Raw genomic sequence first — 105,851 nt, 5'->3', positions numbered from 1 at the left:
TGGGGGGTTAGGGGGGGGGCTGTTCCCTTTTGCCCAGGACTTTTGAACACAACTCAAATAGGATTGCTATATTATTCCTAGATTAGCTAAAAATGGAGCGATCGCCACTAAAATAACATTAATTAACTAAATCCATGTTCAGCTAAAAACTCTGGGGTAATTTCTGTTAAGGTGGAAATTGCTGGGATATTATCATAACTTTCAACATAATTCAAGTTTCCTTTGAGATAACTTTGGAGAAATTTCCCGACATATTTTCCTAAAATATCTGCTTCAATATTAACCCAACTTCCCGGTTGTAAATAGCGTAAATTGGTTTCTTGATAACTATGGGGAATAACCGCCACTTGAAACCAATTACCGTCAAGATCACAATCAGAAATTGTTAAACTAATTCCATTGACTGCAATACTTCCTTTTGGCACAATATAAGGAGCAATTTGACGCCGCCAAATATTGGCGTCACTAACAGGAGCGCCAAACCGCATTTCCCAAGAAGTTGCTGTCGAAGTAACGGACTGGAGACACCCGACTCCATCAATATGACCCGTAACAAAATGTCCCCCTAACTTACTTCCGGCTCTTAGGGACGTTTCTAAGTTAAAATAACCTTCTAAACTCTGTCCCAGTTTTGTCCGGTTTAAGGTTTCAGGAGACGCCGTGGCGATAAACCCTTTATCCCGAATTTCTACCACCGTCAGACAAACTCCATCCACTGCTACACTATCACCGATGGCTAAATCCTTTAAAATTAAGTCCACATCCCCCAAGACGCAACTAATTTGGAATTGATCTTGTCCTAGAGGTTGAAGGGTTGCCAGCGCTTGAATAAGTCCTGTAAACATAGAGCAGTTAGTTGTTAAAGGTTGAGGTGTTCAGGGTTGAGGTGTTCACGGTTAACGGTTAATACCTCAACAGCTAAAATCCAATGTCGATTCCGACAAAAATCAAGGCATACTGGAATAGAGTTGGTATAAGTATCTATGGCTTAACCACTGAGCTTGTCGGGAATATTTGATAGAGAGGCTAATAAACGTAATGATTGAAATGAAAGTCGCTGGAATTGCACTCGACGCGGCTACACGCAGCCCGATTATTCTACTGCGAGATGCGGTCGAGAGACGTGCTTTACCGATTTATGTTGGCCAGGATCAAGCCAAATCGATCCTCGGTGCTTTAGAAAATCATAAACCACCCCGACCCCTGACCCATGATCTATTTGTTAATCTTCTCGAAACTTGGGATATGACCCTGGAAAAGATTATCATTCATTCCTTGCAAGATAGCACGTTTTATGCTGTGTTAATTGTCCGTCAAGGAGAAATTAGGAAGGAAATTGATGCTCGTCCTAGTGATGCAATTGCTATTGCTTTACGCACCGATAGCTCAATTTGGGTTATGGAAGAAGTCATTGCAGATGCTTCTATTCCTGTGGATAGGGATGCGGATGAAGCAGAAAGACGAGCGTTTCGAGACTTTATCTCTAACTTGAGTCCTTCGGATTTAATCAAACGTTCAGAACTGAATAAAACCGATGAAACACAATAGGAGAGTCGGGGGAGAAGTCCGTCCTCACTTGCTAACAAGAAAGAACAGTTAATCATCAATATATCAATAATGCGTTATAGACGGTTTGGCAAAACGAACCTAGATTTTTCTGTATTTTCTTTGGGTACAATGCGTTATTTGGCATCTTCAGAAAATGCCTATTTAACAATCAAAAAAGCGATTTCTCTGGGGATAAATCATATTGAAACCGCACAGGGTTATGGTGAAAGTGAATCTTTTTTAGGGGCGGCAATATTAGGGGGTTTGTCAATAGAGCGATCGCAATTTTATATTACGACTAAAATCACCCCCGATTCTAACCCAGATGTGTTAGAAAAAAAAATTGATCAATCCCTAAAACGCCTAAATTTAGATTATCTCGACTGTCTAGCAATTCATGGAATTAACACCAGAGAACACCTAGAACAAACCCTTCAAGGACTATCAGGAGTTGAAAAAGCGATCGCCGATGGTCGAGTACATCATTTAGGGTTTTCAACTCATGCTCCCCTAGAGGTAATTTTATCAGCAATTCAAACAGATTTATTTCAATTTGTCAATCTGCATTATTACTATTTTTTTCAAAAAAATGCGATCGCCATTGAGTTAGCTGCTCAAAAAGATATGGGAATTTTTATTATTTCTCCGGCGGATAAAGGTGGACAACTTTATTCTCCTCCAGAAACCTTAAAAAACCTCTGTGATCCGATTTCTCCCCTAATATTAAATTACCGATTCTTATTAAATGATTCCCGAATTACAACTTTAAGTGTAGGGGCGACGACCCCCGAAGAATTAGAATTAGATCACCCTTTAAAAGTAGCCGACCAAGAAATTGAATTAACCCCAGAAGAAATCGCTATTTTTCAACAATTAGAAACCCAAAAAATAGAACGTTTAGGAATAACAAAATGTAGTCAATGTGATCAATGTTTACCCTGTCCAGAACAGATTAATATTCCCGAAGTCTTACGATTAAGAAATTTAGCTCTGGCTTACGATATGATCGAATTTGGAAAATATCGTTATCAAATGTTTGAAAATGCCGGTCATTGGTTTCCAGGTAATAAAGCAAATCGTTGTAACGACTGTGGCGACTGTTTACCCCGTTGTCCTGAACAATTAGACATTCCTACCTTATTAAGAGAAACCCACGAACTTCTGAAAGGGAAAGAAAGAAAACGACTTTGGGAATAGAAATTATCTGCCTTCGTGTCTTCGTGTCTTTGTGGTTAACTTAATCCTATCATAATTTATGAATTTAATCAATAAACTAGCTAAAGTTTTTATCTGTATCTTGATTTTTAATAGTTTAATTTATCCAGTGCGATCGCAAACATCTCCAGAAATTTCCCTGAATAAACCGACAAAATCCTGTTTTTCAGAAGATGCTGTTTTACCCTTTCCTCCTGTCTCTCAAACCGAACCTAGTATCCCTAATCTTTGGTTAGCTGAAAAACTCTATGAAGACAAAGTTATGAAAACTTGGTATATTGAAAATAATGTTGTGCAACTTTCACCTAATATTTATTTAGATGCTCCTATAACATTAGTAGTAGACCGAGAAAAATGGAATGCACAACAGTATTTAGGACAATATGTATTGGTAAATAGATTTGCGACCGTAGCTCAAAGTTATGGTTATAATTTGCGAGTTTGTAACCTTCAAGGAGATTTACTTGGCTATTATTACTGTGATTTTACCAGATCTCCTTTAGACTGTAAGGTTAAAATTAGATCTACTGGTTTAAGAAGACGAGATTTTAAATAGGAGTCAACAAATTATGATTGCTCAAAGTGAAACAAAAATCTACACTCCTGAAGAATACCTAGAACTAGAAATTGTCTGTGAAACTCGCAACGAATATCGCAATGGAGAAATTATTCCTATGACTGGTGGAACACCTGACCATAACGAAATTGCTGGAAACCTGAACGCTTCTCTCAAACTTGCGTTAAAAGGTCAACCTTATCGCATTTTTATCGCAGATCAACGGCTGTGGATTCCAACTATTAACATCTATACCTATCCCGATGTTATGGTACTGCAAAAGCCCATAGAACTGCAAATCGGACGAAAAGATACAGTGATTAATCCTGTTCTTATCGCCGAAATTCTATCTAAATCCACCCAAAATTATGACCGTAGCGAAAAATTTGCCACCTATCGAACTATCCCAACTTTTAAAGAATATTTATTAGTGGATCAATATCGGATTCATGTTGAACATTATGTTAAAACTGGTGTGAATCAATGGACATTTTCAGAATATGATGATCCGAATATTACTTTATCTTTAAATACCCTGGAATTACAAATATTAATTGCTGATCTTTATGAAAATATTGATTTTATCAATTCCTAATAGAATGATTCCCCCCTTTTTTAGTTGAGGGGGAATCTTTTTAAAAATCTGCTGGAATTAACTGTAATCGGCCTAAATCTAAATCCTCAGAAGGAATAAAATGGACTTCCAATAAAGCCATCATATCCTTAAATTGGGGTTGACCTCGGGAAGCACCCGTTAATCCCATAGCAATAATTAAACCACACCAACCCTTGGTTTCTTTACAGCGTTGTTCCCATTTTTTCCGGGCTTCTTGATGCACCGGATCATCTTCAATAAACTCCCCAAATAAATGTAAATCTCCATCTTCTGTTTTAAGAATTCCCAAGTCATAATTGCAGCCCCGAGTCGGATCTTCACCCGGATTAAAACAAATTCCTTCGAGTCCGCCCGCATCTTGTAAACTGCGAATTAATACCTCAGCTTTCGGTTTAGTAGTTTGAATCACAACCACTGGTAAACCATCGCCAGCTTCTGTAATTTCTGTTTCTGCGGCTTGATGAAATTGGGTATTACTTCGCAAATATTTAGCAGTTTTCCAGGGGATAACTCCCAAACTCAAGAAAGACTTGGGCGGGACTAAATCATCGCGTAACCGAGGAACATCGACGTCCATGTCCTCATCATCATCTTCGTCATCATCCGCCACCATTGACGCCAACTCCGAAGCAATATCGGGTAAAGTTTCCACCTTTACCGAGACCTGTTTTTTCTCCCCATCGGGCAAATCTACCGGAATCCGATACCGACGGTTTAGACTAGGAAACTCATATCGGGCTAATTTTTGACGATGATCCCGTAAAAAGCGATGTAAGGCTTCTAAAGCAATTAAAACAGTCGCCGCTTCTTCATCATACAAAATCGAACGTAATCCTTCTAAGGGATGAAGATTACCAAAATTGGGCTCGATTTCCGATGGGGATAAATTAGTGATACTGACAAAATCATCATCATCCTCGTCCTCATCTTCATCAAAACCATCGGTGCGATCAAAAGTAACAAATAAACAGTCCTGAGTTAAAAAAGCTTCCTCTAAATTTTCATAGGATTTATTGCGAATAATTCTTTCTCGAAACCGTCTTAACGAGTCCAAAGAACGATACAACAATACCCCATAATCCATTCCCAGTTTACCCAAAGTGGAAATATATAAGGTATTAACACCAAATAGGTTTAATTCAACTGAAATAATCTGATGATCTCCTAAATGTTCCCAAGGAGCATCTTGCCAAATTTGATAGGCTTTTTCCGTCACCACTTTTGCATATTGGGCCGGGAGTTGGGGCGGGCGGCTCTGGGCCACTTCCTGTAACCCTCGAAAAATTTCATCAATCAGAGGTAAATCCGGGACATATTCAATGACGATATCTAAATCTTGGAGAACCCCCCGCAGAAAAAATTGAATTTCCCGATCTTTGACCACTATTTTTTGGGGACGGGCCACGGGCGCGGAACTTTGGGGATGTTCGATGGCCCTGAGTAGTGTCCTTACAATTGCTTCTGGCCCCATATCTGATGCCACCATATCCATTGCTCGCACCATCCCCTGAGATCCATCTACCCAAATAATACATTCGCCCGTAGCTTCGGAGTCTGTGTCGGTAGTAGGACTGGCATCGGTTGCCATTGGACGCCGATCTCCTTCCCACACACTGGGAATTTGGGGTAAATTTTTGAGCCTACGGACGGTTGAGTGATTGAGAGTTGCCATCAAATTAATCTTAATCTTGGGGTAGTTTCACCAGTTTCGATGGTGCCACACAACGAATAGCTTAAACTCGCCATGTTGTAATGCAATGCTGTATCCATCTTATAGGAAAAATCCCAGAAAAATCCGTCGCTTTAGGACAGTCCATGGCAAAATCCTACACTCTGTCTTTACTCAACATCCTTACACTGTAGTTTGAAAAATTAATTAAGGGTATCAAAATTCGTTGTCAATTCTATTTGATGATTCGGTTTCAATCAAATCCTTGAGCATCGGATTAAGATTTTTGGGTCGATAATCGGGATCGGCGTTAAGTCGTTTGATAACACTATGATGAATAATAATTTCAGAAGATTTTGGCGATCGCCATTCCTCACCACCCAGAGAATAAACGCCAGTAAGACTATTATCAAATTTAGCCGTTATATCTGGCTTAATCTGGAATTCTTCACTTTCATTTTCAGGGAAACAAAACTCTAATCCTAATTTTTTAGCTTGGTTTATCATCCATTCTAAAGGATAATCCGATAGTCCCTGATATTCTTTAATTCCCCCACCGATACAGTTATGTTCACCAGAAAACCAGACTTCTTTAACTATTTGGTCAGGATTTTTTTCATTTCTCTCCATGACAGCTAAAGGAAAATTTTTGGATTTCTCATCAATGGCAACTGCATGAAAAGCATTTTCTACAATGGGACTTAATCTATTATCAAAAAATTCATATCTCTGATTCCATGGTTTGGCAATTGGTAGCCAAGGGGTTAAATCAGGAATACCTAATTTTCCTACTGTATCCCAACAGCCTAACATTTTAATTGGTACACGATACTGTAGATAGTCTTTTTCGGTATCAATTTTTTTGGAATTTTCTTCACGGAATTTTTGAGCTTTTGGATGATTGGGACTAATTTTTACATCTCGATAAAGCTGATAGGCTTTAGGAATTTCCCGAATCTTGGAACGTTTTAACAAACCACACTTATGGATCATACCCACTAAAGAGCGAACGATGTAGGCTCCACGACTAAAACCCATGAGGTAGATTTCGTCCTGGGCATCTACGTTATAGTTCATACATAAAAAGCGATAGGTTTCTTGAATAATTCTGTCAATTCCCCATCCAAAAGCACCTTCGCCTAAACGTTTGATTAAATTATCTAAATTATCTTCTTCTTCTGTGCCATATCCTGGTAAATAAAAGACAATTTGCGGTGTTTGATCGTCGGCTGCATATTTAACTGATCGGGCAAATTTGATCACATTATTTGGATAGAAACTGGCGGGTTGATTCCAAGTTCCATCACAGCAAATCACTAATCGTTTTTTCTGAATGCCAGAATAAAGTTGATTGGATTCTAGTGTTTCATCATTAGAAATTTGTTCAATAATTATGGGTTGAGTTGATTCTGAAATCGGTTCTAAGATTTCCGATTCTGATATTAGTTCATCGGTAATAATCGGTTCCGAGGTTTCTAATATTAGTTCTAAGATTTCCGATTCTGATATTAGCTCATCGGTAATAATCGGTTCCGAGATTTCTAATATTGGTTCTAAGATTTCCGATTCTGATATTAGTTCATCGGTAATAATCGGTTCCGAGGTTTCTAATATTGGTTCTAAGATTTCCGATTCTGATGTTAGCTCATCGGTAATAATCGGTTCCGAGGTTTCTAATATTGGTTCTAAGATTTCCGATTCTGATACAGGTTCATTAGTGGTCATAGGTTGACTAGATTTTTTAGTTTTAGTTCTGGTTTTAATTTTATTTTTAATCCTGGGAGTTTGTTCAATTTTTTTGGCAGGTAATTTCTCTAATTTCCAACTTGTTCCATAAATTATGCCATCGTTAGTATAGCTGGTTTTGTCATTAACATCCCCATTTAGAGGTAAATAGGCTAATAATCCTAGTTCATCACCGACTAAACGCCGATTCATGTCCTGTTTAATTTCTTCTTGGGTGCGAGCTTGATTCCAAATATAAAATTCAGCCAGGGAACCCTTCCAATGATGAGAACTATTGACAGAAGAACCAATGACCAGTTTTTTGATCCCCGTTAATGGTCTATTATGCCCGTTCCCTCGATGCCAGACTCCTCCATTCCGATAAATGTACATTCGCCCGGTGGTGGAATTTTTCACAAAAGCCCAATGAGTCCACCCATTATATTCTCTGAGTCTCACGGTTTTATCAATGCGATCAAACCCATCCTGATTTCCGGCGTCCCAAAAAATCCGAGTATCTGTTTCATCCCACCAAGGCAAACTAATTTGTAAGACCCGAGTATTTTGATTATTATAAGCCTCAAGAATACTGGTTTGTTCGGTCAAACTGTTTCCGCCCTTAGCCCAAAATTCGATAGTGATGGCTTTGTCCAGGTCGGGAAAACTTTTAGATAACTCTATGTGGTCACTGATACCATCAAAAACTAGGACTGATTTTTGTTCAGACATTAATTTTATCCTAATAAAATTATTAAAGGGTTCTGCACGGGTTTTAAGATATTTTACCTTTGTTTTACCTGTTTTTCTTGCATCATCAAGGAATTTGGCGTAAATCTAAGGTTAATGGATATTCAGGATTTAATTTTAAAGGGGCAACTTTAATCAATCCAGATGTGTGACCCATGGCTACAAATCGTTCTAACATTCGACTTTCTGCTTCTCGATGATTAATCGGAAATTGTTGATAGATCTTACCATTGGGAGGACTCACAAAATAAGTACAACCCCCAATGGAACGGTTTGACTCAGTATCAACAATATCAAAAATCAAGGGATCATGGGGATCAATCGCAGGATGCAATAAAGAAGTATAGCGTCGCGCTCTAAACTTTACCGCACCGACATATTCCCCTGGATTTCCAGTGGATTTTAACGGAATAGGACGACCCTGACAAGTAACAATATATCGAGCCGAATAACTATCAATATTAGCAGAATTTCCTAAAGCATTTCTTAATATAATTTGTACCCTTTCCATGGAGGAATCTACATAACGGGCCGTACTTCCTGACGAGCTTTCTTCTCCTAAAACGTGCCAAGGTTCAATTCCATGACGCAGTTCTAATTCTACCCCCTCTTTTGTGATTTCTCCATAACGAGGAAACCGAAATTCAATAAAAGGAGCAAACCAATCAAATTCAAATTCATAACCAACGGTTTTTAAGTCCTCAATAATTGTTTTTAAATCCTCTCCTAAATAATGGGGTAACATAAACCGATCATGTAGAGTTGTTCCCCAACGAATTAATGAATGAGTATAGGGTTTTTCCCAGAACCAGGCTACTAATGCCCGAATTAATAACATTTGTAATAGGTTCATCTGGGGATGGGGAGGCATGGCAAAAGCGCGAAATTCTAATAATCCTAATTGATTTTTAGGGTTTTCAATTGGGTATAATTTATCAACACAAAAAGCTGAACGATGGGTATTTCCAGTAATATCAACTAATAGGTTTCTTAATAAACGATCTACTAATTTAGGAGCAATATTGGCTTGATATTCCAACTGTTGAAAGGCAATTTCTAACTCATATAAACTTTCATGTCTAGCTTCATCCACCCGGGGAGCTTGACTGGTTGGCCCGACAAATAAATCACAGAATAAAAACGATAAACAGGGGTGATTTTGCCAATAGGTAATTAAACTTCTTAATAAATCGGGACGACGTAATAACGGGCTATCATAAACAGTTTTTCCGCCTATGGTAACATGGGCACCTCCCCCGGTAGGAATTCGTCGTCCATCTAATAGATATTTTTCCGTTCCTAAACGGGATAATCTGGCTTCTTCATATAAAATATTTGTAATTTCGACTAATTCTTGCCAGTTAGAGGCGGGATGAATATTAACCTCAATTACTCCCGGGTCTGGGGTAATTTGAAACCCGATAATTCCTGTATTTACTGGGGGTGTATATCCTTCTATTAGCACTGAATATTGAAGTTGGGCAGTGGTATTTTCAATGGCTGTAATTAAATCTACAAAACTCCGAGGAGAGGAAATTGGAGGTAAGAAAACGTGAATTTTTCCCTGTCTAACTTCCACACTTAAAGCCACCCTAATTGAATTAATTGGAGATTCTAAGGGTTCAAAATTCGGAATAATTGGCGAATGAGTTAAGGGAATAATTGCTTCTGGTTCAAGTTGATCATTTTGCCAATCTAAAGAACTTAAAGGTAAGCGAAATCCTATCGGTAAATTTCCAGTTAAAAGTTCTATTTTGTTGGGAGTAGAAAGTCGCCATTGGCAACTACTCCAATGAATATTTTCTGCTTTTTTAACTGATAAAATAGGTAGTGTATATCCAGATATAATATCAGAATTTAGTTCGTAAGCTGCAATAATACAGTCAGATTTAACTCCTAAATTTCTAACTAAAGATTCAATAAAAATCTGAGCATTTTTTGAGGTATAATTATTGTTTTTATCCTCCTGAGCATAGAGTTCTGGATTATGCCATAAAGGGATTCCATCTGTTCTCCAATAACACCCTAAAGCCCAACGTGGCAAGGCTTCACCTGGATAAGATTTTCCTAATCCATAATGAAGTAATCCACCTTTATGAGCAAATTTAGCTTCTAATCTATTCAGCAGTTGCCAAGCAATTTTGCGTTTTTCTTCTCCTAATGCTGTAACGCGCCATTGGGAAGATTCAAAATCATCAATTGAAATAAATGTTGGTTCCCCACCCATAGTTAAACCGACATTTAAACGTTGTAAATTATCTTCAACTATTTCGCCTAAATTATTAATTTGTTGCCATTGTTCTTGATTATAAGGTTTAGTAACTCTAGGGATTTCGTGATAGCGAGAAACTGTTACTGAAAAGCCTAGTTTTGACTCGCAAGGTTCAAAAGTTCCCTGGACTGGACTGGCATCTTGGGGGTCAGCCACACAAACTAAAGGAATATGACCTTCAGCAGTAATTAAACCTGATGTGGGGTCAAGTCCTATCCAACCTGCACCCGGAAGATAAACCTCAGCCCAGGCGTGTAAATCAGCATTATCATAAACTGGCCCTGGCAACCCATCCAAGGGCGGAATATCATTAGTAAGTTGAATTAAATATCCCGAAACAAATCGAGCCGCTAATCCATAATGGCGTAAAATTTGAACTAATAACCATCCCGTATCTCGACAGGAACCGATTTTTTTCTCCAGGGTTTCTTCACAGGTTTGGATACCAGGTTCTAATCTGATTTGATATTGGATATCTTGGGATAGTTTCTGGCTTAAATCCAGTAAAAAATTAGAGGTATAAACATCCTGTTGACGATGAATTTCTACCCAATTTTTTAGTAATTCTCCCGATTCCGCAATCTCTAAAAATGGACTAAGTTCTTTAGCTAGACGGGGTTCATATTCAAAAGGATAGTTGGTAGCGTAGCTTTCAATTAAAAAATTAAATGGATTAATTGGTTGAATTTGGGCAATTAAATCCACTTCAATTTTAAAATAATCTGTGGTTTGGGGAAAGTTAACCTTAGCCAAAAAATTGCCATAATGATCCTGTAACCAGGTCAGTTGATAGTCGGAGGGGGAAATATTCAGAGCATAACTCAATATCGGTGTCCGACAATGGGGAGCAGGACGCAATCCAATGGTCTGAGGGCCAAGAATTACCGGACGTTCAAATTGATAGGAAATCTGATGGTTAAGACTAACTTTAATAGACATTTTTTCAGAGATAAAATGTTAACTGATCACCAAGAAAGACGCGCCGTGGCACGTCTCTACATTTCCTTACAATTGATGACCACAATTAGAACAAAATCGGTCTTCCGGTTTTACCGATGTCCCACATTGACTACAAAAAGACTTAGGATTCTCCTCCGGTGCACCCGACCCCATTCGTAGTTCCATATTCCCCATTCGCATAGACATCGGGTTCATGTTCATCTGCATATCCCCCATTTTTAGGTTCATGGGTTTCATCGGTTCCATTTTCATCGGTTCCATTTTCATCGGTTCCATCGGTTTCAGTGGAGAAACAGGTACGCTCGTGACTTCCTTAACCGTGAGTTGTTGAGAATCAGTCACCGAGGGCATTTCACCCAGAACACTAACGCTAGTTCCCTGAATTTGTAGGCTTCTTTCCCCTTGTTCGGATATGACTTTGAGTACCATACCATGAGGAGTTTGGAACACCTGGGGGGGTGCTGTCCAAACTCCAGTTGTAAAACTGCTACTCGCTTGTTGCTGTTGTCCAGGGCCACTGCTAATGAGGGTGACAACAGTTTGTGCCTCCTGATTTTCTAAATAAACGCTTTGACCTGTCCCTAGCTCGCATACATAGGCCATAGGAAGGCTCCTTTGTCAACTCTATAGTGCTATTGTGCATTGTAGGGTCGAGTTTCTCAAAGGATAGGGTTTCTTAACAATTGTATTAGAAGTTATCGAGAGAAAAAGTCAATGGAAAATGTATTCGGCACCGTCACAAACTTCTTGTTTTGTAGCAACGACTTCACTTCCATCTTCATAAACGGCGCGAAAATCATAGAAACAATCTTCTTGGCCATCATTAATAGTAATATCAACACTGTCCCCAGGAGCAAGAACATCAACACCCAGAATATCATCTTCCCAATCTGATGTTGTTGGAGGAGACGCATAAAAGTGGGTAATGACTTGACCACTATCATTCGTCATTGTAAAGGTTACTGCTTCTGTTTCTGCGATCGCTTTTGAGGGAATTAGGCCAATTCCAGGAACAAAGAGTGCCATAGCCATTAACATCATAGTAATGGATTTTTTGTTGCCTAACTGATTGATCATTAAGGGTTCCTCGCAAATTCTAGGATTCAACTCATATCCCATTTTTACCTTGAAAATTGAGTTTGTCAAGTGTTCGGTAATTCTATAGATTAATTGGTAAGATGAAAGACGATCCACTCTCCCTCAACAATTGCGATCGCACCCCCAGGAAAGGGATCAGTTTGGGTACGATTTGGGGCATGAATTAAGGCGGTTAATTTTTCAATTTGTTCAAAATTAGCAGATTTTTTCATAACTTTTTGTAACACTTTTCTACTGACTCGACGTTGTAGAGCTTCATGGGTTGGGCGCAGGGCTAAACGATTTATTTTTAATCGATCTTGACTACCATTTTCCCAAAATACCACCTGTTGAAATAGGGTTTCTGTGAGTTCTTCTAAATAGTTAACTTCCGATCGCAATAATTCTGCGGTTTGGGCTAGATGAGATTCGACTTGGGGGTTAAAATGGGTTTGTAAATAGGGTAAAAGTTCTTGGCGAATCCGGTTACGAGCATAGTGTAAATCATTATTGGTAATATCTAGCCAAATCTTTAGGGCTTTTTCTTGACAAAAATGCCCTGTTTGTTCCCTAGTAATATCTAATAAAGGACGAACTAAAATTATCGAATTTGTTGATATTGAATCCAGAGGACGTTGCCAAGTTAAGGCTTGTAAACCATCGGAACCACTACCTCGAATTAAGTTATAAAGTAGAGTTTCAGCCCGATCACTTTTGGTATGACCTGTAACAATATAGGGATAATTATTGCTTTGAGCAATTTCAGTTAAAACCTGATAACGCCATTCCCTAGCTGCGGCTTCTGTAGCGGGAATAATATCGGCGGTTTCTCGATAAAAGGGAATTTGCCAACTATCAGCTAATTGTTCAATATAATCGGTATTGGCTTGAGAATCAGAACGCCAACGATGATCACAATTAACCATAGCAATTTGCCAATGCCATTTGGGTTGTAAATCTAATAATAATCGAATTAAACATAAAGAGTCCTGTCCCCCCGATACCGCCACTAATAAACGTTTAGATCGAGGTAAAATATTGCGATCGCGTAGGGTACGATGGAGTTGGGTATGTAATAGAGTCCATTCAGAAAGATTAGACATGATTATTCGTAAAAGCAGGGAATAGGGAATCGGGAATCGGGAATCGGGAATCGGGAATCGGGAATCGGGAATCGGGAATCGGGAATCGGGAATAGCCCCCCCAAACTCCCCGTGTACGGAGGAGCCCCCCCAAACCTGCCGTACACGGGGGGCTAGGGGGGGAGGGAACAGGGTAGAGGATTTGTAATTAATTTTTTTAGGTACTTACCCAAATTTAGATGGCTTTTATAACGTAATTTCTTCTCCTTGTTCGGTAAAAATTACCTCGTTAATCTGCCAGTTAGAATTACTAATAATTGTTTTTCTCAAACTCCCAAACAATGCTAATTGTTCACAACTAGACAAGGAATTAAACGTTCGATCCGCATTAGTGGGAACGCGAAAATCAATCGTGATAACCTGTTTTTCTGGATCTACATTTACCCGATAATTTAAAGTAAAATCCGAACTACTTTGTTGTGCTAAAACCTCAGCGATCGCCCTTTCTAAAGCCTGTTTTTTGGGAACCGTAATTTGTCGAGGAACTAACTCAGAACATTGAGTATCCACCTGATAAATGGTCACGGGAACCGTGTCAGCATTGGAAATAGCTTGTTTTTGAGGTTCAGGGGTCGGTTGAGGGGAAACGGTGGCTGTAGGCGTCGGTGTCTGCGGGGTTTCGGTTTCCATCGGAGGGGTGCTACAACTACTTAAGTTAAGAATAGTAACACCAAGGATACAAGCGGTCAAAAAGGATTGGATACTGTTCATAGTTCAAAGGGTATTCTAAAAATAACTATTAGTTTATTGTTCAAGCCTTGAGGTTTATATTCCGCTTTGAACGATCACCCAGTATAATTAAATATTGGATCAAAATTCCGATGATTTTAAACCTCAAATTTTGATTCCAAAATCCTATAATTGCTAATTATTTGACAATGGCTACTGCTCCCTGGACTCGCCGCCATATTTTATCCCTAGCTGACTTTACGGCGACGGAATATAATAACATTTTACAAACCGCCACTAGCTTTCGAGAAGTCTTAGGACGTCGCACCAAAAAAGTCCCCGCCCTCCAAGGTCAAGTGGTCGCCAATTTATTTTTTGAGCCCTCAACCCGGACTCGGAATAGCTTTGAACTCGCCGCCAAAAGACTATCAGCAGATACCTTAAATTTTGCTCCGGGGACTTCCTCCCTGACCAAAGGAGAAACCATTCTCGACACCGCTAAAACCTATTTAGCCATGGGGACGGATATGATGGTAATTCGTCATAAAGAGGCTGGAGTTCCCTTTGCGATCGCCGCAGAATTAGACCGTTTAAATGCAAAAGTAGCGGTTTTAAATGCGGGCGATGGTCAACACGAACACCCATCCCAAGCACTATTAGATTTATTCACAATTTGCCGAATTCTTGACCCAGATAACCCTCAAATTGAACAATTAAATGGCAAAAAAATAGCCATTGTCGGAGATATTTTACATTCTCGGGTCGCCCGTTCTAATATTTGGAGTTTAACCGCTACCCAAGCGGAATTACACTTAGCCGCTCCCCCGACTTTACTCCCAGAATTATTTGCTGAATTTGGCAAAAATCGCCCCGGAAAACTATTTTTACATTGGAATTTAGATGAAGCTTTGGAAAATGCCGATTTTGTCATGACTTTGCGCTTACAAAAAGAACGGATGACCGCCCATTTATTACCCAGTTTACGCGAATATCATCAATTATTTGGTCTGACCCACGAACGCTTAAAAGCCTGTAAACCAAATGTGAAAATATTGCATCCTGGGCCAGTAAATCGAGGAGTAGAATTAAGTTCTGAATTAATGGATGATCCCGAATTGAGTTTGATTTCCCAACAAGTAACCAGTGGAATTGCTGTTAGAATGGCACTATTATATTTAATTGGAGGGGGAAAACCCAATTAATTATTATGGAATTTTTATTAAGTACCTAAACAAAATTAATTACATATCCTCTACCCTGTTCCCTCCCCCCCTAGCCCCCCGTGCACGGGGGGTTTGGGGGGGCTCCTCCGTGCACGGGCAGTTTGGGGGGGGCTCCTCCGTGCGGGGTTTGGGGGGCTCCTCCGTGCGGGGTTTGGGGGCTCCTCCGTGCGGGGTTTGGGGGGGCTGTTCCGGTGTTCCCTCTCTCAACTAGGTAATTTATTTTGTGCAACTACTTAATAATTTCCTAATATTTGCCTTAATTGTTTCAATTCAACCTCGGTTAAATCTCGCCATTCACCGGGTACGATTCCTGTTAGACTTAAATGGGCGATCGCAACTCTAACTAACCGTAATGTTGGAAACCCCACCGCCGCCGTCATCTTCCTGACTTGACGGTTACGACCTTCAGTTAAGGTTAATTCCAACCAAGCCGTCGGGACGGTTTTACGAAACCGAATCGGAGGCTCACGGGGAGGTAAACTGGGTTCAGTAGAAAGTAGTTTAACCTGGGCGGGTTTTGTGCGATAATCTGATAATTTTACCCCCTGAGTTAACTGTTGTAACGCTGTTTCATCCGGTATTTTTTCCACCTGTACCCAATAGGTTCGTGGATGGGCGAATTTAGGATCAATTAAGCGATGTTTAACAAAATTATCATTAGTTAAAAGTAACAATCCTTCACTATCTCGATCTAACCTTCCCACAGAATAAACTAAAGGAATAGAAATAAAATCCTTCAGGGTTTTACGCATAGCAGTAGTGGGATCATCATCGGTAAACTGACTCAAAACATCATAAGGTTTATAAAACAAAATATAGCGATAAGACATATAAAAATGACAGAAATATTATTATTATATTGACGAAAACATCAATTTCTCGTATAATGGGGACAAATTCCCTGAGAGCTTGGGCAGACAAACTGCAAAAAATTGTTAAGCTCGTCGATATCCGGGGAGATCCATAATAGTCAGAACCCCGGCATAACTGCTACCATACCAGTTATGCACACTAGCGGCTAGAGTGGCTAGGATGTCAAAATTAACCGTTACTTAAAATTACAGCGAATGGCTAAAGATACTAAAGATACTAAAGATAATTCTAGTTCTGAAAAGAAAAAAGCTCTAACCCAAGTTTTAGGCCAAATTGAGCGTAGCTTTGGCAAAGGGGCCATTGTTCGGTTAGGGGATTCCACCCGCATGAAAGTGGAAACCATTCCCAGTGGTGCATTAACCCTAGACCTAGCCTTGGGGGGCGGTTTACCCAAGGGACGGGTAATTGAAATCTATGGGCCAGAAAGTTCCGGTAAAACCACCTTAGCCCTCCACGCGATCGCCGAAGTTCAAAAAGCCGGAGGAGTAGCTGCCTTTGTAGATGCCGAACACGCCCTAGATCCCAGCTATGCGGCTGTCCTAGGCGTTGATACGGAAAATTTACTCGTTTCTCAACCGGACACCGGAGAAATGGGCCTAGAAATTGTGGATCAGTTAGTGCGGTCTGTGGCCGTTGATATTATTGTAATTGACTCCGTTGCCGCCTTAGTTCCCAGGGCCGAAATTGAAGGGGATATGGGGGACGCCCACATGGGTTTACAAGCTCGGTTAATGAGTCAGGCGTTACGCAAAATTACGGGAAATATTGGTAAGTCGAATTGTACTGTTATTTTCCTGAACCAATTACGTCAAAAAATTGGTGTTGTCTATGGAAACCCCGAAACTACAACCGGGGGGAATGCCTTAAAATTCTATGCCTCTGTACGTTTAGATATTCGTCGAATTCAAACCTTAAAACGGGGAACGGATGAATACGGAATTAGGGCTAAAGTTAAGGTAGCTAAAAATAAAATTGCCCCTCCTTTCCGTATTGCAGAATTTGATATTATTTTTGGAAAAGGCATTTCTACTTTAGGTTGTTTAATTGATTTAGCCGAAGAAACCGGGGTATTAAAACGCAAAGGAGCTTGGTATAGTTACAACGGCGATAATATTGGTCAGGGACGGGATAAAACCCTGATTTATTTAGAAGAAAATGCCACCTTAGCTAAAGAAATTGAACAGAAAGTTAGAGGGGCTTTAGATAGTGGGGCTGTGGTTTCAGCTAATTCTGTCATCCAGGTAGATAGCCATGATGATGAGGATATTGATGCCAGTTCAGAAGAAGAATAAAGTTATGTAGTAAGCCCTTTAGGGCTAAGAGTCCTTCAGGGCCCAGAGTCCTAAAGGACTCACTACAATAGACCCAATTTTTGCAGCGCCACTTCGGCGGCTTTTTTTTCCCCATCCTGTTTTCGCTTCCCTTTTCCATAGCCATATACCTTATCCCTAACCCGAACTTCAATACAAAATTCCTTAGCATGATCTGGCCCAGATTCTCCGATCACATAATATTTCGGGTTTTCACCAGATTTTTCTAACGCCCATTGTTGAAAGCGGTTTTTACAATCAATCAAAGTTTGAGGGGTGGTTTCCGACTGGGGAAATACCATTTCATTCGCAACAGCAGAAAATAACGGATGTATAAACTCTCGGACGACATCAATATGGGTATCTAAATAATAGGCCCCAATATAGGCTTCAAAGGCATCACTCAGTAAGGAAGGGTTGGTGCGTCCACCGTCTCGAATTGCCCCTTTTCCTAACCGTAATAACTCCCCTAAATTAAATTGTACTGCAAATTTAGCTAGTTGTTTTTCATCAACCAACACAGACCGTAAACGAGTCATATTGGCTTCACTCATTTTAGTCATATCTTCGGGATAGCGTTTTTTAAATAGCAATTCTCCCACTAAAAATCCTAGGACTGCATCCCCTAAAAATTCTAATCTTTCATTGTCTTCTCCAGCATTAGGATGTTCATTCAAATAGGAGCGATGGGTTAATGCTTGTAATCGCAATTGTTCGTTTTTGATCTCTGGTAATTTGGTCATAAGCTGTTAAGTATCTAAATTAGTTATTGTTAAATCGTAAAGCCTGTATATTGCAAACTTATCTTGCTACAGCATACGGTTTAAATGCTTAACAGCTTAATCATATCCTATTCAGGCGATCGCAATTTTTCTCAACTTAGACTAAAATCAATTCTCCATTACAATCTTGAATAATTCCCTCCTGAATTACCGCCGCTACAAATTTGCCGAATTTAGCAAAAATCTTTCCATCGGGTTTAGCAATGGATGAGATTTTTTTGTATCCTGAAAGCCGAGGATGGTTTTTAATTAAACGACCCAGCACAGCCAGAGTAGCTTTTTTTCCTTTTTCTTGAACTGTTTTGATCAATTCAATTAAACATTTTTTAGCTTCTTCATAAGGAATCATAGCGGGAGAATATACTGTTTCTGGAGTTGCTTGATCGAGCTTAACGGATGGGATTAATTTATCAATATTATAGGCTATATCAACTGCTTTTTTTAAAGATTTCTTAACATTAGTACGAGAAATCAATATTACTTTTATCCCTAACTCTTGTAACTCTTTAACTAAGAGTAAAAAGTCTTTATCCCCTGTAATTAAAATTACAGTTTTAATGCTCTTATCTAATATTGTATCATATTTGCAAGTTTGAATAATCTCATCATCAGCGGCATTTTTTTTCCTCGAAGCAACATGAATTGTTTTAACACCTTCCTGATAGAGAGTCTGTGCCAATAGCTCATTTGTTTGGTTCCAGTAATGATAAGCCTTGTGAATCAGGATATCACCTTGTTGATTTAAAAATAGATTTAACAATGGAATTTTTTCAGGAGAAATCCAAACATTTTGAACATCCCAATAAATTGCTGTTTTGCCTTTCATAAGTGGCTCCTAATTTTTTTTGAGGAATTAGACGCCTAGCATTAATCGAGTTTTAAATTCCAACCCTTCAGACCCCTTCGCCTGAATTAAGACCTATTCGCCATTTCCGAGTCCAAAACAGAACTCCAAAACTAGCACTTTCAGCGCAGTGTCTAAAGAATTGAATTAAAACCCTTAGTTTTGATTGTGTTTGGCTAAAGTCTCAGGTATCGGAATCAGAAATATAGCAAGAGGCAACAGACATAAGACAAGGGATAGGAGTAAAACACTTAATAATTAAGGATCACAGCCATCATTAATGTCCTAACTGGATTGGCAACTGCTATATTTTTGATTCCGATAGATGAGACAGAAGTCAATTTTCCACTCAAACCTATTACTAGGTGTTTCCATTATAATCAAGCCATCCGAAAATGTCAAGTATTTTTTTTGCTATTTAGGTTAGGGCTGATAATTTCAAACTCCAACAGAGGATAACACACTCGGCTGGAGTCTAAACACCTGCTATAAGAGTTCAACTTGCATAATACCCTCGCCAAAAAGTTCAACTATACCCCCCTTAATATCTTCCTTAGTGTCTTCGTGTCTTTGTGGTTATTTCCACAAAAAAATGACGAAGGAGATATTGCTTACAAAAATAGGGTTGATCCCAGGAAAAACCCCACTTTGTAAGATCGATCGCTAACAAAAACAGTTTTTTGTTAAAACACTGAGATTTTATTGCAGTTTACTAAAACGTCTTCCCTGAGATTAGGGATTTTCGTCAGTATTATTTTCATTTTCTTTATCTTTCTTATGGCTATTCTTGCCACCTTTGCGTCCAATGGCCGCCATGTGTTCACGATTTTGGCTGACCGCCTTACCGCCTTTGCGTCCAGCTTCTCGGGCTTCTTCGGAAGTAAATTCATGAGCGCGTCCCGATTCATGGGCTGCTTTACCGCCTTTACTAGCAATTTCCCGTTGCTTTTCTTGATCCATTGAAGCAAATCCACGTTTTTCCGTAGCCATGATTTTCTCCTTATTTTTTATTAATTGGCTAAACACTACTGTATCTGTATGATTAGGATTAACCTTCTACCAGAAGATAGACTTAACCTTTTTCACCAATAAACCGAAACCATAATATTAATGGTAGCATTTCTAATTGAACTCATGGGGAAATTTTCTATTTATTATTCGCTCCAGACCCAGACCCCAAAATCATGCCTCTACTTAATAAACAATGGTATAAAATAAATCTTTCATTTTTTCCTTTCCTACCTGAGTAAATAATTCATCAAGGGAACTAGCATCCGCAATTAAATGACCTTTTTCTAAAGCCACCCATCTGCCTCGATAATGTTCACGATGGCGAATTACCCAATTGAGATTTAAAGGAGTATCAGGCTTGCGAGATAGTTGATAAAAAGGCACATCGGGGGAGGATAAAATTCGAGCATAGCGTTGAATCTTATCATGATTCGGATAATCTTGACTGGCTTGATTAGAAAGGGTTTTAGCTTGATGAAAATTCCCTTGACATAACGCCAAATCAATCGCTTGAATTAATTCTTCTGGGGTATCAGCATTCATGGGGATTAAAAACGAATAAACTTCAGCCCTTAACGATTAGCGACCAGAGACTCGAATCAAAACTAAACGTTGACTGCTTCAGTTTAATAGGATGGAAAGGCAAACCAAGGCAAAATAAGAGCGGATTAAACCCGTTCGTCCGGGTGTTCGCGTATCCAATCTTGCCACAAATCCGGGCGGCGTTCACGGGTACGTTGAAGTTGTTGTTGCTTTCGCCACTGCTCAATTTTGCCATGATGCCCTGACAATAAAACATCAGGAACGGGTATTCCTCTAAACACCGCCGGACGAGTATAGTGAGGATAATCTAGTAATCCCTGTTCAAAACTTTCAGCTTTCAGAGATTCCTCCTTTCCCACCGTTCCAGGTAATAATCGCACAACTCCATTTAAGAGTGCCATGGCTGGAATTTCTCCCCCGGTGAGGACAAAATCCCCCAAAGAAACTTCCCGGGTTACTAAGGAGATAATTCGTTCATCAATGCCTTCATAATGTCCACAAATTAAGACAATCTGATCACAGTTTAACGCTAAATCTCGGAATAGCTCTTGGTGCATTTGTTCCCCTTGGGGAGTCAAAAAAATCACTTCTCGACGGGGTAATATAGGTAAGGACTCAACCGCCAAGTAAATCGGTTCTGGTTTCAAAACCATCCCCACACCCCCCCCAAAGGGTTCATCATCGACCCGGTGATGTTTGTCCTGGGTGAAGTCCCGGGGATTCACTAAATGGACATGAGCAATTTCTTTCCCCAGGGCTTTACCCAGAAGACCTGAGCTAAGGGGAGAAGCAAAAAAATCAGGAAATAAAGTAATAATGTCAAAACGCACAGTATTATTAATTGATCAATTAGGCTTAAAATTTTTTTAAGCTCAAACTTGTAACAAACATTTAATGGTATATGATAATCCATAAACTAAAATATTTGTTAATTCGTATCAAAATATACTAAAATGGATCAGCTTTTTTGAATCTGGCTTTGCTACCAGAACTGGGTTCGGTGCGAATTTCACCCGTGAAACAATTAGGAGTCCAAGGACGGCTAACCTAATCACTCCCGTGGCTGAACCCAGTATAGATTGATTCGAGGAGACACACTATGCAGCAGTTGACATCTCAAGCCCTTGAACAAATGATTCCCCAACAAACCAAAACCTCTATCATGATTATTGGTGGAGCCGAAGACAAAGTTCATGGACGTGAGATTCTGCAAACCTTTGTTCACCGGGCTGGTGCTTCCAACGCCCACCTTGCCATCATTCCCTCTGCCTCCCGCGAACCAGTGGTTCAGGGAGAGAGATATAAAAAAATCTTTGAGGAAATGGGGGCCACATCCATTGAAGTCTTTGATATTCGGGAACGCCATCATTGTGAAGATCCCAAGTGGCACGCCTTCTTAGAAACCTGTACCGGGGTATTTATGACGGGGGGGGATCAATTGCGGCTTTATAGCTTATTGGCCGATACCCTGCTGATGGAAAAAATTAGAACCGGAGCCAGACAAGGGCGCATGGCCTTGGCTGGAACCAGTGCTGGAGCCGCTGTAATGGGCCACCAAATGATTGCCGGAGGCGGAAGTGGGGAATCTCCCAATCGCTCCCTGGTAGATATGGCAACGGGCTTAGATATTGTGCCAGAATTAGTTGTAGATCAACACTTCCATAACCGGAATCGCATGGCACGGTTAGTGAGTGCTGTCGCAGCCCACCCCGACAAAATTGGCATTGGCATTGATGAGGATACCTGTGCCCTATTTGAAGCCCAAGGTTTACTGCGGGTCGTAGGAAAGGGATGTGTAACCATTGTGGATACCCACGAAATGTCCTATACCAATTTAGTGAATGCTGGAGCCACCGATCCCCTAAGTGTATTCAATTTGCGGGTACATATTCTATCCTATGGTGATCAGTATAACTTTCACTCCCGTCGTCCAAGTTCTGCTCCCAGTGTGTAAATTGACATACATGATCGGTGAACTTGGCCAAATTCAAGGTTTTCCCCTCTAATTTGAAGATGGGAAACCCTGATTAGGGGTGATTGGGAATCGGCAAGTCTCGAAAAGAAAATCGGAAATCCCCAACTGCTCTGATCTAGCAAAGTTCAATAGTTCTGAAAAACTGTTCACTGCAAACAGTTTACAAGTCACCTTAGCTAGAAATTTAATAAAGCGGACTATCATCCCGGCCCATTCGGAGCATTATACTCACACCAATATGAAAATTCTTAAAATACAGACCTTAAGAGGCCCTAACTACTGGAGTATCCGACGCCATCAACTGATTGTGATGCGTTTGGATTTAGAAGAATTAACGGAACGCTATAGCAGCGATATTCCAGGCTTCTATAACGGCTTAACTTCCGCTCTCCCGAGTTTAATTGAACATCACTGCTCACCGGGTGTCCGAGGGGGGTTCCTCAGTCGGGTAGAACGGGGAACTTTAATGGGACATATTATCGAACACATCGCCCTGGAACTCCAACAGTTGGCCGGAATGACCGTAGGATTTGGTCGCACCCGTGAAACCTCCAGTCCGGGGATTTTTCAGGTGGCGTTTGAATATGATAACGAACACGCTGGGCGTTATGCGGGCCGAGCCGCTGTCCGATTGTGCCAAAGTATTGCGGATACGGGAACCTATCCCAGCGAAGAACTTGCCCAAGATATTGAAGATCTCAAAGAATTAAAAGCTCAAGCCTCCCTTGGCCCTAGCACAGAAACCATTATTAAAGAAGCCGAAGCCCGGGATATTCCCTGGCAACAACTGAATGCTCGGTTTATGATTCAGTTTGGTTATGGATGTTATCAAAAACGGATTCAAGCCACCCTCAGTAACCAAACCGGAGTTTTAGCCGTAGAGTTGGCCTGTGATAAAGAAGGGACAAAACAAATTCTCCGAGATGCGGGGGTTCCGGTTCCCAGGGGAACGGTGATTCGCTATTTGGATGAACTCCAAGATGCCATTGATGAGGTGGGGGGTTATCCCATTGCCATTAAACCCCTCGATGGCAACCATGGACGGGGGATTACCCTGGATATTACCAAATGGGAAACGGCTGCTATGGCCTATGAGGAAGCCAGTAATGCCTCTAAAACCCGCAGTGTGATTTTAGAACGCTTCTATACAGGTCGGGATCATCGGGTGTTAGTGGTGAACGGTAAAATGGTAGCCGTAGCGGAACGGGTTCCGGCCCATGTTGTCGGGGATGGCAAATTAACCATTGAACAATTAATCGAAAAAACCAATCGTGATCCCCGTCGGGGCGATGGCCATGATAATGTCCTCACCCGAATTGTGGTGGATAAAACCGTGCTATCCATGATTGCGGAGAAAGGTCATACCCTAGAAAGCGTTATGCCCCCCGGAGAAATCTGTTTTCTGCGAGCTACGGCTAACTTAAGTACGGGAGGCAGTGCCATTGACCGTACCGATGAAGTTCACCCGGATAATGTCTGGCTGTTTGCTCGAATTGCTAAAATTATCGGTTTGGATATTGCCGGAATTGATGTGGTGACGCCTGATATTTCTAAACCTCTGCGGGAAGTCGATGGGGTGGTGGTGGAAGTGAATGCCGCCCCGGGTTTCCGAATGCACGTCGCCCCCAGTGAAGGTTTACCCAGAAATGTGGCCGGGGCGGTGATGGATATGTTATTTCCCCCTGGCCAGCCCAGTCGCGTCCCAATTTTAGCCGTCACCGGAACTAATGGTAAAACCACTACTACCCGTTTGTTAGCTCACATCATCAAACAAACCGGGTTAGCGGTTGGCTATACCACTACCGACGGGATCTATATTGGGGAATATTTGGCCGAACCAGGGGACAATACCGGGCCCCAAAGTGCCCAACTGATTCTGCGTGATCCGATGGTGGAAGTTGCTGTCCTTGAATGTGCCCGGGGCGGTATCCTGCGGGCAGGGTTAGGCTTTGATACCTGTGATGTCGGTGTGGTCTTGAATGTGTCGGCGGATCATTTGGGCTTGGGGGATATTGATACCCCGGAACAAATGGCGAAGGTGAAAAGTGTTGTGGCTGAAGTAGTGATGCCGAAAGGCTATGCGGTGTTGAACGCTGATGATCCGTTGGTGGTACAAATGGCCGAACGGGTAAAGGCTCAAATCGCCTATTTCACCATGAATCCTGATAATGAAATTGTGTTGAAACACACGGAATCCGGGGGATTGGCGGCGGTCTATGAAAACGGATATCTTTCGATATTAAAAGGAGATTGGACACTGCGGATTGAACAGGCGGTGAATGTTCCGATCACCATGCAAGGTCGCGCTCCGTTTATGATTGCTAATGCTTTGGCCGCTTGTTTGGCCGCCTTTGCCCAAGGGGTAAAAATAGAGCATATTCGGGCGGGTTTGTCAACCTTTATCGCCTCGACTTCCCAAACCCCCGGACGGATGAATTTATTTAATATGGGGAGTTATCACGCCCTGATTGATTATGCCCACAACCCGGCAAGTTACATAGCATTAGGGGCGTTTGTGAAAAATTGGCCGGGGCATCGGATTGGGGTGATTGGTGGCCCAGGCGATCGCCGGGATGAAGATTTTGTCACCTTGGGTCAATTGGCGGCGGATATCTTTGATGAGATTATTGTCAAGGAGGATGACGATACCCGGGGCCGAGAACTGGGTTCGGCGGCTCAGTTAATCAGCCAGGGGATTCAGCAAGTTTTAGGCACTATTCCTGGCCGTCAGGTACGTTATGAAACAATTCTTAATGAAACCCAAGCGGTGAATACGGCTTTGGATCGGGCTGGGGCGGGATCGTTAGTGGTGATTCTACCCGAAAGTGTGAATCGAGCGATTAAATTAATTGAGGTTCGCAACCCCATACAGGAGTCTATTGACAATTCCCATTCTCCGAGTCTTAATTCCTCAACGGTGATCCAATCTTCGATCACACTGTAGGGGCGGGTTCGAGTTAACCTTTGCTACCCACAAACAACCTCCCAAAACCCGCCCAGACATCACCCCAAATTAACGATTAATTCAATATTATTCTGGGGTTGGGCGGGTTTATAATGATTAGTTGTTGGAAACGGATATTAGTACGGAACCCGCCCCTACGGGGTTTGAAGAAATTAGGACTTGTGGGAATTCTGTTCCGTCTCAGAGGAGACTGAATCAGAAATATCTGGGGGGGTAGAGAATCCATCTTTAAACCCCTTAAGACTTTGGCCCAAACTTTTCCCAATTTCAGGAATTTTTTTAGGGCCAAAAATTAACAGCGCCACCACTAAAATAATTGCGATTTCTGGCCAACCTAAACCAAACATAATCTTTAGCTGCCTTTATAAAGGGATAAGTCAACCTTCATACTAAACTGATATTCTATGATATAAGTCTGAAACGTTTAAAATCCTACAATGGTTAACACCTCCTTCCCCTCGATTCGAGAACAACAGCACTCTCTCATCCGCCAACTCGCCAACCAAATTCAGGTTAGTTGGAGCCAATATCTCGATTTGGAACCCTACCATTTACCAGAAGATTTAGGATATGTGGAGGGACGCTTAGAAGGGGAAAAACTGATCATTGAAAATAAGTGTTATCAAACCCAACACTTTCGGAAACTCCATTTGGAATTGGCTAAAGTTGGCCAAAATCTGGATATTCTCCATTGCGTGATGTTTCCGAGGGTGGAATATGATATCCCCATGTTTGGGGCTGATTTAGTCGGGGGACGGGGCCAAATTAGTGCGGCTATTGTGGATTTATCCCCTACCCATTTAGACCGTAGTTTACCGTTACCCTATCAACAGCAATTACAACCCCAACCGCAACAACAGTTTTCCCAACCCCGTGAAATTCCCACTTGGGGGGATATTTTTTCGGAATTTTGTTTATTTATTCGACCGACAACACCGGAAGAAGAAACTCAATTTTTGCAAATTGTGACGCAATATTTGAAAGTTCATTGTGAATATGCGATCGCTCAAAACCCGATTTCTGAGGAACAAAAATCGGAAATTATTGCAGGTCAACAACGGTATTGTACTCAACAACAACAAAATGATAAAACCCGCCGTGTCTTAGAAAAAGCCTTTGGTGAAGAATGGGCTAATAACTATATGACAACGGTTTTATTTGATCTGGCTCCCAGCTAACTTAAGTTAATTTAGTAGATTCTGATTTACTGCTTTTTTTGCGTTGAGTTTTCCCTTGAGTTTTGGCTTGGGTTGTTTCTTCATGATGAGTTTCATGGGGTGGTGATTTCATCCCCGCAGGTCGAGTTGTACGGAAGGTAACATTGACTCCTTCATTCGATTGTTCTAATACCAATAAAGGCGTTGGTTTGGCTTTTTGATCCCATTCAATATGAACAATTCGTCCTTGAATAGTGGGTTGCCAATTATCATGTTCATCACTGGCGCTTAAATAGGTTTCTAAACAATCAATAATTTCATTAATTGTAGTTGATGTTGATTGGGTGGGTAATTTCATCAGTCGTACTTGAATCCGAAATAACACCCGTTTTTTAGAGTCTCCAGCAACACCCGTTTCATATTCTACATCAAAGATAGAATCGACTTGACGGGCTGTTCCTGCGGTGCTTTGTTCTCCAACAGCCGTTTGAGTTGGGCGGAGGGCGATGGAAATTTGTTGTTTAACTTTCATCTTAATTTGAACAATAATGGCATAGTGGAAAACATCCTCCGCCATCCGCATTCTTAAATAATCTAAGTTAAATTCCCGTGAGTGAATTAAATCCGGGTTTTTCTCCATTTTGGCAACCGTACCGACTGCCAATTTATATTTTTTCTGTAGCTCTTTGTTCCTAAAAATTTCCGTGTTTAATTGTTTGGTAAGGGCGCGGGTTTTCACTTTAAAAAAAATTATACTTCCCAACAATAAAACCAATAAAAGACCAGCAGCCCCCATCCAAATCATATCACCACCCAGTTTGACATTTTTAGCCGGGTGTTTGATCGGAGTTGCTGCGAGCAAAGGCTGAACCAGGATAATTTGATTAGACATAAGTTATAATCACTAAACTGTAGACTCAACTTTCGGAATTTGGGGTAAAACTGTTTTAACCGATCCAAAATATGTTAAAATGACAACAGTAGGACAATAGTACATCTGTAGTCTGATAATGATCGAATTGAATTTATTTTAATTGCTCGTTTTTTCTCCTTTAATGTTATTCATAAATTCCATACCTTTCAGTTTGATAAATTTATGGTAAGGCTATTAAGAGAAACAAAAATAAACCCTTGATTCCGCCATGATGAAACTATTTAACTCTAAGTTATCAAAGATTCCATTCCATTGCCTAGGATTTAGTCAAAAATCACTAAACAAGAGATTGGATAGTTCCCTCTGTACCTTACTGGAACCCTGAAGTTTTTATGTTACACTGCAAGCCAGGTTTATCCTTCTACTCTACTGCTATTCTAGCTAAGAATGTTTCCTATTCCCTTGATTTTAGTGTTGCGTTGTGAGTTACGAACCCCTACACCACAAATACCGTCCCCAAACTTTTGGCCATTTGGTCGGACAAGAGGCGATCGCAACTACCCTCACGAATGCGATTGAGTCTCAACGTATCGCCCCAGCCTACCTATTTACTGGGCCAAGAGGAACGGGAAAAACCTCCAGTGCGAGAATTTTGGCCAAATCTCTGAATTGTTTGGCCAATCAAAACCCAACGGCGACACCTTGCGGCGTTTGTGATATTTGTAAAGGCATTACTAATGGATCAACTTTAGACGTAATTGAAATTGACGCCGCCAGTAATACCGGGGTTGATAATATTAGAGAATTAATTGAGCGAGCGCAATTTGCCCCGGTTCAATGTCGGTATAAAGTATATGTCATTGATGAATGTCATATGTTAAGTACGGCAGCGTTTAATGCCCTATTAAAAACTTTAGAAGAACCTCCAGATCGAGTAGTATTTATATTAGCAACAACTGACCCACAGAGAGTTTTACCGACGATTATTTCCCGTTGTCAACGGTTTGATTTTCGGCGAATACCCTTAGATTCAATGATCAAACATTTAAAATATATTGCCCAACAGGAAAATATTAATATTGCTGATGATGCTGTTTTTATGGTCGCTCAAATTGCCCAAGGAGGGTTAAGGGATGCGGAAAGTTTACTCGATCAACTCAGTTTATTGTCCGGTGAAATCACTGTCGAGAAAGTCTGGGATTTAGTTGGGGCGGTTCCTGAACGGGACTTAATTAGTTTATTAGAAGCGATTAATTCCGGGGATACAGCTATTATTTTAGACTGTATTCGTAATTTGCTAAACCGAGGACGAGAACCTTTAATTGTACTACAAAATTTAGCTGGATTTTATCGAGATTTGTTAATCGCTAAAAGCGCACCGAATCGTTCTGATTTAGTCGCATTAACTCAACCAACTTGGGAAAAACTCTGTCAATTTTCTAACCATTGGGATAGTACAATTATTTTAGCAGGTCAAAAACATTTACGAGAAAGCGAAGTTCAAATTAAAAATACAACTCAACCGCGTTTGTGGTTGGAAATTATCTTATTAGGTTTACTTCCCGCAGCATTACAAAAATCTGTTATCACTCAAACCGTTACTGTTACCCAAAATCCTCAAAGAACCGTCCAAACCCAACCGGAAACCGTTCCATTTGTACAACGTTCAGAACCTTCAAACCCGTCACAAAATCCAGTTAATTCTCCCGTTTTTCAACCTACATACACCCCCGAACCTCAACCGCAAACCCAACCCCAAGTTAAAGCAGAAATTCCCGCACCACCCACAGAACCCCCTATTGTTACCGATGCTAATTTAGATCAAATTTGGCAACAGGTATTAGATTATATTCAACCCAATGGAACCCAACAAATGTTCCGTCAACAGGGTCGTTTAATTCAGTTTAATTCTGAAGTAGCGGTGATTAAAATGGCTTCTTCAACTCTGTTAAAAATGGCACAAACTAAACAAAAATTATCCAGTTTAGAAAAAGCATTTCAACAGGTTTTTGGTCATCCTGTGAAAATTAATTTTGATAGTAGAGGTGGAAATTCTGTTAATCAAGTTCAAGATATAACTCCCCCTTCTCCACCTTATTCTCCTGTTAATAATTCTAGGGTTTATTCTCCAGAAGTTGTACAACCTCCTGTAATTAATACTCAAGAACAACAACAAATTTCTGAATCTCCAAATCAGGATATTAACAAAAATCATCAAATAGAAAATATTAATAATAATTCATTTAAACAGATTGAAAAATCAGAAATAGTTGAATTAACACCGGAACAAACAGATATTCAATCTGTGGCGATCGCATCTCAAAAATTAGTTGATTTTTTTCAAGGAAAAATGATTGAATTAGAAGAAAAACCAATATCTAAAACCGCTACTTTATTAGACAAAAAAGCTGATGCTATTGAAATCAATGAAAATGAGAACTTTATAGAAACTGATGATCACGATGAAGACAATTATGATGATTTTTGATTTCGTGTCTTTGTGTCTTTGTGGTTTATTAAAAATACCCGGTATCTCATAGGATTAAAAACTTTTATATTGTTAAGTGGAGTGGTGCGTGCGCGGAGATCCACGCACCCTAATTATTTATCTAGCCAGGGAGGTTTTTTCTAAGGGGAAACCTAACTGTTCTCGCTGTTCTAAATAGCGTTGGGCGACTCGTCTAGCTAAATTGCGAATTCGACCAATATAACGAGTCCTTTCTGTAACCGCAATTACGCCCCTAGCATCCAATAAATTGAAACTATGGGAACATTTAAGAACATAATCTAAACTCGGTAAAACTAATCCTTTTTCGATTAATTGTTCCGCTTCCTGTTCATATAATCCAAACAAAGTAAACAAAAATTCTGGGTTTGAGGCTTCAAAATTATAGGTACATTGTTCTATTTCTCCCTGTAAGTGAACATCCCCATAATTAATTTTATCTGTCCAAGAAATTTTAGTCATTGCATCCACATTTTGCAGATACATGGCTAGACGTTCCAAACCATAAGTAATCTCAATAGAAACGGGACGACAATCAATACTTCCGCATTGTTGAAAATAGGTAAATTGAGTAATTTCCATCCCATCTAACCAGACTTCCCAACCCACACCCCAAGCCCCCAAAGTCGGAGATTCCCAGTTATCTTCCACAAACCGAATATCATGATCTTCGGGGTTAATTCCTAATAGTTTCAAGGAGTCTAAGTAAACCTCTTGAATATTATTCGGAGATGGTTTAATTAACACTTGATATTGATAATAATGTTGAAAACGGTTGGGGTTTTCTCCATAACGGCCATCGGTGGGACGACGACAGGGTTCGACATAGGCGACCGACCAGGGTTCGGGGCCAATGGCGCGTAAAAAGGTATGGGGATTCATGGTTCCCGCCCCTTTTTCGGTATCATAGGATTGGGCAATCAAACAGCCGCGATCGCTCCAAAATTGATTCAGGGTAGCAATAATTGATTGAAAATTCACGGGATGTAATTCTGATCTAATTGTTTTGACATTAATCAATTTTACCATTAATTTTTGGGCATGGATGAAATGCCTTTAAATAGCATTACTAATCCTCCAATTAAAATTGCGATCGCTATTCCCCCCATCACCGCATCTAATACCCCAGTATTTTCCATTTATTGTTAATTTTCTATAATTATTCTGATTCTATTCTAACACAATTCGTTTTTATTGATAGAATAAATATATCCATTAATTCACCCAAAGGCAACATCAATGACAATCCCCCTTTTCCAATGGACAATAGAAGACTATCATAGCATGATTGATGCTGGAATTCTGGATGATAGATCAGTAGAATTCTTGAATGGTCAGATTATTAAAATGTCTCCCGAAGGAATTTTCCACGCTTATTTTAGTGATGCTACAGCAGATTATTTAAGAAATTTATTAGGAAATCGGGCAAAAGTTCGAGAAAGAAAACCCATTACTTTATGTCAATCTAGTTCTGAACCAAAACCCGATCTTGCGATTGTTGAACCTTTGGGAAGTGTTTATTTAGAACATCATCCCTATCGCAATAATATTTTTTGGTTAATTGAGTTTTCTAATTCTAGTTTAACAAAAGATTTAGAGCAAAAAAGCAAAGTCTACGCAACAGAAAATATTCAGGAATATTGGGTTGTGAATTTGCGAAATCAGACGTTAATTGTGTTCACAAACCCTCAACAGGGTGATTATCAATCCCAAGAGATTTTAACTCAAGGAAACATTTACCCTCTGGCTTTTCCTGATGTGGCGGTTTCTGTTCAGAGGTTATTAGTTGTTTAGAAAAAGATTGTTCACATTTTTCCTAATATTTTTACATGAATATATAGGGTCGCTAAATAAACCCGCCCTTTTCTTTAATTCTTAGTCTCAAGTTTGGTTTACAATAAAATAAGCCACTATTATAAAAATTATGTTAAGACAGTCTAAGGGAAAATTTTTGCTCAAGTCTGAAGCATTACTCGAAGAATTTATCTGGTTACATCTCAACCCTTTGCTTAATTTAGATCCCGTTAAAAAACAATATTTTATTAATAAACAAAATCGTTCTGATATATTAGGAGTTAACCCAGAAGGTAGACTGGCAATATTAGAGCTTAAAAAAGGAGAAGGAAAAACGAGTATAGATCAACTATTAAGATATCAAGATTTTTTCGGGAAAGAATCTCATCAAGATCCTAATTTTGAACGAGTAGATTTTAGTAAAAAATTTCTTTTAATTGCGATCGCTTCACATTTTAATATTTCCACCATTGATTATGCTCGAAAGATGATTCCTGATTGCTTATTATTAACCCATGAAGTGAAAGAATATGACAATGGAGAATATTTTTTGGTTTTAAAAAAACTTGATAATAGAATTTTATCAAGAATTTCAATTGAAATCATAGAAGATTCATTATTTGAGTCTTTACCTTCCTTTATTCAGGGATATTTGTTAGATAAACCACAAATTAGAGAAAGAGTTTTAAAGATTATTCAAAAAATACTATCTTATAATTCAGAGATCAAAATTGAAGAAAAAGTTAATTATACAGGACGAACTTACAAAGAAATTTTATTTACAAAATTTGATTCAAAAAAACAAATTTTAACTAATAAAACCTGTGCTGGTTTTAATTACTTTCCTGAAGAAAATATAAGATCAGGTAAGCTGCAATTGTATATTTGTTTACCGACTGTTGCATTTCAGCCTAGACAAGCCAAATGGATTAAAGGAGTAGATGCAATAGATATACAAACTGAAGATTTTGTTCACGTTACTCAATTGTTAGATTTTAATACTATATTACACTTAGAGGGCGGTTTTCAGCTTAAGTATCCTTTTCAAGTTACTGGTATTAATGAAATTTTCGACAATTTCCAAGATTATTATATAAATTATCGAAAATATATGAAATCTCGTCAAAAGCTAAGACCTGTTGATGCTTCTGATTTTACCTCAGTAGACAGTATAATCCAGATGGCTTTAGAGGATTGGTCTGTTAGATAATATTTGTGTTATACTAAAAAATACTATATTCTTCTAATATTCGCTATCTTGATTTAATCTTTCAGAACAATCCTTATGCCAACCTTAACTATAACAACAGAACAAATTATTGATCTAATCCAACAATTACCATTAAAAGAAAAACGGATCATATTGCTAGAACTTGTGAAAGCAACAGAAACCCAACGTCAAGAACGCTTAGACTATGGTGAAAGTCAATTGCGGAGATTGTGTAATGAAAGAGGAATCAATTGGAATACTTTATCTGACGAAGAACGCGAGGATTTTATTAATGATTTAATTCATGAGGATAGACCATGTATCCAATAGTCGTATTTGATACGAATGTATTGCTATCTGGTCTGGGTTGGCGAGGTAGTCCTTATCGATGTTTGGAATTAGCTAGAACGGGTCAAATTAAGGCGATCACTTGTCAAGAATTATTGGATGAGTTGCTGGAAAAGTTAGAGCAAAAACTCAATTTTACAGATTCTCAAATTACAGATACTTTATCCGATTTATTGAGTTTCTTGCAGGTCGTCAAAATTTCTAATACTCTTAATGTTATCATCACTGATCCTGATGATAATATGGTGTTAGAATGTGCGGTTGTTGGTCATGCAAATTATATCGTAACTGGAGATAAAAAACATTTACTTCCTTTGAAAAATTATCAAGGAATTGAAATTGTGAATGCAGCAAATTTTTTGAGTTTAATGGGTCAGGGGCGGGTTTAGGTAGGTTAAGGGTGGGATTTTAATATTCTTACAGAACCCCCCCTACGAGATGGTTTGATCGATAATGCTATGTGTTTCCATTCTTTTTGACAGAATATTATTGTCATTTAATTAATAAAAATTTTAGAAAAACTAAGAAGTCTGGAAAATATTTTGTACCATTTGTTGATTAGAACGCATCACAGCATTATCTAACGCTGCCACTTCTCCTGAGTCCAAATACCACCCTAACGCCCCTAAATTATCTTTAGCTTGCTCTATATTTTTCGCCCCAGGAATGGGAATTGTGCCTTTACAAATACACCAATTTAAAGCAACTTGGGTTAAGGTTTTAGAGCGAAATTCAGCAATTTCTTTTAAACAAGCTAAAATCGGTTGAATTCCGGGTAATAGTTTTTTAAATAATCCTCCGCGAATACCTTTTGGTAAAGGAGTATTTTCCGAGAACTTTCCAGTTAATAATCCTAACCCTAACGGACTATAGGCAATTAATTTAATTCCTAATTCATCACAAACGTTTTTTAACCCTAATTCCGTGACCGGATAAGTCGATAATAAAGAATATTGTACCTGTAAAGTTGAAATTGGAATTCCCCGATCGGCAAATTTTTGATAGACTGTTTTTAAGCGTTTCGGCCCATAATTAGATAACCCAATTCCTTTAACTAATCCCTGTTCATATAAATCCCCTAAACCGTCTAATAAATTCCCCTCTTGCCAAGGTGCATAATTAGCTGTAGACCAGTGCATCTGAACTAAATCGACATTTTTTCCTAACCGTTTGGCGGAATTTTCACAAGCATGAATCATTGATTTTCGGGTTAATCTCCAGGGATAGGGGGCTAATTTTGTAGCGATACAAATTTGATCTTGATTTATTCCTTGATACTGTTGAGAAAATTGTCCTAAAAGTGATTCACTACGGCCATTAAGTTTTCCCGTCCCGTAAGAATCTCCCGTATCAAATAAAGTGACACCCTGACTCACACATAGGTTAAATACCTGTTGTAACTGTGTATCCATACTGGGATCATAACCCCATAATAGGCGATTTCCCCAGGCCCAGGTTCCGCATCCCATTTTAGGTAAAGATAGGAGTTGATGATTGTTCATAATCACGATTAATAACGATAATAACTGATCATATTATAAGACAATTAAATCATTATTTCAAAAAAATAGTAAGGAACCACAAAGGCACTAAGACACGAAGGGATAATCGGATTTTTCCGTTAGTAATATGCACACTCTTGATGATGTTTAATGGCTTTGATCTAATAATAATAAAGTTTGGAATAATACATTGGCTCCTTGGGTACAATGTTCGGGGGATGTATATTCTGTTTCAGAATGACTAAAGCCTCCTTGAGAGGGGACAAAAATCATTCCCATATTGGTAATTCTGCCGATTTCTAAGGCATCATGTCCGGCGCGACTGGGAAGATAATCATAATTTAAGTTTAACTGTTTACAAACAGATTCAATACTATATTGAATTTCAGGAGTCGCTAAGGTTGGTTTAACACTGAGTAAGGGAGTTGTTGAAATTTTGGTATTAGTTGAATGGGCGATCAATATTATCTTATTGTGCAATTGTGCCAACATTTCCTGTAAACAATTATCAGATAAATCTCGCATATCTACAGAAAGTTCTACCTGTCCTGGGATAATATTAACTGCATTGGGTAAAACATTAAGATATCCCACCGTTGCTACGGGTTGGGAAGGCATTTTTAACGCTATTTCTCGCACTGCTAAAATTAATTCTGCCGCCGCTATTAACGCATCCTGTCGCATTTCCATGGGTGTTGTTCCGGCGTGGTTGGCTTTTCCAATAATCGTAATTTTTAGGCGCTCCATTCCTACCACACCCTGCACAATTCCAATAGAAACCCCCTTTTGTTCTAATATGGCCCCCTGTTCCACGTGCAGTTCCACAAACGCCACCAGATCTGCCCGTGACCGTCGCGCTGTTGCTAGGTTATCCCAGTTGCCTCCCACCCGTGCTAAACATCCTTGAATCGACTCTCCTGCCTTTGATTGATAACGATCTGGAGCATCGAGTAACACCGTTCCTGCGATCGCCTGAGCACCAATCATGGTACTTTCTTCGTCGGCAAATACTATCACTTCTAGGGGATGATGGAGTTGTAGATTATGGTTTTTTAATGTGTGTACTACTTCTATGCCAGCTAATACCCCCAAGGCTCCATCATAGCATCCGCCCGTGGGTACGGTGTCGATATGGGAACCCGTCCCGAAGGCAGGAGCCGTGGGACTTTTGCCCGGATAGCGACCGATGAGATTCCCGGCTGCATCGGTGCTAACGGTCATTCCTGCCTCTAGCATCCACTGTTTGACGGTAGCACGCCCCTCCAAATCCTCTGGGGAAAAGGCGAGGCGACAAATACTACCCGAAGGTTGTTGACCGATTTGGGCTAAAGTGTTAATTCGGTGATGTAGGCGATCGCTATTAATACTAATTTGGGTAATCTTATCCATAATTTGATTCTCCTGAAAACAAATAAATCAAAAATTTAATCTTTTTTAACATCTATTTTTTATTCTTTCCACCATTATCTTGATTTCCATGCCAGAATACTGTATAAAATGTACTTTACAAGCTCAAAAACCACTATAAATTCCTATAGCGATCGCACCATAATCAGTTATCAGTGTAAGAGTTAATTAATTGACTAATAAATCCTCATTACCCAAAACCCAAAACCCATTACCCACTCCCTTCTATGACCAATACTAAACGGATCTTTATTTGTGGTTCGGCCCTCCAGGGTCAACCGGATCATAAAAACTTAGGGGAAGCAAAATTGATTAAATCCGCTAAAACCATGCCCCTATATCGCTTACACGCGGCGGGCAATGGTTGGCATCCGGCGATTTATGAAATTGGAGAAGACGGAATTTCTATCCCCGGAGAAGTGTATGAAATCTCCCACACCCAGTATGAACATTTACTGGTTAACGAACCTCCGAATATGTATCCAGGGGACATCAAGTTAGAAGATGGGGAAGTCTTAACTGCGATGCTCTATCCGAAGGAATTAATCGAACACTATCAATGGCCAGATATTTCTACTTTCGGGGGTTGGGCTGCTTATAAAAAATCAAATCCAATTTAATGCGGTAAGGGGTCGCCCTCTATAATGTTAGTTTACCGGATTAGTCTTTGTGCTAAAATCAAAAAATCAAGTTTATTCTTCCCATAAAAGAGCGATCGCAAATCTAACTAATTCCCCCATCAACGAAATTCTTTCCGTTGGACTAGCGACCTGTTCCCAACGGAATAAACTCTCTTTAAATAGGGGTTCTTGTTGGGCGCGTTGCACAATACCTTGAATAATCACTTGATGTTGTAAATCCTCAAGTTCCACACCATTTTTAGCCAGGAAATCTAATAATCTTTGGACACTAACCACAAATTTTTCCGGTTCCTGCGATCGCAAAATCCCTTGAATTTGACGAGAAATTTCTTGATATAAAGTTTGATGATTATTCCCTTCAATTATAGCAGGAGAGATCACCGCTTCAGGAATTCCATCCAAATCTACGGCCGCATTAAAAATAGGAACCTCCAAATTTAATAACCCTAAAATGTCCGATCGCTTCTGTACAAGTTTCTGCTTCATGGCCGGATAGGACTTTAAAATCTGTTGACTTAGAAGTTTAGCATTGACTAAATAATTTGCCCTAATATAAAGTAAAAAACTATCCGGTTGAGTTTCAAATCCTTGAATGCTCAACTCAAGTTCATGACTCTCCTGTTCTACTTTAACTAAAGTATAAACCAAGGCTTCCCAATTCGGATATTCCGTAAATTCCACCGGAATTAACTGGCTATCTTCTGGGGAATCTTGAGCCAATTCTCCAGGTAAAAAATTTCGGTCACTGGGATAACGATTTTTGGGTTTTTTATTCGTATAATCAAAATCAGTATAAACATATTCACACTCTACTTTATTCAGTTCAACTTCTGATTTTTGCCAATTATAAATACAACATCCCGTTAATTTAGATCCCTCTAAATTCGTTCTAATTAAACGACTTTCGATTAATAAAGTATCTCGCAAATCCGCCTCGCTTAAAATCGTATCTCCCAGATAAGCCCCGCTTAAATCCGCCCTGCGAAGGTTTGCCCCCCTTAAATTCGCTTCAGTTAAATTTGACCAAAGTAGATAAACTTCCTCTAAATTTGCCCGTAATAAATAAGCTTTTTTAAAACTGGTTTTTAATAAATAAGCTCCGGTTAAATTTCCTCGACTCAAATCCGCCCCATCAAGAACCGCATCGGTTAAATCTGCTCCCGTTAATACTACTCGGTGCATATCCGCCCCCGTTAAATTTGTAGAGCGTAAGGTAGCACCATTTAAGTCCGCTTCCGTTAAGTTGGCTTCAATCAGAATGGCATCTTTTAAATTAGCCCCCGCTAACTGAGATTCTCGTAAATTTGTCCGAGTTAAATTCGCTGCCACCAAACTTGCCCGAGTTAAATTTGCCTCCATTAATTCTGCACCGATTAATACAGCATTATTTAATTTTGCCTGTTCTAAATTAATCTGATCCAATTTCGCGCCCGTTAAATCCGCATTACTTAAATCCGCTTCAATTAAAACTGCCCAATTCAAATCCGCCTGTTGTAAAGTAGCAAATCGTAAGTCCGCCTTTGTCAGATTTGCACCACTTAAATTGCTTTGATTCAGGTTACTTCGGGTTAATATCGTACTGCGTAAATCAGCCCGCCGAAAACACACTCCCACTAATTGAGTTTTGCTTAATACCGCCCAACTGAGGTTAACGCCCGTGAGGTTCGCGCCCGTGAGGTTAATCTCCTGCAAATTGACACCGCTTAGGTTAACCTCACTTAAATCAATATAGGTAAAATTGCGCTCTCCCGCTTGATACCGATCTAAAAATTCTTGTCTGTTCATGGGACAGCTGTGAACAAGGCTGAAAAGGGTTCATCAACAGTCTATCTTGTTTTTCTGGTCGTGATCAGGGGGATTGGCTTCCCATCCTGACCCAAGGCGACTATAGGGGTTGAAGTCCCTGAAATAATCAACCTAAATTGTCATCGCCCTAAAATTTTTTACTTTTACCCCTAGACAGACTCTAAATGATCTGTTACTATATTTAATTGTCACTCATGGAGAGGTGGCTGAGCGGTCGAAAGCGACAGATTGCTAATCTGTTGTACGGCAGGTAACTCCGTACCGAGGGTTCGAATCCCTCCCTCTCCGTTTTTCAGGCTGAAATCGCCCTTTTATGGGTTCACCGGGAATGAAGCCAATCTTGGATTTCCTGGGTTAACCAGGCGCATTCCTCCGCAACAAATAGTTCGCCAATATTATTGGTTCCCGAGGTTGTCCGAATCACTACCTGATATTTGGATTGTTTTTTTTCCATAAACACACCAATAATATTCCCCACGGAACCCGATTGGAAACAATATTTATGTCCCCTGGATTTTCTAAAAATTCTGAATTGGAAATGATCAAATTCTACAAAGGTTTTTTCATCTATAAAGAAAAATATCCAGAATAAGATTGAACTTCCTAGAATTGAAGATAAAAATAAAAATAAAACTAGATTCGTAAAAAATACAGATAAAAAGGGTGGAATAATTAAGAATACGATAAAATACAAGATCAATAAATGGAAACATCCCATTTCCATTGGCAATAATTTGCTAAACCCCTTCGGCGGTAAGTATATTTCTAGGGTTTCAGATGTTTTATTCAGACAAATTTTACTATAAAAAGGTCTAATCAATTTGGGAATTAAAGCCTGTTGGGGGGCGGTATTTTGAGTTTTGAGCAGAACCATTTTTTTAGATTGTAAAGATTTTAAAGCCTCCCTTGCGGTTTGTATTCTTTTTTCTAAGGAAATTTCCGTCATTTGTTCAATCCATCGGATAAAATAGGGATTCAAACTAACCCGATCTGCAAATTGAATCCGAGCATCCCGTTGAGGTAAATCCGCCGGATAAGTATTAGTTAATAAATGAATTAATGTGGCTCCTAAAGCATATAAATCCGATGCTGCAACCGCCCGTCCCCAAAATTGTTCTAAGGGTGCATAACCACTGGTTCCAACAACGGTAAAAGTCACCCCCGTCACCGATGCTTGAGCTTGTACCGCACCAAAATCCACTAAATAAATCTGTTCTGAACTGTCTAAAATTAAATTACTCGGTTTAATATCTCGATGTAAAACCGGAGGACTGAGTTCATGCAAATAAATCAATATTTTTAAGATATCTTTGGCAATTTTCTTAACTTTGGCTTCAGTAAAACGGTGCCCTTTTTCTAATAGGTCTTGGAGGGATGAACCGGGAATATAATCTTGCACTAATCCAAACCAAGGTAAGCCCCCACCTAAATTTTGATCTATAGAAAAATAATCTCGATAATGGGGAATACGCGGGTGATTTAAGGCTTGTAAAACCTGGGCTTCTCGTTCAAAAAGTTTTAATTCTTCCCAAGCCATTTGGGGGCTAAACGCTAATAACTTTATAATAACCTCTTCTTGAGTTTCTTGATCCATTGCTAACCAAGTTTGGCGTCCGGCGGCGGTACGTCCATATTGATGCTGGAGTTGATAGCGGTCTTGGAGGATTTGTTGTTGATTAAACATATTTAATATTATGCGTAATTCCTGTTTTATACTGATAACTAATTACTGATAAATGACTAATATGATGAAACAGGTTCCTTCAACGTAAGCGGGCTAAATTATTTAAAGTTTTCTTGGGAAATATTTGGCTTAAAAATCAATAGCTTCTGGTAAAAACTCAGGGTCAATAACTTGGATAATAGGATAAGGACAATCTACTGGAAATCTATCCAATGGCAATCCTGTTTCATTACTAGCAGCTTTCTTCCCCCGCCGATAACACTCCGCTAAAACTTCATTTGGAAGCGACTTCAAACTAGGACTTTCTTCGAGTAAATCAGCAATCCGATTTCGTTGTTCATCAATCGTATTTTGCCAAGAACCGCTACGCAAATTAGCTTGATATTGCCATTTGAGTAAATGGTGTAATAATACCTCCAAACGACTTTTTAATTCCCGGCGATCTGATTTTCCCAAACTTTCAATTTCCTCAATGACAGCCTCCCAATCCACTTCTCCAAATTGTCTCCCACGAATAAGTTGTACAGTCCGTTCTGTCCAGGCTAAAAAGTCTATTTCATATAACTTAGATAGGATTTTCGGAGTAGTGGTCATGATTTTTTCCTAATAAAAGGTTCCATTTCTAGTTAAAATATGTGGGATTTTAATACAGCAAAATCACCCTTGCTGTAGCTTCCCATAACACTGCTCAAAGATGAAACAGGTTCCTTCAATTGTAGTCCAATTTCTTCTCACCCTTACAATCGCTGGTTTAGGATGGTATGCTCTGGCCGCATCGGTACGCATACAAGCCGCAACTCCCCAAAAAGCGACTTCCCCCTCCTCCATCCCTCAACCTCAACCTCCTCAACCTCAACCTCAACCTCAACCCACCATCGACCCCCAACCGGAAGCCCTACGCAATAAACATCGAATTGTGGTAGTTGGAGATAGTATTACCCAAAGTGGAGGACAATATGGCGGTTATGTCTGGCTATTACAACGCTATTTGAATTTACTATATCCTGATAAACCTGTTGAAATCATCAGTTCAGGTGTTTCTGGGAATACTTCAACCCAACTGAATGAAAGATTTAAACAAGATGTTTTAGACAAAAAACCCGATTTAATTACAATTAATATTGGGGTGAATGATGTTTTACAAAGTTTTCAAACTCCGACGACCGCAAGACCAAATATTCCCACAACCCAAGAATATCAGCAAAATTTAACCGCCATGGTACAGGCGGCAACCTCAAAAGCAATTCCAGTTTTATTATTATCACCTACTATTATTCATGAAGATCTCAGTAGTCGAGAAAATCAACGAATTGCCGAATATATCGCCGTAATGCGGGACGTTGCTCTGCAATATCGCTGTCAATTTATTGACTTAAATATTCCCTTTCGCCATGTCATTATCACCTATCAACGTTATGGGGGACAGGGACAAAATCTATTAACTCGGGATGGGATTCACCCGAATATTGCCGGACATCAAATTATTGCCTATAATATTCTCAAAAGTTGGGGTGTGCCTGAACCCAAAATCCAAAGTTTAAAAGTCAGTAATTAATTTAATCTTCCATAGCAATTCTTATCGGTGTTGATAACCAGGGTTAGGGTATCATCCCCAGCATGAGTAATTCCCCCTTTTTGGGAATAGTTGAGAATTGTTAATTTTAATTTGGGACTATCCAATAATGCTAATTTACGCGATAATCAATAACGTCTGAAATTTTCACACCCATTAAGAGGTTAAACTACAAACATCAGAATCCAGTTATTGCGATTATTGTTTATTTTTGTCAGACCCTAAAGTTATAGCATCTATTACTGAATATGAAATTACAAGACATTTTAGGAACCGAACAACGTTATGATGTGAAGGTGATCACATCGGATCAGGACTTAGCCCGTCAAATTCAGGTAATTTTAATTAATTTAACCTTGCTTGACCCCCCATCAGATGGCAGCTTTGGACAGAAATCCACCGCAGCCCTGCATCGGTTTCAAACCTTAATGGAATGTGAAGAACCCGGATTTTTAGGAGCGAGAACTGCCAAAAAATTAATAGAAACCAAACGGGAACAACTTCCTACCGATGTTCCGGTTCTTAAAATTACCCAAGAAACAATTTTAAAACTGAGACCCGTGACATCTTCCCAATTAAGTGAAGCTGAGAAAAAAGGCATAAAAGCAGGTCAAGAATTCAAACTTATAGCCTATGAACCCCTACGCGGTCATATTAGAGTCGCTTTTCGGGGAAATGAATTTGGGGAACAATCAATTTGGTATGTATTTGATCAACACGCCGAAATTTATCAAGGGAAGAATTTAGTTTATCCTAAACCCCGCCCTAAAAGTATCAAACTCGCTAATTTTCCCTATAAATCTCAACTGGATAACTTTTATAATCCCACCGGGTCTTGTAATGTTACTTCCATCGCCATGTGTTTGCAATATTTAGGCATTCCTCGGCGTACCAGTGGCGGTCAATTTGAAGATGAACTCTATGAATATGCCTTACAACAAGGTTATAGTCGCTGGAGTCCCTATGATTTAGCCAAAATTGTTAAAGATTATGGAGCCAAAGATTTCTTTTCAGACCGGGCAACCCTAGAGGAATTACAAGACTGGTTAGCTGATGGTAAACCGGCGGTACTTCATGGTTATTTTACTGCCTTTGGTCATGTTATGCCCGTGGTGGGTTATGACGAAAAAGGCTTACTGGTACATGACCCATACGGAGAATGGTTTCCTTCGGGATATCGCACGGATTTGAGTGGTGCTTATTTACCCTATTCCTACAATTTAATCCGTCGAGTTTGTATGCCCGATGGGAATTTTTGGGTACATTTTATTTCGACTTAATTTCTTGTTTCTGGGGCTATCCTCAAAGTCCCCCTTGAGATGGGGGATTGAGGGGAAGCTGACGAATCCTTTCTAAATAAAATTGTGCCGCTCGGTCAATGGGATTTAAGGCAAAACAATCTTCAAATGCCTTCATCGCTTCTTGATAATTTTCAATATTATAAAGAGAAACCGCTTCTTCAAATAGAGTTTTAGTTGCTAATTTTCCGTCTTTAATTTGAGGTAAATCGGCATCAAATACTTCAAAAACAGACACCATTTCCGATTTGCCTTTAACATTAACCCGACCCATTAACCGAATGCCATAAAGACTAGGATTTTGTAACGCCTTTAACGTATATTCAGAAATTAATAAAGGCACACCAAAATATTTGGTTAACCCTTCAATTCGAGAGGCTAAATTCACCGCATCACTAATCACCGTACTATCCATCCGATTTTCTCCGCCCACGGTTCCCAACATTAAAGATCCCGTATTAATTCCAATACCAATAGACACTTTAGGTCGGTCGGATCGGCTTCGGGTCAGATTATATTCCGCCAGTGCTTTTAACATAGTAATTCCTGCTTGAATCGCATCATCTGCACCCCCATTAAATAACGCCATAATTGCATCACCAATATATTTATCAATAAACCCTTGATGTTGGGTAATAGCAGGTTCCATACGGGAAAGGTAGGAATTAATAAATTGAAAATTATCTTCCGGGGTCATCTTTTCACTAATGCTGGTAAAGTCGCGGATATCGGAAAATAAAATAGACATTTCATGTTGTACTCCCTCTCCTAATTTCACCTCGGCGATACTGTTATAACCCAGGAGAGAGAGAAATTGTTGGGGGACAAAACGAGTGGCGGCTTCCGTTAATTCTAACTGAGTTTGCATGGCAACTTCTAAATTACTATTGACTTCAAACAGTTCCTCAATAAACTGTTGACGCTCAACTTCAGCTTTTTTCCGTTCCGTAATATCGGCAATAAATCCTTGGTAATAGAGTAAATTACCATTGGGATTAAAGACGGGTTTAGCACTAGCAGAAATCCAAATTTTATGTCGATCTGCCCGATAAATTTGAAATTCAAAGTTAGAAACCGTTTCCTGTTCCTGCATTAAACTAATAAATTTCTGATGACGTTCAGATTGCACATATAATGAATAACTAGAAGTATGTAGAATATCCATCAAATCTTGGGGAGAATCATAGCCATAAATCCGAGCCATAGCCGGATTAACATTAATATAAGAATGTTCAGGATGATATTGAAAAATCCCTTCTAAAGCGTTTTCATAAATACTGCGATAATTTTCCTCTGCAATTCTCAGGGCTTCTTCCGCTTGCCGACGTTCAGTAATATCAATTCCCACCGCAACAGAAGCCAAACCTTGCTGGTATTTCTGCACCACAATTAAATAGTAACGCCGTTGATCATTTAGGATAATTGGCAAAATTTGAGAAGCTGATTGTTCAGGACTTGATAGAAACTGACGGATAAATTCAACATATTCTGAATTCTGCTGAAAAAATCCAATCTTTTTACCAATAATTTCTGGCATATTCAAACTTAAATTATCTGCTAAATGACGATTTACACCGATATAAACTCCATCAGCACTCAGCCAAGAAATGGAACCAGGTACGGCATTTAATACCGCTTCTAACTGTTCTTTGGCGGCGGATAAAGCCTCTTTTGCCTGTTGTAAATCAGCATTTTTTGTTTCTAATTTGGCAAAGGATTCTTGCAGTTGCTCGGTCATGGTATTGAAAGAACTAGCTAAAACTTCAAGTTCTGTAATCCCTTTAGTTTCAATATGTTGATCCAACTCCCCTTGAGCAATCGCTTTTGAAGCTTGACTTAATTTCAAAATTGGTTGAGAAATCCAACGGGAGGTAGCAATTCCTGCTAAAATTGCGATCACTAATGCCACTAAACATAAAATAATAGTCAAGCGATTATTAGCATTAATTTCATCCATAAAATCCCGTTCTGGAATCACCACCACAATTAACCAGTCCAGTCCCCGACCATCTTTAAAGGGTAAAACTTGAATAAATTGCCGTTGATTATTCAGTAGAAACTCTGTTTGTACAGGTTTATCTAAGCTGGCAAAACTGCCATATTGAAGGATCAGTTGTTGGGTTGCACCTCGAATTAAAGGATTTTGGCTATCGGTTGCGGGGAGGAGTTTGGCTTGCTTCCCTTCTCCGACGGTTAGGGTTTCATCGGTCGAACTCGAAAGTAACTGACCAGTGCGATCGCTGACAAAGGCAATACCCGATTTTCCGATCGCTAAACTTGATAGGAATTTGCGGAAATCATCGGGAAGCAAAACATCCGTGGCGCAAACCCCCAGCAGTTCGTCTGTATCGGGATTATAAATTGGTTGGCTGGCCGTAACCGTAGGTAGCCCGGTGGAGAAGGCTAAATAGATATCACTCCAGACCGGACGCCCAGTTTTTTGGGCTTTTTGATACCAAGGGCGTTGTCGCGGGTCATAAATAGCCCCACTATCCTTGTGTAATGTGGTGGGTCGTCCCTCCCTATCAACATTGTAGAGATATAAATGTTGTCCGGTTTCGGCGTTAGCTGTCCACAAACCCAAGGTATTATTCTCTAAAATCCGCACCGCCCCTAAAAATTCTCCTTGGGAGTTACCGCAATAAATCGAATACAGCAGGGGGGATATTTTTAATTGATCTAATAGGGGACGGGCGCTGTCAACATTCCTGACATCGAGTTCCCCGCGCAAAAATGCACGACTATTGAGTTGGTTAAGTCTGTAGGGGTTTTCAAAATAGCTTTTGAGTTCCTGTTCAATCCTGGCGCTCAGTTCGCTCCTCAGTTGAGAAGCGAGGGTATTGACGGCTTTTTGAGCATTCCTAAAGGAAAGATACCCTACTAAGCTAACGGCGGCAACGATTTGAATGACAAATGTAACAACAAGGGTAGTTCGCAGGCGCACTTTAGGTTTACTGGGGGGGAACGAAGGTGCAGAAGGAGTGAATCTCATGGTGGGTGGGTCAGGATAATAGATCAGGGATCATAGCTTTATTCTGAATCCCTAGTCTTTAAACAGACATTTTAGGCATAACACCGTATTTACCCCTAGGTTTGATTGGCTATCTTTCATCATAAGAAAAAGATGGGAGAGTGGAAACTCAGTGTCTTCAGACCTGAGAGGAAACGCGACACAGGGGAATTTATTCCCATTGAAATATCAAAAAATGTGCTAGAATCAAAAACACATGAGTAAGAACAATAAATATCTGCGTGTTGAAGTATCCTAGTATCGGAGAAATCCCGGCTCCCCTGAAACAACGGTTAGATTTAATTCTAACGGCAGTATGACAAGCAAGGAGCAAGTAAAGGCAGGATATGGAGCGTACCGCAATTTGGCTTAGTGATATCTTCTGAAAGTGTTTTGATTCAAAAGTAAAAGTATCGGGAAGATCGGGTTTTTCGTCCGCTCAACTCAGTAGACGATCTTTGGCAATCGTAGCGAGAATTAGATTAAACTAATCCTGTCCGCAGAATCTCAGTGTCTTCAGACCTGAGAGTGTCAAAACTGTCTTCAAGAGTTACAAATCACCATAATCCTGATCAAAAGTCAAACCCGCCCTGAAACAAATTCAAGGCGGGTAGACGGTTTAATAGAATTTCTGCATTAATCCTATTATTTTTTTTCCTAATTGGGATTGGTTGGGGGCTGTTCCGAATTATTATTAGTCACGGGTTTAACCTTTTGATCTTCAGTTTTAGATTGGGTTTCTTTCCCAGGTTGGGCTGGAGCGATCGCCACATTAATTACAACCTCCGTCACCCCTTTAATTTCTTTTGTTAAGGGATCAATCCGGTCATATTGGGGTTGGTTTGGCACTGTTCCAGCTACAGTTACAACTCCATCTTTAGCTGTAACCGTTAGTTGACTTGCGGGTAAATTAGCTTCTAATTTAGAGCGAACTTCACTTTCTAAATCACTCGACGCTCGAATAGCATCACCACCGGTGATATTATTCCGTTGTTCCCGCGCCCGAATATCTTCATTAAGCTGACGTCTTCGCAGTTCGTTTTTGGCATCTTTCTGAACGGCTTGGGAGGTTTCTACCGTTGGGGTTTCTGCGGTTTGGTTTGACCCACTCGGTGCGCCTGTGCTAGTTTTGGCAACATTCCCGCAGGCTACTGTGCCCAGCAATAAGAAACTACCCATGAGTAAAGCGGTTAATTTTTTCATGATTATAACTCCTAAACAAAAATATAAAGTAGGGAACACCGAATTAGAAACAGCATAAGCTGTTCCCAAATTCGGAAATTAATGGCTTTTAAACAGGGAAATCCGTGCGATCGCGACCAAGGGAAGTTAATGGTTTTGTTGGGCGAGTTTCTATTAGTGGAACTTCGGTTTGATCATAAACGTGCCATTGTTCAATTTTATGATTACGAAAAATTGGTGCCGCCCGTTGAACTTCATCTTTTGTACCACTGATCACCACAACGGAGTCACCCCGATTTAGGCGATCATTATAGATTTTGGTCTGTTCGGTGGGAATACCGTCTCCCATACCGTCAAAGCGATCGCTCATTTCAATATCCGCAAACCATTGTTGTTTTGGCTGATGAGAGACTAAACGAATCTGAGTTAAGGGGAAACCTGTACTTCTTAAATCCGTAATCGCCTGTTCGGTGTCCTGTGGATTGGAGAACACACCCATCGCCCGTTTATTGCCGTTGGTATGTAGGGAATCATCCCCATTGCCTAAGGTAATGTCTCGGTTTAGGTGTTCCGGGGACATGGAGGCAAGACCGGGGGCATCATAAACCCTGTATTCCCGAATATTATGGGTTTGTAAAATTTTGTGGGCGCGGGTAATATCCGCCTCGTTGCCATCAATAATCATCAAATATTCACCGCGACCGATGCAGTCGTTATAGACTTTGGCATCTGCTTCGGGAATTCCCAAGCCAATTAATCCCCCTAATAACCCTCCAGTGGCAACCCCAATCGCTGTCCCGGCTAAGGTAGTTGCGATCGCTGTAGCAGCGGCTCCCGCTAACATAATCGGGCCGATTCCAGGGATGGCGACACTGCCTAAACCGACTAATAACCCGGTTAGTCCACCTAAAACCCCCCCAGTGGTCACACCTAAAGCAGCCCCTTCTTCGGCTTTATTATCAACTCGGTTGGCAACATGACCCTCGGAAACGGAATCACTGACATCGGCTCCAGCAATGTTGTCGTCATGAATTGCATCTTTTGTCATCACAGAAATCTGATTCATCGGAAAACCAGAGTCTTTTAAGGCATGGAGGGCTTCTTCAGCCGTACTCCGGTTCGGAAATACACCTACGGCACGCCGATTTTTAGTCGCCACAGAATTAGACTGACTGATGACCATAATATTGTTCCTTGAAAATATCTTATTTGTTTGTGTTTGTAGCTTCAACAAGATCGACTCAATTTATTAAGTTTTAGTGCTAAAAACGAGACGACACATTCTGTCGTAAAGATCAACACTACAATTTTTTTTAAGTGACCCCATCTCCTCAAAACGGTCTGAGGTTTACAGGTGTTTAATTATGAATTTTAACTTCCATAATCACTACGTTAACGAGATCAGAGATATTTGCCCTCTGTCTTTAGAGACAAGTTTTTATCACTGATGACTGATGACTGATTATTAAGTTATGTCTAAAGAATGGTGATTTTCCTGATAATTTGTTTTATAATAAGTAAGTGTGTATTAACTCTATTCAAACAAAACACCGAAAATCTTAGGTAATTCAATAAAATGCAACACAATAAACTCCCCAACGATCCTCTCTGGTTTAAAGATGCCATTATTTATGAAGTTCCAGTTCGCGCCTTTGCTGATAGTAATGGGGATGGTATTGGAGACTTTATTGGACTGACGGAAAAATTAGATTATTTACAGGATTTAGGAGTAACGGCTCTCTGGATTCTTCCCTTTTTTCCCTCCCCCTTGCGAGATGATGGTTATGATATTGCCGACTATATTAATGTTAATGGAATTTACGGGAATTTAGAGGATTTTAAAGCCTTTTTAGATGCCGCCCACGATCGCGGAATTAGGGTGATTGTCGAATTAGTAATTAATCATACTTCCGATCAACATCCTTGGTTTCAACGGGCAAGATTAGCCCCCAAAGGTAGTAAAGAACGGGATTTCTATGTCTGGAGTGAAACCCCAGAAAAATATCCAGAAGTCAGAATTATTTTCCAAGATTTTGAAACCTCAAATTGGGCTTGGGATAGTGTGGCAAAATCCTATTATTGGCATCGGTTTTATTCCCATCAACCGGACTTGAATTATGAGAACCCAGAAGTCATTACTGCAATTTTAGAAGTCTTAGATTTCTGGATGGAAATGGGAGTCGATGGAATGCGACTGGATGCCATTCCCTATATTTTTGAACGGGAGGGAACCAACTGTGAAAACTTACCCGAAACCCATAAACTATTAAAACAATTACGCAGTTATTTAGATACTAACTATGCTAACCGAATTTTCCTCGCCGAAGCCAATCAATGGCCGGAGGATGCGGCTGCTTATTATGGCGATGGGAATGAATGTCACTTGAATTTTCACTTCCCCTTAATGCCTCGATTATTTATGGCTTTACGGATGGAAGATAGCTTTCCAATTATTGATATTTTAAACCAAACTCCCGCCATTCCTGATAATTGTCAATGGGCATTATTTTTAAGGAATCATGATGAATTAACCTTAGAAATGGTAACAGATGAAGATCGGGATTATATGTATAAAGTTTATGCTCAAGATCCCCAAGCTAGAATTAATTTAGGCATTCGTCGTCGCCTTGCGCCTCTGTTGGGAAATGATCGCCGTCAGATTGAATTAATGAATAGTTTATTACTCTCCTTACCCGGAACTCCCGTACTCTATTATGGGGATGAAATTGGCATGGGAGATAATATTTATATTGGCGATCGCAACGGCGTCAGAACCCCGATGCAATGGACTCCAGATCGCAATGCTGGGTTTAGTCGAGCGAATCCGCAAAAACTCTATTTACCCTTAATTTTTGATTCTGAATATGATTATAAAGCCGTTAACGTAGAATCCCAAAGTAGTAATCCTAATTCCTTTTTATCTTGGATGAAACGGATTATTGCCATGCGAAAACGGTTTCAAGCCTTTGGACGGGGAACCTTTGAAATCTTACATTCAGAAAACCGTAAAGTTCTGGTTTTTACCCGCACCTATCAGGGAGAACATCTGTTAATTGTAGCTAATTTATCGCGATTTGTACAATCGGTGAATTTAGATTTATCCGCCTTTAAAGGCATGGTTCCCGTGGAAATTTTTGGCCGGACAGAATTTCCTAAAATTAGTGATTCTTCCTATTTTATTAGTTTATCTCCCCATGGGTTTTACTGGTTTATGCTCCAGTTTGATCCGAAAGTGGCTTTATTGCCTCGACCTCAAGCCCAATTAACCAATTTTATTGTTCAAAATAATTGGCAAGAAATCCTTACCCAACCCAACTTAAAAACCCGTTTAGAATCTATTTTACCCGCCTATATCTATCGCTGTCGTTGGTTTCTTTCTAAATCTCGTATTCTCCAATCTGTAAAGATTACAGAATTCATTCCTATTCCCTATCAAGATAGTCAAGCGGTGATTATTTTATTGCAAGTGGAATATACAGAAGGATTCCCAGAAACCTATCTAATTCCTTTAGCTTATGCGGGGGAGAAATTAGCAGAAACCCTGAAAATAGAAACACCCCAATTAATCTTAGCAACGGTACAACAGAATACAGAAACCGGAATTTTATTAGAAGTGGGGCAGAATCTTGACTTTTTAAGTTTACCCTTAAAAATGATTATTAATTCTGACCGTTATGCGGGTCGATTTGGTAATTTAATTGCCACCACAACCGATGCCATAAAACAACAGAATTTAGAGCAAAAATTAGACCCCCATTTATTAAAAGAGGAGTATGATAATTCCTTTGTAGTTTATGGCGATCGCTTCCTATTTAAACTATTCCGTCGAGTAGAAGAAGGCATCCATCCCGAGTTAGAAGTTCGTAAATTTTTAGAACAAAAACAACAGTTAGGATATACAACACAATTACTGGGTGGATTAGAATATCGTCGTCACCGAGGAGAATCCCTCACATTAGGGTTTCTTCAGGGGTATATTCCCGATGCGATTCATGCTTGGAATTATACCTTAGATAGTTTACGAGATTACTTTGATCGGGTAGTCTTACAACCGAGTCAAGATTTAGAAATTTTGTCTTCACCCCGTTCTTTCTTTGACCTCTATCAACAACCCATTCCTGAAGAAGTTTTACTCCTGATTGGTTCCTATTTAACCAGTGCAGAACTTCTGGGAAAACGCACCGCAGAATTTCATATTGTTCTAGCGAGTAATCCCCGTAATTCTGACTTTGCCCCGGAACCATTTTCTACCTTTTATCAACGTTCAATTTATCAATATTCTCGTAATTTAACCGGACAAGTTTTGCTAAAATTCAGGAAACAACTGGAAACTTTAACCCCGGAACTTCAACCCCTAGCCCAACATATTTTGAATAATCAAAACTATATTTTGGGTCGGTTTCAAAGCCTATTAAATTTGAAAATTACCGCCCTGAGAACCCGATGTCATGGTAACTATTCTTTGTACGATGTCTTGTATACAGGAAAGGATTTTATTATCATTGATTTTGAGGGAGAATCCTATCGGTCACTCAGTGAAAGACGGATGAAACGTTCCCCCCTGCGAGACGTCGCGGGAATGTTACAGTCTTTTGATTTTGCTACTCGTTTCGCCCTGCGGGAAGAAGTAAAAAATGGTATGATTCGCCCAGAGAATTTAGCCCTGATGGAACATTGGGGTCAATTATGGTCAAGTTGGGTGAGTGCTGCTTTCCTAAATAGTTATTTAGAAACAGCATCCCAAGATCGTTTTTTACCCCAAGGAAAACAGGAACTTAATGTCTTATTAGATTGTTATTTGTTAGAAAGAACCATTCAGGAATTAGGCTACCATTTAGATTATCGCCCGGAATTATTAGATATTTCTCTCAAGCGATTAGTCTCTAGTCTTCACTAACATATTTAGGACTTACGCAGGGCCTAAGAAACCGGGTTTCTACTTAGAAACTGTTGGTGAAAACTAGATATGGTTTAATCACTAAGGAGATAAAACAATGGAACCGGAATACGATCTGTCAAAAATGAAAAAAAGACCTAATCCTTTTGCCAAACAGTTAAAAAAACAGGTCACTATTTCTCTCGGAATTGATGTGATTGAATATTTTGAAACAATGGCTCAGGAAAAAGGTATATCTTCCCAGGAACTAATTAATCTTTATTTGCAAGATTGTGTTGTTTCTAAGCGGCAATTATCTCTAAATTAGCGACAGGGTGCGACTGGTTAAAGGATTATTTTGTTACTCGTCCAGAGGAAAAACAAAAGTTAAAAGTGTGTCAAGATCATCCCAAGTCTAAATAAATTAGGACTCACGCAGGGTTAAAGAAACCGGGTTTCTGATGAGTGACTATTGGGGAAAACAGGGGAATTTTAAGCTGATTCCAATCCACCGTAAAGGCTAAAATAATTGCGGTTGCGGTTGCTAATCCTAGAATCACTGAGGTTTCTGTTCCCTGTTCCCTTAATTATCTGTACATGAAGTTGCCAATAAAGCCACCGGAAACACCGTTAAAATATCTCCTATTTTCAAGAAATGATTGCCTTTAATCCCTTGGTTTGTAATCATTTCTTTCCAATTAGTTGTCCAATCTTCCGGTAATTTAATCGCTGTATCCTGCCAAATATTGTCCCCTAAAGGAAACTGTTTTGGTTCAACTAAACTTGTTAAAAATCTGGGAACAACAGTAATTGTAATCGTCTGACCATAGGTGCGACCAAAGGCTAAAATATGTTCCCCATAGTCTCCCGTTACCTGTAAGGGAATGTAAGTTCCCTGTTGATAAACTTCCAGATATTGTTTACGAATGGCTAACCCTTGAGTAATTAAAAATAATTTAATCCGTCCATCTTTAGGGGTCTGTTTTAATTCCTCAATTAAAGATAAAATATCCTTTCGAGAACGGCTTTTAATTTCCTGAATAAACTCGATCCGTTTTTGATAATCAACGGGACGACGATTATCCGGGTCAACTAAACTAAAATCCCAGAGTTCTGTTCCTTGGTAAAAATCCGGTAAACCCGGGCTAGTGATTTTAATTAAGGTTTGGGATAGGGAATTAAATATCCCATAAAAGGCTATTTTTTGTTTGAATTTTCTGAACTCTTGTAAAAACTTATTGTTCTCAGAAGGGTTCAAAATTTTATCAATAAAAGCTAGATAACCTTCCTCATAAACCGAGTCAGGACGTAACCAAGCCGTATGAAATTTCGCTTCTCGGACAGCTTTAATCGCAAACTGTTTGACCCGTTCTACAAATTCGGGATATTCGATTTCATCAAAGGGATAGGAACCGATTAAATTTTGATACAAGAAATATTCATCATTGCCATCAGGAATAATTCGTCCATTGGTTTCTGTTTTCTGATCACGATTTAATGCCATCCAAGTTCTAACTTGGGCTTCCCATTCATCAGGAATTTCAGAAATAACGTTTAACCTGGCGCGTAAATCTTCGCTGCGTTTAGTATCATGGGTTGAGGTGGTATTCATTGTGTGAGGCAAACTTTTTGCCCGTTTTTTATTAAATTGATGCAGGGTATCGGGACTAATCCCAAAATGATTTGGTGCGCCCCCGACTTCATTTAAAGAAACAAAACGGTTATAAACATAAAATAGGGTATCTTCCACTCCTTTTGCAGTTAATGGCCCGGAAAATTGTTGAAATTTCATCACAAAATGTAGCCATATTTTTTTGTTTTCCTCACTTAAATAGGGGTCATATTCTAGTAATAAAAACTTTTCAATTAAATTGAGTTCGTTAATCAGTTCAGGATGTTTTCCTTTGGCTTCTTGAACCGCAAACTGAACATAATATCGATCTGCTTCGCTGACTTGTCCTTCATTAATATAGGTTCGATAGACGGGAAAACGAACTAATACTTCTAAAATTGCAGTTTGTAACCCATGTAAAGTTAAGTCTCGTCCATAACGATATTGACCAGCAATGCGTTTGAGTAATCCGGCTAAATTATCAGCATCTCCGGCTAAGTTGCGATCGGCAATTAAGCGTTTTTTAGCAATTAATAATTGTTTAAATGAGGCAGTTAACCCCGTGGCATCTCGATAAATTTGGCTAAAGCGATCTTCATTTTTGCCTTGACAAAACAAACTATTAACATAAATTAAAAATTCATAACCGGAAGTTCCTTCAATCGGCCAAGCGCTGGGTAATTCTTCCTCAATCTCTAAAATTTTCTCGACGGTTAGATAAACATTTCCGACTTTTTCTCGGATGGATTGTAAATATTGTAGCGGGTTATAAAGTCCATCAATATGATCAATTCTGAGTCCTGTAAATTTCCCTGACCTGACTAATTTAAAAATTAGATCATGGGTTTTATTAAAAACTTTTTCATCTTCTACTTTGACACTAATTAATTCATTGACTGTAAAAAAGCGTCGATAGTTTAATTCTTCCGCACCCACTTTCCAATAGGATAATCGGAAAATTTGTTGAGAAAGTAGTTGATCTAAGTCGTTTAAACTTTCTGGATCGTCTGTTTTTCCATTCAAATATTCAATATTTTCATCAACAAATTTATTAATATCGGTATTTTCTTGATACAGTTCCCAAAGTAATCCTTTAGCAAATAACGCTTGTGATCGCCGATCTTGAATAGATTTTTCATTGGGAATATTTTTCAGAACATACAATACTCCTAACAGTTTAATTACATTCGGGTGTCTTCTTCCTAACCTTCCTTCTAATTCTTTGAGGCGATGACTGACTAAATAAGTGTAGGATTCAATTTTTAAAGGGAATTTTAGGCTATAATAATTTACATATAATACCTCGTCTTCGTAAGAAATAGTTAATTGTCCATTTTCTAAACAATTGCCATAAAAATCCCCTAATAAGGGGGCTAAAACCCGACCTCTAAAGTCATCATGGGGATGTTCCCAATCAATATCAAAAAAATCTAAATAATCCGAATCAGCACCATATTCAAAGATATCCGTTAAATATTTATTTTGGCTATCATAGGCCATGTGATTAGGGACAATATCCTGTAACCATCCCATTCCCTGATTTTTGATTTTTTCCATTAATTGATCAAAGTCTTCCTGTTTTCCCAGTTCTGGGTTTAATTGATTTTGATCAACAATATCATAGCCATGAGTGCTTCCAATTCTAGCTTTGAAAATGGGAGACGCATACAGGTCAGAAATTCCTAATTCATACAAGTAATCAATAATCTCGTTAGCATGATTAAAAGGAAAATCTCTATTAAACTGAATTCGATAGGTAGCTACAGGAATCCTCATAATAATTTTGAGATAAAGTTAAATTACAGATGATAATTTGATGTTAGCACTGATTTTTCATTCTGGTTATCTATCTAAAGATTGAAAATATTGTTTTAGCTTGTAAATTTCAAATATGATTGGATTTTTTAACCCTTTGATTTTAACCTCTTAAACTTTTTTAGTTATCTGCAATATATTTGGGGTTTAGAAAATTTATGGCAAGTACCAATACAAGCTATTATGCGAGGAATTAAGTAGGTAGTCATAAATAAAGTAACAAGTTTGTTGTTGGGCTTTAGCCCTCCCTAGAGGGCTAAAGCCCAACAACGAAATGAATAATTATGACCACCTACTTAATAGACAGATATCTCGTTGGAATTCATTAAACCAAATAACAATTAAGTTTCATACAGGACAAAACTTTCTGGAACTAAGGTTAATTCGGAAGAATTAGTTAATGTTTCAGGTAAATTTGAACCTGAACCTAGCCATTTTTTATCGTTAGAATCTAAACGTTTTTGCCAAGTTTTACCGATTAAATTAGGACTGTAGGAAACCGGATTTTTGCTGAAATTAAGCAGACATAAAACCTGATGATCTTCAAACCAACGCCGGAAGACTAATAATTTATCTTCCTCAATACAGTGAACTTCTTGATGGGTGCGATCGCGTAATTTCAAAGCTGGAATATTCCGCCTCAATTGGATCAATATTTGATATAATTCCCATAATACTTGATGTTTTCCTTGCCGTTTTAATTGCCAATTTAACTTACATTGATTAAAAGTTTCTTGACTTTGAGGGTCTGGAGAATCACCCGCTAGATGAAAGGCCTCAAATTCCGCTTTTCTTCCCTTTCGCACCCCTTCAATTAAATCCTGATCGGAGTGACTAATAAAATATTGAAAAGGTGCAGGTTCCCCATATTCTTCCCCCATAAATAATAGGGGAATATAGGGCGATAATAATACCGTTGCGGCGGCTAATTTTAACCCTTCATAGGAGATTAAAGCTGTTAATCTTTCCCCTAATAAACGGTTGCCAATTTGGTCATGATTTTGACTACAAACTAAGAATTGATGGGGGGGACAATCGGCCACCGACTCCCCATGAAAGCGTTTTCGATTCTGAGAATAATCCCAGGTATAAACAAAGCTTTCTCTATAGGATTTTGCTAACTGTTCGCAGCGACCATAATCTTGATAATACCCGATATTTTCACCCGTTAATACCGTATGAATAGCATGGTGAAAATCATCACACCACTGCCCATCTAAACCATAACCTCCTACGGCTTTTGAACGGATTAATTTACCATCGTTTAAATCCGTTTCAGCCATCAAATAAAACTTCCTTCCTTGCTGTTGAGAAAGTTGATTGACTTGTTCAGCTAATTCCTGTAAAATATGTTTAGCACCGAGATCAAAAATATTATCAGCCGCATCCAATCTTAACGCATCAATATGGAAATCCCGTAACCAATAGAGGGCATTTTCAATAATAAAATTCCTCACACCCTGACAATAGGCTTGATCATAATTAATCGCTGAACCCCAAGGAGTTTGATACCTTTCAGTAAAATAGGGGCCGAATTGTGCGATATAATTTCCTTCTGGGCCAAAGTGATTATAAACCACATCTAAAATCACCGCCATGCCTTGTTGATGGCAAGCATTGACCAACTGTTTTAACCCTTCTACCCCGCCATAACAATTCTGAGGAGCATAGAGATAAGTACCATCATAACCCCAATTGCGATAGCCTGGAAACTGACTAATAGGCATTAATTCAATCGCATTAATTCCTAACTCTAATAACTCCGAAATTCGAGGAATAATTGCGGTAAATGTTCCCTCTGGGGTAAAGGTTCCAACGTGTAGTTCATAAACAATTAATTCATCTAAGGAAATACTTTTCCAGTCTTGATCCTGCCAAATAAAGCTATTTTGATCAATCACTTCCGAGGCTTGATGAACTCCATCCGGTTGAGAATAGGAAGCAGGATCGGGATAGGTAAATTTTCGATCTAATTGATAAAAATAACGGCTTCCTGGGGGGATATTTTCAACCGTTGCACGACCGTATCCCTGTTGATCAAATTCTAAATCAATTAATCGTTCTTCCGGGGATATAATCTTAACAGCAACGCTTTCACGCAAGGGCGACCAAACTTTAAATTCACAGCAATTGTTACCTAAATAATTTGCACCGATTTTCATAAGAAATTTTGGGGTAAATTACAGTTCAGGGTGTAGAGATGGGTTTTTACTTGTTTCTACCTGGTTAATTTTTACAGGTAACTCCAGGGAATTTGCCTCTGCTGGTTGTAATAAATTGGCTTCTGGTTGAGATGGGGTAAAATCCTGAGAACCTTTGATTTTAAACTTTTCAGCCAAGGTTTCCCGTTGATTCACCAAATAGATACTTACTAATGTTAAGCCGACTCCCATTGATTGTAACGGACTGAGGACTTCTTGTAAAAAGAAATTTCCAAATAAGAGGGCAAAAACTGGGGTCAGAAACGTCAAAGAACTCAAGCTAGTCAGACTTCCACTAGATGCAAAATAGAAAAATAATCCATAGGCGATCGCACTCCCAAATATGGTAGAATAACCCATAGCCACCCAACCGGAAAGATCAATATTTTGCCACTGTTGAGTTTCTGAAATAGCCGATAACCCAAATAAAGGTAAACCCCCAATAATCATGTGCCATCCAGTGCCGACAACCGGATCAGCATAGCGACAAACCCACCGGACTAATACAGTTCCAGTTGCCATTGATAGCGCGGCTAATAACATTAATAATTGCCCACTATTAAACAATTGAGAAATATCAATAGAATTCACTAATAATTCCGCATTAAATAACCCTAAAATCCAATCATCGGGTAAACCAATAAAACTAATTCCCATAATGCCAATAGCTAACCCTAACCATCCCCAAAATCCAATGGTTTCTTGAAATAACCATAAAGATAAAATTGCCACGGCTAGGGGTTGGGAGTCGATCATCACCGATCCTAACCCGGCCCCGGTTCTAACTAACCCTTGGGCTAAAAATCCTTGAAATAAGGTAGCATCCACTAACCCAAAAATTGATATCCATAGCCATGCTTGCCAGCCCTTCGGTTGCGGACGCCCCGACAATATCCCCGCCAATATTACCAAAACCCCTGCGGGGACTAACCGAACTCCCGCCATAAAAAACGGTGTGGTATGGGGTAGGAGTCCCTTCATCGCCACCATCGCCGTCCCCCAAAAGAAGAAGGGGGCAATTAACAATAGGGGTTGAAAGGGTAATTTAGCCTGGGTTTCCGGCTGCTGCATTCGGTTCTCCATTGAGTATGTACTTTTATTAAGGAGTTTATACAATATTATGGACTTAATATAGTTTTGTCATTAACCATGATTTGGCCATTTAAACCCAGCTACCGCAAACAAATCGCCCGCATAGAAATTAATGGTGCCATTGGTTCAGAGACCCGCAAACGGGTGTTGGAAGACCTAAAAACCGTGGAAGAACGGAAATTTCCCGCCCTACTCTTGAGAATTGATAGCCCTGGGGGAACCGTTGGCGACTCCCAAGAGATTTATAGCGCCCTGAAACGGTTACAGAAAAAAGTCAAAATTGTGGCGAGTTTCGGGAATATTTCTGCCTCCGGGGGTGTGTATATTGGCATGGGAGCCGAACATATTATGGCAAACCCAGGTACGATTACCGGAAGTATTGGAGTAATTTTACGAGGTAATAATATAGAACGGTTATTAGAAAAAATTGGCATATCTTTTAAGGTGATTAAATCCGGGCCTTATAAAGATATTTTATCTTTTGATCGAGAATTAACTGAACCCGAACAACATATTTTACAGGAATTAATTGATACCAGTTATCAACAATTTGTGCAAACTGTTGCTGAGTCTCGGAACTTGAGTCATGACACCGTGAGGAGTTTTGCCGATGGTCGGATTTTTACCGGACAACAGGCGGTGGAATTGGGAATAGTAGACCGTTTAGGAACGGAAGAAGATGCCCGGTGTTGGGCGGCGGAATTAGTTAAACTAGATCCCAAAAAAACCGAGTGTTTCACCTTTGAAAAACCCAAACCTTTTGTAAGTAGATTTACAGGTAATAGTTTAACTCCAAATAGCATTATTGCGGCTAACCGTTGGCTAGAATTTGAGTTATCTACCAGTGGTTTACCCCTGTGGATGTATCGACCTTGACATCCGCCCCGCCGTGAACGGGCGGGGATTCCATCTATATAACGACTTTAACACTTAAAATTGTTGTGACGGTAGGGTGAATTATGAAGCGGGATGAGGTTCTCAGTATTTTGGCGCAGCATCGGATGGTACTAAAAGACTTGGGAGTCAAGTTGTTGGCAATATTCGGTTCTGTTGCCAGGGATGAAGCTAGACCTGATAGTGATGTGGATATTTTAGTAGAGTTTGAGGGTTCAGTTACATTTGACCGTTATATGGATGTAAAATTCTACCTCGAAGATTTACTAGAAACGCGGGTAGACTTGGTAAGTCAGCGATCGCTTAAACCTCTGATTCGCTCTACTGTAGAACAGGAAGCCATTTATGTCGCGTAGTATTCGCCTCTATTTGGAGGATATCCTCACTTCTGGAGTCAAAGTCAGACGGTACACACAAGGAATGAGCTTTGAGGATTTCCAAGCTGATGAGCGTACTTATGATGCGGTTGTGCGTAATTTGCAGATTATTGGGGAAGCAGTTAAAAATATTCCCCAGGAAATTCGTTTAAAGTATTCAGAGGTTGAATGGCGAAAAATAGCTGGATTACGTGATATTTTAGCTCACGCTTATTTTAGCATTGAAGATGAGATTGTCTGGGATATTGTGGAAACTAAAATACCCCCATTACTAATAATAGTAGAGCGAATTTTAGAGGCAGAGTTTAGGGATGAATAACATTATAAAAAAGGGAGAACGATCGCTATTTTAACTCAATCCCGTCTTTCAACAATACATCCCTTTTTATATCAGTTTTATCAGGGTTTCGGTGAGATTGAATTACTTTAACACTTGCATTCTGCCCTTAAATGTGCTAATAAAACATCAATAAACTAGAGTTTTCACGCAGAAACCATGCAAGCGCAAAACTTCAAACAAAAATTTAAGCACACGGTACAAACCTGCGTCGCCTCGGACGTCACCGCATTGTATGGGAGTATGCTGTTGCGAACCTCTAGTATATTCACCTGTCTAGCCCTAGCAACGGCCCATCCCTTAACCGTACAAGCCGCCAGCGTTGTAGATTGGAAAATTGATCCCAATACGGGAATTGTCGAGGTCGAACTGCCGCCAGGGAATCAGCCCCAATTATCGGTTTATAACCTTCCCCCGCGCCTAATCCTAGACCTTCCAAATACGGAAGTTAAAGTGAATATTACCGAACGCTATGAGACAGGCGTTGTTAGTCAAGTCAGTTTAATCCAAACTAAACCGCAACAAGCTCAATTAGTCGTAGAGTTCACCCCCGGTATCACCATTGACCCCCAAACCCTCGATTTACGTCAAATTGGGATTGATAACCTCTGGGTGTTGCGTCCCACCCTACAAACCCTACCCCCCGAACCCCCGGCCACTCCTCCGAATAGCGTGGCGACGGCCCAACCCCAAACGACTCCAAATCCTTCCCCCACTCGAACTGCCACCGCGACTCAAACCACCGCCACTGTTAAACCGACCGCACCCCCAAAACCCCCTCAATATTCTGTCCGTCAATACGACCCCAGACAAACGGTTTTACCCAACCCCCAACCGACCAGAGATTCGAGTTTAGAGGTAGTGCGGGTTCCGGTAAGTCAGCCTAGCCAAGCCCAACTGTTTCCTACCGTTCCCCCACCTCCTCAAACCACTGCCTATCGCCCTCCTATTCAGGTATCACAGGGGTTTGCGGGGGCACCCAATCCTCGATACATTGTTACCCCGTCCCTACCCCAAGCGGTTCCCTTTGGTCAACCTTTGCCCCCAGGACAGCAGCAATCCTATCTTAATCCTCGTCCTCCGGCGATTCTACTTCCGACCGGAACCGATTTAACCCTACTTTATCCCACGGAAGATCAGGTGCGTTTAACCCGCCGTTCTGAACGTCAGGATGTGTTGTTATTACAGGGAGGAATTGTTGATAGTTTGGGCAATTATATTGTGCCGCCAGATACGCCGATTGTTGGAGAATTTGAAACCACGACAAAAGGTAGTCGGTTTATTGCTCAAGCGATTAATTTAGACGGTCGTAGTATCCCAATTCAAGGTCAATCGAACTGGATTCCAGGGTCATTAGAAGTCCGTCCTGAACGGGTAGGAATTGGTACGGGTGCGGGGAGTTTAGCCGGGTTTTTAATTAGTGGTTTTACCGGAGTTGGAGCTTTAGTCGGTGCAATTGCTGGGGCCGGAATTGGGATTGGGACTTCTCCCTCACCCACGACTTTACAACCTGGTCAAATCATTTCTATTCAGTTAACCCAAGATTTGACAACTCCTAATTTCTTTCTAGTCAATCAATAGGTTGATTTGGGATAAAACCCTAAATTCCCCTCCCCTGTCCCCCTTGCTTTCCTATATGGACTTACTCCGATCGCTTCCCATTGGACTATATTTAGAACAACCGATTACTGGGTTACATCGTCTTGATGCCCGGGTTAAGTTTATTTGGTTAATGAGCTTTTTAGTAGCTCCTTTATTAGCTAACCCGGAGTGGCGATTAGTCTTAGTTGGGTTATTAATTTTAATTACCCTATTGGCGCGAATTCCTCTGCGGGTTTGGAAGCGACAAATGGGCTGGTTACTAATGTTTTGTGGGTTACTCTTTCTGTTAAGTTGTATTATGCCCGATGGTTTGGCGATCAACCATCAACCTCGACTTCCTGAACAGGAATTAACCTTTAATCAATCAGGATCAACAGAAACCTTACCTCAACCCACTTCCTATAGATATGTATTATTTTCCCAAGGGCCAATAGAAATTACTCGCTATTCCGTCGATTTAGCGATCAGGACAAGTACCCTATTATTTACCCTGGTTTATAGTACAAATCTATATTTATTAACCACCGCTTCTGAAGAAATTGCCATGGCTTTAGAAAGCCTCATGGAACCTTTAAGACGTTTAAAATTACCCGTTACAGAAATAGCCTTAACCCTGACTTTATCCCTACGATTTTTTCCCTTAGTTTTAGAGGAAATTCAAAATTTAATTCGTTCTGTCAGAACCCGTGCCATTAATTGGAAAAAACTAGGACTACGAGGAACTACCCAGGTCTGGTTAACCTTGGCGGAACGGCTTTTACAAAATTTATTATTACGCGCCGAACAAATTTCCAGCGCCATGCAGGTTCGAGGGTTCACCAGTCCAGATCAACATCGGGTAGAATGGCATCAACTTCGCTTTAAAGCTTGGGATGGAGTCGCCATGATTGGTCTAGTGGTATTCTGGAGTATCCGGTTAATTTGGGGAGGAGCAATTTGAAAGGGTTGATCCCTTGCCTACACCCGGACAAAGTTTACCCAATCAACCTAAAATAGTTCTGTATCCTAAATCAAGCCATTATTTGTTAGTTGTGAAATTGAATGACCACAGAAACTTACATGAATCATCCCAACTTTGGGTTATTGTTCAAAATATGCTCAGTTGAGGATCATCAAGAATTATTCACAACCCTTTACGCCCAGCGCCTATTTTTTTTAGTGACTCAGGGGCCACCAGGATTAAAATTTGAACCCATTAGTCGTTCTGATGCCAAACTTTTGCTGGAAATTCGTCTCAGAATGCTCCGCCGCACCGGACAGGGCGAGGAATATAAAAAACTCCAAGAAGTCCATCGTAATACGTTTCTTTAGCTAAAACCACCAACGGCCAAATTACTTAACATGACTGATTGGATCACCGAACAGATTGCTAAAATTCGAGGCTCTATTCCTGAGTCGGTGCGGTTAATTGCGGTAACAAAAACAGTTTCCGTTGAAGCCATGCGGGTCGCTTATCAAGCTGGAATTCGAGATTTTGCAGAAAATCGAGTTCAAGAAGCGTCGGAAAAATATCCTCAGTTACAAGATCTTAGCGATATTACTTGGCATTTAATCGGTAATTTGCAAACCAATAAAGCCACAAAAGCATTACAACTGTTTCAATGGATTCAATCGGTAGATAGTCTAAAGTTGGCTTTACGTTTAGATCATCTAGCCGGGGAATTAGGATGTCAGCCCCAAGTTTGTCTTCAAGTTAAAATTATCCCCGATCCTAATAAGTTTGGTTGGACTATCCCCGAACTTTTGGCAGAATTACCCCACTTAAACGACTGTCAGCACCTCAAAATTCAAGGCTTAATGACTATTCCCCCCTTGGGGTTAACCGAGTCCGAAACCCTGGATGTTTTTGAACGCACCCGGGAATTAGCAGAAACCATTCGACAACAGAATTGGACTAATATTAGGATGCAGGAATTATCAATGGGAATGTCGGAAGATTATTCTCTAGCAGTTCAAAAAGGTGCTACCATGATTCGACTAGGACGGATAATTTTTGGTCAAAGGAGGAGTTAAATACAACAATTCAGATTGACACTCCCACGGGTGAACCGCGTGGGATTCTCCTGTCTAGCCCCGATTGCTCGGTATTCATGGAGTTGCCCCCTACTGTTTCCAGAATTGCTTCACAGCAATATTAGAGGAGAGTACGAGACTCTGAGGAATGCCAAGTACCTCGTCCCAATTGACGGCTACGACTATTACAGTCTTTGGCTCTGCCAAGATTTTTCGGAGCTTTCTGTAGTCAACAGGGATAATCACAGTGGTTGCCTTTTTCTCGCCATTGACAACTTGTTTTTAAGGAGGTCAGAACATCTGACCAGATAAGCGAGGAACATCCTTGCTATACTCTGATAATAGAGTCTTAAATAGAGTATGTCAAGGGAAAAGAAAATTCAGTTTAATGTTAACGAGAAAGAATATGAACGTCTCAAAAGTCATGCTGAATCAGAAGGATTATCAATGGCTGAAGTTCTTAGGGATTACATTAAAACCCTCACACCCCCTAAAGGGGGTCGCACTACATCCCACGACTGAAGTGCGTGGGCTTTGTGCGAGGTTGTTGTAAAATAGGCGAGTCTTACACAAATTCAATATAACCTAGACCCTCAACCCCTCTAAACTGGAAGTTGAGTTGAAATTCTAAAATCGTCAGTGATGGAGAATAGACCGTGAACATTTTTAATAGACTAAAAGATTTTGTAGGGTTCAATGACTCTGTAGACTACGATTACGAATACGATGAAGCGGAGGGGAATCGTTACCAGGGTAACTATCCCCCCCCGCAAGAACAACCTGCCCCGGCTGTGGCGGCAGAAGACCCCCGGGTGTCTCGTCGTTCACAACGGTCTGTTGGATCTATAAATACTGGTGTAATGTCTGAAGTTGGAATCGGATCAACAATGAGTAATGTTATCGGAATGCCCGGCGCTCTGAATGGAATTTCTGAAGTAGTGGTGATGGAACCCCGCACCTTTGAAGAAATGCCTACGGCTATTCGCGCCCTGAAAGAACGCAAATCTGTAGTTCTTAATTTAACTTTAATGGATCCTGATCAGGCCCAAAGAGCCGTTGATTTCGTCGCGGGTGGAACTTTTGCCCTCGATGGCCACCAAGAACGGATCGGAGAAAGCATTTTCCTGTTTACTCCTAGTTGCGTTCAGGTCAGAACCCCAGGTGCTGGCGTTGTCCACGAAGGCATCCCCCAAGCCCGCACCCCCCGCACAAGCAACCCAGTAGCCCCCCCCTGGCAGCCCGAAAGAACCCAGGCTATTCAGTAAATTAACCGATGTAGAGGCGTTAATTTAAACGTCTCTGCAACTAAAAAAACTTTCCATTATTTTTTTTACCCATAACCTATTCGTAATTCGTAATTCATAATTCCCTCATTAAATATTTATGTTTAAATTAGGTGTAATTGGTGGCGGGGTGATGGCAGAAGCTATTATATCCCGCCTAATTTCTGCTAAGATTTATCAACCTGCTGAAATTATTATTAGTGACCCACAATTAGATCGTCGTAATTACTTAGCCCAACATTATGGTGTGGCGATCGCAGATAATAATAAAGAAACAACCCAGGCGACAGCGGCCCTTTTATTAGCAATTAAACCCCAAATTTTTGGGGCGATCGCCACGGAATTAGCTGGGGTTGAAACCCTATCAAAAAATACTGTAATTTTGTCTATTTTAGCGGGAGTTACCTTAAATAAATTAGAAACAGCTTTTCCCCACCATCCCGTAATTAGAATTATGCCCAATACTCCGGCGACTGTGGGGGCGGGGATCAGTGCGATCGCCTCTGGAAAATTGGTGCAACCCTCCCATTTAGATCTCACCAAAGGCATTTTTCAGGCCGTTGGGGACGTGGTAGAGGTGGCGGAGGCCCTAATGGATGCCGTCACCGGATTATCGGGTTCTGGCCCGGCTTATGTGGCGATTTTAATTGAAGCCTTAGCCGATGGTGGCGTCGCCTCTGGACTGCCTAGAGCTATTGCTTCCCAATTAGCATTATCAACGGTATTAGGAACGGCCCAACTCCTATCGGAATCAAAGTTACATCCGGCCGAATTAAAAGACCGTGTTACCAGTCCGGGGGGAACAACAATTGCTGGGGTTTGTCAACTGGAAAAAGCCGGATTTCGTTCGGCATTAATTGAAGCCGTAAAAGCTGCAACTCAACGGTCAAAAGAGTTAGGAAGTTAGAATGTAGTAAGCCCTTTAGGGCTGAATGAGGCGTGAACCGGGCAACTATTCCAAACTCCCCTGTTTTCCTAAATGAATACTAAATGAATAATAGCATCGGCTTGAAATTGCGATCGCAACCAATAATAAAACGCCAAATAATCCGGTGTGGGTTCTCAATCCGGGGCATGATAATTCAAAAATAAAGTTAATCCCGATCCTGATCCCGATGTACAATATTGGGAGAAAAAGCAGGAAGACAAACTGCCATATATTCCGCACCATCTTCGGTCGGCGTACTATAACGCACCCATTCCCCTTTATTAGTAATCACTGCTTGTCCGGCTTGAATATCCATTTGACCGCCTTCATATTCGACTCGCAATAATCCTTTTAAAACGACTGTAAATTCATCAAATTCAGGTCGTTGTCCTGGTTCCATCCATCCCCCCGGAGAACGCATATAGGCAACACTTGCCGTGTCCGTTTGACTATTAACTCGTCCAATATATTCATCAATTAATTTGGGTTTATTTCCCGCCGCCGTAATCCGACTCGGCTGTTCAATAAAATCTGGCATAGTGATTGTATGACGAAAGTTTAAGATTTCATAATTTATACAAATTTTGACCGATTGTATCATAATTTGAGGTGACAGATCAATACAAATTTGCCACAATCAAGACTAGAAAAACGAGTTCTTAAGTTTTGACAGGGTTTGTATGCTTAACACAGTTCTTCGCAACCGTTATAAAATCATCTGTTCCATTGCGAGTGGGGGATTTGGCGAAACCTACCTAGCGAAAGATTTAGATTTACCAGGACATCCCCAATGTGTTGTTAAGCAACTCAAACCTCAGTCTTCCAAACCTGGCATTTTAAATACTGCTCGTCGTTTATTTGAAACAGAAGCTCAAACCCTTTATCTGTTAGGAGAACATTCTCAAATTCCTCGTTTATTAGCCCACTTTGAAGAAAATAATGAGTTTTATTTAGTGCAAGAATTTATTGATGGTTGGGATTTACGTCAGGAATTGATCTCTGAATCCTATGGCGATGAAATCAAAGTTATTAATCTCCTCCAAGATCTGTTGAAAATTCTCGATTTTGTCCATGATCATAACGTGATTCACCGAGATATTAAACCCTCTAATTTAATGCGTCGCAATCAAGATCAAAAGCTGGTTTTAATTGATTTTGGTGCGGTCAAAAAAATTATGCTTGAAACTGCTAATTCTGAAGCAGTAATCCCCTCTAGTATTGCTATTGGAACTTCGGGTTATATGCCACCAGAACAAACCCAGGGTAAACCTCGATTCTGTAGTGATATTTACGCGGTAGGGATGTTAGCAATTCAAGCATTAACAGGAGTATTACCCCATCAACTTCCTGAAAATCCCCAAACTCATGAAATTCAGTGGAGATCCCTGCTGTTAAAAAATAATACTCAAACTCAACTTCCGCTTTTATATGATATTTTAGATAAAATGGTGCGTTATGATTTTCGCGATCGCTATCAAACTGTAACAGAAGTTTTACAAGACTTATCTGGATTAATAGATCCCACTCCTTCGGTTAAATCTTCGTTTCTACCCAACAAAATCAGAGAAGAATTAGAATATTTCCCCTCTGAGTTAAATAATCGTCAAACTCTAGCAACTATTGTTTTTACGGATGCCGTTGAATTTAGTGCCAGAATGTCTAAAGATGAAGTGGTGACTCTAACTTTAATCCGTCGTGATTTGCACCGAATGAGAACATTATGTCAGGAGTTTAATGGATTTGTAATTAAATCTACAGGGGATGGATTATTAATGTATTTTTCTAGTGCAATTCAAGCGGTTAACTGTGCAATTGAAATTCAAGAATATTTAGCAAAAACCGCACAAAACTTACCAGAAAATGAGGTTTTATTACATCGAATTGGCATCCATTTAGGGGATGTTTTCATTCAAGATCAAGATGTCATGGGAAATGGAGTTAATATTGCTGCACGTTTAGAAGGAAAAGCTCAACCTGGGGGAATTTGTATTTCTCAAGTTGTTTATGATGTGGTCAAACATAATTTAAACGTTCCTATTCGTTATTTAGGAGAATTAGAATTAAAAAATATTTCTGAACCTATGCCAAGTTATTTAATATTACCGACTTCATTTTCAATTCAAACTCCAGTAAAAATCCCAGTTAAACCTGTAAATCAATCTTTCCTTAAATCGACATCTCAAAATAATCGAGATCGACATATTTTACTTAATAAAGTTAAGAATTTTTGGGTAAAAGGAGTTTTAGAAACATCCTTATATGGTCGAGCAATTATAGAATTAGGTTTAGAATTTCGTTTAGATTTGGTTGAAAGACCTTGGGATATTTTATGGGGAACTCCTGATGATCATCAACAGCGTTTATCCCAAGGAACAAAAGTGAGTCAAAAGTTTTTAGAATTGGGAGAAGGACGATCACTTTTAATTTTAGGAGAACCGGGATCAGGAAAAACCACAACTTTATTAGAATTGGCGAAAGATTTAATTGAACACGCTGAACAAGATATTAATCAGTTAATTCCTGTGGTGTTTAATTTATCTTCTTGGAAAGGTGGAAAACAAGCGATCACTGATTGGTTAATTTCCGAATTGAATACTCAATATCAAGTGTCTAAAACCTTGGCAAAACGGCTAATTGAGTCGAATCAATTATTGTTATTATTAGATGGATTAGATGAAGTTAGTTTAGAAAATCGAGAAAACTGTGCGATCGCCTTAAACCAATTTTTGCAAAAAAATGGGGATCATGAAATTGTTGTTTGTAGTCGTATTGGCGATTATCAAGCACTCAAAACTCGCCTCAAATTACAAACGGCTATTTGTTTACAACCCTTAACTGTCGATCAAATTCAAGACTATTTTAATCGTGCAGGTTCAGAACTTACCACAGTAAAAGAGGCATTAAAAACCGATCTTATTTTACAAGAATTAACCAAATCTCCCTTAATGTTGAGTATCATCACCCTAGCTTATTCAGGAATTTTACCTTCAGATTTTTTAGAATTTAGTACCATTGAAGGCAGAAGAACCCATTTATTTGATACTTATATTAAACGGATGTTCTTACGTCGCCGTGTAAACAAACGCTATTCTCAGGAAAAAGTTATTCATTACTTAAGTTGGTTGGCTAAAAATATGGTAAAACACTCCCAAACCGTCTTTTCAATCGAATCTTTACAGTTAACTTGGTTAGATAAAAGTTGGCAAAAAGATATCTATACTAGCTTAGTGTATTTAATATTTAATCTAATTTTATGTGTTTTATTTCAAGTTATTTTATCCAGTGTTGTAACTTTATTTCGAGACACGATTCAGATTTCCAATGATTCTATTATAATTATTTTTGATGGTTTATTTTTGGGATTATTGAATGGTTATATATTGGGAACAATTTTTATTTTACTGAGGAAAAGATTGTCAAATTCAATCGGAGCTATTCTATTAATCTTAATTAATGGATTCACTCAATTTATATTGTGGATGATCATTTCACAAAATTCTATGGATTTTGGACTGATTGGCGGTTTGTCTGGCGGATTAATTGGACTGATTAATTTACAGTTGATTAATGATAAAATTGTTCCTACAGAGACGTTAAAATGGTCATGGAATCAGGCTAAAAAAAGTTTGACTAAAAGCTTATTTTGGGGATTAGGGATTGGAGCTTTCATTGGCATAACTTATACCTTTATTACGCTTTTAAATTTTGCTTTTACAATGACCTATAATAGTATTGATGAATCAATACCAACTTTTTCTTTTAAACTGGCAGAACAGCCTATTGTTCTTTTTGTTTTTATGTTAATTAATATTATAGTTTTTAGCTTAATTTTTGAAATCATTGGAGGAATCATCGGAGGAATTTTAGGAGGATTAATGGGTACAACTATTGAAAATAGGACTATCCCGAATCAAGGAATTTTTCAATCGCTTAAAAATGCAGTTATTTTAAGCGTTGTTTCTATAATATTTTTAGAAATTGTTGCTAAAATTTCAGGTTTTTACTTGCCAATTTTAAACGGAATTACATTAGGAATCTTAGTCGGATTAATAGGAGGAGGTGGCGCAGCTATTAAACATTTTATTCTGCGGTGTATTCTCTGTTTAAATCGATCTATTCCTTGGAATTATGCTAAATTTTTAGATGCCGCCGTCGGCTGGATATTTTTACAAAAAATTGGAGGGAGCTATATTTTTATTCATCGCTTACTCTTAGAACATTTTGCTCAATTAAATCGTTAATTCAACATGAAAAACACAACCAGATTATTAATTATTTTAAATATAACGTTAATCTCTATTGCCTTACTTTGGGTCATTGGGGGAAATATTTATGCTCAACAGCAAAAGCAACCTATCGATCAATATTGGGATAATTTCTTTGAAAAAAAAATTGAAATAGTAAAAACCAATCAATCAGCTTTAAAACTCGAAAAATTAAGATCTATTAATTTTTTTAACAGGTTAAATGATAGGGAAGCAATAAAGTTATATTTAGAACATCAACTAGAAAATCAGTTAAAAACTATTGATATTACTCCTCAAAAAATACATCATATTTTAACTGATTTTGAGCCTAAAGTAACGGCAATTCGCCATCAAATTTTAACGAGTGATCCTCCTCAGTGGGGTACTGAAATCTATTTGAATCAGACTCGGGCAACTCCTTTACCTAGCTTTTTGTTCTTTGCTAATTTACAACAATTTTTAGCTTTAGATAGTTTAGATAAAATCCGTTCAGGTCAAATTCAAGAAGTTTTAGATAATTTAGAACTCAGTTGGAGAATCCGAGAATCCATTAGAAAACAACCCACATTAATTGCTCAACTTGTTTCTATAATTATAGATTCTTATTTGATTGGTTTATTTCGTAAGCTCGATTATGTACCTCCTGAATGGCAAGATCGCATTAATCAGTTATTGAATCAGGATTACTATAACTCTTTTTCGATCAGTAATGAGATGGAAGTATGGGCTGCATATAATAGTTTATCTAATTTGTCAATTTACTTTAAACTTATCAATAAAGATGATAACCAATCCCAAAATTCCCAAAATATTTTTGCTCAATTTATTTATTTATTCCATAAACCTTACGGAACGTTTTCAGCGATTGATCTTTTTAGAAAAAGACATTTATTTTTTCAATCTATCCCTAATAAAAATTTTTGTGATTTTGATTCTGAGAAATTTAAAAAACAATATGAACAACCTCTAGCATCATGGAATTTGATGAAAGGTGAGGAATCATTATTAACAAATCAATGGCCAAAATTATTCAGAAGATTAATTAATTGGGAACTAACACTCAAGATTATACAAGTAAAGGAAATTGCTGCAAAACAAGGCAAATGGCCGGAGAAAGTTCCTGGACTAGAAACTTCAATTTGTGAAGATCGTCAATGGATTTATAAGGTTTCTCCTGATGGTAAAACCATGTCAATTTCTTATAGTAAACCGCCTTCTTGGTGGCAAAAGCCAAAAACAGGAACAGTTGACTACCCTTTAAGTTATAGTAGCCAACAGATTCCTCGACTGAAACATAAGGAATGAAAAATAAATAAGGTGACTAATTGAGCAATAGTTTACAGTAGATCAAGGTTTCTAGGGTTTAATTGTGCAAGTTATTTATTTTTCATTCCTAATATGGAAGCGGAGCCTGATATTAGCATAAGTTCAGAGTATTAGAAACGAGGGAATCACCCTAATTTTAGGATTGCATCTCTCTAATCAATTTAGCATAAGTTTCCGAAGGGCGATCGCCTAAATGATCCTCAATTTCCCTTTCTGTACCCCGATTAAAATTAATACTAAATAACCCAAACCTGGGCGTATAAGACCCCCATTCATAATTATCCGTTAATGACCAGTGCATATAACCCAAAATCGGAATATTTTCCTTTAATAACTGTTGAATTTGACGAACATGAGCTTCTAAAAATTGGCTGCGATGCAGTTGGTCAGAGCGATGAGTGGCGATACTATTATCCGGTTTTCGACGTAACGCCATGCCATTTTCAGCAATTAAAATCGGAAGGTTATATTCCTGAGCATAATATTTACAGAAAAAAGATAATCCTTCTGGGAGCGCTCGCCAGTCCCACCATTTACTCGTAATTCCGGTCATCAACCAATTTCTTAACCCTTTAGTTTTAAATTCAAAATCAGAAAAAGACGGTAAACGGAAGGTATGGGCAATAAAAGGATCATAATAATCAATTGCTAGATAATCATAAACTTTTGGGCGAGGAGATAACATTAATTCTTGCCAATAATAGTCTAAATGTTTAAGATCAAAAGTTCGATGACCAACCCAATTTCCCGTCCAACGAGTTAACCGTCCCAATTGATAGGGAATATCTTTTTGAAAGGGTAAAGAAGCTCGACGCAAAGAGGTTTCTAAATGTTTAGCTTGAGCATAAGCATAATCTCTGATTTCCTTGGGTTTTATTTCTTTTTCCTGTGCGCCCAACAAATCCCAAATTACTTTTTCTGACCAATATAAATCACTACAATAGGTGTTTAAAGTCACCATAGGTTTGTTCCAGCCATATTTTTCATAAATATCATGAATAGAGTTATAAGCTCGAATATGAGCAGCTAATAAATGATTATAAGCTCGCCAAACCGCCTTAATTCCGGTAAAATTTCCGGCGGGAAATTGACCACTTAAATAGGTATTTAAAACTAAAATATTCGGTTCATTAATAGTAATATACCAATGAATTGGCGGCTGTTGATGATAATCGGTTAAACGTCGATTAATATGGGTAACACTTACGGTTACATAATCAATAAAACAATCAATGGTTTCTGCGGATAACCAAGCATCTATTCCTAACCAAGCGGGATGGGTAAAATGATGTAAGGTAATAATAGGTTCTAAGCCATATTGACGACAGGTGGCAATGCGTTCGGCATAGTCATCTAAGACATTAAAATCATAATTTGGGGCGGGAGAAATTTCGGCGGTTGTTATCGGTTGAATCCGACTCCATTCTAACCCTAACCGAAAGGAATTTAACCCTAATTTTTGACAATTAGAAAAATCTTCCGGGTAGCGCGTCCAAAATTCGGAAGCGTTTCCAGTCCTCATTACTTTGCATTTTTGTTCACTTTCTGACCAATTATTTTGAGGTTGTCCTACACCATTATAACCGCCTTCACTTTGATAACCCGATGTGGCAACACCCCATAAAAAGTTACTGTTATTAGTCAAAATTTAATCTCCTTTTGGTAATATATTAATTGGCACTGAAACCTTGACAATAATCAAGTTTAATCTAACCACAAAGACACAAAGACACAAAGAATAAGAGCAAATTATTATTCCACTATGTTTCTAAAAACTATTGCCTATTCTCCTTTGAAATTACTGTTGAATTTGTGATAAAATATTCTCAGCAATATTAAGTGCCGCCCGGGGTTCTCCTAATTCTAAAGCGGATGCTTGCATTTGGGATAGTCTTTCTGAGTGGTTTAACAGAAACTTTACACAGTGGGCAACCATTTCGGGTAATCTTAACTGCACTCCCGCCCCCGCCGCTACGATTAAATCAGCATTCCATTCTTCTTGACCCGGAAATGGGTCTACAATAATCATCGGTTTACCTCGTGCTAAAACTTCACTAACAATTAATCCCCCCGCTTTCGTAATTACTAAATCACTGGCGACGATTAAATCATCAACATAATCAACTAATCCTAATTTTAGGAGTTCCGTTTCTGGGGTGGAGTTTAATTCTGTTAAGGAATCTAAAAGTTGTTCATTCCGTCCTGCGGCTACAATTATAGTGCCAACTTCTGAGGTATTCATCAATTGAGAAACCATCAAACGTACCCGCTTATAATGTAATCCCCCGCCAAATATTGTAACTACAGGTTTGTCGGTTTTGAGTTGATAACGTTCTCGAATTTCAACTTGAGATTTAGTTTCTAATACTTCAAGTTTAATCGGGATTCCTGTGACATGAAGAATAGCCGGGTCAACTCCTCGTTTAATCAGAAAATCCGTAGTTAAATCATTGGGTAAATAATAACCATCGACTTCTTTATTAATCCAACTACTGTGAGCAATTACATCTGTAATTACCACATAATGGGGTTTTGAAATCCGTTCTTCTTCTTCTAATAGTTGCAATAAACGACTAGGAATTTGCTGTACACAAACAATAGCATCGGGATTAATTTCTTCAATCAAATGCCGCAGTTTTCTAAAAAAACCCGCTCTATTTTAGCCGTAACAATATTTAATTCTAAAGACCGTTCTAAATCTTCTAAATCTGTTCCTTCATAATAGGCGCGATAAATTTGAGGAGCTTTTTCGCTCAATTGTTTATAAATACTGGTAACGGCATTTCGATAAATAGAACTGGCATACTCTAAGGCATCTTCTACCGTAACGGTAACATCTGGAAACTGGGAAAAAGCCTGATTTAATGCTTGTGCGGCACTATTATGTCCAGCCCCCAAAGAAGAAGATAAAATCAAGATATGGGTCATAATGAATTAAGAGTTGTGGTTTTTGAGTAGAGTATTATTGAAGGTAATGGGTAATGGGTAATGGGTAATATTAATTGATTGTTCGAGTGTTCTAATAATGATTAAACTGACTCTTACACTGATAACTGATAACTGTTAACTGATGACTGATAACTGTTTAAAAAATTTTCCCTATGGATAGGGTTGAATTATCTTTCCATCGCTTCCACAGACTTAGGAACTCCTGCACTTAATACTTCATACCCCCCAGAAGTTACTAAGACATCATCCTCAATTCTTACCCCAATTCCGTGCCAACATTCGGGAATTTCCGGTTGTCCTTCAACGGGTTTAATATTAGGAGAAATATAGATACCCGGTTCGACCGTTAGTATTTGTCCTGGTTGCAATGGTTGAGGATTTTCACCCCATTGATATACCCCAACATCATGGACATCTAAACCTAACCAATGTCCGGTTCGGTGCATATAAAAAGGTTTATATTTTTCTTCCTTAATAATTTCCTCAATATCTCCAACTAATAACCCTAAATCCATTAAACCTTCCACCAATACCCGCACCGCAGTATCGTGAATATTTTTATAGGGATTTCCAGGTTTAACTTGTTCAATGGCTGCTAATTGGGCTTCTAAAACCAGTTCATAAATAATTTTTTGTTCTGGTGTAAACTTACCCCCAACTGGAAAAGTTCTGGTGATATCTCCATTATAATATTGATAACAACATCCCGCATCAATTAATAGTAAATCATTATTTTGTATTTGACAATTGTTTTCCACATAATGCAAAATACAAGCATTTTTCCCCGATGCCACAATCGAAGGATAGGCAACTGTTCCCCCATTTAAGCCAAAAATATGTTCGATTTCTGCTTGAATTTCATACTCATAACGTCCGGGTTGAGCAAATTCCCTAGCATGGTTATGAGCTTTCACAGAAATTTCTATAGCTTTCCGCATTAACTCTAATTCTGTTTCACTTTTAATTAAACGGATGGGATGTAAAATATTACAAACATCTTCAATAGCAATCGGCCCCGTGCCATGTTTGGGATAAACTCTTAATAGTTTTTGCCAATGTTTTAAAATCTTTTCATTGAATTTTTCATCCCGTCCTAAACGATAATAAATCCGGTCGGCTTTTTGTAAATATTGGGGTAACTTTTCATCTAATTCATTAATAGGATAAACCTCATCCGCCCCATAAAGTTCTTTAGCTTTTTCTACCCCCGTAATATACCCTGACCAAGTTTCTTTTACTGGGTCTTGCGGTTGCACAAATAAAACAAATTTATGTTCTTCATGGTGAGGGGCAAAAACAGCAACGGCATTGGCTTCATTAAACCCAGTTAAATAGAAAAAATCACTATCTTGGCGAAAATTATATTCCACATCATTGTGCATAACTGCCATGGGCGCACTTCTGAAAATGGCAGTTCCCTGCTTAATATTTGCCATTAATTGTTCCCGTCGTTGCCGATATTCTGTTTGAGTAATCATGTTATTGTTCCTTTTCAATCAATAATAATTCCGTAGGGGCAGGTTCACCGGGATATTTGACACTCCACCAATAATCTCAATAAACCCGCCTCTACAGATTTTGTTCAATATCTTACCAGCTTTTTTCCCGGAATTTATTCATATTATAATGGTAGAGATGTTTTTCCTAAAGTCGTTGCGCTTGGGCACTTAGGGAGTGTTAAAGTGCAACAACGGCTGATCATCTAAACATAAAAATTCATGAAAATAGAAGACTATCCACTTGCTAAAGAATTGCTCTTTGATGCTGAAGGTAACATTAGTCAAGTCATACTTAATTATACTGACTATCAATATCTTCTCGACGCCCTCGAAGATCGCGGACTTCTCCTCGCTATGGATGAAGTCAAACATGAAAAACCGTTAAGTTTACAGGAAGCACTTACAGAACTGGAAAAAGAATGAATATCGAATATTTACCCAGTTTTATGAAGGATTTAAAAGCTCTGAAAAGTACACCTGTATTTGATCAAATCAAGGCGATCGCTTTTGAAGAAATACCAAATATTACCGATTTACAGACAATTATTAACCTGAAAAAATTAAAAGGGGATGACAATGCCTATCGGCTTAGGGTTGGCGACTATCGAATAGGTTTTTATTTTGATGGCGAAACTGTTACTTTTGCTAGAGTTCTCCACCGGAAGGATATTTATCGTTACTTTCCCCCCTAAAAAACTAAACTTCGTAGTGAGGCGTTCACGCCTCAGAAGCAGAAAGCCCTAAAGGGCTTACTACAAGATTGTTCACGCCTCAGAAGCAGAAAGCCCTGAAGGGCTTACTACGGGTGATAAAAAACAAGGGTTAAGCTATGCTTTACCCTCGTTAATTTTAAGTTAATTGTGACTGAAATTGAGATTAAATCACAGCCGCAAACCGTTCTTTTTCAGGAACTTCTGTGTACTCGGCGACAATTTGCCGAAATTCATCGCCGTCGATGCTTTCTTTTTCAATCAAAAGATCCACTAACCGATCAATTACTGCTCGGTTTTCCTGAATAATTTGACAGGCTCGCTGATAACAATGTTCGGCAATAGTACGAATTTGACTATCAATGCGAGAGGCGATTTCATTAGAATATTCCGTGCGAGTGGCAAAGTCCCGACCTAAGAAAACTTCCTGTTGAGATTCTAAGGACAATGGCCCCAAATCCGACATTCCGTAACGAGTTACCATCTGCCGTGCCATGCCCGCAACCTGCTGTAAATCGCCTCCAGCGCCCGTTGTAACTTCCGAATCACCAAAAATGATATCTTCAGCCGCCCGACCGCCCAAGGCCCCAGTAATCCGGGCTAGGATTTGGGAACGGGAAATCAAGCCTTGATCTTCATCGGGCATAAACCAAGTTAAACCCTGGGCTTGACCCCGGGGAATTAACGTGACTTTCTGCACCGGATCATGTTCTTTGATTAGGGTTCCAACGATCGCATGACCGACTTCGTGGTAAGCAATTAATCGTTTGCTCTTGCCATCAATTAAGGGGGTTCCTTCCATCCCGGCAATTACCCGATCCACCGCATCATCAATTTCGATCATGGTCATGCCTTCTTTGCGACGGCGGGCGGTTAAAATTGCGGCTTCGTTGAGCAGGTTGGCTAAGTCAGCCCCGGTAAACCCAGGCGTCCGACGGGCGATCGCTTCTAAGGAAACTTCCTCGGAAATTTTCTTATTGCGGGCGTGAACTTCCAATACCGCTAAACGGCCCTTAATATCCGGCGCGTCCACGGTAATTTGGCGGTCAAACCGACCCGGACGTAAGAGAGCGGAGTCGAGAACATCAGGGCGGTTAGTGGCGGCAATAATAATAATTCCGGTATTGCCCTCAAACCCGTCCATTTCCGTTAATAATTGGTTCAGGGTTTGTTCCCGTTCGTCATTTCCCCCGCCAATACCTGCACCCCGTTGACGACCAACGGCGTCAATTTCATCAATAAAGACGATACAAGGGGCGGTTTCTTTGGCTTTTTTGAATAGGTCACGGACACGGGACGCGCCCACACCCACAAACATTTCCACAAATTCCGAACCGGAGATACTGAAAAAGGGAACTCCGGCTTCCCCGGCGATCGCTTTAGCTAATAAAGTTTTACCCGTCCCTGGAGGGCCAACTAATAATACCCCTTTGGGAATTCTAGCCCCGACTGCGGTAAACCTTTCGGGTTTTTTCAGGAAAGTAACGACTTCTTGTAATTCTTCTTTGGCTTCTTCTACCCCAGCCACATCATCAAATAAAACTCCGGTTTTAGCGTCCATTTGAAATTTAGCCTTGGACTTGCCAAAGTTCATGGCTTGACCGGGGCCACCGGGAACGTTATTGGAGCGACGGAATAAGAAGAATAGACCTGCAATTAATAAAATCGGGAAGATCAGATTTCCCAATAGTCCCCAGAGGGCGCCATCATTGCGAGGGGGGTGGGTATCAAAACTAATTTGGGACTCTCTTAACCGGGCGATCAATTCTGGGGCGTTATTGGGTAAGTCCACCCGCAGTCTTTGAACTCGGTTATCGAGTTGGGGATCGACCGCATCGACAATGGCCGTGCGTCCGCCATCATAGAGTTCTACACTGGTGACACGACCCGCATTCAGATAGTCTAAGAAACGACCATAGCTCATGCGGGTGCTGGCGGTGTTTTTGCCGAATTCTGCGGGGGCTGTGGCAAAAGCTCCTTGCCAGACAAAAAACCCGATGACTAAGGCAGGTAAAGTCCAAAGCAGTATGGTTTTCCAGGATGTTTTCATAAATTGCGTTGCCCTATGGTGTGGAATATAGAATTTGCGATCGCTTTTTGTTATTCATAATCTTAACTAAATTTAACGTAATATTTCAGTATCAGGCAACTGACTTCCTTAAAATTGTGGTAATAGCTAGGGATGCCATAGAATCAGACAATGGGTGCGTCCATCCGGTTTTCAACAAGACTTCCGGTAAGACCTCAATTTGATCAGAAAACTCAAAAGTTGTTATTTTCGATCATTAACTTGGTTTTCAATTGAGTACAACCCAGTAGCTATAATGATTACAGGGTTTAGCAGACTCGGTTGCTGCTGTAGTTCTCTCCAAAGAGAACCCAAAATCCCAGATTTTACTGATTGTTTGTTGTCGGTTTCTTGAAAGTAGGTAAAATTGGCAACAGATAAGGCATTATATATTTTGAATCTCCGTGAGGTAACATATTCCGATGCAAGAAGGTGGTAACAGACAGCCCGGACAACCAGTCGCCGCAGCCGCAGCGGCTGCAATGCTGAATCGGCAAACGCCGACAGCAGGCAAAAAAACGATTTTAAGTATTGATTTAGGACGGACATCGACAAAGGCTTCCACCAGTCGTAACCCGAATGAAGTCGTTTTTATTCCTTCCAATATCAAAGCACTGACGGTGGATACCGCTAGAGGCGGTGGCTTTGAGTCGAAAAATACCGATCCGCTTCTGGATATTTGGGTGGAATATCAGGGCATGGGTTATGCCGTGGGTCAACTCGCGGCTGACTTTGGAGCCAGTTTGTTCAAAGATGGTTCCGATTCCCCTTCTAAAGTTGATGATGCTTTAATTAAACTTTTTGCTTGTATCGGCTACTTCAAGTTACAAGGCGACATTGATGTTGTTCTGGGACTGCCTTTCTATTCTCAATCACAATTTGAGCAAGAGAAAGAACATATCACTCGTTTACTCAGTGGTGGCCATGATATGCTCTATCGGGGCGAAAAGATCTCCGTTAATGTGACTACGGTTCGGATCATGCCTGAAGGCTATGGCAGCTTGATTTGGCTGGAAGCTCAAGGCGGCCAAGGAGTTCCCAATTTTGCTGATCTCTCTGTGGCGATTGTGGATGTCGGTCATCAAACCACCGATTTCTTAACTGTTGATCGCTTCCGTTTTGCCAGGGGGGTTTCCCAAAGTGACACCTTTGCTATGGGTAAATTCTATGAAGAAGTGGCGAGTAAAATTGAAGGCGCCGATAGTCAGTCTCTATACTTACTTGAAGCTGTTCATAAACCCGCCGGAGAACGGTTATATCGTCCTCGTGGAGCCGTTAAACCTTTTAACTTAGATGATATTGTGCCGGAATTACGGAAAAATTTTGCCCGGGATTTATCCGATCGCGTTGTTCGATGGTTACCTGAACGGGTAACGGATGTGGTCGTGACCGGGGGCGGTGGCGAATTTTTCTGGGAAGATCTACAACCTCTGCTCAAAAACGCAGGTCTGAGAGCCCATTTAGTTCAACCTTCGCGTAAAGCTAATGCTTTAGGACAGTATGTCTACGGTGAAGCTCAGTTAGCCCGACGTTAATTTTGTGAGTTCAACCCGTCCTGAACTCAGTTTCACTGGGCAAGGGCGGGTTTAATTTTGGTTCTGGGGCATCCCGATTCTGATACACTAACAAAGGGTGATTCTGGTTAATTATTGTTTGGATCAAAATTTTCCAGGCTCCAAACTCAATAATGGGATAACTGTAGGTCTGGATTTATATTATGCTGTGGCCAAATCGCAAACAAACTCAGTCGGTAACATTCACGGAAGATGCCGCAGATCAGACATTATTAGATGCCATTGAACAGGAATTATCCCAGGCAAAGTATCAAACGTTTAGCAATCTTTGTAAACAAGCTCTGTGGCAATTCCTATTATTATCTAAATCCGAACCCACATCCCCACCACCAGCGTCGGAGACTCCTAACCCTAATTCACCTCAAGTTTTACCTGTTTTACCGAATTTACAGCCCCTTGAAGAACGGTTATTCGAAATTAAAAATAAATTAACAGATTTAGAAAAAAAGGTACTAGCTGACGATGGAACTAAGATAGAAAAATTGGAGACTCAATTCCATCAATTAACCCAACAAGTGACGCAATTACAAACATCAATTAACCAAAAATTAACTGAAATTGCCACAGGTTTAGAAACGGTTAAATCTCAACCTGTGATCATCATGGAGTCAAAACCTCCCCAACCAGAACCAGAACCCGTTTCCCAAGAAGCGATGGCAGAAGTTGATCCTTTACTTAAACGTTTAGGTTCTTTATTAGATGATTTTTAGGGAATAGGGAATAGGGAATAGGGAACAGGGAACAGGGAATAGGGAATAGGTAATAGGTAATAGGTAATGGGTAATAGGTAATAGGTAATGGGTAATAGAAAAAAAGAATGTACTTTTTATTATTTATGATTCCCCACTTTTTAGGAGAATAAACTCTCCTAATATTTGGCGTTGAGCCTCTAATAATTCTTTAATTCCTAGTTCAGCAAAATCCAAAATTTTATTGAGTTTTTCTCGATTAAAACTACCAGATTCCGCCGTACCTTGGATTTCAATAATTTCTAATTCTTCGGTCATTACCAAATTAAAATCAATATCGGCGGCCACATCTTCGGGATAATTCAAATCTAAATAGGGTTCTCCTTCTAATAGTCCCACAGAAATCGCAGCAATTTGATGACAGATGGGTAATTGTTGCAGTTGTCCTTTTTCAACTAATGTATTTAAGGCATCAACTAGCGCCACAAACCCCCCGGTAATAGCCGTAGTTCGCGTTCCTGCATCCGCTTGAATTACATCGGTATCAACCGTAATGGTAAATTCTCCTAATGCTTTTAAATCCACCGCAGCCCTTAAACTACGTCCAATTAATCGTTGAATTTCTTGAGTTCTTCCTGATAATTTTAACAATTCTCTCGGTTGACGTTGGGGTGTTGCCCCAGGTAACATTCGATATTCTGCGGTTAACCATCCCTGTCCTGTATGCTGTAAAAATTTAGGCACTCCCGGCTCAATACTAACGGTACATAAGACTTTTGTATCCCCACTTTTTGCTAACACAGAACCCGGGGAAAAACGAGTAAAATTCCGTTCAAAACTCACAGGACGAAGTTGATTTGGTTCTCTATGATCAGGACGTTTCCACATAATTAATTAAAAGTAATTGTAGTCAGCCCTTTAGGGCTGTATTATATTAATTGAGACGTTGACAAATCTCTTGATAAATTTGTTCTGGAGATTGCTCCCCATTAATATCTAAAAGACGATTGGTGAGTTCATAATATTCTAAAATGGGAACTGTACGTTGATAAAATAACTCAATACGACGTTCAATAATTCCCAGTTGATCATCAGCCCTTGAACGCTCTAAAGAACGCCTTTTTAATACCATTTCTGGTACATTAAAATAAATCGCCCAATTTAACTGTTGTTCTAAATCTTCTAATAAAAAATCCAATTCTTCCGCCTGAAATGAGGTACGGGGATAACCGTCTAAAAGCCAACCCTTCGCCACCGCAGGTTCTAACAATTGTTGACGGACAAATTGAATCATAATTTCGTCTGGGACTAACTCGCCTTTTTCTACATAGGGTTTAGCTTGTTGACCCAATTCCGTATCAGAAATGATCCTTTGTCTCAAAATCTGACCCATATCTAAGCAAGGAATACCCAAATCACTACATAACAGTTTGGCTTGAGTTCCCTTTCCTGCTCCTGGGCCACCTAGAATCACCAGTCTCACAATATTTAGCTCCTCCGATGTTCAAATTTAACCATTTTTTAAATCCATGATTTAATTTCCTCCTTTAACCATTCCCAAAACCGATGTCGGATTTAATAAAAATGATGCCCCTTTTTGAGTAATTTCTTCAGAAAGATGTATCTGTTTTAAGGTGACTAAGCCATCATTAATATATAAATCTCTTACCATCGCCTTGTCTCCAGAATTAAAAACAGTCTCATAAAAGACTTCCTTAATTCCTGTAGAAATAATTAATTTTAAACAGGAAATACAAGGTTCTAAGGTAACATAAATACTTCCCCCATTACAACAAATTCCATGTTTTGCCGCCTGTGCGATCGCATTTGCTTCTGCGTGAACCGCCCGGGAAGGTAACACCGAACTGGCATCACAGGTGCTTAACCCCGGATAACAATAGCCTTGGGTGGTACAGTGAATGGAACCAGAGGGCGATCCATTATAACCCGTAGCCAACATTTGTCGGTCTTTAACAATTACTGCACCCACGGGAAAGACTAAACAGGTGGAGCGCGTAGCCACCAATTTAGCCATCATCATAAAATACTCATCCCAAGTCGGTCGCAGGGGCGGTTTATAGTTTTCTGGTAAGTCTTCCATGCTAATAAAATAATAGAAATTAGTGGGGTTTTGTGGAGATTAATCCCGTAGACCCAAATCCATTATCGCTTCTTTTGGTATCACTTAACTGTTGAACTTCTTGAATCTCTACCCGCAAAACCGGGGCGATCACCATTTGAGCAATTTTCATGCCTTTTGTAATATTAAAGGATGTTTTGCCATGATTAATCAAAATTACTCCGATTTCTCCCCGATATCCGGCATCAATAGTTCCGGGGGCATTCAGAACTGTGATTTGATGTTTTAAGGCTAAACCACTTCTAGGTCTAATTTGGGCTTCTGTTCCTGGGGGTAATTCAATTGCAATTCCGGTGGGAATTAATTGACTTTCTCCTGGAGAAATAGTGGTATTAGCGATCGCAAATAAATCCAATCCCGCATCCCCAATATGAGCATATTGAGGTAAAATTGCGGCTTCATTCAGTTTTAAAATGTTTAATTTCATATTTAAAGGGAATAGGGAACAGCCCCCCCTAGCCCCCCGTGCACGGCAGGGCTGTTTCAAAGTCGGGTGGAAAAGAGTAAAGAAAGAGCGATCGCTACCTGATAAAATCAAGAGCGACCGCTAGTTTTTTACAAAAATAAAGATGCTAACAACTCTAATAGAAAAACTGAAAAAAGTCAAGGATTACCGGAAAGCCCAAGGAATAAGGCATCCGATTTGGGTAGTATTATTAATAGTCATTTTGGGGCTAATGTCGAGAAATTTAGGGTACAGAGAAATCGAAAATTTTGCTAAAATCAATCAAAAAGAACTCAGTCAAGTTTTAAAAATTCAGCTAGAAAAACCGCCATCATACTCAACAATAAGAAGAGTAATAGAAGGAGTAGATTGGTCAAATTTAATCGAGATATTTAATGAGATGTGTATTAAACCTGAAAAAGTTGGAGAACAAAAAAGTTTCGGTTTATCAAGTGAATAGCAACTTTCACAAAGGCTGGAAACATCTGAAAATTGTGATTCAGATAGAAAGAAGTGGCAACAGAGGGAAAAAACCCTACAAAGAAAAAGTATATTATATCAGTAGTGCAGTCAACGAGGCGAAAACCTTAGCTCAAATTATTAAAGGACATTGGGGGATTGAGAATCAATGCCATTGGGTAAAAGATGTAATTTTTCAAGAAGATAAAAGCCGAATCCGTAACTTTCAAGCGGCTACCAACTTCTCAACTCTAAAAACTCTGGTGATCAATCTTTTCAGAAGTTGGGGTTTTGTATCAATAACAGAAGGACAACGGTGGTTAACTGATCACTGGCACAAAATTTTTATTATCTCGGAACTGTTTCCCCTGAAATCCTCAAGATAATCGAGTAAATCAGCGGCAAAAATCCAAATAAAATAGATATAAATCCTCTATGGTAAAGATATAGAGAAGTTTTTTTTGCTTAAAAATCAGAAAGATGATACCTTGAGCAATATTCCTGATAATTCAGTTAGAATTACTCGGTTTTTTCGCCGAATGAGGCAAAAATTGGGGAGTTAAATTGAGTCCCCAATTTTGGAAAATGAAACAGCCCTGCCGTGCACGGGGGCTAGGGGGGGAGGGAACAGGGAATAGGGAATAACTGATGACTGATGACTGATGACTGATGACTGATGACTGATAACTGATAACTGATGACTGATGACTGAATTACGGTGCTAGTCGAGCTTTTCCGAGTCGAGTATGTTCATACCATTTAGCAATTTCTGGAACCCATTCTTCAACATGAGGCCAAATTAAATCACAGAGTTTTTGAATTTCTAACTGGGCATCTTTTTTAAACCGTAAATCCAGAAAATGTAATAACGCCCTCAAGGTAAAACTAACCACAAAATGTTGACGATAATCAAAGGGAACTTTGCCCCTGGCGTGTTCTTCGGACATTCCATTATCAATATCAATTTTATAGCGTTTTGCGGCTTCTAAACACCAGTTTAAATCCTGTTGACGTTGTTCAGGAGAATAGTAGTATTTTTTGCCTTGGCGATCGCTATAATTTCCCACAGGTCTTAAATAAAACGCATCTTCAATATTACCTTTACCCTCAGCTATTGCTAATACTTTCCCCGAAGTATAGCGGTAAGAGTTGTGAACAACCACCCCATTAGCAACAAAATTATGATGAGGAGCAGCCATGACTAAATCATAAGTTGGCTCTATTCCAACATATTCAATGGAAACAATTTTAACGGGATGAGCGCATAACGGATTTTTCTGATCCTGTTTATGATGTCTGGTATGACAAGGCGAACACAGAACTTCTAAGTTAGTTTGATCAAAAGCTAGTTCTGGATGCTGGGAAACTTCTAAAATATGATGGATAGAAAGCCTTCTTGTTCCTCCACATCGAGCGCATTTTTCACCCTTTTCTTCAAGAATTCGCTGACGGTTAGATTTAAGCCAATGATAAACCCGCTTTTCCACAGGTAAATCAGGTTTCCAAGACGGATGATCTTCTCCCTTTAGAATTGTACCATTTTCAACCCTTTGCGCTGTAATTGATCTCCCATGATTTGCCCTCCGTTCTCGTTCTTCTTCAGAAATATTAATCTTATATTTTAACCCTTGGTTCCATTGTTTTTTCTGCCAGGTTAACTCATAATAGTAAGCCCATTTTTTGACAGTTTCCACCGAACATCCAACCAGAGCCGCGACTTCTTTCGGAGTCAGTCCTTCAGAAAACTTTGACTCTAACCATTCTTTATTTTGATAAGTCTGATCTGCATTTTTTAACGGTTGACCATTAACAAGCACCTCAGAACCAACCCCAAGTTGAGCTAAAATCCGCCAACCATAAGGGGTTAATATTTTATGGTTTTGAGTACATTTCAACTGTTTGCCATCGGCAAGGGTGACTTGATAAACGGGATTAAACCCATTAAAAATGATATCCTCAATATGATTATAAGTAAAGGTATTATTATCTTCATTTAAGCTACGAACCCGCATTTTTTTAATCCGGTTTTTACAATCCCGTCGATAGAAACCTGGGGGTTCATCATTTCTACCCTTGATCTTACGTTCTCGAATTGCTTGCTCTCCATGATGCCAGAGATCATAAAGTTCACCAATCGTCTTTTTTAATTTTTTAGAACTTTCACCGTCAATATTGACAAAAGTAATAACAACCTCTGCCGAAAGACACTGAACATCAAAACTGATGCCGATCCGATGAGTTCTAGCTTGCTGCATAACACTATGGGGAAAATAACCACAACCCAAGACAATTTGACAGTGTTCTAAGGGCCCATAATGTCCCCTTTCCCCCGCTAATAAACGCTTGACAATAACCTCCCCAGCTTTTTCTTCAGACGGCCAAGATTCTCGTTCCGCGACAACAAACTGATCGCTATAATCTTGGTGCATGGCAGCATAAATAACTTGCTGAGGAAAAGGAGTTTTAGCAATAACTTCTACACGAAATCGATCCATTTATGATTAAATCTTTAATAGTTTAAGCATCTAATATTAAAGCACTAAATGGATCAATTTGATATATTTTAAGATTAATAACAGGATTCTTATTAATTATGCTTTCAGACAAATTTACCGCCGCCTTGGTTTACGCCACCGAACTCCACGCCAAGCAAATTCGTAAGGGTTCGGGAGTTCCCTATATTGCCCATCTATTGGGAGTTGCCAGTATTACCTTAGAATATGGTGCTAACAAGGAAAAATTCAACAAATTGGTGATCCCCAAACCGATCAATATTCTATTCAATTTCAAGTCCCCATTCACCATCGGATTCATCCAGGCGATCGCCTAACGGTCAAACTAGATTTTAACCAGATCTTAATTTTTGATTCCGCAACGGGTCAGACTCTCTATCCCTAAACTATTTGTGAGGTGCGTAAGGCGAAACTGCACGCATCACCAAACCTTTAATTTTGTATCTAAATGAACTGAAATTCTTGACAAACTATGATTTTTAGATTAGCTTATAAACATACTTCCTAGACTCAAAAAATAAGCAATTTAAACCGATAAATCAGTAAAGAAAGTTTAACTAATATTGACTTTTATTAAATTAGTAAAAATTTTTAAACTCTGAATAAAAAATATTTTATTTTCCTGATTTTGAATCATACTGAATAACAAATCTCTAGTCTATCCAAGCCGTAGGTTGTCCGGTGGGGAAAGCGGAATCGTTAACCATTGGGTTGTTTAATCCTCATCCTCATCCTCATCCTCATCCTCTATCCTACAGATCAGGAAAATTCCCCATCACCCTAAAACTAATATGATGCTTTTAAACCAACCTACTCTTAAGCAGAATGAGTCTGGAATTAATAATCAGTACGATATTTTTCCGATTAGTTGCTCAACCCTAGATGTCAGAGCATTAATCACTCAAATTTTAAATCACTATCCGATTGATACCGTCGAAAAATGTAAATTTTGGCATCGAGGATTAAGTGATGTTTATTCGGTAAAAACTCAAACTACGCGCTATTTTTTGAGAATTTCCCATCAACATTGGCGCTGTCAAGATGAAATTAATTTTGAGGTAGAATTGCTGGATTTTTTGCATGAATATCAACTTCCCGTTGCTTATCCGATCAGGACAAAAAATGGACAATTATTTTTTGAAATTAATGCTCCTGAAGGAAAACGATATGCGGTGTTATTTGTCAATGCTCCGGGTCAAATTGCGATCGGAGATTTGAATGTTAGCCAAAGTTTAAAATTAGGTGAAACCGTTGCTAAAATTCATCAAGTTTCTTTAAATTTTAGACCATCTGTTCAACGTCAACCTTTAACCTTAGATTATTTATTAGAGAGTTCATTAGTGGCGATCACACCCTATTTAAAAAATCGACCCAAGGATTTAAACTACTTAGTAGAAGTTGTATTTCAACTGAAAACTCAATTACAAAAATTACCTAAAATTCCTCCCTTATGGGGGATTTGTTGGGGTGATCCCCATAGTGGAAATACTCATTTCACCACCGATGAACAAATTACCCTATTTGACTTTGATCAATGTGGATATGGGTGGCGCTCTTTTGATATTGCTAAGTTTTTACAAGTATCGTTACAGTCAGGACTCAGTAAAAAAGTTCGTGAGGCTTTTATACTCGGTTATGAAGAAATTAACCCCTTAATAGAACTAGAAAAAAGCCTGATTCAAGAGTTAACTGAAACGGCCCATATCTGGGCTTGGGCGATTAGTATTATTAACGCTGAACATTTTAATTATAGCCGTTTAGATACTTGCTATTTTACTCGACATTTAGAACAGTTAAAACGCTTACATTCTCCAGACTGGCAATAAAGAATGGGTAATGGGTAATGGGGAACAGAAAATTAGTTTACTATTAGTCGGGGAGAAATCCACAACTTATTTCAATAATGCGATCGCTGTTTAATTTAAAGGTAAGATATCTTCCTCCAGAAAATGAATATCCTAGAAATTGGTTTTCTCCATCAATATAAGGTTCTTTTTCTCCATAAACCTCTAATATTCGCTGGAGAGAATCCCCAACACGAACCTGATCAGGAGTTGCTAAATTGGGATCGGTAGTGGTTAAAACCGCAATTGTTTCGTCTCCCACTCCCACAATTAAATTAGGATAGACCAGTTGGCGATAGGTTTTATAGTTCCCAGGAGGATATTTGCGAATTTGAAGCGGTGTTCCTAAAATATCTAATTTTGACGCTACATCTCCTAAACGGAATTGTCCTAAACCAAGTTCTTTTTCTGGTAAAGGAATAGCCATACTCGCAGAAGTTTTAAAGGGAATATGGAGATAATTATAACTCGGAATTAAACCTATTATTCCACTTGCTAATATGAGAAAACTCAGGATAAATTTTAGATGGTTTTGCATGGAATTTAATCATTAAATAGGATTTTAGCTGCTTCTTTGATTCTAACAATCGGTTCAACAGAACGGGAAAGATTTGGTAAAATAATTAAGGTTTGATCGGGAAATTGATCAGTTACTAATTCCTGTCCTATTTCAAACCGATTCTGCACAATATAGCGTTGATTAATACCCTTTTCTATTAAAGATTCCGTTAACCTTTTTGCTTCTGCTACAATCGCAACTTGTCCTTGAATCACACCAATAAATTCAGTATAATTAGGATCTTGCAGTTTTTTCTGAGCTTTAACAACCCGTTGACGTAAATTCCTTAAACGTCCCATAAATTCAGTTCTTCCTAACACATTCTGATATTTAATCCACAGTTTAAAAATCCACGCTAACCATTCACTCATCGCCGTTGGCATTTCTAAAAATCGTAATAAATGACCCGTAGGAGCCGTATCTAAAATAATTAAATCCAGTTCATGACTTTCTAATAAATCCATCACTTCTACTAAGGATAACATTTCATCAATTCCAGGTAAGGATTGGGACACAATTCGCCGCCAAGCCTCTGGGCCATAAGCTAATTTTAGCATAGCATTAGGATCATCTTTTTCGCCACTCATCATTTCTGCCAGTTCCCAAAGATAGTCTTCTCTAAACTGATTTAAAACCTGATCAGCGTCTATTTCTTGACCGAATAAATTAGGAGTAATTGCCATAGCTTCATGGCTTAATTTTAACCCAAAAGCATCTCCTAAAGAATGGGCTGGATCAATAGAAACCATCTGAATTTTTTTCTCAGAATAACGCCTAGCTATTTCCCAACCTATAGCAGCGGCAACAGTTGTTTTACCCACACCACCTTTGCCACCAACAATAATTAATCGTCTATTTTCTTCGATAAAATCACTCAATTTGGCTTGGGAGGTAGAAAATTCTAAGGGTTGAGAAGGAATAAAAGTTTGCTCCTCTAAATCTGCCGATATTATTAAAGGTTGAAGTTGGGAAAATAGGGTTTCTAAGGCTGAAGTTCCCAAGGGTTCTGTTGAAAGTTCGGGAATAGTAAAAATAGGATTATTTCCTGAAATATCCTGAAATTGTTTGAGAAGTTTCTGCTGTTCCTGATGCCGATCTAAATTTTGACTTTGGGAAACAATATGATTAATTAATAAACCCCCAACGGGAATATTTAAACCTTGGAGAGCCTCTAAAAAACGTTGGGTTTCTAACCAACTCATGGGTTCAGGAATAGCTACCACAAAACAAGCGGTTTTTTCTTGATCTTGAAGTCGAGATCTTCCAGAAGCTAGTTCTTCCTGCATTTCTTCTAAAAAAACATCCGCTTGATCTGATTGATAACGTCCGGTAAAAGATTGACTAATGGTGCGGTGTTTTTCTTGAAATAGGGTTAAAGATGCTAATAAACTATCCAAAAAATCCATTAATTCTAAGAGGTTTAACGCATGACCACTGGGAGCCATATCGACCACTACTCGATCCACAACTTGGTCATGAAATAACCGTTGAATTTCTAATAATCCCATTAATTCATCAATTCCCGGCCAGTCTAAATCCCAAACCGGGGTTAAATCTTCCCCTTCCACAAAACTACCCCGTTCTACTAATAATTCTAAAACCGCACCATAGCGAGTTTTAAACGCTGTTAATAAGGTTTCTGATTCTATAGCTCTAACTTTTAAATTAGGGAAATTTTTAATAAATTCAGCTTCATCAGTCACGGGAATTTGTAAGACATCCCCCAAGGAATGGGCGGGATCAGTAGAAATCAGTAAAATTTGTTCATTGGGAAACTGTTTCGCCCAATTGAGGGCAAACCCACAGGAAAGGGTGGTCTTTCCCACACCCCCTTTTCCACTCAATAAAGCTAGACTAAGAGTATTAGAATTAAACATCAAATTTATGATAAATTAACCAGAATTTGCTATGTTGATATTGTAGCACTCTACCAAAAGTCCCAAACCCATCGACCTAAAAAGATTTAAGCCTTGAAACCCTTGGAATAGAATGGAGTAGTTGATTTTAAATCTTCAGCCCTTGTGTCAGTTGCCAAAGTGTTATACCCCTTGCAGAAAGTCCCGCCCCCGATCTCCCATAACAACAGGTTGAAGGGTTGACTAGACAGACCAGACACTTGAGACTCCCCCAACCATCTTAGCAGAAAGTCCCGCCCCCGATCTCCCATAACAACAGGTTGAAGGGTTGACTAGACAGACCAGACACTTGAGACTCCCCCAACCATCTTAATCTCAAACCCTTTGGAATCAACTGAGAATTAAACTGTCATACCAATCTAGCATAAAGCCGTCGTGGATTTTAGATAATTAAAGAGTCACCAGCAAATTTCAACCCCAGGGAACAGACTGAATCAATCGATCAGTCTAAATATGAAGTTAATATTCATTACCCTGCCTTTCCCTAGATTAAGCCATCAATCACTAACTTAGAAATCAATTAGGAGCTAAATACTATGTTGACCAATCCTAGAAAAAAATACACTTTGATCCTGGTATTATCCTTAGCGGGTGTACTCAATGCTGGCCCCGGTTTTGCCAGCCCAGAAGGGATAAGTTCTAGTCCTTTGAAAGTTGAACCCTTGAGTCATGGGTCAATACAGTATAGCCCCAATCATAAATCCATCTTGACTCACCCAGAACAAAGACGCACTTCTGAATGTTACGACAATGGTTTATGTTATAGAACCGAACGGGTCACACTAGAATAGGTAGGGCTTTGGGTTATGATGGGGAGTTAAGGTTAAACAGCCGATATCAAGATCAAGCGTCGGATGATCACCCCGTCAAGGAGATTCATAAAAATGGCACTTTACCCCGTAAACGATACGATCAGTCATAATCATCAGCAAGTTCATACCTTAGCCAGAGCAATAACGAAAATGCAAGGCAGTTTTTCGTTATTGCTGTTGCGATGTAATTATGAAAGTTTGCGGGAAAAAATGGTCGCCGAACTCAAACAAGAATGTTCCCTGACTTTTACAGAATTTAAGTTAGCTCCTGGGAGTCAAACCCTATATGGTTCAATTAAAGCCGAACTACTAGAGCCTAATTATCCCTCGGTTTTAATGGTTTATGGTTTAGAATCCGTTGTGGCGATTGATGAAGTTTTGCATTCTGCTAATTTAGTTAGGGAAGCCTTTCGTAATTTTCCCTTTCCTTTAGTTTTATGGATTAATGATAAATTATGGAAAAAACTCAATCGTAATGCTCCTGATTTTACCAGTTGGGCAACAACCTATGAATTTTTACTCAGTTCTGATGAATTAATTGAATTTTTAGAGGAAAAAGTTTCATCCGTTTTTACAACGGTTTTAGAAGCAGGTTCAGAACGATTTTTACCCACAACTAATATTTTAGGCCCAGAATCAGGAACCGAACTGCAAGCGGCTTATCAAGAACTGAAAAGTCGAGAAATTCCCATCGATCCCGTTTTGGAAGCTAAGTTAAAATGGGTTTATGGTCGCTATTTTTATGTTAATCAACAGGTGACTCTGGCGTTACAGCAATATCAACAAGCTTTAAGATTTTGGCAACAACAATCACCAACAGACTCAGAAATCCTCGGTGTTAATGGAATTTCAACGGGTTTTAAAGATGCTTCTAATCCTCTATTATGGGAAGGATTAATATTATTTAATATTGGTTTATGTTGGTGTTATTTAGCCGAACAACATCGTCAGCGCAATGGTGAACGGGAATGGAGACAAGCCTGTGTTTTTCTTCAGCAGTCTATAGAAAAGTTTGAAACTGCTCAACGTCAAGATTTAGTTGCCAAGTTTCTAAATAAAATTGGAGAAGTTTTTATTCATTTAAGTGATTGGAAAAGTCTCCAAGAACTAGCTTTAAAAGGTCGGAAATTACATCAGAAATTGGGGAATAGTTTCCTGATTCCACTAGCCCAGGATTATGGATTTTTAGCAAATGTTGCTTTACAGGATCAGGATTGGCAAAATGCTAAAGAATTAGCTAATGTTGCCCTAGAAACTCTGATTTTAGTAGCAAAGGAAAATCCTGATAATCCCTGGATTGATCAATTAGAAAGTTTTTTCCTCTATGTGTTAGCCCAGGCCTTAGAAAAGCAGGGATTAAAAAAGGAAGCAATTCAAAAATTAGAACAGGCAGCAGAGACAATTAAAAAGACTCTTTTAACCGTTAATTTAATTTGGTTATATCTGCAAATTTTGAAGATGCTAAACCGCCTTTATTTTGGATTGAAAGATTATCAAGAAGCCTTTAAAATCAAAGAAGAATATCGCAATCAATCAAGTGCCTATGGATATAATGCCTTTGTGGGAGCCGGACGATTACAACCTCGTAAACAAGCTCTGACTTCTACCTTAAATCCGAGTGAAATTACCGCCAATTTTACCGATGAAATTACCGCTTCAGGACGGGAAGAAGCGATTAAACATCTGTTACAAAGAATGGCTAGTAGTCATCATAAATTAACGGTGATTTATGGTCAATCTGGGGTAGGAAAAAGCTCAATTTTAGGAGCCGGATTAGTTCCAGCTTTGCAGCAAAAAATTATTGATGCGCGGATTAGCTTTCCTATTGTTATTAAAACATATAATTGTTTTATCATTGAGTTAGAACAAAAACTTATCGCGGATTTAGATGGATTGCACGGATTTCACGGATTATCTGTGCAATCTGCGGAGTCTGTTCAAATCGGGGTTACAAATTTAGATGGTGATTCGTATCCAGAACTCACCGAAGAACCAGAAAATCAAGATTATACTGAGAATTTAATTAGAGTAATTGAACAACTTAAAGAAAATGCTAGACAAAATTTATTGACGGTTTTAATTTTTGATCAATTTGAAGAATTATTTTTTGTTCAGTCTATTAGATTACAAAGGCTATTTTTTGAGTTTTTACAAGATGCCTTAAATTTACCATTTGTAAAAATCGTTATTTCCTTGCGAGAAGATTATTTGCACTATTTACTAGAAGGAACTCGCCAGGTTGATTTAGAAGCTATTAATAATGATATTTTAAATAAAGATATTATATTTTATTTAGGAAATTTTAGTCAAAAAGAAGCCAATAACGTTATTAAGAGTTTAACTGATCGTGCCCATTTTTATTTAGAAGATACCTTAATTCAAGCCTTAGTTCAAGATTTAGCAGGAGAGGCGGGAGAAGTTCGCCCCATTGAATTGCAAGTGGTGGGGACTCAACTACAAGCCGAAAATATTACTACTTTAGAAAGCTATCAAAAACAAGGCCCAAAACAAAAGTTAGTCGAACGGTTTTTAGAAGAAGTAATACGAGATTGTGGCCCAGAAAACGACGCCACGGCTCGTGTGGTTTTATATGCGTTAACCGATGAAAATGATACCCGCCCTTTAAAAACCCGCATGGAATTAGCCGAGGAGTTGAAACAAAAACTACATCGAGAGCAGGTTTTAGGCCCGTTAGATATTATCCTTTATATTTTAGAAAAGTCTGGATTAGTCTATCGAGATATTGGGGCTACGGTCGAATTTTATCAATTAGTACATGATTATTTAGCGGGATTTATTCGCCGACAAAATAGAAACGAACAAGAAGAAGTTATCACAAAATTGCAACAGGAAAAAGCCCAACTGATTCAAGAAAAAGAAATAGGCCAAAAACTCTCAGAAGAACAGGAAAAACGACACCAAGCCGAAGCCAAAAATCGTCGTTTAGAAAGATTAATGGGATTGATTGTAGGGGCGGTTGTAATTAGTTTTGCGGCTACCTTTTATATGAATGGTCAGAATGAAGTTAAAGCTAGAGTTCAAGCCTTAACTTCTGCTAAAAATGCCCTTTTATTAGCGGATCAACAAGATCAATTAGGAGTATTAAAAACCACCGTGCAGATTGGTCAAAATACCTTAAAAACCAAAGCTCCAGAGGAGACAAAAACAGAAATTTCCCAGGGATTAATGCAGATGATTTCTGGGATTCAAGAAAAAAATCGATTAGAAGGGCATACGGGAAGCATTTTAGGCGTTAGTTTTAGTCCCGATGGTCAGCAGATTGCCACGGCTAGTCTTGATCAGACCCTAAAAATTTGGAGCATTCAGGGTAAGTTATTAACTGAACCTTCCCAATTTCCCCATGAAAGTCCGATTACCAGGGTTCGTTATAGTCCCGATGGCAACATCATTGCCACCGCTACAGCAAGTATCAATAACACAGGTCAAAATCAAGTCTTATTATGGACAACAACGGGAACTCCCCTTCCCCAGCGTCCCATGAGACATCTAGCCGTGATTAATAGTATTAGTTTTAGTCCCGATGGCAAGAAAATAGTTACTTCTAGTAATGATAAAACAATTAAGTTATGGGCTTTAGACGGAACATTAATTCAGGAATTTAAAGGTCATGCGGATCGAATTTTTGATGCAGAATTAAGTCCCAATGGTCAAATAATTGCCAGTTGTAGTAAAGATGGAGAAATTAAAATTTGGTCGCTTGATGGTCAATTAATTCGCACAATTAAAGCCCATAATCAACCCGTTTATGATCTCGATTTTAGTCCTGATGGTAAACAAATTGTTTCCGCCAGTGGCGATCGCACCCTCAAACGTTGGGATACGGAAACAGGTAAGGAAATTAACACCCCGATTAAGGGTCATAACGATGATATTTTAACGGTCAATTTTAGTCCCGATGGTCAATTTTTACTCAGTGGTAGTCGCGATCGCACCGTCAAACTCTGGAATTTAAACGGGGTATTACTCAAAACCTTTACCGGACATCGAGATAGTATTTGGGGTGTTGAATTTAGTCCCGATGGTCAAACCCTGGTATCCGTCAGTGCCGATACAACCGCCCGCATCTGGGATCGGAGTCGAGATCCCTTAAATACGACCTTACAGGGTCATACAGAAGGGGTGTTGAGTGTGAGTTTTAGCCCCGATGGTCAAACTTTAGCCAGTGGAAGTAAAGATAAAACCGTGAAATTATGGGGTCGTCACGAACCTTTGCAATATACTTCACAGCCTGCTTCGATTTTGCCACATCCCCGTAAAGTCAACTGGGTGAGTTTCAGTCCGAATAGTCAAGAAATTGCCACCGCCAGTGAGGATAAAATAGTGCGACTCTGGACAAAAAAAGGTCAGTTGTTGCAAGCAATTTCCGGTCATGCTCAAGCAATTAAGGCTGTGACATTTAGCCCCGACGGTCAAACTTTAGCCAGTGCAAGTGAAGACAAAACCGTTAAACTTTGGAACAAACAAGGAAAATTGATCGCTACTTTGCTTCATCAAGATGCTGTTTGGGATGTCCGTTTTAGTCCCGATGGTAATACTTTGGCCACATCTGCGAGTTTTTTGGAAAGTCCTATCAAGCTTCCCAGTAACGCTATTACCCTCTGGACAAAAAAAGGTAAACAATGGCAACCAACCTTAGAATTACCCGCGAAAAATTCTGTCGCGACTTTGGCTTTTTTGGGCAATTCTCAACAAATCGCCGTCGCTGAAGGTGATATGGTCAGGCTTTGGAATCTTCAAGGAAAAAAACCACTCGCCTCCTGTCCTCTGGGACATAATGCTCAGGTACAAAGTTTAAGTTATGATTCCCACCGAGCAATTTTAGCAACGGCCAGTGATGATAAAAAAGTCAGGCTATGGCGAATTAATGACGGTCTTTGGGACACATCGGCCTGTGATCAGGTTCAACCTTTAATTGTTTTACAACAGAATGATTTTGTGAATAGTATTAGTTTTAGTCCGGGAAATACTGGAATTCTAGCCATAGGCAAGGATAATGGAACCACGATTCTCTGGAGTTTAGAGAATTTAGACTTAAAAACTCAGATGCGAAAAAGTTGTAACTGGCTTTATGACTATTTCACCACCAACCCAACCCAATTACAGGGACACGATCAGGATTTATGCGATTCAGTAATCAGTAATCAGTAATCAGTTATTTCCAAATGTTAATAACATTAAACGGGCTGGATCAAGGCACACATACCAAGGAAAGGGCTGATCTTTAATGGCGTTCCACTTTTCCTTAAAAACCTCCGCCTGTACATGGTAATCCTGGGAACTAGCGGGGGTAGCATTGAATTTGAGAAACAAGGTAGTATGGTGTGGAGTTTCGCTGGTAGCAGCTAACCAGCAGGGATAAGTATTATCGCCCACCGTATCGGGAAAATCAGAATTTGTGGTGATCTTGATTTGGTGCGCGCGGATGCCAATATTGGTTAGAGAATTAGGAATTGCTTCGAGGACTTGTAAGGTCACGTCCCAATCCGTAGCAGTCACAGAATTAGCCCCCTGTATTACCGCCCGGGAGAAGTTTTTGCAGCCTGTAAGTTGAGCCACCCGAACGGTTTGGGGATGTTCAAAGATTTGATGCTTTGTCCCAGAAGCGATCGCCAGACCCCCAGACATGACCATTAGGTTCTCACACAATCGGTAAGCCTCCTCTAAGTTGTGGGTGACAAACAAGGTAATGCCCCGATATGAGGTAAGAGTGGCGAGGAGTTGTTGCTCCATTTGGCTACGGAGATGGGTATCAAGGGCGGAGAATGGCTCATCAAGCAGAAGTAATTCCGGCTCTATTGCTAAAGCCCTAGCTAGAGCTACCCGTTGTTGTTGTCCCCCCGAAATTTGGTGAGGGAAGCGATCGCCCAGTCCCTCTAGTTCCATAATGGTAAGCTGTTGAGTCACTTGTTGTTGGCGGAGGAGTTTAGGCAGGTGATCTAATCCAAAGGCAATATTTTGGGCTATGGTCAGGTGGGGAAACAGGGCATAGTTTTGAAACACCAAGCTCACCCGCCGTTGATAGCAGGGCAGGTTAATCTGCTGATCAGCATCAAACAGAGTCCGTCCATTCAAGACAATCCGCCCCCTAGTCGGCGTTTCCACTCCCGCCAGACAGAGCAGGGTCATACTTTTTCCCGAACCCGAACCCCCAAGAATCCCCAAAGTTTCCTGCCCGGCAGTGAAAGCCACCTTCAGTTTGAAGTTAGCTAATTGTTTTTCAATATCAACCAGTAAACAGTGATTATCAGTTATCAGTGTAGAGACGCGCCATGGCACTTCTCTACCAGTTATCAGTTGCTTATTATTTGTAGCCTGACTGTTTGTTAACTTTCCCCCCTTTGCTGCGGTGAAATTGACTGTCATCAGGCCGGAGAGGGAGAGGGACATAATGGCGATCGTCCATAGCCATGCTTCCCGGAAATCCCCAACTTCAACGGCAAAGTAGATGGCCATAGGCATGGTTTGAGTTTGACCGGGAATATTGCCAGCCAGCATCAGGGTAGCTCCAAATTCCCCCAAAGCCCTAGCAAAAGACAGGGTTATCCCCGCTACCAGTCCAGGAGTCGCTAAGGGTAAGAGAATTTGCAGCAAAACCCGGACTTCGGAAGCCCCCAAGGTGCGGGCGACTTGTAGCAAACTACTATCGATTTGCTCAAAGGCTCCCAAGGTGGTTTTGTACATGAGGGGAAATGAAACTACCGTGGCGGTGATGACAGCGGCATACCAAGTGAAGACAATCGAGAAGTTTCCCCAAGACAGGAATTGACCGAGAAAGCCGTTTTTACCAAAGAGTAGTAACAGCAGAAATCCCACAACTGTAGGTGGCAAAATCAAGGGGGCAATCAGAAGCCCTTCCATCAGGGATTTCCACCGTCCTCGATAGCCCAACATCCCGTAGGCTGCGGCTGTTCCCAGAAAGAAAGTAGCGATCGTCGCTAATCCCGCCGTTTTCAAGGAAATCCACAGGGGCGATAAATCGGTAGTCATAAGAAAAGGATGGGAGTGTGGAAACGAGCGTGTCTTCAGACCACCAGAGGAAACACGACTCAGGGGAATTTATTCCCATGAGGAGCTTAAAAAGATGTGATAGAATCAAAAAACACAAGTAAGAATAAACATCTGCGTGTTGAAGTATCCTAGTATCGGAGAAATCCCGGCTCCCGCGAAACAACGGTTAGATTTAATTCTAATGGCAGTATGACAAGAAAGAGCAAGTAAAGGCAGGATAGGGAGCGTACCGCGATTTGGCTTAGTGATGGATTCTGAAAGTGTCTTGATTTGATAGTAAAAGTATCGGGAAGATTAGGCATATCGCTTGATCAACTCAGTAGACGATATTTGGCAATCGTAGCGAGAATTAGATTAAACTAATTCTGTCCGCAGAATCGAGCGTGTCTTCAGACGGTGAGAGTGTCAAAAGCGTTTAGATCTGCATCAATCTTTAGTTGGCAATGCCAAAACCGTATTTTTTGAACACATCTTGGGCGGGGTTACTGGTCAAAAATTGGATGTAAGTTTTGGCAGATTTCTGATTCTGGCTGGCTTTAATTACAGCGATCGGATAGATGATCGGAGAATGTAAATCCTTGGCGGCAGTGGCGACTTGTTTCACCTGCTTAGAGATTTTGGCATCGGTGAGGTAGACAATTCCCGCATCGGCATTGCCACTTTCTACGGCGCTTAAAACATTACGAACTGAGTTGCCATAGACAAATTTGGGGCGCAATTCTTCCATAATTCCTAACTTAGTAAAAACTTCTTCGGCATATTTCCCCGCCGGCACACTTCGGGGTTCCCCCATGGCAATTTTTCCTACATTAGAGTCGGTTAATTGTTCAAAACTGATGAGATTTAAGCTAGAGTTATTCGGCACAATTAAAACTAAACTGTTAGTTAAAAGTTGCCTCCGAGTATCGGTGAGAATCAAATCTTTTTTCTGAAGATTATCCATCTGTTGAGCGGCGGCGGAAATGAAAACATCCACCGGTGCGCCCTGCTCAATTTGTTGTTGTAAAAGCCCAGAGGTGGCGAAGTTATATTTTAATTCCACCTCAGAATTGGCGGACTTAAATAGGGGATTAATTTCTTCTATGGCATTTTGTAAACTCGCAGCAGCAGCAGTTAATAAGGTAGTAGCTTGGGATGTGACGGCTGGGGTGATAGTTTTGGTCGCTTGCGGAGGAGTGGCAGAAGGAGAACAGGCTCCTACAGACAATAAGACGGCAAAAACTAAGCCGATTAAAAAATATAAAATACGTTTAGGCATGGCTATTAATTTTATCTGTTTAATTATTAATAAAAAAAATAGGTGAAGGTTGACTCTTAACTGACACCCCGCACCTATCTTTTAACTTTAAACTTCTATATAGCAGATGAAGCAGTAGAACCAATAATCTCCTGAAATTGAATCATATCCTTATGGGGATCAACATGACTTACCTTCACTTCAAACTGTTCTCCAACTTCTACAGAACGACTAAATCGCATCGGTAACTCTAAAGCTAACTCCTCTAAAAAGACTAACCCTAAATCTTCCCGCAGCCATCGCAACATTGTGGCTTGCCAAATTTCATCGCTATTCCGGCGCAAAAACTCCAAACTCCAATAACGATTCGTTTCCCGTTCTACTTTGGACGCTTCCTTCACCGCCGGCCCCAAACTCATCACAATAGCCTGCATATCTTCTATAGAAAAAGGTGAGGCTTCACCTCGCAGATGGGCTTTAATTTGAAAATGAGCTAATAAATCACTATAACGACGAATCGGCGATGTCACCTGGGTATAAGTCTCTAAAGCCAAACTCGCATGGCGCGAAGGAGTCAAACCCACCTCACTACGAGGCATATAACGCCGCATAGTACAAGCTCTCACCGCCCCTGGTGGTAACTGCATCAATTCCTCCTCCGGTGGTAATTCCGGTTGGGGTTGACTCCGATAAGGCAACGGTAAATTATGGGTTTGACCATAACGAGCCGCCACTTCTCCAGTTAAAATCATCATTTCCGCCACCATTTGGCGAGACGGAGAATCCTCTACAACCGTAATACTTATTTCTTCCCCGTTCACCTTAATCACCGACTCGGGCATATAAATACTAATTGCCCCGTTCGCATTTCGCCATTCCTTACGGCGTTTAGCCCACAGCGACAAAGCATCAATTTCCGGTTCCCCTTGGATGCCAATTTGCAACATCTCATCCACATCATCATAAGTGAGGCGATAGGTCGGTTTAATATTACTGACATGAATACTATAGTCCTGTACCCCACCCGTTTCATCCAAAATCACACCAAAACTCAAAGCACAACAGACTTGGCCTTGAATTAGACTCATTGGCCCAGTTGCCAATTCCGAGGGGAACATCGGAACCATTCCGGTCGGGAGATAAACTGTTGTTGTCCGGCGGCGGGCTTCTAAGTCTAGTTCATCTCCAGGAGAAAGCAAACGAGTTGGATCAGCAATATGAATCCAAATCCGTCTTCGTCCATCCTCCAAAATCTCTAAACTCAAACCATCATCAATCTCACGGGTACTCTCATCATCAATCGTATAAACCTTAAGATGAGTTAGATCTAGGCGATCAGAATCCGGATCGGGCGGGGGAGAATCTAAGCAACGTCGAGCCACTTCAAGCACTTGAGTTGAGAATTGGGTGGGAATTTGACTCCGACGTAGGGATAGGTTTTCATGCAGACCCCATATCCCTAAGTCTACTAACAACTGCAACGCAGCTTGGGGTGTTTGAGAACGTTCCAAGGTTGCCAAAGTTTCTAAAGCAGGTGCGACATGGGAGGCATCTTCTCCATGCAGCGCCAAACGCTCTAACGCATCCAAACGGGTGCGATCACTATTTCGCCATTCTACCACGACCCCCGCTAGTCTATTTTGGACTCGCAACCAATATTCTTGAACGTCCCGTTGCTTCTGTTGTTCAACGTCCTGTTGATGTTTGATTTCAGCCACCTGTCCAGGAGAGCGAGGTTCGTAGCGTTCACCCTTCTGTTTGAAGTAGAGTTTATCATTCGATAACAAGACATAACTGGCATAACACTGAGGCGGACTCTGCTCAGAAAACAAAAGCAGAGCCATTTCTTTCGGGTCTACGGTTTCTCCTTGCTCCACTAAAATTTCCCAAGCCACCTCCAAACTTGACGGATCAAGATAAGGCTGCAATTCTTTAGTAAAAGCCCGGATATCCGCAGGTTTGTATGTAGCCCCCGTTACCTCATAAGCAATTTGCCGCGGGTGAATTGTATGAGCTAGGAGGTTTTCATCAATAACGACCCAGTGTTTTTTTCCTTCAGGTCGATCCATCACGGCAAGACGACGCTCCCCGTGTAATCTAAGCTCAATCAGAGTACCCTTTTCCACAGATAAAATTAGCCTTCCTTATTGACAAAAGGCAACATTGCTAGGATTCTAGCCCTTTTGATAGCTTGGGTCAGATCTCGCTGCTGTTTGCAGGTAAGTCCAGTAATCCGACGAGGCAGGATTTTGCCCCGTTCTGTAACAAATTTCCGCAACAGTTCGATATCTTTATAATCGATGGGAGTTCCGGGTTTGATCGGAGAAACTTGGCGACGGAAGTAGGTCATGCTGAAATCGATCCTCTATGAATTTTTAAAGTAGATTTAAGTAGATTTAAGAATTACCATCAGTGTTCAGGGAATGGACACTTCTAAGGCAATTACTTAATTTCTTTGTGAACCGTATGTTTGTTGCAGTGGCGACAAAACTTTTTAAGTTCTAAACGTCCTGTCGTATTCCGGCGGTTTTTGGTTGTGGTATACCGAGAAACCCCCTGAGAGCGCTTATCGGTATTTGTACGGCACTCCGTACATTCGACAGTAATAACGAGGCGAACACCTTTAGCCATAATTGTAAACAGTTGTGATTATTTAAGCACAAATATTTATTGTCTCATCTCTCGTTTCACTTTGTCAATCAAATAGCGAATTTTAAGATCCAGAGAATAACCCCGTCTGCTCCCAATCACAATAGTTTGTCCAATTCGGTCATGAACCGTCTGGGGATGACGACTTGTATCAAATAGCATGGCTCCACAGTCTAACAAAATAGGTAGCATCAACAACAGAATCCCGGCATTCCCCTCGGTTAAACTTCCCAAACTCAGGAGCAACAGAAAAGTACCTATTCCCATAAATGCCTCTCGTTTTACCAGTTCTAAAAGCCGAGGAGTTCGGTTCCGTTGGGAATCAACCACTCGAATATCAAACGCCCATCGTCCTAAACTCTGTCCTTGGTTTTTAGAGACCACCACAACACGGCAGGTTAACCAACCGATCATAAATAGCAAAAATAGAGTCACTCCTTTAGCCCCCACCGCAGCACAAAATAACCCAATCAAACAGAAATCTACCCCTAATGCGGCACAACGACGCCAGGTTGGAACTTTAGGATCAGGCAAAGGGAATAAATTATAACTCATAGGGTAGGGAGTGTGAACTGCCGACACTGACTTAGAGTACCAAGTACAGTGTCGGCTTCTGTACTCACAGGCGAATGCCTCAAGACGGACTTGCATCCCCCTTTTGGTCTTACCTCGCCTCCTACAGCGCCAAACGGCTGAACCATCCGTCTTTAACATTCTGATACCCTCTGTTCTAATATTCATAGCTGCGTTTCCATCCCGATCATGATCACTACCACAATTAGGACAAGTCCATTCACGAACATCCAATGGCATCTCATTCACTTTATAGAAACAATTAGAACAGAGTTTGGAACTAGGAAACCATCTATCTATCTCAACTAACTTACCGCCTTTTCGTTCTAGTTTGTAAGCTAATAAATTAGAGAAAGTTCCCCATCCACAATCAGATATTGCCTTCGCCAATTTATGATTACGAACCATGCCTTTGACATGAAGATTTTCTACTATGACAGCTTGGCTATCGCTGACCAACTTATGACTAAGTTTATGTAGAAAATCTTGCCGAGAATTACTAACTCGTTCGTACAGTTTAGCTACAATTTTACGATATTTATTTCTGGATTTACTCCCCTTTTGTTTACGCGCCAACTTCTTCTGCTTACGCTTGAGGTTTTTTTCGTGCTTGGCAAAGTGTTTAGGATTATCGTATTTAGAAACATTTTCGCCATCAGTGACAACTGCAAAGTGTTTGATTCCTAAGTCAATACCGTAAATCTTACCTTCTGAAATCGTAGGGTTTTCCCCTTCAATTTCGGTCAATATAGATGCCAAATATTTGCCTGATGGTGTTTTACTAACAGTTACCGTCTTGATTTTCCCTGCAATTGGTCTATGTATTTTGGCTTTGACTATCCCAATATTGCCAGGAAGTTTGACATTACCATCAACAATTTTGACATTTTGAGGGTATTGAATTGACTGTTTGCCATGTTTAGATTTAAACTTAGGAAATCCTGCACGTTGCTCAAAAAAGTTTTTATAAGCAGTGGTTAAATTAAGTGTTGTAGCTTGTAAAACTTGACTGTAACAATTAGCTAACCAAATAGTATCTTCGGCTTTTTTGAGCTTAGGCAGTAGGGCGTTAAGTGCTACCTGTCCCATTCCTTTTCCCGTATCTTGATAAACCTGAATGGATTTATTTAAAGCATAATTCCACCACCACCGCGAACATCCAAATGTTTGGGCGAGATGTGCTTCTTGCAATGCAGTTGGATACAGACGGATTTGTACAGCTTTGTGTAGCACTCGATTTGCACCTCCTAGTCTGAATATCTTACTACATAATAAAAAAGATTTGGTCAACTCCGTACCTACGTTGACCCGCCTTTCATCCCACCGCTCACCTGGGTACAGGTAGAGCGGTGGGATGAAAGGCGGTGTAAGTTAAAAATATCAAAACCTCTCTCTGATAAACCAGAAAGAGGCTTGATTTAGTGAATAACTGAATTTCCAAGAAAACTGAAGACTGCATAGAGAATCAGAAAAGGGTTTGAGTGGTCAAGATAGAAAGGGCTGACGGTGGAAACCTTGGCACACAGAGGCGAAGAAGGACGTGGCGACCGACGATAAACTCCGGGGAGCTGGAAGCGAGCAACGAGCCGGAGGTGTCCGAATGGGGCAACCCAAAAACAGCCCACTGAATAAAATAGGTGGGTATGAGCGAACCGGGCGAACTGAAACATCTTAGTAGCCCGAGGAAAAGAAAGCAAAAGCGATTTCCCGAGTAGTGGTGAGCGAAAGGGAAACAGCCTAAACCAGTCGGTTTACCGATTGGGGTAGTGGGACAGCGACACTGGACTCGACAGAGTTAGACAAAGCAGATGAAACCTGCACCAGAGAGGGTGAAAGTCCCGTAGTCGAAAACTCAAAAAGCCTAGCTGA

At 39.8% G+C, this 105,851-nt stretch carries 84 protein-coding genes, 1 tRNA gene, 1 rRNA gene and 6 pseudogenes (1 of these 92 running past the window's edge); 42 read left to right on the top strand and 50 right to left on the bottom strand.

Translation table 11 applies throughout. From position 1 onward, the window contains the following. Positions 1–122: 122 nt before the first annotated feature. Positions 123–845, bottom strand: a complete 723-nt coding sequence (gene ribE, locus AC559H_RS11650) for a riboflavin synthase (protein ID WP_026788670.1) — start codon at positions 843–845, stop codon at positions 123–125. Positions 846–1,038: 193 nt separating this feature from the next. On the opposite strand from ribE, the gene AC559H_RS11645 reads away from it, so the two are divergent. The 4 genes from AC559H_RS11645 to AC559H_RS11630 all read left to right on the top strand — a co-directional run bounded on the left by AC559H_RS11645 (position 1,039) and on the right by AC559H_RS11630 (position 3,914). Beyond that, positions 1,039–1,548 carry a bifunctional nuclease family protein gene (locus AC559H_RS11645; RefSeq protein WP_026788671.1) on the top strand — a complete coding sequence of 170 codons (510 nt, stop codon included), beginning with the start codon at positions 1,039–1,041 and terminating at the stop codon, positions 1,546–1,548. Between the two features lie 69 nt (positions 1,549–1,617). After that, positions 1,618–2,745 carry an aldo/keto reductase gene (locus tag AC559H_RS11640; RefSeq protein WP_026788672.1) on the top strand — a complete coding sequence of 376 codons (1,128 nt, stop codon included), beginning with the start codon at positions 1,618–1,620 and terminating at the stop codon, positions 2,743–2,745. Between the two features lie 58 nt (positions 2,746–2,803). Beyond that, entirely contained in the window at positions 2,804–3,319 is a 516-nt protein-coding gene (locus AC559H_RS11635; RefSeq protein WP_026788673.1) for a hypothetical protein, read from the top strand. A gap of 13 nt (positions 3,320–3,332) precedes the next feature. Beyond that, the gene (locus tag AC559H_RS11630; RefSeq protein WP_026788674.1) at positions 3,333–3,914 is read left to right on the top strand and encodes a Uma2 family endonuclease; all 582 of its coding nucleotides are present in this window, start codon (positions 3,333–3,335) and stop codon (positions 3,912–3,914) included. 40 nt (positions 3,915–3,954) lie between these two features. On the opposite strand, the gene AC559H_RS11625 is transcribed toward AC559H_RS11630, so the two are convergent. From AC559H_RS11625 to AC559H_RS11595, 7 genes are all read right to left on the bottom strand, one after another. Beyond that, complete coding sequence (locus AC559H_RS11625; protein ID WP_026788675.1) at positions 3,955–5,607, bottom strand: DUF6930 domain-containing protein; 1,653 nt, start codon at positions 5,605–5,607, stop codon at positions 3,955–3,957. A 213-nt stretch (positions 5,608–5,820) separates the two neighbouring features. Then, positions 5,821–8,058 carry a phospholipase effector Tle1 domain-containing protein gene (locus tag AC559H_RS11620; protein WP_026788676.1) on the bottom strand — a complete coding sequence of 746 codons (2,238 nt, stop codon included), beginning with the start codon at positions 8,056–8,058 and terminating at the stop codon, positions 5,821–5,823. Between the two features lie 85 nt (positions 8,059–8,143). Further along, entirely contained in the window at positions 8,144–11,287 is a 3,144-nt protein-coding gene (locus AC559H_RS11615) for a transglutaminase family protein (protein ID WP_026788677.1), read from the bottom strand. Between the two features lie 66 nt (positions 11,288–11,353). Then, a complete protein-coding gene (locus tag AC559H_RS11610) occupies positions 11,354–11,911 on the bottom strand; it encodes a zinc ribbon domain-containing protein (protein ID WP_026788678.1) in 558 nt (185 codons plus the stop codon). Between the two features lie 108 nt (positions 11,912–12,019). Continuing rightward, the gene (locus AC559H_RS11605) at positions 12,020–12,385 is read right to left on the bottom strand and encodes a hypothetical protein (RefSeq protein WP_148292358.1); all 366 of its coding nucleotides are present in this window, start codon (positions 12,383–12,385) and stop codon (positions 12,020–12,022) included. 89 nt (positions 12,386–12,474) lie between these two features. Continuing rightward, on the bottom strand, positions 12,475–13,488 hold the full coding sequence (gene tilS, locus AC559H_RS11600) for a tRNA lysidine(34) synthetase TilS (RefSeq protein ID WP_026788680.1): 1,014 nt from the start codon (positions 13,486–13,488) through the stop codon (positions 12,475–12,477). 225 nt (positions 13,489–13,713) lie between these two features. Continuing rightward, complete coding sequence (locus AC559H_RS11595; RefSeq protein ID WP_026795762.1) at positions 13,714–14,238, bottom strand: hypothetical protein; 525 nt, start codon at positions 14,236–14,238, stop codon at positions 13,714–13,716. A 167-nt stretch (positions 14,239–14,405) separates the two neighbouring features. Between AC559H_RS11595 and AC559H_RS11590 the strand changes: the two genes are divergently transcribed. Next, a complete protein-coding gene (locus AC559H_RS11590; RefSeq protein ID WP_026788682.1) occupies positions 14,406–15,398 on the top strand; it encodes an aspartate carbamoyltransferase catalytic subunit in 993 nt (330 codons plus the stop codon). Positions 15,399–15,652: 254 nt separating this feature from the next. On the opposite strand, the gene AC559H_RS11585 is transcribed toward AC559H_RS11590, so the two are convergent. Continuing rightward, positions 15,653–16,249, bottom strand: a complete 597-nt coding sequence (locus AC559H_RS11585) for a pseudouridine synthase (protein WP_026795764.1) — start codon at positions 16,247–16,249, stop codon at positions 15,653–15,655. Positions 16,250–16,486: 237 nt separating this feature from the next. On the opposite strand from AC559H_RS11585, the gene recA reads away from it, so the two are divergent. After that, positions 16,487–17,584: a recombinase RecA gene (recA, locus tag AC559H_RS11580; protein WP_026795765.1), complete on the top strand. Its 1,098-nt coding sequence runs from the start codon at positions 16,487–16,489 to the stop codon at positions 17,582–17,584. A 62-nt stretch (positions 17,585–17,646) separates the two neighbouring features. On the opposite strand, the gene rnc is transcribed toward recA, so the two are convergent. The 5 genes from rnc to trmD form a co-directional block, all read right to left on the bottom strand. Then, positions 17,647–18,345: a ribonuclease III gene (gene rnc / locus AC559H_RS11575; RefSeq protein WP_026788686.1), complete on the bottom strand. Its 699-nt coding sequence runs from the start codon at positions 18,343–18,345 to the stop codon at positions 17,647–17,649. A gap of 136 nt (positions 18,346–18,481) precedes the next feature. Further along, positions 18,482–19,210 carry an NYN domain-containing protein gene (locus tag AC559H_RS11570; RefSeq protein ID WP_026788687.1) on the bottom strand — a complete coding sequence of 243 codons (729 nt, stop codon included), beginning with the start codon at positions 19,208–19,210 and terminating at the stop codon, positions 18,482–18,484. 750 nt (positions 19,211–19,960) lie between these two features. Continuing rightward, the gene (locus AC559H_RS11565) at positions 19,961–20,218 is read right to left on the bottom strand and encodes a KGG domain-containing protein (protein ID WP_036833253.1); all 258 of its coding nucleotides are present in this window, start codon (positions 20,216–20,218) and stop codon (positions 19,961–19,963) included. 204 nt (positions 20,219–20,422) lie between these two features. Continuing rightward, entirely contained in the window at positions 20,423–20,782 is a 360-nt protein-coding gene (locus AC559H_RS11560; protein ID WP_026795766.1) for a hypothetical protein, read from the bottom strand. Positions 20,783–20,907: 125 nt separating this feature from the next. After that, complete coding sequence (trmD, locus tag AC559H_RS11555) at positions 20,908–21,612, bottom strand: tRNA (guanosine(37)-N1)-methyltransferase TrmD (RefSeq protein ID WP_026797026.1); 705 nt, start codon at positions 21,610–21,612, stop codon at positions 20,908–20,910. Positions 21,613–21,881: 269 nt separating this feature from the next. Here trmD and AC559H_RS11550 point away from each other — a divergent pair, with 269 nt between their 5' ends. Next, positions 21,882–22,736, top strand: a complete 855-nt coding sequence (locus AC559H_RS11550) for a cyanophycinase (RefSeq protein ID WP_026788691.1) — start codon at positions 21,882–21,884, stop codon at positions 22,734–22,736. A gap of 259 nt (positions 22,737–22,995) precedes the next feature. Further along, the gene (gene cphA, locus AC559H_RS11545) at positions 22,996–25,701 is read left to right on the top strand and encodes a cyanophycin synthetase (RefSeq protein ID WP_026797027.1); all 2,706 of its coding nucleotides are present in this window, start codon (positions 22,996–22,998) and stop codon (positions 25,699–25,701) included. A gap of 173 nt (positions 25,702–25,874) precedes the next feature. On the opposite strand, the gene tatA is transcribed toward cphA, so the two are convergent. Next, positions 25,875–26,069 carry a twin-arginine translocase TatA/TatE family subunit gene (tatA, locus tag AC559H_RS11540; RefSeq protein ID WP_026795770.1) on the bottom strand — a complete coding sequence of 65 codons (195 nt, stop codon included), beginning with the start codon at positions 26,067–26,069 and terminating at the stop codon, positions 25,875–25,877. Positions 26,070–26,159: 90 nt separating this feature from the next. Between tatA and AC559H_RS11535 the strand changes: the two genes are divergently transcribed. Beyond that, positions 26,160–26,900 carry a phycocyanobilin:ferredoxin oxidoreductase gene (locus tag AC559H_RS11535; protein WP_026795771.1) on the top strand — a complete coding sequence of 247 codons (741 nt, stop codon included), beginning with the start codon at positions 26,160–26,162 and terminating at the stop codon, positions 26,898–26,900. A gap of 1 nt (position 26,901) precedes the next feature. Here AC559H_RS11535 and AC559H_RS11530 read toward each other — a convergent pair whose 3' ends face one another. Next, positions 26,902–27,771, bottom strand: a complete 870-nt coding sequence (locus tag AC559H_RS11530; protein WP_026795772.1) for a hypothetical protein — start codon at positions 27,769–27,771, stop codon at positions 26,902–26,904. A gap of 463 nt (positions 27,772–28,234) precedes the next feature. On the opposite strand from AC559H_RS11530, the gene AC559H_RS11525 reads away from it, so the two are divergent. Further along, on the top strand, positions 28,235–30,241 hold the full coding sequence (locus tag AC559H_RS11525; RefSeq protein WP_026798503.1) for a DNA polymerase III subunit gamma/tau: 2,007 nt from the start codon (positions 28,235–28,237) through the stop codon (positions 30,239–30,241). Between the two features lie 117 nt (positions 30,242–30,358). On the opposite strand, the gene glyQ is transcribed toward AC559H_RS11525, so the two are convergent. After that, the gene (glyQ, locus tag AC559H_RS11520) at positions 30,359–31,240 is read right to left on the bottom strand and encodes a glycine--tRNA ligase subunit alpha (protein WP_026788697.1); all 882 of its coding nucleotides are present in this window, start codon (positions 31,238–31,240) and stop codon (positions 30,359–30,361) included. A 258-nt stretch (positions 31,241–31,498) separates the two neighbouring features. Between glyQ and AC559H_RS11515 the strand changes: the two genes are divergently transcribed. The 4 genes from AC559H_RS11515 (at position 31,499) to AC559H_RS11500 (ending at position 34,000) form a co-directional block, all read left to right on the top strand. Then, the gene (locus AC559H_RS11515; protein WP_026795773.1) at positions 31,499–32,053 is read left to right on the top strand and encodes a Uma2 family endonuclease; all 555 of its coding nucleotides are present in this window, start codon (positions 31,499–31,501) and stop codon (positions 32,051–32,053) included. A 130-nt stretch (positions 32,054–32,183) separates the two neighbouring features. Then, positions 32,184–33,263 (top strand): PDDEXK family nuclease, encoded by a 1,080-nt coding sequence (locus tag AC559H_RS11510; RefSeq protein WP_026795774.1) that lies wholly within the window; start codon positions 32,184–32,186, stop codon positions 33,261–33,263. Positions 33,264–33,338: 75 nt separating this feature from the next. Continuing rightward, complete coding sequence (locus AC559H_RS11505; protein WP_026795775.1) at positions 33,339–33,593, top strand: hypothetical protein; 255 nt, start codon at positions 33,339–33,341, stop codon at positions 33,591–33,593. Further along, positions 33,581–34,000 carry a putative toxin-antitoxin system toxin component, PIN family gene (locus AC559H_RS11500; RefSeq protein WP_026795776.1) on the top strand — a complete coding sequence of 140 codons (420 nt, stop codon included), beginning with the start codon at positions 33,581–33,583 and terminating at the stop codon, positions 33,998–34,000. Before AC559H_RS11505 ends, AC559H_RS11500 begins: the two co-directional genes overlap by 13 nt. A gap of 132 nt (positions 34,001–34,132) precedes the next feature. Here the strand turns inward: AC559H_RS11500 and AC559H_RS11495 are convergent, their stop codons facing one another. Both AC559H_RS11495 and AC559H_RS11490 read right to left on the bottom strand, forming a co-directional pair. Beyond that, a complete protein-coding gene (locus AC559H_RS11495; protein ID WP_026795777.1) occupies positions 34,133–35,113 on the bottom strand; it encodes an aldo/keto reductase in 981 nt (326 codons plus the stop codon). Positions 35,114–35,260: 147 nt separating this feature from the next. Continuing rightward, the gene (locus AC559H_RS11490) at positions 35,261–36,502 is read right to left on the bottom strand and encodes a Zn-dependent hydrolase (RefSeq protein WP_026795778.1); all 1,242 of its coding nucleotides are present in this window, start codon (positions 36,500–36,502) and stop codon (positions 35,261–35,263) included. Between the two features lie 245 nt (positions 36,503–36,747). On the opposite strand from AC559H_RS11490, the gene AC559H_RS11485 reads away from it, so the two are divergent. Beyond that, complete coding sequence (locus AC559H_RS11485) at positions 36,748–37,140, top strand: allophanate hydrolase-related protein (protein ID WP_026795779.1); 393 nt, start codon at positions 36,748–36,750, stop codon at positions 37,138–37,140. A 72-nt stretch (positions 37,141–37,212) separates the two neighbouring features. Here AC559H_RS11485 and AC559H_RS11480 read toward each other — a convergent pair whose 3' ends face one another. After that, the gene (locus AC559H_RS11480) at positions 37,213–38,946 is read right to left on the bottom strand and encodes a pentapeptide repeat-containing protein (protein WP_026795780.1); all 1,734 of its coding nucleotides are present in this window, start codon (positions 38,944–38,946) and stop codon (positions 37,213–37,215) included. A gap of 217 nt (positions 38,947–39,163) precedes the next feature. On the opposite strand from AC559H_RS11480, the gene AC559H_RS11475 reads away from it, so the two are divergent. After that, positions 39,164–39,255, top strand: a tRNA-Ser gene (locus AC559H_RS11475). Positions 39,256–39,286: 31 nt separating this feature from the next. Here the strand turns inward: AC559H_RS11475 and AC559H_RS11470 are convergent. Continuing rightward, positions 39,287–40,651: a serine/threonine protein kinase gene (locus AC559H_RS11470; protein ID WP_026795781.1), complete on the bottom strand. Its 1,365-nt coding sequence runs from the start codon at positions 40,649–40,651 to the stop codon at positions 39,287–39,289. A gap of 129 nt (positions 40,652–40,780) precedes the next feature. Continuing rightward, on the bottom strand, positions 40,781–41,245 hold the full coding sequence (locus AC559H_RS11465; RefSeq protein ID WP_026788707.1) for a DUF29 domain-containing protein: 465 nt from the start codon (positions 41,243–41,245) through the stop codon (positions 40,781–40,783). Positions 41,246–41,345: 100 nt separating this feature from the next. On the opposite strand from AC559H_RS11465, the gene AC559H_RS11460 reads away from it, so the two are divergent. Then, complete coding sequence (locus AC559H_RS11460; protein WP_051319717.1) at positions 41,346–42,206, top strand: SGNH/GDSL hydrolase family protein; 861 nt, start codon at positions 41,346–41,348, stop codon at positions 42,204–42,206. Positions 42,207–42,472: 266 nt separating this feature from the next. Continuing rightward, positions 42,473–43,504, top strand: coding sequence for a C39 family peptidase (locus AC559H_RS11455; RefSeq protein WP_026788708.1), 1,032 nt, complete (start codon positions 42,473–42,475; stop codon positions 43,502–43,504). A 22-nt stretch (positions 43,505–43,526) separates the two neighbouring features. Here the strand turns inward: AC559H_RS11455 and AC559H_RS11450 are convergent, their stop codons facing one another. The 3 genes from AC559H_RS11450 to AC559H_RS11440 all read right to left on the bottom strand — a co-directional run bounded on the left by AC559H_RS11450 (position 43,527) and on the right by AC559H_RS11440 (position 48,897). Next, positions 43,527–46,514 carry a PAS domain S-box protein gene (locus AC559H_RS11450; protein ID WP_081693645.1) on the bottom strand — a complete coding sequence of 996 codons (2,988 nt, stop codon included), beginning with the start codon at positions 46,512–46,514 and terminating at the stop codon, positions 43,527–43,529. Positions 46,515–47,189: 675 nt separating this feature from the next. Continuing rightward, positions 47,190–47,735: a BON domain-containing protein gene (locus AC559H_RS11445; protein WP_071782766.1), complete on the bottom strand. Its 546-nt coding sequence runs from the start codon at positions 47,733–47,735 to the stop codon at positions 47,190–47,192. An 88-nt stretch (positions 47,736–47,823) separates the two neighbouring features. After that, positions 47,824–48,897 carry a hypothetical protein gene (locus AC559H_RS11440; RefSeq protein WP_051319830.1) on the bottom strand — a complete coding sequence of 358 codons (1,074 nt, stop codon included), beginning with the start codon at positions 48,895–48,897 and terminating at the stop codon, positions 47,824–47,826. A gap of 393 nt (positions 48,898–49,290) precedes the next feature. Between AC559H_RS11440 and treS the strand changes: the two genes are divergently transcribed. Together treS and AC559H_RS11430 are read left to right on the top strand one after the other, a co-directional pair. After that, the gene (gene treS / locus AC559H_RS11435; protein WP_026795782.1) at positions 49,291–52,611 is read left to right on the top strand and encodes a maltose alpha-D-glucosyltransferase; all 3,321 of its coding nucleotides are present in this window, start codon (positions 49,291–49,293) and stop codon (positions 52,609–52,611) included. Between the two features lie 97 nt (positions 52,612–52,708). Further along, a complete protein-coding gene (locus AC559H_RS11430; RefSeq protein WP_026788711.1) occupies positions 52,709–52,918 on the top strand; it encodes a hypothetical protein in 210 nt (69 codons plus the stop codon). 255 nt (positions 52,919–53,173) lie between these two features. Here AC559H_RS11430 and treY read toward each other — a convergent pair whose 3' ends face one another. The 3 genes from treY to AC559H_RS11415 form a co-directional block, all read right to left on the bottom strand. After that, positions 53,174–55,978 (bottom strand): malto-oligosyltrehalose synthase, encoded by a 2,805-nt coding sequence (treY, locus tag AC559H_RS11425; RefSeq protein WP_026795783.1) that lies wholly within the window; start codon positions 55,976–55,978, stop codon positions 53,174–53,176. A gap of 380 nt (positions 55,979–56,358) precedes the next feature. Beyond that, positions 56,359–58,179 carry a malto-oligosyltrehalose trehalohydrolase gene (gene treZ / locus AC559H_RS11420; protein WP_026798502.1) on the bottom strand — a complete coding sequence of 607 codons (1,821 nt, stop codon included), beginning with the start codon at positions 58,177–58,179 and terminating at the stop codon, positions 56,359–56,361. Between the two features lie 18 nt (positions 58,180–58,197). After that, entirely contained in the window at positions 58,198–59,289 is a 1,092-nt protein-coding gene (locus AC559H_RS11415; RefSeq protein ID WP_026798501.1) for a DMT family transporter, read from the bottom strand. Positions 59,290–59,367: 78 nt separating this feature from the next. Between AC559H_RS11415 and sppA the strand changes: the two genes are divergently transcribed. The 10 genes from sppA to proC all read left to right on the top strand — a co-directional run bounded on the left by sppA (position 59,368) and on the right by proC (position 66,723). Beyond that, positions 59,368–60,186, top strand: a complete 819-nt coding sequence (sppA, locus tag AC559H_RS11410; RefSeq protein ID WP_026788715.1) for a signal peptide peptidase SppA — start codon at positions 59,368–59,370, stop codon at positions 60,184–60,186. Between the two features lie 83 nt (positions 60,187–60,269). Beyond that, on the top strand, positions 60,270–60,560 hold the full coding sequence (locus AC559H_RS11405) for a nucleotidyltransferase family protein (RefSeq protein ID WP_026788716.1): 291 nt from the start codon (positions 60,270–60,272) through the stop codon (positions 60,558–60,560). Further along, positions 60,550–60,900 (top strand): HepT-like ribonuclease domain-containing protein, encoded by a 351-nt coding sequence (locus tag AC559H_RS11400; protein ID WP_026795786.1) that lies wholly within the window; start codon positions 60,550–60,552, stop codon positions 60,898–60,900. Before AC559H_RS11405 ends, AC559H_RS11400 begins: the two co-directional genes overlap by 11 nt. Positions 60,901–61,077: 177 nt before the next feature. Beyond that, complete coding sequence (locus AC559H_RS11395) at positions 61,078–62,499, top strand: AMIN domain-containing protein (protein WP_051319831.1); 1,422 nt, start codon at positions 61,078–61,080, stop codon at positions 62,497–62,499. A gap of 55 nt (positions 62,500–62,554) precedes the next feature. Then, a complete protein-coding gene (locus tag AC559H_RS11390) occupies positions 62,555–63,460 on the top strand; it encodes an energy-coupling factor transporter transmembrane component T family protein (RefSeq protein ID WP_026795787.1) in 906 nt (301 codons plus the stop codon). Positions 63,461–63,561: 101 nt separating this feature from the next. Continuing rightward, complete coding sequence (gene pipX, locus AC559H_RS11385) at positions 63,562–63,831, top strand: transcriptional coactivator PipX (RefSeq protein ID WP_026788719.1); 270 nt, start codon at positions 63,562–63,564, stop codon at positions 63,829–63,831. A gap of 30 nt (positions 63,832–63,861) precedes the next feature. Next, positions 63,862–64,533, top strand: a complete 672-nt coding sequence (locus AC559H_RS11380) for a YggS family pyridoxal phosphate-dependent enzyme (RefSeq protein ID WP_026788720.1) — start codon at positions 63,862–63,864, stop codon at positions 64,531–64,533. A gap of 360 nt (positions 64,534–64,893) precedes the next feature. Beyond that, positions 64,894–65,055 carry a ribbon-helix-helix protein, CopG family gene (locus AC559H_RS11375; RefSeq protein WP_141292963.1) on the top strand — a complete coding sequence of 54 codons (162 nt, stop codon included), beginning with the start codon at positions 64,894–64,896 and terminating at the stop codon, positions 65,053–65,055. A 134-nt stretch (positions 65,056–65,189) separates the two neighbouring features. After that, positions 65,190–65,798 (top strand): cell division protein SepF, encoded by a 609-nt coding sequence (locus AC559H_RS11370; protein WP_026795788.1) that lies wholly within the window; start codon positions 65,190–65,192, stop codon positions 65,796–65,798. A 118-nt stretch (positions 65,799–65,916) separates the two neighbouring features. Beyond that, positions 65,917–66,723: a pyrroline-5-carboxylate reductase gene (gene proC, locus AC559H_RS11365; protein ID WP_036833826.1), complete on the top strand. Its 807-nt coding sequence runs from the start codon at positions 65,917–65,919 to the stop codon at positions 66,721–66,723. 80 nt (positions 66,724–66,803) lie between these two features. Here the strand turns inward: proC and AC559H_RS11360 are convergent. Together AC559H_RS11360 and AC559H_RS11355 are read right to left on the bottom strand one after the other, a co-directional pair. Beyond that, a pseudogene (locus tag AC559H_RS11360) lies at positions 66,804–66,902 on the bottom strand (cobaltochelatase subunit CobN); the annotation flags it as partial. Positions 66,903–66,910: 8 nt separating this feature from the next. Beyond that, positions 66,911–67,282, bottom strand: a complete 372-nt coding sequence (locus tag AC559H_RS11355) for a cupin domain-containing protein (RefSeq protein ID WP_026795790.1) — start codon at positions 67,280–67,282, stop codon at positions 66,911–66,913. Between the two features lie 142 nt (positions 67,283–67,424). Here AC559H_RS11355 and AC559H_RS11350 point away from each other — a divergent pair, with 142 nt between their 5' ends. Further along, positions 67,425–70,985, top strand: coding sequence for a protein kinase domain-containing protein (locus AC559H_RS11350; RefSeq protein WP_051319815.1), 3,561 nt, complete (start codon positions 67,425–67,427; stop codon positions 70,983–70,985). A gap of 6 nt (positions 70,986–70,991) precedes the next feature. Next, complete coding sequence (locus tag AC559H_RS11345) at positions 70,992–72,296, top strand: hypothetical protein (protein WP_026795791.1); 1,305 nt, start codon at positions 70,992–70,994, stop codon at positions 72,294–72,296. A gap of 157 nt (positions 72,297–72,453) precedes the next feature. On the opposite strand, the gene AC559H_RS11340 is transcribed toward AC559H_RS11345, so the two are convergent. The 5 genes and pseudogenes from AC559H_RS11340 to AC559H_RS11320 form a co-directional block, all read right to left on the bottom strand. Continuing rightward, a complete protein-coding gene (locus AC559H_RS11340) occupies positions 72,454–73,002 on the bottom strand; it encodes a family 1 glycosylhydrolase (protein ID WP_413466064.1) in 549 nt (182 codons plus the stop codon). 306 nt (positions 73,003–73,308) lie between these two features. Next, positions 73,309–73,962: pseudogene (locus tag AC559H_RS11335) on the bottom strand (family 1 glycosylhydrolase); the annotation flags it as partial. A gap of 153 nt (positions 73,963–74,115) precedes the next feature. Continuing rightward, positions 74,116–74,943 (bottom strand): MGDG synthase family glycosyltransferase, encoded by an 828-nt coding sequence (locus AC559H_RS11330; protein ID WP_051319816.1) that lies wholly within the window; start codon positions 74,941–74,943, stop codon positions 74,116–74,118. Beyond that, positions 74,940–75,245, bottom strand: a complete 306-nt coding sequence (locus AC559H_RS11325) for an MGDG synthase family glycosyltransferase (protein WP_051319817.1) — start codon at positions 75,243–75,245, stop codon at positions 74,940–74,942. The genes AC559H_RS11330 and AC559H_RS11325 overlap by 4 nt, the downstream gene beginning before the upstream one ends. A gap of 188 nt (positions 75,246–75,433) precedes the next feature. Continuing rightward, a complete protein-coding gene (locus AC559H_RS11320; RefSeq protein ID WP_026795793.1) occupies positions 75,434–76,744 on the bottom strand; it encodes an aminopeptidase P N-terminal domain-containing protein in 1,311 nt (436 codons plus the stop codon). A 240-nt stretch (positions 76,745–76,984) separates the two neighbouring features. On the opposite strand from AC559H_RS11320, the gene AC559H_RS11315 reads away from it, so the two are divergent. Together AC559H_RS11315 and AC559H_RS11310 are read left to right on the top strand one after the other, a co-directional pair. Then, on the top strand, positions 76,985–77,188 hold the full coding sequence (locus AC559H_RS11315) for a RelB antitoxin-like protein (RefSeq protein ID WP_026795794.1): 204 nt from the start codon (positions 76,985–76,987) through the stop codon (positions 77,186–77,188). Next, the gene (locus tag AC559H_RS11310) at positions 77,185–77,457 is read left to right on the top strand and encodes a type II toxin-antitoxin system RelE family toxin (protein WP_026795795.1); all 273 of its coding nucleotides are present in this window, start codon (positions 77,185–77,187) and stop codon (positions 77,455–77,457) included. Before AC559H_RS11315 ends, AC559H_RS11310 begins: the two co-directional genes overlap by 4 nt. A gap of 184 nt (positions 77,458–77,641) precedes the next feature. Here the strand turns inward: AC559H_RS11310 and ftsH2 are convergent, their stop codons facing one another. Next, positions 77,642–79,525, bottom strand: a complete 1,884-nt coding sequence (ftsH2, locus tag AC559H_RS11305) for an ATP-dependent zinc metalloprotease FtsH2 (protein ID WP_026788731.1) — start codon at positions 79,523–79,525, stop codon at positions 77,642–77,644. A gap of 440 nt (positions 79,526–79,965) precedes the next feature. Between ftsH2 and fcmB the strand changes: the two genes are divergently transcribed. Next, a complete protein-coding gene (gene fcmB / locus AC559H_RS11300) occupies positions 79,966–81,078 on the top strand; it encodes a filament morphology actin-like protein FcmB (protein WP_026795796.1) in 1,113 nt (370 codons plus the stop codon). Positions 81,079–81,260: 182 nt separating this feature from the next. Further along, positions 81,261–81,827: a filament morphology membrane protein FcmC gene (gene fcmC, locus AC559H_RS11295; protein WP_026795797.1), complete on the top strand. Its 567-nt coding sequence runs from the start codon at positions 81,261–81,263 to the stop codon at positions 81,825–81,827. Between the two features lie 123 nt (positions 81,828–81,950). Here the strand turns inward: fcmC and rph are convergent, their stop codons facing one another. Genes rph through dut form a run of 4 tightly spaced genes read right to left on the bottom strand, consistent with a single transcriptional unit; the run spans position 81,951 to position 84,373 of the window. Then, positions 81,951–82,697 carry a ribonuclease PH gene (gene rph / locus AC559H_RS11290; protein ID WP_026795798.1) on the bottom strand — a complete coding sequence of 249 codons (747 nt, stop codon included), beginning with the start codon at positions 82,695–82,697 and terminating at the stop codon, positions 81,951–81,953. 43 nt (positions 82,698–82,740) lie between these two features. Further along, positions 82,741–83,289 (bottom strand): adenylate kinase, encoded by a 549-nt coding sequence (locus AC559H_RS11285; protein WP_026788735.1) that lies wholly within the window; start codon positions 83,287–83,289, stop codon positions 82,741–82,743. Positions 83,290–83,340: 51 nt separating this feature from the next. Further along, positions 83,341–83,907, bottom strand: coding sequence for a deoxycytidylate deaminase (locus AC559H_RS11280; protein WP_026788736.1), 567 nt, complete (start codon positions 83,905–83,907; stop codon positions 83,341–83,343). A gap of 19 nt (positions 83,908–83,926) precedes the next feature. Continuing rightward, positions 83,927–84,373, bottom strand: coding sequence for a dUTP diphosphatase (dut, locus tag AC559H_RS11275; RefSeq protein WP_026795799.1), 447 nt, complete (start codon positions 84,371–84,373; stop codon positions 83,927–83,929). Positions 84,374–84,515: 142 nt separating this feature from the next. On the opposite strand from dut, the pseudogene AC559H_RS11270 reads away from it, so the two are divergent. Continuing rightward, positions 84,516–85,236: pseudogene (locus AC559H_RS11270) on the top strand (ISAs1 family transposase). A 327-nt stretch (positions 85,237–85,563) separates the two neighbouring features. On the opposite strand, the gene AC559H_RS11265 reads toward AC559H_RS11270, so the two are convergent. After that, positions 85,564–87,345 carry an FAD-dependent thymidylate synthase gene (locus AC559H_RS11265; RefSeq protein WP_026788738.1) on the bottom strand — a complete coding sequence of 594 codons (1,782 nt, stop codon included), beginning with the start codon at positions 87,343–87,345 and terminating at the stop codon, positions 85,564–85,566. Positions 87,346–87,443: 98 nt separating this feature from the next. Between AC559H_RS11265 and AC559H_RS11260 the strand changes: the two are divergent. Both AC559H_RS11260 and AC559H_RS11255 read left to right on the top strand, forming a co-directional pair. Continuing rightward, positions 87,444–87,590, top strand: a pseudogene (locus AC559H_RS11260) (phosphohydrolase); the annotation flags it as partial. 564 nt (positions 87,591–88,154) lie between these two features. Next, positions 88,155–89,189 (top strand): phosphotransferase, encoded by a 1,035-nt coding sequence (locus AC559H_RS11255; protein ID WP_026788740.1) that lies wholly within the window; start codon positions 88,155–88,157, stop codon positions 89,187–89,189. A gap of 43 nt (positions 89,190–89,232) precedes the next feature. On the opposite strand, the gene AC559H_RS11250 is transcribed toward AC559H_RS11255, so the two are convergent. Both AC559H_RS11250 and AC559H_RS11245 read right to left on the bottom strand, forming a co-directional pair. Continuing rightward, complete coding sequence (locus AC559H_RS11250; protein WP_026788741.1) at positions 89,233–89,745, bottom strand: hypothetical protein; 513 nt, start codon at positions 89,743–89,745, stop codon at positions 89,233–89,235. A 5-nt stretch (positions 89,746–89,750) separates the two neighbouring features. Continuing rightward, on the bottom strand, positions 89,751–91,643 hold the full coding sequence (locus tag AC559H_RS11245; protein ID WP_193372517.1) for an ArsA family ATPase: 1,893 nt from the start codon (positions 91,641–91,643) through the stop codon (positions 89,751–89,753). Between the two features lie 575 nt (positions 91,644–92,218). On the opposite strand from AC559H_RS11245, the gene AC559H_RS11240 reads away from it, so the two are divergent. Then, the gene (locus AC559H_RS11240; protein WP_036833770.1) at positions 92,219–92,473 is read left to right on the top strand and encodes a hypothetical protein; all 255 of its coding nucleotides are present in this window, start codon (positions 92,219–92,221) and stop codon (positions 92,471–92,473) included. Between the two features lie 93 nt (positions 92,474–92,566). Beyond that, a complete protein-coding gene (locus AC559H_RS11235; protein ID WP_026798500.1) occupies positions 92,567–97,663 on the top strand; it encodes an nSTAND1 domain-containing NTPase in 5,097 nt (1,698 codons plus the stop codon). Here AC559H_RS11235 and modB read toward each other — a convergent pair whose 3' ends face one another. From modB to AC559H_RS11200, 7 genes and pseudogenes are all read right to left on the bottom strand, one after another. Beyond that, positions 97,664–99,502 (bottom strand): molybdate ABC transporter permease subunit, encoded by a 1,839-nt coding sequence (modB, locus tag AC559H_RS11230; protein WP_026798499.1) that lies wholly within the window; start codon positions 99,500–99,502, stop codon positions 97,664–97,666. Positions 99,503–99,956: 454 nt separating this feature from the next. Beyond that, positions 99,957–100,781 carry a molybdate ABC transporter substrate-binding protein gene (modA, locus tag AC559H_RS11225; protein WP_026795803.1) on the bottom strand — a complete coding sequence of 275 codons (825 nt, stop codon included), beginning with the start codon at positions 100,779–100,781 and terminating at the stop codon, positions 99,957–99,959. A gap of 95 nt (positions 100,782–100,876) precedes the next feature. Further along, positions 100,877–102,886, bottom strand: coding sequence for a ribonuclease catalytic domain-containing protein (locus AC559H_RS11220; protein WP_026788746.1), 2,010 nt, complete (start codon positions 102,884–102,886; stop codon positions 100,877–100,879). Between the two features lie 8 nt (positions 102,887–102,894). Beyond that, positions 102,895–103,110, bottom strand: a complete 216-nt coding sequence (gene rpsR / locus AC559H_RS11215; protein WP_026788747.1) for a 30S ribosomal protein S18 — start codon at positions 103,108–103,110, stop codon at positions 102,895–102,897. 92 nt (positions 103,111–103,202) lie between these two features. Further along, on the bottom strand, positions 103,203–103,391 hold the full coding sequence (gene rpmG, locus AC559H_RS11210) for a 50S ribosomal protein L33 (RefSeq protein WP_071782501.1): 189 nt from the start codon (positions 103,389–103,391) through the stop codon (positions 103,203–103,205). Positions 103,392–103,427: 36 nt separating this feature from the next. Further along, positions 103,428–103,910 (bottom strand): annotated as a pseudogene (locus AC559H_RS11205) (RDD family protein); the annotation flags it as partial. A 50-nt stretch (positions 103,911–103,960) separates the two neighbouring features. Next, positions 103,961–105,215, bottom strand: a pseudogene (locus AC559H_RS11200) (RNA-guided endonuclease InsQ/TnpB family protein). 250 nt (positions 105,216–105,465) lie between these two features. Here AC559H_RS11200 and AC559H_RS11195 point away from each other — a divergent pair. After that, positions 105,466–105,851: ribosomal RNA gene (locus AC559H_RS11195) — 23S ribosomal RNA — on the top strand (it continues 2,500 nt past the right edge of the window).

The sequence above is a fragment of the Planktothrix prolifica NIVA-CYA 540 genome (assembly GCF_963864145.1).
GTDB lineage: Bacteria > Cyanobacteriota > Cyanobacteriia > Cyanobacteriales > Microcoleaceae > Planktothrix > Planktothrix agardhii.
Note: the sequence above shows the minus strand (reverse complement) of the source record. Positions and strands in the feature narration are given on the sequence as shown.

Excerpts from the sequence above, each read along its gene's own strand:
- ribE (WP_026788670.1), bottom strand. The coding sequence starts at position 845 with ATGTTTACAGGACTTATTCAAGCGCTGGCAACCCTTCAACCTCTAGGA.
- AC559H_RS11645 (WP_026788671.1), top strand. The coding sequence starts at position 1,039 with ATGATTGAAATGAAAGTCGCTGGAATTGCACTCGACGCGGCTACACGC.
- AC559H_RS11640 (WP_026788672.1), top strand. The coding sequence starts at position 1,618 with ATGCGTTATAGACGGTTTGGCAAAACGAACCTAGATTTTTCTGTATTT.
- AC559H_RS11635 (WP_026788673.1), top strand. The coding sequence starts at position 2,804 with ATGAATTTAATCAATAAACTAGCTAAAGTTTTTATCTGTATCTTGATT.
- AC559H_RS11630 (WP_026788674.1), top strand. The coding sequence starts at position 3,333 with ATGATTGCTCAAAGTGAAACAAAAATCTACACTCCTGAAGAATACCTA.
- AC559H_RS11625 (WP_026788675.1), bottom strand. The coding sequence starts at position 5,607 with ATGGCAACTCTCAATCACTCAACCGTCCGTAGGCTCAAAAATTTACCC.
- AC559H_RS11620 (WP_026788676.1), bottom strand. The coding sequence starts at position 8,058 with ATGTCTGAACAAAAATCAGTCCTAGTTTTTGATGGTATCAGTGACCAC.
- AC559H_RS11615 (WP_026788677.1), bottom strand. The coding sequence starts at position 11,287 with ATGTCTATTAAAGTTAGTCTTAACCATCAGATTTCCTATCAATTTGAA.
- AC559H_RS11610 (WP_026788678.1), bottom strand. The coding sequence starts at position 11,911 with ATGGCCTATGTATGCGAGCTAGGGACAGGTCAAAGCGTTTATTTAGAA.
- AC559H_RS11605 (WP_148292358.1), bottom strand. The coding sequence starts at position 12,385 with ATGATCAATCAGTTAGGCAACAAAAAATCCATTACTATGATGTTAATG.
- tilS (WP_026788680.1), bottom strand. The coding sequence starts at position 13,488 with ATGTCTAATCTTTCTGAATGGACTCTATTACATACCCAACTCCATCGT.
- AC559H_RS11595 (WP_026795762.1), bottom strand. The coding sequence starts at position 14,238 with ATGAACAGTATCCAATCCTTTTTGACCGCTTGTATCCTTGGTGTTACT.
- AC559H_RS11590 (WP_026788682.1), top strand. The coding sequence starts at position 14,406 with ATGGCTACTGCTCCCTGGACTCGCCGCCATATTTTATCCCTAGCTGAC.
- AC559H_RS11585 (WP_026795764.1), bottom strand. The coding sequence starts at position 16,249 with ATGTCTTATCGCTATATTTTGTTTTATAAACCTTATGATGTTTTGAGT.
- recA (WP_026795765.1), top strand. The coding sequence starts at position 16,487 with ATGGCTAAAGATACTAAAGATACTAAAGATAATTCTAGTTCTGAAAAG.
- rnc (WP_026788686.1), bottom strand. The coding sequence starts at position 18,345 with ATGACCAAATTACCAGAGATCAAAAACGAACAATTGCGATTACAAGCA.
- AC559H_RS11570 (WP_026788687.1), bottom strand. The coding sequence starts at position 19,210 with ATGAAAGGCAAAACAGCAATTTATTGGGATGTTCAAAATGTTTGGATT.
- AC559H_RS11565 (WP_036833253.1), bottom strand. The coding sequence starts at position 20,218 with ATGGCTACGGAAAAACGTGGATTTGCTTCAATGGATCAAGAAAAGCAA.
- AC559H_RS11560 (WP_026795766.1), bottom strand. The coding sequence starts at position 20,782 with ATGAATGCTGATACCCCAGAAGAATTAATTCAAGCGATTGATTTGGCG.
- AC559H_RS11550 (WP_026788691.1), top strand. The coding sequence starts at position 21,882 with ATGCAGCAGTTGACATCTCAAGCCCTTGAACAAATGATTCCCCAACAA.
- cphA (WP_026797027.1), top strand. The coding sequence starts at position 22,996 with ATGAAAATTCTTAAAATACAGACCTTAAGAGGCCCTAACTACTGGAGT.
- tatA (WP_026795770.1), bottom strand. The coding sequence starts at position 26,069 with ATGTTTGGTTTAGGTTGGCCAGAAATCGCAATTATTTTAGTGGTGGCG.
- AC559H_RS11535 (WP_026795771.1), top strand. The coding sequence starts at position 26,160 with ATGGTTAACACCTCCTTCCCCTCGATTCGAGAACAACAGCACTCTCTC.
- AC559H_RS11530 (WP_026795772.1), bottom strand. The coding sequence starts at position 27,771 with ATGTCTAATCAAATTATCCTGGTTCAGCCTTTGCTCGCAGCAACTCCG.
- AC559H_RS11515 (WP_026795773.1), top strand. The coding sequence starts at position 31,499 with ATGACAATCCCCCTTTTCCAATGGACAATAGAAGACTATCATAGCATG.
- AC559H_RS11510 (WP_026795774.1), top strand. The coding sequence starts at position 32,184 with ATGTTAAGACAGTCTAAGGGAAAATTTTTGCTCAAGTCTGAAGCATTA.
- AC559H_RS11505 (WP_026795775.1), top strand. The coding sequence starts at position 33,339 with ATGCCAACCTTAACTATAACAACAGAACAAATTATTGATCTAATCCAA.
- AC559H_RS11500 (WP_026795776.1), top strand. The coding sequence starts at position 33,581 with ATGTATCCAATAGTCGTATTTGATACGAATGTATTGCTATCTGGTCTG.
- AC559H_RS11495 (WP_026795777.1), bottom strand. The coding sequence starts at position 35,113 with ATGAACAATCATCAACTCCTATCTTTACCTAAAATGGGATGCGGAACC.
- AC559H_RS11490 (WP_026795778.1), bottom strand. The coding sequence starts at position 36,502 with ATGGATAAGATTACCCAAATTAGTATTAATAGCGATCGCCTACATCAC.
- AC559H_RS11485 (WP_026795779.1), top strand. The coding sequence starts at position 36,748 with ATGACCAATACTAAACGGATCTTTATTTGTGGTTCGGCCCTCCAGGGT.
- AC559H_RS11480 (WP_026795780.1), bottom strand. The coding sequence starts at position 38,946 with ATGAACAGACAAGAATTTTTAGATCGGTATCAAGCGGGAGAGCGCAAT.
- AC559H_RS11470 (WP_026795781.1), bottom strand. The coding sequence starts at position 40,651 with ATGTTTAATCAACAACAAATCCTCCAAGACCGCTATCAACTCCAGCAT.
- AC559H_RS11465 (WP_026788707.1), bottom strand. The coding sequence starts at position 41,245 with ATGACCACTACTCCGAAAATCCTATCTAAGTTATATGAAATAGACTTT.
- AC559H_RS11460 (WP_051319717.1), top strand. The coding sequence starts at position 41,346 with ATGAAACAGGTTCCTTCAATTGTAGTCCAATTTCTTCTCACCCTTACA.
- AC559H_RS11455 (WP_026788708.1), top strand. The coding sequence starts at position 42,473 with ATGAAATTACAAGACATTTTAGGAACCGAACAACGTTATGATGTGAAG.
- AC559H_RS11450 (WP_081693645.1), bottom strand. The coding sequence starts at position 46,514 with ATGAGATTCACTCCTTCTGCACCTTCGTTCCCCCCCAGTAAACCTAAA.
- AC559H_RS11445 (WP_071782766.1), bottom strand. The coding sequence starts at position 47,735 with ATGAAAAAATTAACCGCTTTACTCATGGGTAGTTTCTTATTGCTGGGC.
- AC559H_RS11440 (WP_051319830.1), bottom strand. The coding sequence starts at position 48,897 with ATGGTCATCAGTCAGTCTAATTCTGTGGCGACTAAAAATCGGCGTGCC.
- treS (WP_026795782.1), top strand. The coding sequence starts at position 49,291 with ATGCAACACAATAAACTCCCCAACGATCCTCTCTGGTTTAAAGATGCC.
- AC559H_RS11430 (WP_026788711.1), top strand. The coding sequence starts at position 52,709 with ATGGAACCGGAATACGATCTGTCAAAAATGAAAAAAAGACCTAATCCT.
- treY (WP_026795783.1), bottom strand. The coding sequence starts at position 55,978 with ATGAGGATTCCTGTAGCTACCTATCGAATTCAGTTTAATAGAGATTTT.
- treZ (WP_026798502.1), bottom strand. The coding sequence starts at position 58,179 with ATGAAAATCGGTGCAAATTATTTAGGTAACAATTGCTGTGAATTTAAA.
- AC559H_RS11415 (WP_026798501.1), bottom strand. The coding sequence starts at position 59,289 with ATGCAGCAGCCGGAAACCCAGGCTAAATTACCCTTTCAACCCCTATTG.
- sppA (WP_026788715.1), top strand. The coding sequence starts at position 59,368 with ATGATTTGGCCATTTAAACCCAGCTACCGCAAACAAATCGCCCGCATA.
- AC559H_RS11405 (WP_026788716.1), top strand. The coding sequence starts at position 60,270 with ATGAAGCGGGATGAGGTTCTCAGTATTTTGGCGCAGCATCGGATGGTA.
- AC559H_RS11400 (WP_026795786.1), top strand. The coding sequence starts at position 60,550 with ATGTCGCGTAGTATTCGCCTCTATTTGGAGGATATCCTCACTTCTGGA.
- AC559H_RS11395 (WP_051319831.1), top strand. The coding sequence starts at position 61,078 with ATGCAAGCGCAAAACTTCAAACAAAAATTTAAGCACACGGTACAAACC.
- AC559H_RS11390 (WP_026795787.1), top strand. The coding sequence starts at position 62,555 with ATGGACTTACTCCGATCGCTTCCCATTGGACTATATTTAGAACAACCG.
- pipX (WP_026788719.1), top strand. The coding sequence starts at position 63,562 with ATGACCACAGAAACTTACATGAATCATCCCAACTTTGGGTTATTGTTC.
- AC559H_RS11380 (WP_026788720.1), top strand. The coding sequence starts at position 63,862 with ATGACTGATTGGATCACCGAACAGATTGCTAAAATTCGAGGCTCTATT.
- AC559H_RS11375 (WP_141292963.1), top strand. The coding sequence starts at position 64,894 with ATGTCAAGGGAAAAGAAAATTCAGTTTAATGTTAACGAGAAAGAATAT.
- proC (WP_036833826.1), top strand. The coding sequence starts at position 65,917 with ATGTTTAAATTAGGTGTAATTGGTGGCGGGGTGATGGCAGAAGCTATT.
- AC559H_RS11355 (WP_026795790.1), bottom strand. The coding sequence starts at position 67,282 with ATGCCAGATTTTATTGAACAGCCGAGTCGGATTACGGCGGCGGGAAAT.
- AC559H_RS11350 (WP_051319815.1), top strand. The coding sequence starts at position 67,425 with ATGCTTAACACAGTTCTTCGCAACCGTTATAAAATCATCTGTTCCATT.
- AC559H_RS11345 (WP_026795791.1), top strand. The coding sequence starts at position 70,992 with ATGAAAAACACAACCAGATTATTAATTATTTTAAATATAACGTTAATC.
- AC559H_RS11340 (WP_413466064.1), bottom strand. The coding sequence starts at position 73,002 with ATGTTATCTCCTCGCCCAAAAGTTTATGATTATCTAGCAATTGATTAT.
- AC559H_RS11325 (WP_051319817.1), bottom strand. The coding sequence starts at position 75,245 with ATGACCCATATCTTGATTTTATCTTCTTCTTTGGGGGCTGGACATAAT.
- AC559H_RS11320 (WP_026795793.1), bottom strand. The coding sequence starts at position 76,744 with ATGATTACTCAAACAGAATATCGGCAACGACGGGAACAATTAATGGCA.
- AC559H_RS11315 (WP_026795794.1), top strand. The coding sequence starts at position 76,985 with ATGAAAATAGAAGACTATCCACTTGCTAAAGAATTGCTCTTTGATGCT.
- AC559H_RS11310 (WP_026795795.1), top strand. The coding sequence starts at position 77,185 with ATGAATATCGAATATTTACCCAGTTTTATGAAGGATTTAAAAGCTCTG.
- ftsH2 (WP_026788731.1), bottom strand. The coding sequence starts at position 79,525 with ATGAAAACATCCTGGAAAACCATACTGCTTTGGACTTTACCTGCCTTA.
- fcmB (WP_026795796.1), top strand. The coding sequence starts at position 79,966 with ATGCAAGAAGGTGGTAACAGACAGCCCGGACAACCAGTCGCCGCAGCC.
- fcmC (WP_026795797.1), top strand. The coding sequence starts at position 81,261 with ATGCTGTGGCCAAATCGCAAACAAACTCAGTCGGTAACATTCACGGAA.
- AC559H_RS11280 (WP_026788736.1), bottom strand. The coding sequence starts at position 83,907 with ATGGAAGACTTACCAGAAAACTATAAACCGCCCCTGCGACCGACTTGG.
- dut (WP_026795799.1), bottom strand. The coding sequence starts at position 84,373 with ATGAAATTAAACATTTTAAAACTGAATGAAGCCGCAATTTTACCTCAA.
- AC559H_RS11265 (WP_026788738.1), bottom strand. The coding sequence starts at position 87,345 with ATGGATCGATTTCGTGTAGAAGTTATTGCTAAAACTCCTTTTCCTCAG.
- AC559H_RS11255 (WP_026788740.1), top strand. The coding sequence starts at position 88,155 with ATGATGCTTTTAAACCAACCTACTCTTAAGCAGAATGAGTCTGGAATT.
- AC559H_RS11250 (WP_026788741.1), bottom strand. The coding sequence starts at position 89,745 with ATGCAAAACCATCTAAAATTTATCCTGAGTTTTCTCATATTAGCAAGT.
- AC559H_RS11245 (WP_193372517.1), bottom strand. The coding sequence starts at position 91,643 with ATGTTTAATTCTAATACTCTTAGTCTAGCTTTATTGAGTGGAAAAGGG.
- AC559H_RS11240 (WP_036833770.1), top strand. The coding sequence starts at position 92,219 with ATGTTGACCAATCCTAGAAAAAAATACACTTTGATCCTGGTATTATCC.
- AC559H_RS11235 (WP_026798500.1), top strand. The coding sequence starts at position 92,567 with ATGGCACTTTACCCCGTAAACGATACGATCAGTCATAATCATCAGCAA.
- modB (WP_026798499.1), bottom strand. The coding sequence starts at position 99,502 with ATGACTACCGATTTATCGCCCCTGTGGATTTCCTTGAAAACGGCGGGA.
- modA (WP_026795803.1), bottom strand. The coding sequence starts at position 100,781 with ATGCCTAAACGTATTTTATATTTTTTAATCGGCTTAGTTTTTGCCGTC.
- rpsR (WP_026788747.1), bottom strand. The coding sequence starts at position 103,110 with ATGACCTACTTCCGTCGCCAAGTTTCTCCGATCAAACCCGGAACTCCC.
- rpmG (WP_071782501.1), bottom strand. The coding sequence starts at position 103,391 with ATGGCTAAAGGTGTTCGCCTCGTTATTACTGTCGAATGTACGGAGTGC.